This is a genomic window from Anaerostipes sp. MSJ-23 (assembly GCF_018918155.1).
Classification (GTDB): domain Bacteria; phylum Bacillota; class Clostridia; order Lachnospirales; family Lachnospiraceae; genus Anaerostipes.
On record NZ_JAHLPY010000001.1, the window covers coordinates 288357 to 402756 of the forward strand.

110 protein-coding genes, 2 tRNA genes, 1 riboswitch and 1 other annotated feature (1 of these 114 running past the window's edge) are annotated in these 114400 nt (G+C 36.3%); of the genes, 10 read left to right on the plus strand and 102 right to left on the minus strand.

All coding sequences use genetic code 11. The features are described from left to right. From prmC to KQI71_RS01560, 30 genes are all read right to left on the minus strand, one after another. A protein-coding gene (prmC, locus tag KQI71_RS01415) for a peptide chain release factor N(5)-glutamine methyltransferase (RefSeq protein ID WP_216433346.1) crosses the window boundary here: on the minus strand, positions 1-88 show its 5' portion. It extends 767 nt beyond the left edge of the window; only the first 88 of its 855 coding nucleotides appear in the window; it begins with the start codon at positions 86-88; its stop codon lies beyond the left edge, outside the window. Continuing rightward, a complete protein-coding gene (locus KQI71_RS01420; protein WP_216433347.1) occupies positions 81-1010 on the minus strand; it encodes a DUF1385 domain-containing protein in 930 nt (309 codons plus the stop codon). The genes prmC and KQI71_RS01420 overlap by 8 nt, the downstream gene beginning before the upstream one ends. 69 nt (positions 1011-1079) lie before the next feature. After that, positions 1080-1280 carry a 50S ribosomal protein L31 gene (gene rpmE, locus KQI71_RS01425; protein ID WP_022374625.1) on the minus strand — a complete coding sequence of 67 codons (201 nt, stop codon included), beginning with the start codon at positions 1278-1280 and terminating at the stop codon, positions 1080-1082. A gap of 129 nt (positions 1281-1409) precedes the next feature. After that, positions 1410-2837 carry a transcription termination factor Rho gene (gene rho, locus KQI71_RS01430; protein ID WP_216433349.1) on the minus strand — a complete coding sequence of 476 codons (1428 nt, stop codon included), beginning with the start codon at positions 2835-2837 and terminating at the stop codon, positions 1410-1412. A 62-nt stretch (positions 2838-2899) separates the two neighbouring features. Then, positions 2900-3637 carry a SigF/SigG family RNA polymerase sporulation sigma factor gene (locus tag KQI71_RS01435; RefSeq protein ID WP_216433351.1) on the minus strand — a complete coding sequence of 246 codons (738 nt, stop codon included), beginning with the start codon at positions 3635-3637 and terminating at the stop codon, positions 2900-2902. Next, complete coding sequence (spoIIAB, locus tag KQI71_RS01440; protein ID WP_216433353.1) at positions 3630-4058, minus strand: anti-sigma F factor; 429 nt, start codon at positions 4056-4058, stop codon at positions 3630-3632. Before spoIIAB ends, KQI71_RS01435 begins: the two co-directional genes overlap by 8 nt. Before the next feature lie 13 nt (positions 4059-4071). Next, positions 4072-4377: an STAS domain-containing protein gene (locus KQI71_RS01445; RefSeq protein ID WP_216433355.1), complete on the minus strand. Its 306-nt coding sequence runs from the start codon at positions 4375-4377 to the stop codon at positions 4072-4074. A gap of 159 nt (positions 4378-4536) precedes the next feature. Beyond that, on the minus strand, positions 4537-5733 hold the full coding sequence (locus KQI71_RS01450) for a tetratricopeptide repeat protein (protein ID WP_216433357.1): 1197 nt from the start codon (positions 5731-5733) through the stop codon (positions 4537-4539). Then, positions 5727-6950 (minus strand): bifunctional folylpolyglutamate synthase/dihydrofolate synthase, encoded by a 1224-nt coding sequence (locus KQI71_RS01455; protein ID WP_216433359.1) that lies wholly within the window; start codon positions 6948-6950, stop codon positions 5727-5729. Before KQI71_RS01455 ends, KQI71_RS01450 begins: the two co-directional genes overlap by 7 nt. After that, a complete protein-coding gene (locus KQI71_RS01460) occupies positions 6940-7614 on the minus strand; it encodes an HAD family hydrolase (RefSeq protein ID WP_253287874.1) in 675 nt (224 codons plus the stop codon). The genes KQI71_RS01455 and KQI71_RS01460 overlap by 11 nt, the downstream gene beginning before the upstream one ends. Next, positions 7608-8402 (minus strand): HAD family hydrolase, encoded by a 795-nt coding sequence (locus KQI71_RS01465; RefSeq protein WP_216433361.1) that lies wholly within the window; start codon positions 8400-8402, stop codon positions 7608-7610. The genes KQI71_RS01460 and KQI71_RS01465 overlap by 7 nt, the downstream gene beginning before the upstream one ends. 12 nt (positions 8403-8414) lie before the next feature. Further along, positions 8415-9326 carry a homoserine O-succinyltransferase gene (locus KQI71_RS01470; protein WP_216433364.1) on the minus strand — a complete coding sequence of 304 codons (912 nt, stop codon included), beginning with the start codon at positions 9324-9326 and terminating at the stop codon, positions 8415-8417. A 31-nt stretch (positions 9327-9357) separates the two neighbouring features. Then, the gene (gene ligA / locus KQI71_RS01475; protein WP_216433562.1) at positions 9358-11313 is read right to left on the minus strand and encodes an NAD-dependent DNA ligase LigA; all 1956 of its coding nucleotides are present in this window, start codon (positions 11311-11313) and stop codon (positions 9358-9360) included. Next, the gene (locus tag KQI71_RS01480) at positions 11294-12037 is read right to left on the minus strand and encodes a pseudouridine synthase (RefSeq protein ID WP_216433366.1); all 744 of its coding nucleotides are present in this window, start codon (positions 12035-12037) and stop codon (positions 11294-11296) included. The genes ligA and KQI71_RS01480 overlap by 20 nt, the downstream gene beginning before the upstream one ends. Before the next feature lie 279 nt (positions 12038-12316). Continuing rightward, positions 12317-12511: a heavy-metal-associated domain-containing protein gene (locus KQI71_RS01485; RefSeq protein WP_216433368.1), complete on the minus strand. Its 195-nt coding sequence runs from the start codon at positions 12509-12511 to the stop codon at positions 12317-12319. A gap of 98 nt (positions 12512-12609) precedes the next feature. Further along, entirely contained in the window at positions 12610-14202 is a 1593-nt protein-coding gene (locus KQI71_RS01490) for an MBL fold metallo-hydrolase RNA specificity domain-containing protein (RefSeq protein ID WP_216433370.1), read from the minus strand. A 3-nt stretch (positions 14203-14205) separates the two neighbouring features. After that, a complete protein-coding gene (locus tag KQI71_RS01495) occupies positions 14206-15282 on the minus strand; it encodes a GNAT family N-acetyltransferase (RefSeq protein WP_253287875.1) in 1077 nt (358 codons plus the stop codon). After that, entirely contained in the window at positions 15279-15761 is a 483-nt protein-coding gene (gene ispF / locus KQI71_RS01500) for a 2-C-methyl-D-erythritol 2,4-cyclodiphosphate synthase (RefSeq protein WP_216433373.1), read from the minus strand. The genes KQI71_RS01495 and ispF overlap by 4 nt, the downstream gene beginning before the upstream one ends. Positions 15762-15876: 115 nt before the next feature. After that, positions 15877-15950, minus strand: a tRNA-Met gene (locus KQI71_RS01505). Positions 15951-15984: 34 nt separating this feature from the next. Then, positions 15985-16057 (minus strand) — tRNA-Val (locus tag KQI71_RS01510). 163 nt (positions 16058-16220) lie between these two features. After that, the gene (locus KQI71_RS01515; RefSeq protein ID WP_216433375.1) at positions 16221-17654 is read right to left on the minus strand and encodes a C39 family peptidase; all 1434 of its coding nucleotides are present in this window, start codon (positions 17652-17654) and stop codon (positions 16221-16223) included. A 53-nt stretch (positions 17655-17707) separates the two neighbouring features. Continuing rightward, on the minus strand, positions 17708-20230 hold the full coding sequence (locus KQI71_RS01520) for an AAA family ATPase (RefSeq protein ID WP_216433378.1): 2523 nt from the start codon (positions 20228-20230) through the stop codon (positions 17708-17710). After that, entirely contained in the window at positions 20227-21363 is a 1137-nt protein-coding gene (locus tag KQI71_RS01525; RefSeq protein ID WP_216433381.1) for an exonuclease SbcCD subunit D, read from the minus strand. The genes KQI71_RS01520 and KQI71_RS01525 overlap by 4 nt, the downstream gene beginning before the upstream one ends. A gap of 19 nt (positions 21364-21382) precedes the next feature. Further along, the gene (locus tag KQI71_RS01530; protein WP_216433383.1) at positions 21383-22207 is read right to left on the minus strand and encodes a Cof-type HAD-IIB family hydrolase; all 825 of its coding nucleotides are present in this window, start codon (positions 22205-22207) and stop codon (positions 21383-21385) included. Further along, positions 22207-23937, minus strand: coding sequence for a single-stranded-DNA-specific exonuclease RecJ (recJ, locus tag KQI71_RS01535; RefSeq protein WP_216433385.1), 1731 nt, complete (start codon positions 23935-23937; stop codon positions 22207-22209). Before recJ ends, KQI71_RS01530 begins: the two co-directional genes overlap by 1 nt. Positions 23938-24002: 65 nt before the next feature. Continuing rightward, the gene (secD, locus tag KQI71_RS01540) at positions 24003-26198 is read right to left on the minus strand and encodes a protein translocase subunit SecD (RefSeq protein WP_216433388.1); all 2196 of its coding nucleotides are present in this window, start codon (positions 26196-26198) and stop codon (positions 24003-24005) included. Further along, entirely contained in the window at positions 26182-27561 is a 1380-nt protein-coding gene (gene scfB / locus KQI71_RS01545; protein WP_216433390.1) for a thioether cross-link-forming SCIFF peptide maturase, read from the minus strand. Before scfB ends, secD begins: the two co-directional genes overlap by 17 nt. A 118-nt stretch (positions 27562-27679) precedes the next feature. Continuing rightward, a complete protein-coding gene (scfA, locus tag KQI71_RS01550; RefSeq protein ID WP_216433393.1) occupies positions 27680-27823 on the minus strand; it encodes a six-cysteine ranthipeptide SCIFF in 144 nt (47 codons plus the stop codon). An 81-nt stretch (positions 27824-27904) separates the two neighbouring features. Continuing rightward, positions 27905-29488, minus strand: a complete 1584-nt coding sequence (locus KQI71_RS01555; RefSeq protein ID WP_216433395.1) for a DEAD/DEAH box helicase — start codon at positions 29486-29488, stop codon at positions 27905-27907. A gap of 117 nt (positions 29489-29605) precedes the next feature. Beyond that, positions 29606-29968 (minus strand): TIGR04086 family membrane protein, encoded by a 363-nt coding sequence (locus tag KQI71_RS01560; RefSeq protein WP_216433397.1) that lies wholly within the window; start codon positions 29966-29968, stop codon positions 29606-29608. A gap of 88 nt (positions 29969-30056) precedes the next feature. Between KQI71_RS01560 and KQI71_RS01565 the strand changes: the two genes are divergently transcribed. Next, positions 30057-30890: a PHP domain-containing protein gene (locus KQI71_RS01565; protein WP_216433399.1), complete on the plus strand. Its 834-nt coding sequence runs from the start codon at positions 30057-30059 to the stop codon at positions 30888-30890. Between the two features lie 48 nt (positions 30891-30938). On the opposite strand, the gene yajC is transcribed toward KQI71_RS01565, so the two are convergent. From yajC to KQI71_RS01625, 12 genes are all read right to left on the minus strand, one after another. Continuing rightward, complete coding sequence (gene yajC, locus KQI71_RS01570; RefSeq protein ID WP_216433401.1) at positions 30939-31238, minus strand: preprotein translocase subunit YajC; 300 nt, start codon at positions 31236-31238, stop codon at positions 30939-30941. A 23-nt stretch (positions 31239-31261) separates the two neighbouring features. Beyond that, entirely contained in the window at positions 31262-32389 is a 1128-nt protein-coding gene (gene tgt / locus KQI71_RS01575) for a tRNA guanosine(34) transglycosylase Tgt (RefSeq protein WP_216433403.1), read from the minus strand. A gap of 15 nt (positions 32390-32404) precedes the next feature. Then, entirely contained in the window at positions 32405-33502 is a 1098-nt protein-coding gene (gene aroC, locus KQI71_RS01580; protein ID WP_216433405.1) for a chorismate synthase, read from the minus strand. 17 nt (positions 33503-33519) lie between these two features. Continuing rightward, positions 33520-34218 carry a S1 RNA-binding domain-containing protein gene (locus KQI71_RS01585; protein WP_216433407.1) on the minus strand — a complete coding sequence of 233 codons (699 nt, stop codon included), beginning with the start codon at positions 34216-34218 and terminating at the stop codon, positions 33520-33522. Between the two features lie 62 nt (positions 34219-34280). After that, positions 34281-36383, minus strand: a complete 2103-nt coding sequence (locus KQI71_RS01590; RefSeq protein WP_216433409.1) for a hypothetical protein — start codon at positions 36381-36383, stop codon at positions 34281-34283. After that, positions 36380-37705 (minus strand): protein kinase domain-containing protein, encoded by a 1326-nt coding sequence (locus KQI71_RS01595; protein WP_256442111.1) that lies wholly within the window; start codon positions 37703-37705, stop codon positions 36380-36382. The genes KQI71_RS01590 and KQI71_RS01595 overlap by 4 nt, the downstream gene beginning before the upstream one ends. Beyond that, positions 37681-38427 carry a PP2C family protein-serine/threonine phosphatase gene (locus KQI71_RS01600; RefSeq protein ID WP_216433412.1) on the minus strand — a complete coding sequence of 249 codons (747 nt, stop codon included), beginning with the start codon at positions 38425-38427 and terminating at the stop codon, positions 37681-37683. Before KQI71_RS01600 ends, KQI71_RS01595 begins: the two co-directional genes overlap by 25 nt. Before the next feature lie 56 nt (positions 38428-38483). Beyond that, complete coding sequence (locus KQI71_RS01605) at positions 38484-38795, minus strand: hypothetical protein (RefSeq protein WP_216433414.1); 312 nt, start codon at positions 38793-38795, stop codon at positions 38484-38486. A gap of 449 nt (positions 38796-39244) precedes the next feature. Continuing rightward, positions 39245-40732 (minus strand): threonine synthase, encoded by a 1488-nt coding sequence (thrC, locus tag KQI71_RS01610; RefSeq protein WP_216433417.1) that lies wholly within the window; start codon positions 40730-40732, stop codon positions 39245-39247. Between the two features lie 94 nt (positions 40733-40826). Continuing rightward, the gene (locus KQI71_RS01615; RefSeq protein ID WP_216433419.1) at positions 40827-41960 is read right to left on the minus strand and encodes a M20 metallopeptidase family protein; all 1134 of its coding nucleotides are present in this window, start codon (positions 41958-41960) and stop codon (positions 40827-40829) included. Between the two features lie 19 nt (positions 41961-41979). After that, positions 41980-42417: a DUF1700 domain-containing protein gene (locus KQI71_RS01620; RefSeq protein ID WP_216433421.1), complete on the minus strand. Its 438-nt coding sequence runs from the start codon at positions 42415-42417 to the stop codon at positions 41980-41982. Positions 42418-42709: 292 nt separating this feature from the next. Next, entirely contained in the window at positions 42710-43411 is a 702-nt protein-coding gene (locus KQI71_RS01625) for a histidine phosphatase family protein (protein ID WP_216433423.1), read from the minus strand. Positions 43412-43557: 146 nt separating this feature from the next. Here KQI71_RS01625 and KQI71_RS01630 point away from each other — a divergent pair, with 146 nt between their 5' ends. Then, a complete protein-coding gene (locus KQI71_RS01630) occupies positions 43558-43950 on the plus strand; it encodes a thioesterase family protein (RefSeq protein ID WP_216433425.1) in 393 nt (130 codons plus the stop codon). 98 nt (positions 43951-44048) lie between these two features. Here the strand turns inward: KQI71_RS01630 and KQI71_RS01635 are convergent, their stop codons facing one another. After that, positions 44049-44666: an ECF transporter S component gene (locus tag KQI71_RS01635; protein ID WP_216433427.1), complete on the minus strand. Its 618-nt coding sequence runs from the start codon at positions 44664-44666 to the stop codon at positions 44049-44051. Positions 44667-44757: 91 nt separating this feature from the next. Further along, positions 44758-44899, minus strand: a riboswitch (FMN riboswitch). A gap of 220 nt (positions 44900-45119) precedes the next feature. Here KQI71_RS01635 and KQI71_RS01640 point away from each other — a divergent pair. After that, on the plus strand, positions 45120-46148 hold the full coding sequence (locus tag KQI71_RS01640; protein ID WP_216433429.1) for a 3-deoxy-7-phosphoheptulonate synthase: 1029 nt from the start codon (positions 45120-45122) through the stop codon (positions 46146-46148). On the opposite strand, the gene KQI71_RS01645 is transcribed toward KQI71_RS01640, so the two are convergent. The 26 genes from KQI71_RS01645 to KQI71_RS01770 all read right to left on the minus strand — a co-directional run bounded on the left by KQI71_RS01645 (position 46145) and on the right by KQI71_RS01770 (position 72719). Then, positions 46145-46714 carry a hypothetical protein gene (locus KQI71_RS01645; protein WP_216433430.1) on the minus strand — a complete coding sequence of 190 codons (570 nt, stop codon included), beginning with the start codon at positions 46712-46714 and terminating at the stop codon, positions 46145-46147. The genes KQI71_RS01640 and KQI71_RS01645 overlap by 4 nt on opposite strands. 77 nt (positions 46715-46791) lie before the next feature. Continuing rightward, complete coding sequence (locus tag KQI71_RS01650; protein WP_216433433.1) at positions 46792-47334, minus strand: NUDIX hydrolase; 543 nt, start codon at positions 47332-47334, stop codon at positions 46792-46794. Between the two features lie 59 nt (positions 47335-47393). Next, positions 47394-48941, minus strand: a complete 1548-nt coding sequence (gene rny / locus KQI71_RS01655) for a ribonuclease Y (protein WP_216433435.1) — start codon at positions 48939-48941, stop codon at positions 47394-47396. A gap of 74 nt (positions 48942-49015) precedes the next feature. Next, positions 49016-50332, minus strand: a complete 1317-nt coding sequence (locus KQI71_RS01660; protein ID WP_216433437.1) for an alpha-amylase family glycosyl hydrolase — start codon at positions 50330-50332, stop codon at positions 49016-49018. 89 nt (positions 50333-50421) lie between these two features. Continuing rightward, positions 50422-50595, minus strand: coding sequence for a DUF4250 domain-containing protein (locus tag KQI71_RS01665; protein ID WP_216433564.1), 174 nt, complete (start codon positions 50593-50595; stop codon positions 50422-50424). A gap of 21 nt (positions 50596-50616) precedes the next feature. Continuing rightward, a complete protein-coding gene (locus KQI71_RS01670; RefSeq protein WP_216433439.1) occupies positions 50617-51420 on the minus strand; it encodes an N-acetylmuramoyl-L-alanine amidase family protein in 804 nt (267 codons plus the stop codon). A gap of 60 nt (positions 51421-51480) precedes the next feature. Next, the gene (locus tag KQI71_RS01675; protein WP_216433441.1) at positions 51481-52587 is read right to left on the minus strand and encodes a zinc-ribbon domain-containing protein; all 1107 of its coding nucleotides are present in this window, start codon (positions 52585-52587) and stop codon (positions 51481-51483) included. Between the two features lie 12 nt (positions 52588-52599). Beyond that, positions 52600-53295 (minus strand): YARHG domain-containing protein, encoded by a 696-nt coding sequence (locus tag KQI71_RS01680; RefSeq protein ID WP_216433442.1) that lies wholly within the window; start codon positions 53293-53295, stop codon positions 52600-52602. Between the two features lie 107 nt (positions 53296-53402). Beyond that, positions 53403-53948: a beta-class carbonic anhydrase gene (locus tag KQI71_RS01685; RefSeq protein WP_216433444.1), complete on the minus strand. Its 546-nt coding sequence runs from the start codon at positions 53946-53948 to the stop codon at positions 53403-53405. Then, entirely contained in the window at positions 53945-54442 is a 498-nt protein-coding gene (ybaK, locus tag KQI71_RS01690; RefSeq protein ID WP_216433446.1) for a Cys-tRNA(Pro) deacylase, read from the minus strand. Before ybaK ends, KQI71_RS01685 begins: the two co-directional genes overlap by 4 nt. A gap of 78 nt (positions 54443-54520) precedes the next feature. Beyond that, complete coding sequence (locus KQI71_RS01695; protein ID WP_216433448.1) at positions 54521-55780, minus strand: peptidoglycan-binding protein; 1260 nt, start codon at positions 55778-55780, stop codon at positions 54521-54523. A gap of 123 nt (positions 55781-55903) precedes the next feature. Further along, positions 55904-57886, minus strand: coding sequence for a sodium-translocating pyrophosphatase (locus KQI71_RS01700; RefSeq protein WP_216433450.1), 1983 nt, complete (start codon positions 57884-57886; stop codon positions 55904-55906). A 155-nt stretch (positions 57887-58041) separates the two neighbouring features. Further along, the gene (locus tag KQI71_RS01705; RefSeq protein WP_216433452.1) at positions 58042-58533 is read right to left on the minus strand and encodes a dihydrofolate reductase; all 492 of its coding nucleotides are present in this window, start codon (positions 58531-58533) and stop codon (positions 58042-58044) included. A gap of 12 nt (positions 58534-58545) precedes the next feature. Further along, positions 58546-59394, minus strand: a complete 849-nt coding sequence (gene thyA, locus KQI71_RS01710) for a thymidylate synthase (RefSeq protein WP_216433454.1) — start codon at positions 59392-59394, stop codon at positions 58546-58548. 3 nt (positions 59395-59397) lie between these two features. Further along, complete coding sequence (locus KQI71_RS01715; protein WP_216433456.1) at positions 59398-60537, minus strand: AI-2E family transporter; 1140 nt, start codon at positions 60535-60537, stop codon at positions 59398-59400. Positions 60538-60649: 112 nt separating this feature from the next. Beyond that, the gene (locus KQI71_RS01720) at positions 60650-61528 is read right to left on the minus strand and encodes a DUF5688 family protein (RefSeq protein ID WP_253287877.1); all 879 of its coding nucleotides are present in this window, start codon (positions 61526-61528) and stop codon (positions 60650-60652) included. 257 nt (positions 61529-61785) lie between these two features. Further along, positions 61786-62838, minus strand: a complete 1053-nt coding sequence (gene hisC / locus KQI71_RS01725) for a histidinol-phosphate transaminase (protein ID WP_216433460.1) — start codon at positions 62836-62838, stop codon at positions 61786-61788. A 14-nt stretch (positions 62839-62852) separates the two neighbouring features. Continuing rightward, positions 62853-64040 carry a pyridoxal phosphate-dependent aminotransferase gene (locus KQI71_RS01730; RefSeq protein WP_216433462.1) on the minus strand — a complete coding sequence of 396 codons (1188 nt, stop codon included), beginning with the start codon at positions 64038-64040 and terminating at the stop codon, positions 62853-62855. A 58-nt stretch (positions 64041-64098) separates the two neighbouring features. Beyond that, positions 64099-64887 carry a tryptophan synthase subunit alpha gene (gene trpA, locus KQI71_RS01735; protein WP_216433464.1) on the minus strand — a complete coding sequence of 263 codons (789 nt, stop codon included), beginning with the start codon at positions 64885-64887 and terminating at the stop codon, positions 64099-64101. Further along, positions 64877-66067 carry a tryptophan synthase subunit beta gene (gene trpB, locus KQI71_RS01740; protein WP_216433466.1) on the minus strand — a complete coding sequence of 397 codons (1191 nt, stop codon included), beginning with the start codon at positions 66065-66067 and terminating at the stop codon, positions 64877-64879. Before trpB ends, trpA begins: the two co-directional genes overlap by 11 nt. Beyond that, the gene (locus KQI71_RS01745) at positions 66060-66680 is read right to left on the minus strand and encodes a phosphoribosylanthranilate isomerase (RefSeq protein WP_216433468.1); all 621 of its coding nucleotides are present in this window, start codon (positions 66678-66680) and stop codon (positions 66060-66062) included. The genes trpB and KQI71_RS01745 overlap by 8 nt, the downstream gene beginning before the upstream one ends. Continuing rightward, positions 66677-67456: an indole-3-glycerol phosphate synthase TrpC gene (gene trpC, locus KQI71_RS01750; protein WP_216433470.1), complete on the minus strand. Its 780-nt coding sequence runs from the start codon at positions 67454-67456 to the stop codon at positions 66677-66679. The genes KQI71_RS01745 and trpC overlap by 4 nt, the downstream gene beginning before the upstream one ends. A gap of 12 nt (positions 67457-67468) precedes the next feature. Next, positions 67469-69109 (minus strand): bifunctional anthranilate synthase component II/anthranilate phosphoribosyltransferase, encoded by a 1641-nt coding sequence (locus KQI71_RS01755; protein ID WP_216433472.1) that lies wholly within the window; start codon positions 69107-69109, stop codon positions 67469-67471. Beyond that, positions 69106-70563 carry an anthranilate synthase component I gene (gene trpE, locus KQI71_RS01760; RefSeq protein WP_216433474.1) on the minus strand — a complete coding sequence of 486 codons (1458 nt, stop codon included), beginning with the start codon at positions 70561-70563 and terminating at the stop codon, positions 69106-69108. The genes KQI71_RS01755 and trpE overlap by 4 nt, the downstream gene beginning before the upstream one ends. An 80-nt stretch (positions 70564-70643) precedes the next feature. After that, positions 70644-70907: a binding site (T-box leader), on the minus strand. A gap of 83 nt (positions 70908-70990) precedes the next feature. Continuing rightward, a complete protein-coding gene (locus tag KQI71_RS01765) occupies positions 70991-72094 on the minus strand; it encodes an aldo/keto reductase (protein ID WP_216433476.1) in 1104 nt (367 codons plus the stop codon). Between the two features lie 58 nt (positions 72095-72152). Then, a complete protein-coding gene (locus KQI71_RS01770; protein WP_216433478.1) occupies positions 72153-72719 on the minus strand; it encodes a flavin reductase family protein in 567 nt (188 codons plus the stop codon). 167 nt (positions 72720-72886) lie between these two features. Here KQI71_RS01770 and KQI71_RS01775 point away from each other — a divergent pair, with 167 nt between their 5' ends. Further along, entirely contained in the window at positions 72887-73831 is a 945-nt protein-coding gene (locus KQI71_RS01775; RefSeq protein ID WP_216433480.1) for an AEC family transporter, read from the plus strand. A gap of 3 nt (positions 73832-73834) precedes the next feature. Here the strand turns inward: KQI71_RS01775 and asnB are convergent, their stop codons facing one another. Genes asnB through dpsA form a run of 3 tightly spaced genes read right to left on the minus strand, consistent with a single transcriptional unit; the run spans position 73835 to position 77156 of the window. Then, positions 73835-75691: an asparagine synthase (glutamine-hydrolyzing) gene (gene asnB, locus KQI71_RS01780; RefSeq protein ID WP_216433482.1), complete on the minus strand. Its 1857-nt coding sequence runs from the start codon at positions 75689-75691 to the stop codon at positions 73835-73837. A 17-nt stretch (positions 75692-75708) separates the two neighbouring features. Then, on the minus strand, positions 75709-76299 hold the full coding sequence (locus KQI71_RS01785; protein WP_216433566.1) for a dipicolinate synthase subunit B: 591 nt from the start codon (positions 76297-76299) through the stop codon (positions 75709-75711). Continuing rightward, positions 76296-77156, minus strand: a complete 861-nt coding sequence (gene dpsA / locus KQI71_RS01790) for a dipicolinate synthase subunit DpsA (RefSeq protein WP_216433484.1) — start codon at positions 77154-77156, stop codon at positions 76296-76298. Before dpsA ends, KQI71_RS01785 begins: the two co-directional genes overlap by 4 nt. 215 nt (positions 77157-77371) lie before the next feature. Here dpsA and KQI71_RS01795 point away from each other — a divergent pair, with 215 nt between their 5' ends. Beyond that, the gene (locus tag KQI71_RS01795; protein WP_216433486.1) at positions 77372-77962 is read left to right on the plus strand and encodes a 50S ribosomal protein L25; all 591 of its coding nucleotides are present in this window, start codon (positions 77372-77374) and stop codon (positions 77960-77962) included. A gap of 109 nt (positions 77963-78071) precedes the next feature. Here KQI71_RS01795 and galE read toward each other — a convergent pair whose 3' ends face one another. The 4 genes from galE to KQI71_RS01815 form a co-directional block, all read right to left on the minus strand. Continuing rightward, positions 78072-79064: a UDP-glucose 4-epimerase GalE gene (gene galE / locus KQI71_RS01800; RefSeq protein ID WP_216433488.1), complete on the minus strand. Its 993-nt coding sequence runs from the start codon at positions 79062-79064 to the stop codon at positions 78072-78074. 15 nt (positions 79065-79079) lie between these two features. Beyond that, positions 79080-80438 carry a UDP-glucose--hexose-1-phosphate uridylyltransferase gene (gene galT, locus KQI71_RS01805; RefSeq protein WP_253287879.1) on the minus strand — a complete coding sequence of 453 codons (1359 nt, stop codon included), beginning with the start codon at positions 80436-80438 and terminating at the stop codon, positions 79080-79082. Continuing rightward, positions 80380-81249, minus strand: a complete 870-nt coding sequence (locus KQI71_RS01810; RefSeq protein ID WP_216433492.1) for an aldose epimerase family protein — start codon at positions 81247-81249, stop codon at positions 80380-80382. The genes galT and KQI71_RS01810 overlap by 59 nt, the downstream gene beginning before the upstream one ends. Positions 81250-81318: 69 nt before the next feature. Further along, complete coding sequence (locus KQI71_RS01815) at positions 81319-82602, minus strand: galactokinase (RefSeq protein WP_216433494.1); 1284 nt, start codon at positions 82600-82602, stop codon at positions 81319-81321. A 111-nt stretch (positions 82603-82713) separates the two neighbouring features. On the opposite strand from KQI71_RS01815, the gene KQI71_RS01820 reads away from it, so the two are divergent. Continuing rightward, positions 82714-83730, plus strand: a complete 1017-nt coding sequence (locus tag KQI71_RS01820; RefSeq protein WP_216433496.1) for a LacI family DNA-binding transcriptional regulator — start codon at positions 82714-82716, stop codon at positions 83728-83730. A gap of 36 nt (positions 83731-83766) precedes the next feature. On the opposite strand, the gene KQI71_RS01825 is transcribed toward KQI71_RS01820, so the two are convergent. From KQI71_RS01825 to KQI71_RS01925, 21 genes are all read right to left on the minus strand, one after another. Next, positions 83767-84225, minus strand: coding sequence for a low molecular weight protein-tyrosine-phosphatase (locus KQI71_RS01825; RefSeq protein ID WP_216433498.1), 459 nt, complete (start codon positions 84223-84225; stop codon positions 83767-83769). 179 nt (positions 84226-84404) lie between these two features. Further along, on the minus strand, positions 84405-85604 hold the full coding sequence (locus KQI71_RS01830; RefSeq protein WP_216433500.1) for a tyrosine-type recombinase/integrase: 1200 nt from the start codon (positions 85602-85604) through the stop codon (positions 84405-84407). 135 nt (positions 85605-85739) lie between these two features. Next, positions 85740-85949: a MerR family transcriptional regulator gene (locus tag KQI71_RS01835; RefSeq protein WP_173858233.1), complete on the minus strand. Its 210-nt coding sequence runs from the start codon at positions 85947-85949 to the stop codon at positions 85740-85742. Next, a complete protein-coding gene (locus KQI71_RS01840; protein WP_216433502.1) occupies positions 85946-86761 on the minus strand; it encodes an ATP-binding protein in 816 nt (271 codons plus the stop codon). The genes KQI71_RS01835 and KQI71_RS01840 overlap by 4 nt, the downstream gene beginning before the upstream one ends. Continuing rightward, positions 86761-87288 carry a replication initiator protein A gene (locus tag KQI71_RS01845; protein ID WP_216433504.1) on the minus strand — a complete coding sequence of 176 codons (528 nt, stop codon included), beginning with the start codon at positions 87286-87288 and terminating at the stop codon, positions 86761-86763. Before KQI71_RS01845 ends, KQI71_RS01840 begins: the two co-directional genes overlap by 1 nt. A 46-nt stretch (positions 87289-87334) precedes the next feature. Beyond that, positions 87335-87754 carry a hypothetical protein gene (locus KQI71_RS12340; RefSeq protein ID WP_226852799.1) on the minus strand — a complete coding sequence of 140 codons (420 nt, stop codon included), beginning with the start codon at positions 87752-87754 and terminating at the stop codon, positions 87335-87337. Positions 87755-87959: 205 nt separating this feature from the next. Further along, positions 87960-88373: an arsenate reductase ArsC gene (locus KQI71_RS01855; RefSeq protein ID WP_216433505.1), complete on the minus strand. Its 414-nt coding sequence runs from the start codon at positions 88371-88373 to the stop codon at positions 87960-87962. 20 nt (positions 88374-88393) lie between these two features. Continuing rightward, positions 88394-88693, minus strand: a complete 300-nt coding sequence (locus KQI71_RS01860; RefSeq protein ID WP_005330972.1) for an ArsR/SmtB family transcription factor — start codon at positions 88691-88693, stop codon at positions 88394-88396. A 136-nt stretch (positions 88694-88829) separates the two neighbouring features. Continuing rightward, the gene (locus tag KQI71_RS01865) at positions 88830-89540 is read right to left on the minus strand and encodes a succinate dehydrogenase/fumarate reductase iron-sulfur subunit (RefSeq protein WP_009203877.1); all 711 of its coding nucleotides are present in this window, start codon (positions 89538-89540) and stop codon (positions 88830-88832) included. Further along, positions 89537-91081, minus strand: coding sequence for an FAD-dependent oxidoreductase (locus tag KQI71_RS01870; protein ID WP_216433507.1), 1545 nt, complete (start codon positions 91079-91081; stop codon positions 89537-89539). The genes KQI71_RS01865 and KQI71_RS01870 overlap by 4 nt, the downstream gene beginning before the upstream one ends. Further along, complete coding sequence (locus tag KQI71_RS01875) at positions 91078-91617, minus strand: pilus assembly protein PilX (protein WP_105309784.1); 540 nt, start codon at positions 91615-91617, stop codon at positions 91078-91080. The genes KQI71_RS01870 and KQI71_RS01875 overlap by 4 nt, the downstream gene beginning before the upstream one ends. Before the next feature lie 10 nt (positions 91618-91627). After that, complete coding sequence (locus KQI71_RS01880; RefSeq protein WP_117768359.1) at positions 91628-92146, minus strand: DUF6921 family protein; 519 nt, start codon at positions 92144-92146, stop codon at positions 91628-91630. Between the two features lie 16 nt (positions 92147-92162). Continuing rightward, positions 92163-94517, minus strand: coding sequence for a heavy metal translocating P-type ATPase (locus KQI71_RS01885; protein ID WP_216433509.1), 2355 nt, complete (start codon positions 94515-94517; stop codon positions 92163-92165). A 59-nt stretch (positions 94518-94576) separates the two neighbouring features. Beyond that, on the minus strand, positions 94577-94936 hold the full coding sequence (locus tag KQI71_RS01890; protein ID WP_216433511.1) for an ArsR/SmtB family transcription factor: 360 nt from the start codon (positions 94934-94936) through the stop codon (positions 94577-94579). Positions 94937-95067: 131 nt separating this feature from the next. After that, complete coding sequence (locus KQI71_RS01895) at positions 95068-95430, minus strand: PBECR4 domain-containing protein (RefSeq protein ID WP_253287880.1); 363 nt, start codon at positions 95428-95430, stop codon at positions 95068-95070. A 477-nt stretch (positions 95431-95907) separates the two neighbouring features. Beyond that, entirely contained in the window at positions 95908-96228 is a 321-nt protein-coding gene (locus KQI71_RS01900) for a nucleotide pyrophosphohydrolase (protein ID WP_216433513.1), read from the minus strand. 12 nt (positions 96229-96240) lie between these two features. After that, positions 96241-97992, minus strand: coding sequence for a DUF2075 domain-containing protein (locus tag KQI71_RS01905; RefSeq protein WP_216433515.1), 1752 nt, complete (start codon positions 97990-97992; stop codon positions 96241-96243). A gap of 49 nt (positions 97993-98041) precedes the next feature. Next, positions 98042-99382 (minus strand): MATE family efflux transporter, encoded by a 1341-nt coding sequence (locus KQI71_RS01910; RefSeq protein WP_216433517.1) that lies wholly within the window; start codon positions 99380-99382, stop codon positions 98042-98044. A 92-nt stretch (positions 99383-99474) separates the two neighbouring features. After that, positions 99475-100155 carry an alpha/beta hydrolase gene (locus KQI71_RS01915; protein ID WP_216433519.1) on the minus strand — a complete coding sequence of 227 codons (681 nt, stop codon included), beginning with the start codon at positions 100153-100155 and terminating at the stop codon, positions 99475-99477. 1 nt (position 100156) lies between these two features. Beyond that, positions 100157-100717, minus strand: coding sequence for a class IV adenylate cyclase (gene cyaB, locus KQI71_RS01920; protein ID WP_216433521.1), 561 nt, complete (start codon positions 100715-100717; stop codon positions 100157-100159). Positions 100718-100800: 83 nt separating this feature from the next. Further along, complete coding sequence (locus KQI71_RS01925) at positions 100801-101844, minus strand: LCP family protein (protein WP_216433523.1); 1044 nt, start codon at positions 101842-101844, stop codon at positions 100801-100803. Between the two features lie 184 nt (positions 101845-102028). On the opposite strand from KQI71_RS01925, the gene KQI71_RS01930 reads away from it, so the two are divergent. Continuing rightward, positions 102029-103387, plus strand: a complete 1359-nt coding sequence (locus tag KQI71_RS01930; protein WP_253287881.1) for an MATE family efflux transporter — start codon at positions 102029-102031, stop codon at positions 103385-103387. A 14-nt stretch (positions 103388-103401) separates the two neighbouring features. Here the strand turns inward: KQI71_RS01930 and KQI71_RS01935 are convergent, their stop codons facing one another. The 3 genes from KQI71_RS01935 to pflB form a co-directional block, all read right to left on the minus strand. Continuing rightward, the gene (locus tag KQI71_RS01935) at positions 103402-104784 is read right to left on the minus strand and encodes an alanine/glycine:cation symporter family protein (protein ID WP_216433524.1); all 1383 of its coding nucleotides are present in this window, start codon (positions 104782-104784) and stop codon (positions 103402-103404) included. A gap of 288 nt (positions 104785-105072) precedes the next feature. After that, positions 105073-105831, minus strand: a complete 759-nt coding sequence (gene pflA / locus KQI71_RS01940; protein WP_216433526.1) for a pyruvate formate-lyase-activating protein — start codon at positions 105829-105831, stop codon at positions 105073-105075. 14 nt (positions 105832-105845) lie between these two features. Continuing rightward, on the minus strand, positions 105846-108098 hold the full coding sequence (pflB, locus tag KQI71_RS01945) for a formate C-acetyltransferase (protein WP_216433528.1): 2253 nt from the start codon (positions 108096-108098) through the stop codon (positions 105846-105848). Between the two features lie 307 nt (positions 108099-108405). Between pflB and KQI71_RS01950 the strand changes: the two genes are divergently transcribed. Continuing rightward, positions 108406-109833, plus strand: a complete 1428-nt coding sequence (locus KQI71_RS01950; protein ID WP_216433530.1) for an alanine/glycine:cation symporter family protein — start codon at positions 108406-108408, stop codon at positions 109831-109833. 76 nt (positions 109834-109909) lie between these two features. Here KQI71_RS01950 and KQI71_RS01955 read toward each other — a convergent pair whose 3' ends face one another. Beyond that, positions 109910-111265 (minus strand): citrate/2-methylcitrate synthase, encoded by a 1356-nt coding sequence (locus tag KQI71_RS01955; RefSeq protein WP_442859884.1) that lies wholly within the window; start codon positions 111263-111265, stop codon positions 109910-109912. Between the two features lie 159 nt (positions 111266-111424). Here KQI71_RS01955 and KQI71_RS01960 point away from each other — a divergent pair, with 159 nt between their 5' ends. Further along, complete coding sequence (locus tag KQI71_RS01960; RefSeq protein WP_253287882.1) at positions 111425-111874, plus strand: MarR family winged helix-turn-helix transcriptional regulator; 450 nt, start codon at positions 111425-111427, stop codon at positions 111872-111874. Beyond that, positions 111871-112758 carry a PHP domain-containing protein gene (locus KQI71_RS01965; RefSeq protein WP_216433534.1) on the plus strand — a complete coding sequence of 296 codons (888 nt, stop codon included), beginning with the start codon at positions 111871-111873 and terminating at the stop codon, positions 112756-112758. Before KQI71_RS01960 ends, KQI71_RS01965 begins: the two co-directional genes overlap by 4 nt. A gap of 43 nt (positions 112759-112801) precedes the next feature. Here the strand turns inward: KQI71_RS01965 and KQI71_RS01970 are convergent, their stop codons facing one another. Beyond that, on the minus strand, positions 112802-114202 hold the full coding sequence (locus KQI71_RS01970) for an NAD(P)/FAD-dependent oxidoreductase (RefSeq protein WP_216433536.1): 1401 nt from the start codon (positions 114200-114202) through the stop codon (positions 112802-112804). Between the last annotated feature and the right edge of the window lie 198 nt (positions 114203-114400).

Sequence of the window (114400 nt, forward strand, 5' to 3'; positions counted from 1 at the left end):
ACAAATACCAAGCTTCTCCTGAAGCATTTTCAATCTGATACTTTTCCATTTTTTCCTGGCCATATAAAATCCATTCTCTTCTATTCATACTTTTTTCTTTCCTTTTTTAGATATTCTCTCCAGTCAAATACTCCCTCAACCGAGGCAATAGCAACTTCTATCATGGATTCATCCGGTTCTTGTGTCGTAAGCTTCTGAAGACAAAGCCCTGGTTTACTAAACAGCTGAACAAATGGATGGTCACTTTTTCCTGCTAATCGTATAAATTCATAAGAAACTCCTGCTACCAATGGAAGAAAAAGAAGCCGCAGAACAATTCTGAGCCATATCGTACGAACACGGATAAAAAAGAAAAATACCATACTGATAATCATAACAATAAAAATAAAACTCGTTCCACATCGTTTGTGCAGTCTGGAATATTTTTTTACATTTTTCGGAGTTAAATCCTCCCCTGCCTCCAAACAATTAATTGTTTTATGTTCCGCTCCGTGGTACATAAAAACTCGCCGGATATCTTCCATTCTGGAAATTAACACAATATATCCAAGAAAAATGCCGATTCGAATCAGACCTTCCAGCAATAAAATGATATATTCATTTCTTATCCAGTGATGCAAAAGCTCAGATGCCAAATATGGAAGAATCATAAAAAGTCCAATGGACACAGCAAAAGAAACGATCATGATAAACGTCATCATAATCTTTTCTCCCTTTCCATTCCATATATTTTCTATAACTTTAGAAGCTTTCGTATCTTCCTCCTCATCTTCAAAAAAAGATGCCGAATAGTTTAGGGTTTTCATTCCGATTGCCATGGATTCAATGAAACTTACCATACCTCGTAAAATTGGAAGAGCAAATGCTGGATGTCTTTTTGAAAAGCTGACACAATCTTCTACTTTTGTCTCAATCTCACCATCAGGTTTTCGCACGGATACAGCATAACGATCTTCATTTTTCATCATAACGCCTTCCATGACTGCCTGACCGCCTATACGAATCGCCATTGTTATCTCCTTTTCATAAAAAAAGAAAAGGTTGAGATTTTGACAACCTCAACCCAATTCCTGATTTTTCTACTTAACACCATATTTACGATTGAACTTATCAATACGTCCACGAGCCTGAGTAGCTTTCTGCTGTCCTGTGTAGAATGAATGACATTTAGAGCAGATTTCTACGTGGATATCTTCCTTTGTAGACCCTGTTACAAATTCATTTCCGCAGTTACAAACTACTTTTGCCTGATAATATTTTGGATGGATTCCTTCACGCATGTTTTTTCACCTCTTCTAAAAATTTTGTTGGATTTTGCCAACTATTACATACTATGACTTTCGTCATTTCTTGTTTTAATAACAGCTTTATTATTCTATCATACTAAAAAAGAAAATGCAAATACTTTTTTATCTTCTTAAAAGAGATCTTTTCGTAAGTGCTACAAATTCCTGATTATTTTTCGTCCGTTTAAATAAATCAAGCATCTGTTCCAAAAATTCTTCCGAACGATTTCCAGCCAATTCTTTATGAAGTGCGGTTACAACAGTATGTTCATCTTTCGTAAGGAGTAACTCTTCCCTTCTTGTCCCAGACTTTGCAATATCGACTGCAGGAAAAATTCTTTTTTCGGATAATTTTCTGCTCAGAACGATTTCCATATTACCAGTTCCTTTAAATTCCTCAAAGATAACATCATCCATCTTACTTCCTGTTTCTACAAGTGCTGTGGCTAAAATCGTAAGACTTCCACCTTCTCTCATATTTCTTGCCGCGCCAAAAAATTTCTTTGGCATATAAAGAGCTGCAGGATCAAGTCCGCCAGTTAATGTTCTTCCACTTGGCGGAACCGTAAGGTTATAAGCTCTTGCAAGACGTGTAATACTATCAAGCAAAATGACAACATCTTCCTTATGTTCTACCAGACGTTTTGCTCGCTCCAAAACCATTTCCGATACCCTCTTATGATGTTCCGGCAGTTCATCAAATGTTGAATAAATAACTTCTACATTCTTTCCTTCAATAGATTCTTTAAAATCAGTTACTTCTTCTGGTCGTTCATCAATTAAAAGAACAATCAGTTTAATATCTTTATAATTTGCACTGATGCTTTGTGCCATCTGTTTTAATAACGTTGTTTTTCCCGTTTTGGGAGGTGAAACAATCATTCCACGCTGTCCTTTTCCCACTGGCGACAAGAGATCTACCATACGCATTGGCAAAGAGGCTGATCCAGTTTCAAGATTCAAACGCTCATTAGGAAAAATAGGTGTAAGATCTTCAAAATGCTTTCTTCTCGCTGCAACATCTGGTTTATAACCATTAACAGATTCTACAAAAAGAAGTGCACTAAACTTTTCACTTTGTGTTTTCACACGAATTGCTCCGGATAAAATATCTCCAGTCTTCAAGTTAAACTTCCGAATCTGTGCTGGAGATACATAAATATCATTTTCCCCCGGCAAATAATTTTCACATCGAATAAATCCATAGCCATCTGGCATAACTTCAAGAATTCCATTAGCCTTTTCCCCACTATCGAGACTCTTTATATTTTTAGGAAATTCCCTGTTATTTCCCTTCGCATGTCTTTGTTCATAATTATTATTATAATGCCTTCTTTCTTGCTTATGAACATGCATCTGTTCTCCCTGTCCATGTTCCATACGCTCTTCATTCGCCTTGGAGACTTCTTCTTTTTGCTTTTCCTGTTGCTGCTGATCATATTCTTCTAGTTTAGCGATCAGATCTTTTTTCTTAAGAGCAGATAGTCCTTTCATCTTTCGCTCTTTTGCAATTTCACGTAGTTCCACTACCGATTTTTCTTCATATATCATATAAGATTCTCCTTTGTTTTTGGGAAAATAGACGATTCGTCTATAGATTAGATATTATTATATTAACACATTTTGTCAGAATGTCCAATCATTTGTTCCCGCAATTTTCTCAGCACCTTTTTTTCCATACGCGAAACTTGTACCTGTGAGATTTTTAAAATTTTCGCAATTTCCTGTTGTGTTTTCCCCTGAAAATATCGGAAACGAATCAATTTTTCTTCTTCCTCCGTCAACATTTTCATCGATTCTTCCAATATGATATGATTTACAACATGCTCTTCTTCATTTTCTTCTTTCACAAGCCGATCCATGATTAAGATTTCACTCCCGTCCTTTTGATAAGTCGGACGCTGAAGAGATTCTATTTCCTTATTTGCCTCCATAGCAGCAACAATCTCCTCTCTTGCAAGATTCGTCTTTTCTGAGATTTCGTCTAATGTTGCTTCTCTTTGATATTCCATAGAAAATGCTTCTCTTGCTTTTTGAATTTTATAAGCATTCTCTTTTAATGATCGGCTGACTTTGATCATCCCATCATCTCTCAAAAAGCGTTTAATCTCTCCAGTAATCATGGGAACTGCATAAGTTGAAAATTTCACATCATAAGAAAGATCAAACTTATCAATTGCTTTCATAAGCCCAATACTTCCAATTTGAAATAAATCTTCCATCTCATATCCACGATTATGAAATCTTCTTACCACACTCCAAATTAATCCAAGATTCTCAAGAACAAGTGTCTCTCTAGCTTTTTCATCTCCTTCTTTTGTGAGCCTTAAAAGTTCTCTCACATCATTCATAAAGAGATTCTATGCCTCCAATCTTTCGAAACATCAAAACTTTTGTTCCTTTCCCCGGTGTTGATGTTACTTCTACCTTATCCATAAACGCTTCCATAAAAGAAAAACCCATCCCAGTTCTTTCTTCTTTTGCTTTTGTTGTGTACATTGGTTCCATTGCTTTTTTTACATCTTCAATTCCAATTCCAAAATCTTCTACTAAAATCCGAATCGTTTCATCTTGACTGGAAATATCTAAAATAATCTTTCCATTCGTATCATCATAGGCATGTACAATACTATTGGTTACTGCTTCTGAAACTGCTGTCTTTACATCCGACATTTCCTCCATCGTCGGATCAAATCGCATCATATAAGCTGCTGTTACCATACGAGCAATTCCTTCATTTTCAGATTCACTGTTAAATTCCAAATGTACCATTCTTTTTCCTCCCTTATTTCTCTTTTACAACCTGATGCAATCCTGCCATATGAACAATCCGACGGATGTTTTTATTCATATGACTAACGATCACACTTCCTCCCATCGGTTGTACCTGACGATATCTTCCAAGAATCATTCCAACGCCAGAACTATCCATAAATTCACTATTTGAAAAATCAAATTCAATGTCACGAATAGGATAAGATTTTAAAATAACATCGCATTGATATCGAACTTTTTGCGCCAGATGGTGATCTAACTCTCCATCTAGACGAATGTGCAATACTCTGTTTTCTACCTGATATTCTGTTGCCATAAGCTCTCCTTTCCTAATAAACCTTTCAAAGAAAAAAAGATAAAAGAAAGAAGCAGGAAAACTTCCATACTTCTTTCTTTTATCTTTTGTACCTTAATATTAACTATATTATTTCAACTCACAGTCAATAATTTCTCTCACTACCTTCGTTTCACTTCGTTAAAGTTTTTTTGTTTTTTTCTGTTGTAAACGATTAATCTGTGCCTGTGCACTTGTAGCATTGTTGGTAGAAGGGAATTTCTTAATAATTGCCTGGTATGTTTTAATCGCATTCTTCTTATCTTTGTTTGCTTCATAAGATTTTGCAAGATAAATATATGCATTAACATTGGTATCTTTAAATTTAATTGCCTTCTTCAAATAATTGATTGCACCTTTATAATTTCTTGAAACATATGCGCTATATCCTTTTCCATACAATCCGTTATATGCATAAGGAGTCACCTTTGTCTTAAGATCATCATAAATACTTTTCATATTTTTAGTTGTAAGTTTTGAACGATCAATTTCTACCAGCGCATTAGCTGCTTCTGTATAATTCTTATCTGCATACTGCTGCAATGCCTTTAATAATAAATCATAAACACCAGCTTTTTTGCTTGATCCGATATATTCTTTTAATTCATCTTCTGCTTTTTTCTGAGCATCCTGTGCAGCTTTTACTTTCTTATTATTATCTTTTAACTGTGTATCTTTTGCAAGAATTTGTTCCTGATAATCCTCTACCTGACTATTGCTTTTATGTTTAAAGCTCTGTTTTAATGTTGGATAGATCAAAACCGATGCAACAATTACACCAATGATAATCCCTGTTACCATATAAAACATCGGACTTTTGGATGGTCTGCCTTCTTCCACAGGACTGCTTGTAAATGGATTTTTCATCTTAGGTTTTTCAGATTCCTCCGTTGTCTTTATTTTTTCTTTTTTCTTTTCTTTTTTTTCTGCCTCTGCCGACTTTTTATCATTAGAAGATTCTGCTTTTACCTGAATTTCTTGCATATAATCTTTTGCCGACTGATTTTGTGGGTCCATAGAAAGAATTGTATCAAGCGCTTCTTTTGCAGATGCAGAATCCTTTGCTTTTATAGAAAGTAATGCGATTAACAAATATGCATCCGTAAAGTTCGGTATTGTTGCTACTACATTTTTCAGCTGAAGCATTGCTAAATCGTCATTTCCCTGCTTTGCATAATTTAAAGCCTGATTATATTTTTTTAGCATTTGGTTTGCTTTATATAATTCTGTTTTATTTTTCTTAATTTGTTCCAGTTCTTCTCCATCGAAATTTTCTTCTGCTGCTTCCAGGTCTGCACAAGGCTGAAATTTTTCCAACTCCTGGTTAAAATTTAACATTTCTCTACTTCCTCCTGACTGATATATTGTTTTGCGGTTCCGACCAGATAAAACGACCCGGCAACAAAACAGGCCGTATCATCTTCTTTATACATCATCATCTGGTCAAATGCGTCCTGAAACTGTTCGATGTCAACGTTTCTCCCGGAAATCTGAATATGATAAATTTTTTCAACTCCAGGTATTCTTTCAAGCATTTGACGCATAGTTTCTTCTTCATTTTTATGAGAGGCTGCAAAAAGAATCCTCTTTTTCCCAGGGAACTGTTTTTTCACAGTTTCACAGAAAGCCTCGATTCCCTGTATATTGTGAGCCACATCTGCAAAAACAGAAGGTGCAATCTCTTCCATTCTCCCTGGGAGTACAACTTTTTCTAACGCACTCCTAATATCAAATGCACTGATTGGCCCATCCAATATTTTTTCCGCCTCCAAAGCAAGGGAAAGATTTTCTTTTTGAAACGCTCCCCAAACTCTTCTCCTATCATACGCATTGACACTTAAAAAATCAATATATTTTCCATCTTTTTCATGAAAATTAAGATTATCTTCAGAAACTTCTATAAGTGGAGCTCCTTTTTTTGTCGCTTCCTGCTTAATCACATCAAAAACTTCCTTTTTTTGACGAGTACAAAGTACTGGAACTTCTTCTTTTATAATCCCGGCTTTATGTAAGGCAATTTCTTTTAATGTTGTCCCAAGAAATTCCATATGATCTAAACTAATCGTTGTCAAAATACATAATTTTGGCATAATTAAATTGGTCACGTCATAACGTCCGCCCATTCCGGTTTCAATGATACAAACATCTGGCTGTTTTTCTTGAAAACTTACCATTGCCATCAAAAATAAAAATTCAAAAAAAGATGGATGAACAAATCCCTCTTTCAGAGCCTTTTGTACCACCGTATATACTTTTGTAAAAACATTTTCAAAATCTTGCTGGCTGATATTTTCTCTATTCAAGCGAATGCGTTCGTTTATAGATAAAATATGCGGGGACGAAAAAACTCCAGTTGTTTTTCCTTTTTCCAAAAGCATTGATTCTAAAAATGCACACACGGATCCCTTCCCGTTTGTTCCTGCCACATGAACCAAACAAAGATCATGTTGTGGGCTTCCAAGACATTCCAACAAATATTTTATATTATCAAGTGATGTTTTTTTGGCGAATTTTGCTGTTCTATTTAAATAATCAAGACATTCTTTATATTTCATCTGCATCCCTTACTTTTTTACAAAGATCATATGTCACATCTTTCATATCTGTTACCACATAATCTGCGTCTTTTAATTTTTGATTTCCATACTCCTGATTTTGATATCCAATAACTTTCATTCCAGCCCGTTTTGCTGCAAGAGCTCCATTATCAGAATCTTCAATGACTAAACAGTGTTTGGGATCTACTCCAAGTTTTTGTGCCGCCTTTAAAAAGACATCTGGAAATGGTTTCGCATTTTTACATTCGTCACTCCCTGATACAATACTTTGAAAATAAGATCTCAGATTTAAAACATCCATCACACGATCAATTTCCTTTATTGGTGAAGAAGATGCAACTGCAATCGGAATCTTTTTCTCAGATAGTGATTTTATCAGGGCAATGGTTCCATCGATTGGCTGATAACCTTCTTTTTTAAGTCTCTTTTCCCTTTCATTTTCCATACCTTCAACACCTTGCTGTGCTGTTAAATCTGTAAGCCCTGTATGTTCTATAATTTGTTCCCATGCATATTTACTGGAAACACCAAAAAGTCTTTCATTAAATTTTTTATCAATGGATTTTCCAAAATGTGCAAGAAAATCGTTAATTGCATGAAAATACCCAGGTTCTGTATCTACAATAACACCATCCATATCAAAAATTACAGCTTTCAGCATAATTCACCTCTCAAAACTGCTTTCAATACCTGTAAAACACCATCTTCCTTGTTGGATGCAGTTAAAAAGTTCGCTGCTTGCTTTACTTCCTCTCTTGCATTCGCAACTGCAAAACTATGACTTGCACAATTTAACATTTCAATATCATTTAAATTATCTCCAAATGCAAGAGTCTCATCTGGAGTAATTCCGTAAGCATCCTGAAAATGTTTCAATGCAGAACCTTTTGTCACTCCTTTGTTCGAACAATCAATCCATTTTTCTCCCGAAACTACAGCATGAATTACACGATTCCATCGCTCTAAGAAATCTTGTCCAAGAATTTCTTCTGCACATCTGTGATGATAAACACTAACTTTGCATGCTCCATCAGCATATGCACATACATCATCTACCATTTCACCACGGTAACCATAATGATCTACAAGCTGCATTTTAATCCCATCATTTTCAAAATAACTCATATTATCTTGATTGACTACAATTTCACATCCTGGATATTGTCTCGCTTCCTCAATAAAAGCTCTTACAATTTCCGGCTGCATTTTATCAACATGCTGATATTGTTTTGAATAAATGCATGTTCCATTTTCTGATATTGCAATAATATCATCAATGACTGGACGGAATACTTTTTCAATGCTTGATCTTTGTCTTCCGCTTGCTGCTGCTACCAAGACACCTCGTTTTCTTAATTCACGAATCACATCATAATATTCCGGATTCAAATTTAATGTTCCTTCTTCCAGCAAAGTTCCATCAATATCGGTTGCAATTAATTTAATCATTTTCTTTCCTCTCTATAAATCCAGATCATAAGGGGTTACCTGATACACATAATAATTCAGCCAGTTATAATACATAGCATTTGCATGACATCTCCATGATTTTACCGGCGGCTTTGTCGGATCGTTATCTTTATAATAATTCTTTGGAATATCCGGATGGAGTCCTCTTTTTACATCCCTGACATACTCAAGATGAAGCGACATTACATCATATTCTGGATGTCCGGTTACAAAGATCTGGCTTCCTGTTTGATTTAAGATCAAATAAGGACCTGTTTCATCCGACTCTGCCGCAATTGTTAGTTCCTTATTATTACGGATAGCTTCTCCATCAACTCCTGTATTTCTTGACTGTGGTACATAAAATGTATCATCAAAACCACGAACCAATGGTATCTTATTATGCAGTGGATGATGCTCATAAACTCCCGATATTTTTTTATTTAAAATATGTTTTTTAATTCCATAATGATAATAAAGTCCTGCCTGGGCTGCCCAGCATATATGTAAGGTCGATGTTACATGAGTTTTCGACCATTCCATAATTTCAACAACCTCTTTCCAGTAATCAACTTCTTCAAATTCTTTTAATTCCACAGGTGCTCCTGTGATAATCAGTCCGTCAAAACGCTGACCTTTGATTTCTGAAAAATAATGGTAAAATTTTTCCATATGTGATTCCGGCACATGCGTCGGTACATAAGATTCTGTCTGCAAAAATGTAATATCCAATTGCAGCGGAGTATTGGAAAGGCTTCGCAGCAGATGAAGTTCCGTATCCAGCTTATTCGGCATCAAATTTAAAATCGCAATATGCAACGGACGAATATCCTGCATACACGCTCTTTCATTGTCCATTACAAACACATTTTCCTCTTCCAAAATTGCCTTTGCTGGCAGATCACTATCTATTCGAATTGGCATAACATTACACACTCCTTTTCCTGTCTTTTCTTTATTTTATCATAGCCAGAAAATCTTCTTCACTTAAAACCGGTATTCCAAGTTCTTTTGCTTTTTTATTCTTGGATGAGGAAGACTCTTTATCATTGTTAATCAAATAATCTGTTTTTTTAGAAACAGATCCGGTCGCTTTTCCTCCAAGTTGTTCAATCTTTTCCTGTAACTGTTTGCGATTATCAAAGTGTTCAAGCGATCCTGTGATTACAAAAGTCTTCCCGTCAAGAATAGCTTTCTGGCTTGTTTTTTCTTCTTTTTTAAATTGTAAAAACGACAAAAGTTTTTTAAGAACTTCCTGATTATGTGGTGTCGCGAAATAAGATACCATTGCCTCGCCGATCATTGGACCAATCTGATCGATTGCTACGAAATCTTCTACCTTCGCATGACAAATCAAATCAAAATTATCCTCAAAATAACGACAAATTAATTTAGCATTCGAAAGTCCAACATTTTCAATTCCAAGACTGTAAATAAAATTAGCTAAAAACGGATGCCTTGCATTTTCAATCGCATGGATTAAATTTTCATAGGATTTTTCCCCAAACCCTTTCATTTCAATAATTTCTTCTTTGTACTGACTTAATGTAAATAAATCATACAATTCTTTTAAAAATCCCTTTTCAATCATTCTGCTTAATATAGCCTCAGATAATCCATCAACATTTAATGCATCTCTTGATACAAAATGAGAAAATGATTTTAATTTTTTTGCACTGCAAAATTGATTGGTACATCGAAGTGTTTTTACTCCATTATCCATTTCAATTTTTGTAATACCACCACACGCCGGGCAAACTTTTGGAATCTCTATATGTCCGCTTCTTGTCTTATTTTCGGCAAGTTGTGGTATGATCATATTTGCTTTATATACGGTGATTTCATCCCCGATTCCAAGTTCTAATTCTTCCATCACACTAATATTATGAAGACTTGCCCGGCTTACCGTCGTTCCTTCTAGTTCTACTGGTTCAAAGATTGCTACTGGATTGATCAGACCAGTTCTCGACGGACTCCATTCTACTTCTAAGAGCTTTGTATCTGCGGTTTCATCTGCCCACTTAAATGCAATGGAATCTTTTGGGAACTTTGCAGTTCTCCCAAGGCTTTTCCCATATGCAATATCATCATACAACAGAACAAGTCCATCCGAAGGAAGATCAAAATCTTTGATCTTTTTTGAAAACTGTTCGATAACTTCTTCTATATTATCTTTTGTTACTTTTACATAAGGTACCATTTCAAATCCAAGAGTTTGTGCCCATTGAATTTTTTCTTCCATAGAATTATGGAAATCTACATCTGCAACTTCTCCAATACTAAATCCATAAAAATGAACCTTTCTCTTTGCCGTAATTTCACTGTTTAATTGTCTTACGGAACCACTGCATAAATTTCTCGGATTTTTGTACTGACTATCCACGTCCTCCAATTGCTCATTCACTTCTTTAAAAACGGAATATGGAATCACAGCTTCTCCTCGAATAACCAGCGTTCCATGATAAGAAATTTTTCTTGGAATATTGACAAATACCCTTGCATTGCTTGTTACAACCTCGCCAACTTCTCCATTTCCTCTTGTTACTGCTTTCTCAAGCTGACCATTTTCATAAGTCAATACAATCGTTAATCCATCCAATTTCCACGACAAAAGTCCACTTTGCTCTCCAAGCCATTCCTTAAGTTCCAATGGCTCTTTTGTCTTATCGAGGGAAAGCATTGGTGACGGATGGGTCTCTTTTGCAAGAGATGTCATCAATTCGTATCCTACATGAATCGTTGGACTATTTGATAAAACAGTTCCTGTTTCCTCTTCCAGCTTTTTTAGCTCATCATACATTTTATCATATTCAAAATTGCTGATAATCTCCTTATTTTCCTGATAGTATGCCTTTCCTGCTTCATTTAGCACACGAATCAGCTCTTTCATTCTATCTAATTGACTCACGATCCAGTTCCTCTCTTAATTGATGTAGTTCCCTGCCTTTTAACTCTCTGTAAGACCCTTCTTTCAGATCTCCAAGTTTGATATTCATTACACGAACCCTTTTTAGTTTCGTTACCCGATACCCAAAATATTCACACATTCGACGAATCTGACGATTTAATCCTTGTGTCAAAATAATCCGGAATTGATAAGGACCTTCTTTTGTTACCTTACATTTTCTTGTTACTGCTCCAATTTCATCTAATGGCACAGGTTTTCGCATTCCATCTAAAAATTCCTTTGTAATTCTTTTATTTACAGTAACCTCATATTCTTTTTCATGATAATTACGTGCCTTCATGATCTGATTGGCAGCCTCTCCATCATTTGTTAGTAAAATAAGCCCTTGTGAATCTTTATCAAGTCTTCCTACTGGATAAATTCTTTGCGGATAATTTAAATAATCAATGATATTATCTTTCTCTTTTTTGCTTGAGGTACAAACAATTCCTCTTGGCTTATGAAAGGCAAGAAAAATCAAGTTTTCTTGAATTTTTACCGGCTTTCCGCAAAATGTTACTTCCTGTCCAGGCATCACTTTATCTCCGCTAACTGCGACTTCTCCGTCAATCAGAACTTTTCCTTGTTCCACATAAGTATCCGCCTGTCTTCTAGAACAAATACCTGCCTGACTTAAATATTTATTAATACGGACAGCTCCATCTATTTTTCTCTTATTTTCTTCCATTTCCTGCTGCTACTCAAAATTCTGATTGATTCTTTGATAAAGTTTCTGTATCTTGAAAACTTGTTTTTGGATATTTTGCCGAGTAGCTCCTCCTTTTCTTTTTATGAAATGTAAACTTATCCCAAGATATCATATTAGATGGTAACATAATCCTTAAAAAAATGCAAAAGAGATATTACAGCATTTTTATACACTGTAATATCTCTTTATTTTTATTTTATGTTTACTTCAATATCTGTATAGAATCTTACATTCTACCGCCCGCAATCAGGCTGCAGTTCAAATCTCCTCGGCAAAATATCCAAGATCTCCAAGAATTTCTTTTGCCCTTTCTACAACTTCGTCATCAGCATCAATGGTTATCGTTTTATCACTCAGGTCTATCTCTGCCTCAATATCGGCATCCTCAAGTCCGTTCTTAATTCTGTCGACGCAATGATCACACATCATATCGTCTGCCTTTAATACTGTCATATCTGTTATTCTTTCCTCCTATCACAGTTGTTGTATACTTTTAGACTTTACCGCCAACATCATAACAGATTTTTTTAATTTTGTGTAGTCTTTTTTGATCATCTCTGCCATTTTTCACAAAGTGCCAAAATCTGATCTGCAAATTTGCCAAGATCTTTATTGGTTCCTCCTTCATTTTGTGCGATAACTTTAGATAACAAATCGCAGGCTCCTTTCAAGCGCACATAAGCATTGCTTTCTTTTCGTGTTTTCTTCTTGACAAGCTCTCTGGTCCCCCATCCGATCCATCTTCCTTCGATCAAGTCAAAAACATCGCCACTATATGGAGCATTTGTCTCATATCCATATTCTTCTTTTAAACATTGCGCAAAAATATCACATACTTTATCTTCTCCATGTACAACAAAAACGAGTTGTGGTTTCTTCTTAAACTCATTCACCCATCGAATCAGTCCGTTTTTGTCAGCATGACCGCTCATTCCATCCATCTGAATAATCTTTGCCTGTACCTGAATTACCTCTCCAAATAATTTTACTTCCTTGGCACCTTCAATTAAAGATCTTCCAAGAGTACCGTAAGCTTGATAACCAACAAAGACAATTGTATTTTCCGGTTTCCATAAATTCCATTTCAGATGATGACGAATTCTTCCGGCATCACACATTCCAGAGGCAGAAATAATAACCTTGGGCTCCTCATCAAAGTTGATCGCCTTAGATTCCTCTGTTGTAATGGAAAGCTGAAGATTAGAAAAAGAAATGGGATTAATTCCTTTATTTACAAGATCCATTGCTTCCTCATCATAAGTCTCTTCTACATCTTTATGAAAAATATGGGTTGCTTCTACCGCAAGAGGACTATCTACAATCACTTTAAAATCTCCATGATTTTTTACAAGTTCTTCTTCCTTCATCTGGCGGATATAATATAGGAGTTCCTGCGTTCTTCCGACAGCAAAGGATGGAATTACAACATTTCCTCCTCTATCAAAGGTTCTCTGAATCACCCCTGCCAGCTCACTGACATAATCCGGATGTTTTCCATGCAATCTATCCCCGTAAGTCGACTCCATAATCACATAATCTGCTTCATCCGTATATTGTGGATCTTTAATCAACGGCTGATCATAATTTCCGATATCCCCTGAAAATACAAGTTTTCTATCATTTTCACCCTCACGAAGCCAAACTTCAATACTAGAGGATCCTAGAAGATGTCCGATATCGGTAAAGCGAATATCAATATTATCATACAATGAAATTTTTTGACTATATGCACATGGAACAAACAAATCCATCACATTAATTGCATCTTCTACCGTATAAGTTGGTATTACCTCTGGTTTTCCTGAACGTCTTGCCTTACGATTTCTCCATTCCGCTTCAAATTCCTGAATATGTGCACTATCCTGAAGCATAATTCGACATAAATCTGTTGTTGCTTTTGTTGCATAAATCTTTCCACGAAAGCCTTTTGCATATAACAATGGAAGCAATCCGGAATGATCGATATGTGCATGTGTCAATAAAATAAAATCAAGTTCTGCGGCCGAAACTGGCATTTCTACATTCTCATAAATATTAATGCCTTGTTCCATTCCATAATCCACGACAAACTTTTTATTTCCACATTCTACATAATGGCAGCTTCCGGTTACCTCATGATCTGCTCCAATAAACATGATTTTCATAAGTCATACCTCCTCAGAAATATATACTGGTCCTGCAGGTACGATATTTTCCAGATTTGGATGCTGTTCTAAGATTGGTTGTGACTGATATCCAAAAAATACCCTGGTTAAATCCCCAATTGTAATTCTTTCTGCCTGATCACCATCCTTTGTTTCTTTTGTTATCATCATTTTATGACCATTCCATTGAAAATGAAACATTCCATCATTTTCTTTAATCAATGGATCTTCGACTATCATTCGAAATGAAAAGTTCTTTTTTCCTTTTAGTATCTTTTCCCATGCTTTTAACGATGTAATCCTTGCCATAATTTTAGGAGTGAGATTTCCTCTTGTCAGATTTCCTCCCGTAATCTCTATTTCTCTTCCTGAATAAAGAGACTTTATCTGACGAAGCATCTCTTCTGGCTCTTTCGCATAAAAAAGACGAAGAAAAGTTTCATTTTCTTCCTGACCTTGTACAAAAACGCCCTTTATTTCTTCATCAACTTTCCATACCATTAGATGCCCATTGCTACTTTGACTCTCTTTTTCTGCACGTTTTAAATATTCTATATTGGGAACTGTATAAATTCCATATTCTTGCATACATTCTTGCAAATAACTGGAAATTTTCGGATAATCTTTTTCTTTTGCAATTTCAATTACACCAACAGAATGTCTGCTTTTTTCTCCTGAAATCACACATTGTTTCCAGTCCATAACAAAAACAAAGTCAAATGGCTCATAATAAGCCCGATTAGCCGGCATCAAATATGTAAATGGTTGTTTTTTCCCTTGTATATCACAAAGGCACTTTTTTAACATAGAGGCCATAATTCCCTGTCGCCTGCACTCTTTTTTTACCGCAACCGCTACAATATAAAAAAGCTCTTGGGATTCATCTGAAATCTGTATTTTATAAGGATTCAGATGAATCATCCCCTTTAATTCTTCCTGATCCATGGCAAGCAACACTTTATTATTTTTATAGACTTCATCAAAATAATATTGTGCAAATGGTTTGGGATCTTCAAAAATTTCTTGGTACATTTTAAAGATCATTTCCCGATGCTCTTTTTGATCATAAAAAAGCCTCATGCTTCTTTCCTTTCCATTAGAAGGCATACTGCCTGTGCACTAATTCCAAGTCCTTCTCCAGTAAATCCAAGTTTTTCTTCAGTTGTTGCTTTTACATTCACCTGACCTTGGTCCACTCTTAACACTCTGCTGATATTTTTAATCATACTTGGCAAATGTGGTGCCATTTTTGGCTTTTGTGCAATGATCGTTGCATCTACATTTCCAACAGTATACCCTTTTTCATAAATTAACCTTACAACTTCCTCTAAAAGCTTCAAACTGTCTGCATTATGAAATTTAGGATCTGTATCTGGAAAATGCTTACCAATATCCCCAAGTGCTGCAGCTCCTAGCAAGGCATCTGAAATTGCATGAAGCAGTACATCCGCATCCGAATGTCCAAGAAGCCCCTTCTCGTAAGGTATTTCTACACCTCCCAAAATCAATTTCCTATTTTCAGTTAGCCTGTGTACATCATACCCCATTCCAATCCGCATATTCTGTCCTCCCTTCCGGTCGTTTTTCTTTTTTTCTATAGTTCTATTATACCCTTATTTTACGTTTTCGGAAAGAAAAAAGAGATGTATTTTTCTCAAATACATCTCTGATAAGTAGCGATGAGCAGATTCGAACTGCTGACACTACGGGTATGAACCGTATGCTCTAGCCAACTGAGCTACATCGCCATATGTAATTATCCATTCATGATTTCTCATGAAATGGGACCAACAGGGCTCGAACCTGTGACCCTCTGCTTGTAAGGCAGATGCTCTCCCAGCTGAGCTATGATCCCGCTTGATTCGTTGTTGTCGTTATTGCTCTTGCCTGACGACAGATATTAGTATACTTCATTCTGTTCTAAATGTCAACACTTTTTTCAATTTTTTTTAATTATTTTTTGTAAATCGCCAAAAATGGCAGAAATACGTGGTTTTTCGTACTTCTGCCATTGAAAATTAATTGGTAAAACTAATATGATTTGGGTCAATTGTTACTGTTTTTTGAAAAGATCCATTCACTGCTTTTTTATTAATTTGCTCTACAATCTCTCCCAAAGTGATATCTGTCTTCATCTGATTATGACTATCCACGATCGTTACTTCATCATTAATCTTTAAATTTACAAGTGTAACCATCTGTTCTTCTGGTGTTAGTTTTCCTTCCTTAAGAGGAACTATCAACTGATAATTTTTCTGAAGTACCGCTTTAATATCGTAATACATGTCCCAATATTCTTTGCTGTGTTTCTTTACCGTTAATACTTTTGCATCTTCGATCTGTTTCTTCGTCGCATCTTTTACTTTCTGATCTTCCTGTTTTGGATTATAAATTTCCCAGAAAGGGCCTCCTGCTGATGCTGATTTTGACTGACTTACAACATCTTTTAACGGATATTTATAAGCACTTCTTCCTCTGCTTCCAACATCTGCCACAGTCACCTGATCATCCTTGTCAATTCCAACAAGAACAATAAAATGTCCTTTGCTCGTAAAATATCCAGGTCCCATCAATGCAACAACTGGATGTCCTGCCTGTAATGCCTTTCGAATGGAAGCAATATCTGTCTGTAATCCATTACATTTCAATTTATATTGCTTTGCAAGGGCTGGTACCATATCATGAACTGCTCCAGAAATGCTATAATATCCATGATCATATGCCCAGATTGTTGTATCCAATGGTGTTACCCATTTTCCTGTCAAAGAGGAAATGCACACAGCCATAGCAGTCGGACCACATCCACTGCTATGAATATGATATCCATTTTCATTCCATGCTTCATCTGCCTGATTAAAATAGACAAATCCATTTAATGTCTCTTTTTTATCCTTCATCTGAAGCCTCGTATCATTGTAAACCTTTGGAATGATCGCTTTCGATTCTTTTTCCTTTTTCTCGGCTGCTTTTTTCTTCTTTTCCGCTTCCTTTTTTTTCTTTTCTGCCGCTTTCTTTTTCTTTTCTGCTGCTTTTTTCTTTTTAGCTTCTTTCTTTTTCTTTTCTGCCGCTTTTTTCTTCTTTTCTGCTTCCTTCTTTTTCTTCTCAGCTGCTTTTTTCTTTTCTAATTCCTTTTTCTTTTGTGCATCTGTATTCTTTTTTTTATGCGTAGATGAATTTTTTTTATGTTCTGTTGTTGTATGTTTATGTTCTGTTGCAGAACTTTGATGATGTTTTTCTGTTGTTGTATTTTCTTTTGTGTGAGTCTGTGTGGAATGTTCTGTCGTTGACTCTGTAGATTCCTGCTTCTGTGTAGATGAGGCAGCCTCCTGCTGCTGAACTGCCGTCGTAGAAGAAGATTTTACATTTTCTTCTGCATGAACTCCTGTCGCCGGACCCAAGGTCAACATTGCACATACCAGCAAAGTTGCTCCTGCTTTTATATGTCTTCTCATATGCTCCCCCTGTTTTTTTATCATACTAAATAATAACACCTTATTTTGTTCTGTCAAGACCTATATATATAACTACCTTCTTTGTTTTTCCTCACCTCAATCTTTTTATCAATCTGCTCTTTTAATTCCACTACATGGGAAATAATCCCAATCATTCTGTGTTCTCCAGCAAGTTCCATTAGTGTTACAACAGCCTGATGAAGACTTTCCTCATCCAATGCACCAAACCCTTCATCTACAAATAAAATATCGATCTGAATTCCACCAGCATAACTTTGAATCACATCTGAAAGTCCAAGTGCCAGACAAAGTGCCGCTTTAAACGATTCTCCGCCGGATAAAGTTTTTACAGGACGTTTTTTCCCAGTATAAGCATCAAAAATTTCAATCTCTAAATGATCTTTTTTTCTTCCGTCGCTAACCGTTTCCTGACGATACATCTCATATCTTCCTGCACTCATTTTCAAAAGCCTGATATTGGCTGCTTTTAAAACATCTTGAAAATAAGAAATCATTGCATACTGTTCAAGATTCATCCTTAATCGATTATTTCCATTTAATAAACGATCTATATCTCCAATAATGCCATACTTTTGTTCCAGTTTTTCTTTTTGCTTCAGTTTCTTTTGAAAAGATTCACATGCTTTTTCAACTCTGGAAAGACCAATCACTTGCTCCCTTATTTCCTGATCTAGCACATATATGATTTCTTCCAATCTCCTACACTCCTCCAGTTTTTCTTTTCTTTCCTGAACAGATGGAAAAACTTCTTCTTTTTGTTTCAATTTTTTTCTCTCTAAGTTCTCTAAAGCCATTATTTTCGAATATTCCATCTGAATCTGATGGAATTCTTCCCCTACTTTTTTCATCCGTTCTTCATACTGATCAATCTTTGTTGTTTTTTCCTCATATTCTTTCTGTATTTTATTTTCTTCTTTTAGTACATCTTTCACCTCCTTTGAAAGCCCCTCAAATCGTCCACAAAGCATAATATATGCCTGCTGCATTTGCTTTAATTTTTCTTTTTCTTTTTTCTTATCAAATAGTAATTGGTCTTCCCTTCGAAAAATTTTCTCTGGCTTTTGCGGTATCTGTTTTTCCTTCTGTCTCAATAACTGCTCTATAGATTCTTTTTGGTGCTGCAATTTTATCATCTTCTCATAACTTTTTTGAAATTGTTCTTCTATTCTTTTCGTTTTTTCTACTTGAATCTTCCATACATTCTGGTCTGGAACATCTTCTACGATCGGAGCAATCTTTGGATGATCTATAGACCCGCAAACTGGACACGGGACTCCTTCTTTCAAACCAGCGGCAAGCATTCCTACATTTGCTGCATAAACCATCGATTGTATACAATCTCGTTTTCTTCTTTCCAACAATCTTCTATTATCAAGCTTTTTATAATGAAGACTTTCTTCTTCAATTTCTTTTTCAATTTTTTCTTTTTCTCGCTCTGTCCTTTTAAAATCTTCCTCAGCCTCTTTCCACTCCCAAAAAAGAGCTGCCCCTACCTTATCTTCCTGATTCTTTATAGAAATCTTTAGAGCTTCTTTCTCTTGTTGAATTTTCTTTCCCTCTTCTGCCTTTTTCATTGCATCTTCCAGAAAAAGAACTCTTTTATTCCATTTTTTTACCTCTTCCTGTAATAACATTGTTTCTTTATACTCTTTTTCTTTTTTGTAAATTTTTTCTTTCAGAGATTTTTCTTGCTTATCCAAACAATCAATGTCATTTTTTAATTTTTCTATTTCCTTTTCTTCTCGAACAATATCTTCACAAAATCGGCAGATGCTATTATATTTCTCTTCAGTTCCTAATTTTTTTTCTTCCAGATTTTCTTTTTCTTTTTTAAAAAAGACCTTTTTTTCTTTTAATAGCTGATAAACTTCCTGAAAATTTTTTCTTTCAAAAATCTCAAGGATTTCTGGAGATTCTGCCATACGTAAAGCCTCTTCCATCTGAAGCTCAATAGCCCGTACCTCATCCTTAATACCTCTTGCTTTCTGTCCAGCAAGTTCCTGTACGTTTTGATAAATTTGTGTATGGAAGACAGAGCGAAAAATTTCTGTACGTTCTCCAGATTTTGTCATTAAAAGATCTAAAAATTCTCCTTGTGCCAGCATAGATAACTGCTTAAATTGCTTATAATTAATTCCAAGAATTTCCTGAATCTTTTCGTTTACCTGTGAAATCCCACAAATCACATTTTTATCGCTTAAAAAAAGACAAGCATCTTCTTTTTTTGTTGTAAAACCTTCTCCTCTTTTTTTTCTTCGAATATATTTTGGATGACGCTCAACCCTATATTGTTTTCCAGCGTGCAAAAAGACAAGATTCACATAAGTATCCACTGTTTCTGGTGCAAAATCACTTCGCAAACGATCTTTTGTCCTCATTTTCCCGCTAACTTCTCCATATAAAGCATATGTGATTCCATCGAAAATCGTTGTTTTTCCTGCACCAGTTGGTCCTGTAATCAAAAATAATTCTCCTTTTTCCATTTTTGAAAAATCAATCTGATTCTTTCCCGGATAAGGTCCCCAGCCTGATATTTCAAGATATAATGGTTTCAAAGGTTTTTCCTCCCTTCTAAAAACAGCTCTTTCAGATAATTTATCCTTTTTTCTTCCTTTTCCCCTGTCAAAAGCTCCAGAAAAGATTTCATCAAATCTTCCGGTGATTTTTGCTTAAAAGACAACATCTTATCTTCTTTCAAAATTTTTTCATTTTTCTCAATCATCAATTCCATAAGATTTGGATAAACATCTCTTAATTTTGCTGCAGGATCCAGTAATTCTTCCTGATCTGTTAATTTAGCTCTTATATAATCTTTAGGATCTGCAAGCGCTACAACCTCTGGTTTCAAAAGTTCTTTCATCTCTCCTCTAATGGTACGCATTTCATGCAATGGCTTTAACAAAACGGTATGAATCTCCATCTTCCCTTTTTGAAAAAACTCTATCACAGTTACTGATTTTTTATGATATTCTTCCGAAAATGAATATTTTAGCGGCGAACCACTATAACGGATACTTTCCCTCCCTGCTTTTTGTGGTCCATGTAAATGTCCAAGTGCCACATAATCAAACGCATCAAACAAACGATAAGAAATCTGATCAGCCCCTCCAACACAAATTTCCATTTCTGAATCAGAACATTCCATTGAATCAGTTCCTGTTACAAACTGATGGGTGATCAAAATATTGCGGACATTCTGGTTTACCTCATGCTGTCTTAATACTTCTTTCATTGCATCCGAAGCATCTCCAATCTTTAACTTTGGATTATATGCTCTTACTTGTAACGGTTTAAAAAAAGGAAGCATATGAAAACAAATTTTTCCATATGCATCCTCCATTTCAATCACACGAATGTTCCCAGAAAATTTTCCTTCTATAAAAATATTTTGTTTATCAAAAATTGTTTTTCCAAAATCTAACCTTTGTCCAGAATCATGATTCCCTCCAACACAAAAAATTGAACATTTTTCTTTTTTTACTTCTGTGAGAAACCAATCAAACAATGAAATCGCACTTACCGGCGGAATGCTTCGATCGTAAATATCTCCAGCAATCACAACCGTATCTGCTGATTCTTTTTTTATGATGTCTAAAATCTGTTTTAAAATATACTCTTGATCTTCTTCCATAGAAAGCTCATTGATACTCTTCCCAAGATGAAGATCTGCAATATGAACAATTTTCATAAATTTCCTTTCTATTTATTTATAGAACAAACTTTTCAATAGCATAGGCTACCCCATCTTCTTCATTACTTTTCGTAACAAAATCCGCCTTTTCTTTTAGAACATCTATTCCATTTTCCATCACAACTCCAAAACCTGCAGCTTCAATCATTTTTTCATCATTGCTTGCATCTCCGCATGCCATAACCTGACTCATTGGAATATTTAAATAAGAAGCTAAATGGGATAATCCATCTCCTTTGTTACAAGTTGCACTGTTTATCTCTATGTTGTTCCATATAGCACTTGTAACAGCAATTTCCTTTACTTGATTTAATTTCTGCCAAACTTCTTTCTTTTTCTCAAGATCATCAAAGAATGCACACATTTTTTCAATTCCTTTACCTTCCTCTTTGATATCTTCTCTTAAATTTTCAACTTCCACCCTGGTTGTTTTTATTATTTCATACATTGGTCCTTCAATCTTATAATCTTCCAAATGATGATAAAATCGACTTTCCATATATCCTTTCCCATTACGATAAATATCCTGACTACAATGATAACCATCTAAAAGATCTAAAACTTTATAAACCGTCTGCGCAGATAAATGATTTGTATAAATAATTTTGTCTTCTCCTTTATCATAGATTGTCGCTCCATTACAGCAAATGGCATACCTTACACCTGCAAGTTCACGAATAAACTCTGGAATTGCCTTAAAAATACGTCCAGTTGCCGGAACGATCAAAACGCCTTTTTGTATTGCCTCTTTCAATACTTCTTTTGTATGCAAAGAAATTTTCTTCTCTCCATTTAACAGCGTATTATCAAGGTCCATTGCAACTAACTTAATCTTATCCATTATGCTTCCTCCGTAAAAAAGTAATTTTGTATATGAATTTGGAGGCTTTTATATCCCTGATACTCATTAATAACCGGATAATAGGTACAGGTAATATACTTCCTATTTCCCATCTTTTCCCGGAAACGATCTTCCTCCTCAAAAATCATACCATCAATCCTGGTTCCTTGACTACTCTTTAACGCTAATTTAATGACATTTTTACTTTTGCCAAACACGCGGACTCTTTCTACTTTTAATTTTCGATGAGCAAACAATGGTTTTTTATTTTCTTTTCCAAACGGTTCCAAAACTGCAAGCTGATCAATTAGATCTATTGTAATATAATCAACTGGCATATCCACATCAATATGGACTTTATCAACAAAATCATCTTTGGAAAGCGTACAGTTTTCATTAATTCTCTTTCGAAATTCTTCCAATCTTTCCTTTGGAAGGGAACATCCAGCTGCCATTGGATGTCCTCCAAATTTTGTAAAAATATCTTTCACTTTTGTCATTTCTTCAAACATAGAATACTCTTCAATGGATCTTCCAGACCCTTTCAGACCTTCTTCACTGTCTGTAAGCACAAATACTGGATGATGGAATCGCTCCCTGATACGTCCTGCGATAATTCCTGCAATACTTTCATGACATCCTTCTAAATAAATCACAAAAACTTTATGACCTGCCTGTTCATATGTTTGTGCCTGCATATCAGCTTTCAAAACTCCATCTTCCGTCATTCGTTTTCTTTGTTCATTTAAATCTTTTAAATGCTCTGCCACCGATAATGCTTTCTCTCGATTTTCTTCCAAAAACAAATTCATTACTTTTTCTGCCGTATCCAGACGCCCGCTTGCATTAATACATGGTCCAATAATAAATCCAAAATCATAAGAACGAATTTCTTTCTCCTCCATGCCATGCACACTTAATAACGCCTGCAAGCCAATATTTTTAGTATCATGAATTCTTAAAATTCCTTCTTTTACTAAAATTCTATTTTCTCCAGTTAAGTCTACAACATCACATACCGTCGCGATGGCTAGAAAACAAAGTAGTTCTTCCAGAGTTTCCTCGTTTGCTCCCATTTCTATATAAAGTCCACGAATGAGCTGAAATGCAACCCCTGCTCCACAAAGCAATGGATAAGCATAAGTACATGCCTGTTGTTTTGGATCAATGACAACATCTGCCGGCGGAAGAATTTCCTTCCTAGTCCCATCTTCTTTTATCTCAAATGGCACATCATGATGATCTGTGACAATCATCGTCAAACCATTTTCTTTTCCAAAAGAAACTGCTTCTTTTGCTGCGATCCCATTGTCACAGGTAATAATTGTATCAATTTTATCCTCTATTGCTCTCGAAATAAGATTTTCATTAATCCCATATCCATCTGTCATCCGATTTGGAATGGTAAAATCGATCCTTCCACCAAGATCATGTATTCCTTTCCATAAAATATAATTAGACATTACTCCATCCACATCGTAATCTGATATAATACGGATTGTCTTTTTCTCTTGGATCTTATTTTTTAAGATCTGTGCGGCCTCTTTTATGCCTTTCATCTCAAAAGGATGTGCAATATCATTCAGATTTCCATATAAATATTTTTTAATCTGTTTATCTCCGATAACATTTCTATTTCGTATTAAACGTGCGATTACTGGATCGATATGAAATTTTTCACTAATCTTATAAAAATCTGCTTTTTTCTTATATAAATACCATTGTTCCATAAAATTCCCCATTTTAGAAAAAAGAGCATTTAGAATGTCTCTAAATACTCTTTAATCCCCTATCTTTATTTTTCTTTTCCAATTTTTGTCTTCATGAAATACCATAACGGACCAGTCAAGAAAACAGAAGAAAATGCTCCTCCTACAACACCAATCATCAATGTCAGGGCAAACTCTTTAATAGAAGTAACTCCAAGAATAAATAATAATAATACCATAACAAAGGTTGTCAATGTTGTATTAATTGTACGAACTAACGTCTGTGAAATACTTGTATTTACAACTTCTTTTATCTGACCTTTTCCGATATTCTTCAGATTTTCACGAATACGATCAAATATAATGATCGTAGAGTTAATAGAATATCCAATGACAGTCAACATACAGGCAATAAAAGTACCTCCTACTGACAGTCTTCCAATAGAATAAGCTGCAAATACGATTAACACATCATTTAATAATGCAATAATCGCGCTAGAACCAAACTTCACATCCTTAAAGCGGATCGCAATATAAATCAACATGCAAATGGTTGCAATAATCACAGATACAATTGCATCTCTTTGCATCTCGCTGCTAATTGTGGAACTAATATTATCTGTTGTTACTGATTTTGCTTTATAATCTTTTTTCAGTGTACTTTCCAGCTGTTTTCTCTGATTTAAATTCAATTCCACGCTCTTTATCACAAGCTGATGATTCGCCTTTACTTTCTGACTTTGTACAGAAGAAGATTTGCTAACTTTTTCATATACCTTTGTTATTTTCTTCTCTAACTGATCATCAATCTTTTGCTTATTGCCAAACGTAATTGTTGATGAAGTACCACCGGAAAATTCTAGATCATAATTTAACAAACTTCCTGTACGGCTTTTGCTAATAGGAAGTGCTGCAAGACCAGCAATAATAATAATTCCAGCAATCACTGCATAACGTTTCCCATATTTCACAAAATCATGTTTATGTGCTGTTCTTGGTTTCCCATAAAATTTTGCATCGCGAACACCAAACTGATAGCATGCATATACAAGGAAACGGCTAATAACCAACGCCGTAAACATAGAAATTGCTACACTCATTCCAAGGGTCTGTGCAAAACCTTTAACAGTTCCAGAGCCTTTAAACCATAAAACAAACACAGCAATCAATGTTGTAACATTTCCATCAACTATGGCAGATGCTGCTTTTGAAAATCCTGATTTAATCGAAGCTGCAACGCTCTTTCCAGAAGCAATTTCTTCCTGTATTCTCGCATAAATAATAACATTAGCATCTACTGCCATTCCTATTCCAAGCACAATACCAGCAAGACCAGGCAATGTCAATGTTGCATTGAATCCATTTAATGCAAGAAGAGTTAGCAACATATAAATTGCCAATGCAATACAAGAAATAATTCCAGGCACTGCATAAAATCCAATCATGATTGCACATACAACTACAAATCCAATAATACCGGCTTTCACAGTTGTCTGAATAGCATTCACTCCAAGTTTGGCAGAGACAACACTTGCACGAAGTTCTTTTAATTTTACAGGAAGAGATCCAATACGAATGGACGAAGCAAGGTTTTCGGCTGCTTCATAGTTTTCCATTCCAGTAATTGTGCATTCTCCATTTGTAATCACTTCATTAACTGTTGGTGCACTAATAATCTGATTGTCATAAATTATATAAATAGATTTATTTTTATATTCCTTTGTTGCTTTTGCAAATGCTTTGGTTCCCTTAGCATCAAATTCAAGTGCTACCAGATATTCTTTTTTTCCAGTTGTGTTATCTTCGTTTGTTTCTGCTTTCGCTTTTTTTACATTTTGTCCAGTCAGCACAGTTTCCATCGTTGTCTGTGTTGTTGTCTTTCCGTTTTTCTTTACCTTTTTTTCTTTTGGTACAACAAAGGTAAGATTGCCTGGTTTTCCAAGTTCATCAAGAATCTTATTTGCATCAGTAACACCAGGAATTTCAATATTAATTCTGTCTTTTCCCTGACGATATACCTCTGCCTCTGTACTATATCCCTCTACACGTTTCTGAAGTTTATAGACTGTATCTTTCATATCACTATCCGATACATTTTTTCCATCTACTTCATATGTGATGCTGACTCCTCCGGCAAGATCCAGTCCAAGCTCAATATTACTTGCTCGTCCAATCTTATTCTTTGTAATTCCTTTTGTCGTAATAAACAATCCAAAAATACAAAGAGCAACCAAAATGATCAAACCGGCAATATATCCAGCTTTTTTATTCTGCTTCTTCATCCGATGTCTCCTCTTCCAGTGCAAGCGCTGCTTTTACCATCAATGCACATTCCACACGTTTTCTTTCCAATTTACATCCGATTTCATAAGTACCATCGATGTTTCCGTTGAAATGATAAGAATTGGCACTGCATCCACCACTACAATAAAATCTTGCAAAACATTTTTTACATTCTTCTTTTGTATAAACACAGCTTGCCTTAAATTCTTTGACAATATCTTCCCGCTTAACACCTTCAAAGACATTTCCCATACAGAACTGTTCTTCTCCTACAAACTGGTGACATGGATATAAATCCCCCCAAGGTGTAACTGCTAAATATTCTGTTCCAGAACCACATCCAGAAAGTCGTTTTGCAACACAAGGCCCTCCAGTCAGATCAATCATAAAGTGGAAAAACGTAAAACCTTTTCCCTCTTTTTCCCTTTTGATCATTTCTTTTGCGAGTAAATCATATTCTTCCATTAATTTTGGAAGATCTTCCTCGGTAATCGCATAATCTTCTGTATCTGGTGCAACAACTGGTTCTACAGAAATCTGCTCAAATCCTTCATCTGCCAGATGGAATACATCTTTTGAAAAATCCAGATTATGATGTGTGAACGTTCCTCTTACATAGTATTTTTGTTGATTTCTACTATCCGCAAATTTTTTAAATTTATCAATAACAAAATCATAACTTCCTTTTCCATTTCGGAATGGACGCATATAATCATGAACCTCTTTTCGCCCATCGACACTTAAAACGACATTATCCATTTCTTTATTAGCAAATTCCATAATGTCATCATTCAATAGTACTCCATTTGTTGTCAATGTAAAGCGGAATTTTTTGTTATATTTCTTTTCAAGACTACGTCCATAAGCAACGATTTCTTTTACAACATCAAAATTCATTAACGGTTCTCCGCCGAAGAAGTCTACTTCAAGATTAATTCTGGCACCAGAACTTTTCACAAGAAAATCGAGTGCTGCTTTTCCAACTTCTGCACTCATTAAAGCTCTGCGGCCCTTATATTCTCCTTCTTCTGCAAAACAATATCTACATGCTAAGTTGCAGTCATGTGCAATATGAAGACATAAAGCTTTTACAACCGTTGGACGTTCTTTAAATCCACAAATATAATCTTCATAGCAATCTTCTGTAAATAATACGCCTGCATCTTTCAGTTCTGTTACTTCATTATATGCTTCTTCCACATCCTGTGGATCATAACCAGAAAGTTCTTTTTTTATCTGTTCCAGAGAATGATCTTCATATAAAGCAATTACTTCATAACTTAAATCATCTACAACATGGACAGAACCGCTGGCTACATCCAAAACCATATTATATCCATTGTTCTTATACTGATGAACCATGTTTTTTTCTTCTCCCTCTATTTTCTTTTTCTATACTCACGCAGGAAAGAAATTCCCACGTAACAAAATGAGGCGGCCCGCACGGAACGCCTCACCTGTTTCATACCAGTTTCTTTTCCTATTTACACTGTTCGCAAGTCTGATTTCCTACAGTACAGGATGTTTTACATGCTGACTGACAAGATGTCTGGCATTCTCCACATCCACCTTTTTTTACAGTGTTCTGTAATGTTTTATTTGTCAGAGTTTTAATATGTTTCATGTTATCTTCCTCCTATTTAATCTCATAAATGGCTTGAAATATTATATCATATCTATTTTTTCTTGACAATGGTTAAATCAATTATGCTCTCTTATTCGCAGGTTCCATGCTAATTGTTTTTCCTTTAATTTTTGCTTGTTTCATTCCACAAAGGACATCTGCTGCTACTGCCCGTGGTACCTCAACAAAAGAATACTTATCGTGCATATCAATTGCTCCTACCAATTCTCCTGAGATATTAGATTCTCCAGCAACAGCACCCAAAATATCTCCCGGGCGTACTCCATTTTTCTTACCTACATTAATAAACAACCTTGCCATTCCTTTTTCGGCACCAGTATCTTCCCACATTTCGGCTGTTTCTTCCGAAGAGGTATCTTTAAGACTTTTCTTCAAAAATGCAGCTGCAATTTCTAGTGCGCTATATGGACTTTCTTTCACAAAATCATTCATAAGACTAATATATTTTTCCATTTCTTCTTCTTTGATCATTCCATTAATCTCAGACATCAGATTTTCTGATTTAATATTTTGTACATCTTGAAGACTTGGAATCGGTCTTTCAGAAATTTTAGTTCTACAATAACGCATGATTTCTTTTAATTTACGACGTTCTTTTCGTTCTACAAATGTAAATGCACTTCCAGTTCTTCCAGCTCTTCCGGTTCTTCCAATTCTATGCACATAAAATTCATCATCTTGTGGAAGATCATAATTAAACACTGCATCTACATCATCTACGTCGATTCCCCTAGCCGCAACATCCGTTGCAACAAGAATATCTACACGCCCATTTCGGAAACTTTTCATTACACGATCTCTCTGACTTTGTTTTAAATCTCCATGAAGACCTTCTGCAAAATATCCACGACCCTTTAATTGTTCTGCCACTTCATCTGCCTTTCTTTTTGTATTACAAAATACAACCGAAAGCTTTGGAGTATACATATCAAGCAGACGACATAAAACTTCCAATTTTCTTCTTGATCGAACTTCAAAATAACTTTGCTCAATATTTGATACTGTCAGTTCTTTTTTTACGATCTTTACAACTTTTGCATGATCCTGATATTTTTTTCGCAGTTCCATAATCGCTTTGGGCATTGTTGCAGAAAAAAGCAGTGTTTGACGATTTTCTGGCACTTCATGAAGAATCGTTTCAATATCTTCACGAAATCCCATATTTAGCATCTCATCTGCTTCATCCAAAATAACCATTTTCAAATCTTCTGTTTTCAATGTATGACGACGCAGATGATCCATGACTCTCCCAGGAGTTCCTACAATAATATTGACTCCTTTTTTTATTGCACGAATCTGATTCGTAATGTTCTGCCCGCCATAAATAGGAAGTACCTTTGCTCCATGCATAAATTTTGCTAATCTGCGAATTTCATCCGATACTTGAATGGCAAGTTCTCTTGTCGGACATAAAATCATAGCTTGTGGTCTTTTATTTTCTGTATCTAACATCTGAAGCATTGGAATTCCAAATGCTGCTGTTTTCCCTGTTCCAGTCTGTGCCTGTCCAACAAGATCTCTTCCACTTAAGACAACTGGAATTGCTTTTGCCTGAATTGGAGAAGCTTCTTCAAATCCCATTTCTTTTACGGCTCTTAATATTTCATCATTTAAATCTAAATCATCAAAACGAACTGTTTCCATAATACCTACTATTCTTTCTTCTATACTATAAAAAGCTCCGATCGTTATCAATCGGAGCAACAACATTATTCAATATAACATATTATATATATATGCGTCAAGAACCTATCCTTTTTCTCAAGCAATCATTCCTCCAAGCATTCCACCTGCACTGCAAAGCAAGAGCGTTGTTATTTTCTCCGCAGATACCAGTGCTTCTCCTGGATGAAGCCAAAAAGAAATTCCAATCAGAATTAAAAAATAAAAGAATCCTGCTGCCATTCCCCATAAGAACTTTCTCTTTCCCATCTTTTTTCCCGCAATCCCGCCGGCAAGAATACAAGCGATAATATAAGTCAATGTAATCCCAATATTTGCTATTTTCATTCCAGATTTCGTTTGATACATAAAAAAAGCAAGGATACATAAAATAATTCCTGTAACAATATAAGAAATAATCAAACTTTCTATTATATAAATTCCCTTTTTCCCAGTCTCCATGGCAAATCCTCCTTTAATGAAACCATATGAGACTTTTCTGTTTTCTATTCCATTTTTATGTTAAACTAAATTTATAAGGAGGATTTTTATGATTGATCTACACATACATTCCAATTATTCTGACGGAACATGTACAACTACACAGATTATTGAAAAAGTAAAAGAGTGCAATCTTTATGCTTTTTCCTTAACAGATCACGATACAACTGCTGGTACTGGTGACATTCTTTCTTCTGATCTGCCAGAAAATCTTCATTTCATTCCCGGTGTTGAAATTTCTTGTGATACTCCAAAACACGAAATCCATATTCTTGGATACGGCATGAACTGGAAAGATAAATTTCTCTGTAATGCTCTTTCTTCTTTACGTAATGGAAGAAAAAAAAGAAATGAAGAGATGGTTGCTCTTTTTCAAAAGGATGGATTTCCAATCACAATGGAGAAACTCCAAAATGGCGATCCAAATGTTGTCATTACTCGTGCCCATTTTGCAAGAATTCTCTTAAAAAAAGGAATTTGTAAATCCGTTTCCCAGGCTTTTAAAAAATATCTCGGCGAAGATTGTAAATATTATATTCCAAAGCCATTTTTTGCTCCGGAAACTGCTTTGCATCTAATTCGCGAAGCTGGTGGTATTCCATTTCTTGCCCATCCTTTTCTTTATCACTTTTCCAATGAAGAAATTCGAACGCTTATCCAAACCTTAAAAGAGCAAGGACTTGGCGGACTAGAAGTTTACCACTCATCTCATCATATTGGACAAATTACAAAATTAAGACAATGGCAAAAAGAATTTGACCTTCTTGCAAGCGGCGGATCTGATTTTCATGGAAGTAATAAACCCGATATTTCCATAGGCAGCGGACGTGGACCACTTCGTGTTCCAGATCATTTGTATGATATTTTGTTAGAAAATTTATAAAAAAAAGGTTTTTATAGCTTTTGATCTATAAAAACCTTTTTCCCAGTTTTATGCTTCTTCTTTTTCTTCGTTTGCTTTTTCTACTGCAGTGATTGCAGATTTTTCCATCGGAATACGGCAATGTTTATCATTTCCAAATTCTACGATCACAGTTGTATCATCAACCATGTCAACAACCACTCCATAAAAACCACTTGTTGTTAATACGCTATCCCCAACTTCCAAAGATGCCATCAGCTCTTTCATCTGCTGATCTTTCTTCTTCTGTGGACGAATCGTTACAAAATACATAAATGCGATAATGATCACGAACCATAAAACCATCTGTGTAATACTAGCGCTATTCATTGGCTTCCTCCATCTTTCTGTTATTATTGATTCATCATGCCTGCAATCTTTTGATCTTTATATTCTTTATATCTTCCTTCTTCGATTGCTGTGCGAATCTCACTCATCATTGTATTATAAAAATACAAATTATGCAAGACACATAATCTCATTCCAAGCATTTCCTTAGCTTTTAAAAGATGTCTGATATAAGCTCTACTATAGCTTCTACACGCTGGACACTGACATCCTTCTTCAATCGGGCGATGGTCCAACTCATATTTTTTATTGAACATATTTAATTTTCCATGATTGGTATAAACATGACCATGTCTTCCATTTCGTGTCGGATATACACAATCAAAGAAATCAACACCACGTTCTACGGATTCCAAAATATTAACTGGTGTTCCAACCCCCATCAAATATGTCGGTTTATCTTCTGGTAGATATGGAACTGTCTCATCCAGAATATGATACATTTCTTCGTGACTTTCTCCAACAGCCAGTCCACCAATTGCATAGCCATCTAAATCCATATCTGAAATTGTTTTTGCATGTGCAATACGGATATCTTCAAAAGTTCCTCCCTGGTTAATTCCAAATAGAAGTTGATGAGGATTTACCGTATCTTCCAAACTATTTAAGCGTTTCATTTCTTTTTTACATCGTTCTAACCATCTGGTAGTACGATCTACAGAATTTTGCATATATTGTCTTGTCGCAGGATGCGGTGGGCATTCATCAAACGCCATGGCAATTGTTGAGCCGAGATTAGACTGAATTTGCATACTCTCTTCCGGTCCCATAAAAATTTTTCTTCCATCGATATGCGATGAAAAAGAAACTCCTTCTTCCTTGATCTTTCTTAATTTTGCTAAAGAAAATACCTGAAATCCACCAGAATCCGTAAGAATCGGACGATCCCAGTTCATAAATTTATGAAGACCGCCAAACTCTTTAATGAGTTTATCCCCTGTACGCACATGCAAATGATACGTATTAGATAATTCCACCTGTGTTCCGATATCTCGAAGATCATCTGTGCTGACTGCGCCTTTAATTGCAGCCACTGTTCCTACATTCATAAAAACTGGAGTTTCAATTGTTCCATGAACGGTCACAAGTCTTCCCCTTTTAGCTCTTCCGTCTTTTTTGATTAATTCGTACATAAATAAATTCCACCATTATTCATAAAGTTTTTTTAACTGATTCATGGTTGCACCAAGATTTCTCAACACTGCATCAAGAACTGTAATTGCTGCCATTGATTCAACAACAACAACGGCTCTAGGCACAATCATTGGATCATGGCGTCCATGAATCTCAATTTCCACATTCTCACCGTTTTTGTTTACGGTCTGTTGTGTCTGTGCAATCGAAGGTGTCGGTTTTACAGCTGCTCGTAAGATAATCGGGCTTCCATCGCTGATTCCTCCAAGTACACCACCGGAATGATTGCTCTGTTTGACAGGTTTCCCATCTTTCATTACAAATGAATCATTATTTTCTGACCCTTTTTTGGATGCTACTGCAAATCCATCGCCAATCTCAAATCCTTTAACCGCACCGATAGATAATATTGCCTTGCCAAGATCTGCACTTAACTTATCAAATGCAGGATCTCCAATACCAGGTTTTACTCCATCAATTACACATTCAATGATTCCTCCAATAGAATCCTTGTCTTTAATCATCTGATCTGCATAGGCTTCCACTTTTTTTGCTGCATCTGCATCCGGCATATAAAATGAATTACAAAAAATTTCTTCTTCATTATAATTTTCTGTTGAAATTTCAATTCCAGCAATGGCCTTTGCATATGCTTTCAATGTAATTCCAATCTCAGACAAAACTTTTGCTGCAATCGCTCCCGCTGCAACTCTTCCAATCGTTTCACGCCCGGAAGATCTTCCACCTCCACGATAATCGCGGAATCCATACTTCATATCATAGGTAAAATCAGCATGTCCTGGACGATAAACATCCTTAATATTACTATAATCTTTTGACTTCTGATTTTTATTACGAACGATAAGGGAAATCGGTGTTCCTGTTGTCTTTCCTTCAAATATTCCAGACATAATTTCCACCTGGTCCCCCTCTTTTCTCTGGGTCGTATATTTTGACTGTCCCGGCTTCCTCCGGTCCAGATATTTCTGAATATCCTCCTGGCAAAGTTCCATTCCAGCTGGACATCCATCAATGACAACTCCGACGCCCGCTCCATGAGTTTCTCCCCATGTCGTCACACGAAACAGAGTCCCAAAACTTGATCCTGCCATATGTAAAACGTCCTCTCCTATAATTTAATTTTTGCCAATAAATCTCCAAGACTTGTTCCGGCATCTTCTTCTGTATATTCTACTCCAGTCTCTTTTGCCTTTTTCTCAGCTTCTGCATCTTCTTCCAGTGCTTTCATGCTAAGGCTTACTTTTCCATTTGAAACTTTAATAATTTTTACAGTTACTTTCTGTCCTTCTTTTACAACTTCTTCCGGACTCTTTACTCTCTTTGTACTCAGCTGTGAAATGTGAACTAATCCACTAATTCCATCTCCAATGTCAACAAATGCCCCATATGGCATAATATTTTCCACGGTTCCTTCTACAACTGTTCCAACAGAAAGATTAGCAATTTTTGCTTCTTTTTCCTGTCTCTGTCTTTCTCTTGCCACTGCTTTTGCAGAAAGAACCAGACGATTATTTTCTTCTTCTACTGTAATAATCTTTGCTTCCACATCTTTCTGAAGCCATGCATTTAAATCCTCTACATATCCTGTAGATAATAAAGAAGCAGGAATAAATCCACGGATTCCTTCTACATACACAATAACTCCGCCATTTACAACTCCACCCACTGTCAAAGGTAAAATTGTTCCTTCTTCTTTCATCTGCTCTAAATGAGCCCATACAGCATCTTGTTTATTTTCTTCTTTTTTGAAAGAAGCTTCTAATTCTTTGTCAAATTCTTCATTTGTTTCTTTTAATTCTTCTGCCATAATTCCATTCCTCCATAGATTTCATTATACATAACTAATATTATAGCATAGAATTGCGAAGATTATAACCTTACTGCCATGTTTTTTGCAAATCCAGCCGATACAAGAGCAAGCACGCACCACAAAAAAATTCCATAACTTTGTTTTTCCTTTCTCCTTTTCTCTGCTTTCTTTGTTTCTAATTTCTTTTGTTGTTTAGGAAAAAAAATGCCTTTTAAAACCTGTGGCATTACTTTTTCCACAGTAAATGTAATTTTTCCACTCGAAATATTTCCAGCTTTATCTTTTGCTGTAAACGTAACTTCATGTTTTCCTATTTCTTTTTGCAAAATGGAAATTTCCGACTGTTTTGCAGATAATTTTTTCCCATCCATAAAAAGAGAAACAAAAAAATCTGTTTTATCTTCAAGACAAAGTTTCAATTTTTCTCCATATGATATTTTCTTTTCAGAATTCAAACCATGAATCAGAAGTTTTGGTGCCTTCCCATCATAAGTAAAAGAAAGCTTATCTGAAACTGCCTTTTTTCCAGATGCATCGGAAAGAATCAGATGGATTTGATAATCCCCGTCTTCTCGAATTGGCTTTTGCAATAGAACTTCTTTTCCTTTCCATTGAAAAGCTCTCGGAATCCCATTAACAAAAAATCCCGTTACCTGAACCGGTTCCAAACTTTCCACAAGAAATCCCGGCCTTACATTTTTTCCATTAATACGCTTTCCCTCTATTGCTGTATTTTTTGCTTTTATTACTATTCCCATTTTGTTGATTACAAAGTGAATCTGTTTTTGTGATGCATTTCCTGCAGCATCTAAAGCTTTTACCTGGATTGTATAATATCCATCCTTCCTTAACATCTTCTCTTCGATTCGCTTTTTGTTTTCATAAACAAAGGTTTCCATATTATAAGGAGAATCATCTTTTCCTTTGATATTCCATTGAATATTTTTATCGTAGGACTGAAAATCTTGTGCTCCATCAATCATAATTTTCGGTGGCGTCCGGTCAACTATAAATTCTTTTCGATTCATTGTTTCATTTCCAGCCTGATCTTTTGCTACCACTTGTAAAAAATGCTTTCCTTCTTTTTCAAAAGAAATTTCTTTTTCATATCCTCCTGGTATCTTTTTCCATGATGTAGTTGCTTGCCCAGATGTATATAATTTCAAACCAGATTCCAATAAATTTTTATCCATAACCTTAATACTTGCTTCTTGCCTCTTGCAATATTTTTGATTTTTCCATTGATTTTTATAATCAATCAAAATTTTCGGATTAGTAAAATCAATATTAACAAAAACCGGCTTAGATTTTTTAGAATGATTGCCTGCCTCATCTATACTCCATGTTATTAATTTATAACATCCTTCCTTTTTAATAAAAGGAAGCCTCTCCGTAACTGTTACTTCTTTTCGTTCAATATCTTCTATCTCAAAATAAGGCTGCAACTTTGGTCCTTCTGAAAACTCCTCCTTCCATGTAACTTCCGGTATTTTATGATACCAGCCATTTTGATCAGCAGCCGGAAGGACGATCTGTCCAATCGGCGGTGTTTCTTTCCATAGACGAATCAGTATCCTCTTTGATTCACTTTTTCTTCCAGCTTTTGAAACTGCTCTAAAAAAAAGCTCATCTCTCATACTGGTACAAATGCTAATTTCATTATTTCTTAATTTGCTCCATTTTCCACCCAGATGTTTATATTCATAATAATCAATCCCTGAAACCGCCTTGGAATCTGTTGGCTTTAAATGGATATCCTGATTTGTCCACTTTCCTTCTTCATAGGAACCACAATCTATATGCGGAATGGATGGATCTGTTGTTTCTATCCATACAGTCTCTTCCTGTTTTACTTTTTCATCATCTAAAATTGTGATTTGATATACCCCATCTTTTTTCAAAGTAATGCTTCCTTCTTTTCCATCCTTCCACTTTATTTCTTGCTCTTTATCATTGATTAATACATGAATTGTTGTTGGATCTGCTTGTTCTTTCCGTTCAATAATCATTGTTGTTTCTTCTTTAAAATATGGATATTCTTTCTTTTGTTCCCATCTTAATTGCCACGGAAGCTCTTTCTCTTTTGCCGATGTTTTCTGAAAAGAACACACACAGAAAAGAAGAGACAAAATTCCAATCATCTGCTTATATTGTTTTTTCATGTTCCCAATTTCTCCTTTAATTTTTTTGCCTTATTGCTTTGCATTTTTGTATGCCTCACCCCTTGCTGATAAATTTTCTTTGCTTTTTTCCATTTTTTATTTCGACAAAGATAAATTCCATAATCTACATAAATTTCCTCATATGCAGGGAATTTTTTTATAAATTTTTCATATGCTGCTTCTGCATTTTTTCTTTCTGACTCCAAATATAAAAGAACTCTCTGATAGCCATAAAAACTTTCTTTTGCTTTTATACATTTCGTAAGATAACACTCTCCAAAAGAAAAAACTGCTTCTTCTTTCTGTTTTCCATCTAGTGCATAAATAGACTGCCATGTCATTTCTTCTAATAATTCTCCCTGTTCTTTGTCTTCTTTTTTTATTTTTTGTAATTCTTTCCAAAGCTCTGAAAAAGAAATGACATGTTTTACATCTTTTAATTGTTTTTTATAATCTCTTATAAGATTTTTTGTAAAATCAAATTCACTGCCATTTGTGGTCTCTTTCTTTACTATTTCCTGCGGTTGTCGCATGTGATTCCAAAGAAAAATTCCAGATAAAAAAAATACTGTGCTTATTACAACACAGTAAATTTTATAAAATAACATTTTTTTCAATCTTTTTTCAATGATTTCAAATGTTCCAAAACGTTCTTTCCTATCCTTTTTTGTACATTTTTCCGCCAATTTCTTAAGTTTTTTCTCATTACTGCATTTTTCCAAACAGAATTCCAAAACTTTCCCAAAACTATAAATATCCATTGCTTTTATTGCCGGTTGTCTTAAACGAAACTGTTCTGGAGAAGCAAATCCTTTGGTTCCGTATGGCTTTACAATTTCTCCTTCCCATGCGCTTATCCCAAAATCAATCAAAAAAAGCTTTCCATTCTTTTTTAAGATTAGATGTTGTGGTTTTAAATCGCGATAAATGATACTAGGACTATTTTGATGAAACTGTTTTAAAATTTTACAAAGATCAATACTCCAACAAAGAATTTTAAAACCTGAAATCTTTCTTTTTTTCCTTTGATAATCCATTAGGGAAATTCCAGAAATATAATCAATAATCAGAAAAACTTTTTCTTTGCTTTTTCCCCATGCCACTAAATGCGCAATTCCATCAAAGGACACCATTTTTTCCATAAATTTTCTTTCTCTTTCTGCTTTTTCCTGGGATGAGAAAATTTTCATTGCATACAATTTCTTATTTTTTAAATGCTTTACAAGAAAAACTTCTCCCATTCCCCCTTCTCCCAGTTTTCTAATTTTTTGATAACAAGAAATATCGTCAAAAATCTCTACGGAACTTTTATGATAATACATGAGAGATTATCAAGCTCCCCTCTATCTTTTACTTTTTGAAAACAATTTTCTACCCATTGTTTCATTTCTGTTTGATTTGCTTCGATATGATAAATTTCTTCTTCCTCCAACAAGCCATAAAAACCATCCGTACAAAGCAAAAATTCCATACCTTCTTCTAGCCTTCCCCTGTAACAATCTACCTTCACATCTTTTGTCACACCAACACACTGGACCAGAATGTGCCTTCTTGGATCTTTCCTTGCCTGCTCCTTTGTCATATGTCCTGCCTTTACTTCAAGCTGCACCAATGTCTGATCGGTCGTCACATATTTTCTTTTTCGATCAAACCAGTAAGCCCTGGAATCACCAATATTTAAAACAAAAAACTTTTTGTCCATAACAAATAAAAGAGTCAGCGTACTCCCCATGGCCTGATCGGAACCTTTGCTCATCAACAAAAGATTTTTGTTTGATTTCTTGATCAGTTGAATTAAGTTTTTCTGAATCAGTCCAATATTATTATTTTCACAAAGCCCTGGCATAACTTCTTCAAACCATTGCTTTAACAATTCAATCAAATATCCACTTGCAATTTCACCTTGTTTTAACCCTCCCATTCCATCACACACAGCGGCAAGTAAAATCATTTTCCCTTTATATTCGCTCTGACGCATCAGATAAGCATCCTGATTGGATGGTCTTCCATTTCCAATATCTGTCATTCCAATTGCTTCTACCATACTCCTTACCTCCTATAAAAAGAAAAACCCTGCAGAATTTCTCTGCAAGGTTTTTCTTATTCTTCTTCCTCTGTTCCGTCTTCCGGACTTTCTTCCTCTCCATCGATTTCTCTTTGAAGGACTTCAATATCTCCTTTCAGCTTTTCAATCAGATTAAAAAGGTCAATATATTCTGATTGTGGATAATCCATTGTCTCTCGAAAATACTGTTCCCCTACCTGACGGTACAGATCATTGAGCTGTTTCTTTGCGATACGGATATCATTGTGCCGTTTTGCTGAATCCGCTACTTCTTTGGCTTTCTGGGCTGCCACTTTTCCTGTTGTAGAAATGGTTTCTTCCAGACGTCCGAAAAAATCTTTTGCCATAAGCGCTCACTCCTAATTATTTTTTTTCATTATACCTTTTCCACAAAAAAAAGGCAAGGCAGCCTGCTGTTTTTGTTATTTCCCACATTTTTTAACAGACAAATGTCTCATAGCCCTTGCTGGCTCCCCTCATTCTTATGACAGGCTGCACTCACTTTCATGACCATGCAGAAGTCTCATTATCATATTCACGGCATCGCTCCCTGCAAATACAGATCATGGCGGAATATGTCTTTTCAGAACGTATTAAAAAATGGCTTTATTCAATTGGTATTCCCCGGTATGATAACTGAATCGTAAGAACATTACAGAATATGGTATACAGAAAAGAACTTCCTGATGAAATGTATAATTTCCAATTTTCCCTATCTTTGTATATTAATGTATCATTTAAGCATAAAAAAAGCAACCCATTTTGTGGAATTGCTTTTTTTCGTAATATTCTGAAATTAGATTCCAAGAATCTTTTTCACTTCTGTCTCCATTGCTTCTGTATTGCAAACCGTATGATGAAGAATTGGCGCTGTACGAATTTCTTCAATTGCTTTTGGCACTTTGACACCAGAAATACGATTTAACTCATCTGCTAATTCAAAATCAGATTCTGCATCATAAGATGGATCAATAGCATCCATAACACTTCTTGTGAACTTATATGGGCTTGCTGTTGATGCAATCACAGCAGGAGTCTTATCACCTGTTGCCTTCACATACTGATCATAAGCAACCGCTGCTACAGCAGTATGTGTATCCATAACATATTGATGTGCTTCATAAACTTCTTTGATTTTTGCGGCTGTTTCTTCCTCTGTTGCATATCCTCCAAAGAATTCAGAAAGACCTTTTTTCATTTCTTCTGTAATCTTATATACGCCATCTTTTGTCAAAGCATTCATAAATGCAGCACACTGTTTTGCATCATTTCCTGTAATACGATAGATCATACGTTCCAGGTTGCTTGAAATCAGAATATCCATTGATGGAGAAGAGGTTACATAAAATTCTCTGTTTCGATCATACTCTCCAGTCTGGAAGAAATCAAATAATACTTTATTTTTATTTGATGCACAAATAAATTTTCCAATTGGAATTCCCATCTGTTTTGCATAGAAGGAAGCTAAAATATTTCCAAAATTACCTGTTGGTACAACAACATTCATTGGCTCTCCTGCTTTTAATGCACCTTGTTTCAATAAATCTGTATATGCTTTTACATAATATACAATCTGAGGTACCAAACGTCCAATATTAATAGAGTTTGCAGATGAGAACTGATATCCGTTTTCATTCATTAATGCTGCAAGATTTTTGTTAGAAAACATTTTCTTTACGCCGGTTTGTGCATCATCAAAATTGCCATGAATTCCAATGACATATGTATTATCCCCTTTTTGTGTCAACATCTGTTTTTCCTGAATTGGACTTACACCAGATTTTGGATAAAAGACAATAATCTTTGTTCCTGGAACATCTGCAAATCCTGCAAGAGCAGCTTTCCCTGTATCACCAGATGTTGCTGTAAGAATAACAATTTCATTTTTTACATGATTTTTCTTTGCTGAAGTTACAAGCAAATGCGGAAGAATGGATAATGCCATATCTTTAAATGCAATCGTAGAACCATGAAATAATTCAAGGTAATATGCATCCCCTACTTTTACAAGAGGTGCAATTTCCTTTGTATCAAACTTATCATCATATGCTTTATTGATACAATTTTTCAGTTCTTCTTCTGTAAAATCTGTTAAAAACTCTTTCATAACAGCATATGCGATTTCCTGATAAGACATTTTCTGAAGATCTTCCAGAGATACTTTTAATTTTGGAATTGTATCTGGCACAAAAAGTCCTCCATCATTTGTTAAGCCCTTTAAGATTGCCTCAGATGCAGTTGCTGTTTCTTCACCATTTCTTGTACTGCGATATACTAAGTTCATATTTCCCTACCTTTTTTCTTTACATGTGTTTCTTTTGGTTTCTGATTATATCATATGTTTTTCATTGCTACAACTAATTTTCATGAACAATATCTTATACAAGAGCAAAAATAAGCATCATTTTTACTCCCTGGACAAGAGCACTTTCATCAAAATCAAACTGACTGTGATGATTTGGATATCTGCCGCCGCCTCCAATAAAAGCAAAGCATCCAGGATATTCTTCCAAATAATTAGAAAAATCTTCCCCAAGCATCATTGCCGGAACATGCGTCCATTCGTTTGCTTCAAAAACAGCATCGGCTTTCTTTTTTACCTTCTGCACAACAATTTCTGAATTTACAAGTGCCGGATGGCTTGCTGGTTCAAAATTAAATGTAATATCTGCCCCATACATTTGTGCCTGTGCCGCAATCATTTCTTTCATTCTTTTCTGAATCTTTTGTTCAGATTCCTTGGAAAACGTCCGTACCGTCCCCTCAAGAACAGCATCTCCAGCTACAACATTTCTTGCTGTTCCAGCCTGCATCTTCCCAATGGTAAGCACCGCATTTTCTAATGGATTCAAACTTCGACTTATGATTGTCTGCAAATTCATAACAAGCGAGGATGCTATTATAATCGCATCTACACATTCATGAGGCTTTCCTGCATGTCCAGATCTTCCTTTAACATGAATCGAAAACCAGTTTGTTGCAGCCATTCTTGGCCCAGCTTCCAAAGACACTTTTCCTGCTGCAATTCCAGAAAAAATATGAAGCCCAAAAATTCCAGTAATGCCATCAAGTTTTCCTGTTTTCAAAACCATTTTAGAACCTGCTGCAATCTCTTCTGCCGGTTGAAAAATAAGCAAGACACGATGGTTCAGTTCTTCTTCATGTTTTTTTAGTATTTTAGCTGTTGCAAGAAGCACCGCTGTATGCCCGTCATGTCCACACGCATGCATATATCCTTCATGTTCAGATGCAAAAGGAAGATTTGTTTCTTCTTTTACACGAAGTGCATCCATATCTGCTCTTAATGCGACTGCCTCTTTTCCTCTTCCAATCTTTGCAATACAACCCGTTGGTTGCAACATTTCATAAGAGATTTTCCATTCGTCCAAATGTTTTCTTACATATGCCATTGTCTTTTTTTCTAAAAAAGCAGTTTCTGGACACCGATGAAGATCTCTACGAAATTGAATTACTTCCTCTTTGATCTTTAAAGCTTCCTGTTTGATATCCATTTTTTTCTTCCTTCCTATACTATCGAAAATGTTGCCAAATAAGATAAACAATCAGTAATACAACAAGAACCGGCCATAAAAATGCAACAATGTGAAAAACTGCAACCATTACAATCATTGTAATCAAAATGGCTGTCACACATCCTGCTTTCATTTTCCTCACGCTTGCTTCATAAGAATCGTCTTGCCAGGAATCTTCCTGACCATTTTCTGTATAGGTCTCTTCAAAGACATCTGATCCCATCTGCCCTTGGTCTGCTGCATCTATGATAGATCTGGCAATCAGCCTCGGACTCCCAAGTTCTTCTATTATTTCTGACTCCGTTCTTCCGGTATTTTTTCTTTCTTCTATATAATTTTCATAATATCTTACATTTTCAGCAATCACCGATTGCGGGACATGCCCTTCTAATGCTTCTTTTAATTCTCTGATAAACTCTGCTCTGGTCATTTTCATTTCCCTCTAACTTGTTTCAACTCACAGTCGGTAATCCCACGGATCCTGACATGTCGGCCTCATACCAACTATACTTGACCTCGTGTCTGCGGAGGATACCGATCTCTCTCCGCCCATCGCCGTCGTTAAGTTACTTTCACAATTTCTCCTGCTACCTTCGCTCCATTTAGAGGTATGGGATTCCTTGCTTTTCCAAAAACCGTCCTCTCTTCCTAAATCACTTACATTGTTCATATATAATATTTTTAAAAAGGTGGATGGTTTTTAGAAGAAAAGTTTCCTTAGTTAAAATCTAATATCCACTTACCTGATCATTGCTTTCATAATATATTTTTGATTCATATAAGACATGACTGTTTCCATCTTTTACTTCAATTGCAGATACTCCACAATTTTCCTGTCTTGGTGCATGCCAGAAATCTTTTACCTCTCTGTTATAAAGTGTCGTCAATAACGCATGAATCCATGCACCATGAGAAAATACAGCAATATTTTCATAAACACCTTCCGCCTTTAAAATCTTATCTTTGTAAAAATCAGCAGCACGTTTCATAATTTCTTCGTGTTTTTCCACACCTCCCATCTCCTCAAACTGCTGCGGCGCTGTAAAAAACTTCATAAATGGGCTATGTTCATCCTCAAGCTCCTTTTGAACTCTTCCTTCAAATATTCCAAAATGTGCTTCTTGCACACGAGTGTCTTCATAAATTGGAATATCTCTCCCTTCAAGGATCAGATCTGCCGTTTCCCTTGCCCTTTTTAATGGACTCGAGTATGCAATATCAAACGGTGTTTCTTTTAATGCGTTTGCCGTAATTCTTGCAAGTTCTCTCCCGTATTCATTTAAATCAATATTAGAACTTCCCTGTATTTTTTTTACTTTATTCCAATCGGTTTCTCCATGGCGAATCAAATATACTTTCACTGTATTTCCTCCACTTTCTTTTCCTATGATTACTGATATTTTCTTTTTTGTTTTTTCTAAGTATATCATATCTCTTTCTCATGGTTTGTCATATTTTCTTCTTTTTTATAAAATCTTCATATTTTCTGTAAAAAACTATGGAATTTTGATGCATCTTTGCTATACTAGGAATAGTGATATAAAATAAAAAAGGAAACATATTAGGAGGATGTTATATGAACCTTAAAGTCGGAGATGAAATTACTTTAACAGAAGAAGTTGTACCTGAAAATACTGCTGAAAAATGGGGAAGCGGAAGCCTTCCTGTCTATGCGACACCTGCTATGATCTCTCTTGTTGAACAAGCAGCTGTTAATCTTCTTGCTGGAAAACTTGATGAAGGTATGACAACCGTAGGAACAAACTTAAATGTTGCCCATGTATCCGCTACTCCAGTCGGCGGAACCATCAGCTGCCACTGCACACTGACAGAAATCGATCGCAAACGTCTGGAATTTCATGTAGAAGTTACAGATAACAAAGGCCGCGTTGGTATCGGTACCCATGAACGTTTTATTGTAGAAGCAAAATCCTTTATGGAAAAAGCATCACATAAACTGGATAAATAAAATTTTATCTATCCAAAATAAGGAAACAAAAAATCCGATGGAATTTTCAGAATCCATCGGATTTTTATATATGCAAAAATTTATCTAGTTAAATTCATTTATCTGTTTGTTCCCTTTAAAATTGGTGACACTCTTTTATAAATAAGAAATGTAATCAGCACACTGCATAATCCTTTTACAAAAGTAAATGGCATATTAAACCAGATCAGTGCATCCCATAAATTTGACACATTTCCATTGATCACGCGATATGCTTTTAAAATTGCATCCATGGACATGAAATTTGTGTAAACTGGATATACGATAAAATAATTTGAAAATACGCTAATTACAGCCATTAGAACCGCACCAAGCAGTGCTCCTAGTAATGCACGTTTCTGTGTTTTTTTCTTTTTATAAATCAAACCTGCTGGAAGTACGAAACATACACCGAGGATAAAGTTGGAAAGTTCTCCAACACCACCTGTCTGTGTATGAAGCAGATTAATCGCATTTTTGATAAAACATACAGCGATTCCAGATACCGGACCCATTGCATAAGCTGCAAGCAATGCTGGAAGTTCTGAAAAATCAAACTTAATAAATGGCGGCATAATCATTGGAACTGGAAATTCCAAAAACATTAAAATTGTTGCCAGGGCACCGAGCATTCCAGTAACGGCAATCGTTCTGATTTGTACTTTCTGTGGTCTCATTGTCATTGTTTCTCCTGTCATAATATCTTCTCCTTTTCCTATGAAATAAAAAAAGCCTGTTCGTTTTCATAAAACGACAGGGCCATCACATTTGGCAGCACAATGTGCTGCTGCATTACTTCTTTCATCCAGACTATACTGTTGGTTCAGGATTCTTACCTGATCGGCCGAAGCTCGTGGACTTATCCCTTTAAGGGCATCACCACCAGTCGAGAATTGACATTTTCATGTCTCACTCTGCCCTGAAGTTGGAGAAATATTGTCTTCTCTACTTCAATATTCAGTTCATTCTCAGAAAATGAAAGTGTTTTCTGACTGCTTTTATTATAGTAAATATTGACCTATTTGTAAAGCCTCTTTCACACTTTTTCAAAAATTGCTATTTGATTGCCGACTTTACAGATTTCATAATATTTGATAAACTAAGGCTACAATTGTGTAAAATTGAATTGTTGAGACAAAGGAGATAAAACTATGGGAATGCACAGAGTTGCGAAAATGCCTTCTCCAGAAGAATTAAGAGAAGAATTTCCGCTGAGTGATGAGTTAAAACAAGTAAAGGCCGACCGAGATGCACAGATTCGTAAAGTATTTACCGGAGAATCTGATAAATTCATCGTTATCATTGGTCCTTGTTCTGCCGACAATGAAGAAGCCGTTATGGATTATCTTGGACGTCTGGCAAAAGTACAGAAGGATCTGGAGGAAAAATTACTGATTATTCCCCGTATCTACACAAATAAGCCAAGAACAACCGGTGACGGATATAAAGGAATGGTTCATCAGCCGGATCCTGAAAAAGCTCCCGATATGGCAAGCGGACTTCGCTCTGTCCGCAAACTGCACATCGATGCATTGAAAGAATATCATATGCCTGCAGCCGATGAAATGTTATATCCTGGAAACTGGCCTTACATGGAAGATATTCTTTCTTATGTAGCTGTTGGAGCACGTTCTGTCGAAAATCAGCAGCACCGCCTGACTGTTAGTGGATTTGACATTCCTGCTGGTATGAAGAATCCAACTGGAGGAGATCTGACGGTTATGATGAATTCCATTACAGCCGGACAACATCAGCATGATTTCATTGCAAACGGATATGAAGTGAAAACAGATGGAAATCCTCTGACTCACGCAATCCTTCGTGGTTCTGTTAATCGTCATGGAAATAATATTCCAAACTATCACTATGAAGATTTAACAAGAGTTGCTTATATGTATGAAAAATTTCAGCTGAAAAATCCAGCCGTTATTGTCGATGCAAACCACTCTAACTCTGGAAAACAGTGGGATCAGCAGCCTCGAATCGTACAGGAAGTTCTTCACAGCAGAAGTTTCCTGCCTGAAATCAAATCTCTTGTAAAAGGAATTATGATTGAAAGCTATATCGAAGACGGAAATCAGAGCATTGGAAACGGTGTTTATGGACAATCTATCACTGACCCATGTCTCGGATGGAATAAATCTGCTGCTCTTCTTTACCGAATGGCTGATAATGTTTAATGAATTTTAAGGAAATTTAGAAGATACAACATCATCACCGGATTTATATAACTTTCCAGAATACATCCGGAAATAACAGATAAAATTTCAATCAAAACAGAATGTTTATCAAGGAAGGAAGGATTTTTTTCAAAAACTCTTCCTTCTTTTTTTGCTTCTAAAAAATTTCTTCGAAACAAAAGTGCAATCCCAAATCCATAACAAATAAATTGTGGAAAAAAACTAAGCAGCACAATCAACAATCCTTTGATTCCAAGCTGAATAATCTGAAGAGATAGAATCGATCCTAGAAAAAAAGAACCACAAATTAGTCCTCCATATAAAAAAACGACTGGCTGCAATAAATATCCCGCAAGAAAAAACATCCCATACTGTTTTCCTCTTTTAAATAAAACATATGGAAAAAGTCCACTTCCTGAAATATAAAGATTTTTATTGTTTAAAATAAGGGAATCTAACTGTCCCCCATATGCAAGATAATCTTTATATACAAAGTTTGTAAATAAGCTTCCAAAAATCAGACCAAGCATCACAAAAAGGCCCGCAAAAAATTTCCTTTTCTCCACTGTTTTCTCCTGATAAAAATTCCAACTGTAAAATTAAAAAAGACTACATAACATACTTTATGCAGCCTTATATTTTCTTATTCCTTTTCCTTTAGATCAGAAGCAAGATAGCCCAGAATTCCAGAAATTGTCTTTGCATCAATGATTGTTCCATCAAAAATCATTTCTTTTAACTGTTCGGTGGTAAATTCCATAACATCAATAAATTCATCTTCATCCAAATGCTGTTTCGTCGGTTTTAAATCTCTTGCAACATAAATTGGAATCTTCTCATCACAAAATCCAATCGATGTAATAATACTCATTAGATGATCCATCTTTCCAGCACGAAATCCAGTTTCTTCTTCAATTTCTCTGGTCACACATTCCAATGCTGTCTCTCCAGGCTCAATTCCTCCTGCTGGAATTTCCAATGTTTCTTCATCTAATGCATTTCTATATTGTTTTACAAGAAGAATGGTCCCTTTTTCTGTAACTGGAATTACTGCTGCGGCACCTTTATGCTTTACAAGATCCCATACTACAATTTTTCCATTCGGAAGTTTTACAATATCTTCATAAAACCCAACAACTTTTCCCTGATGTACCAGACGCTGTTCAATTTTTTCATATCCCTTCATTTTCTATTATTCCTTTCTGTTATTGGAAAAGGCGATAGATTTCTCTACCGCCTTGCTTGTTACTTCGCATAGTCTACAACTCGTGACTCTCTGATTACATTGACTTTGATCTGTCCAGGATAATCCAGGTTTTCTTCTACCTGATTTGAAATATCCCTTGCCAGAAGAATCATATCATCATCGCTAATCTGTTCTGGAACTACCATTACGCGAATTTCCCGACCTGCCTGAATTGCAAAAGTTTTATCAACACCTTGAAATGAATTTGCGATCTCTTCTAACTGTTTCAACCTTGTTGTATAACTTTCCAGTGTCTCACTTCTTGCTCCAGGACGCGCTGCTGAAATAGCATCTGCTGCCTGAACAAGACAGGCAATCAGCGATTCTGGTTCTACATCTCCATGATGAGATGCAACCGCATTGATAACAACCGGATTCTCTTTATACTTCTTACAAAGATTAACTCCAAGTTCCACATGGGAACCTTCTACTTCATGATCGATCGCTTTTCCAATATCATGAAGTAATCCTGCACGTTTTGCAAGTCTTACATCGACTCCTACTTCTGCTGCCAGAAGTCCTGAAAGCTGTGCCACTTCCATAGAATGCTTCAATGCATTCTGTCCATAACTTGTACGGAATTTCATTCTTCCGAGCAATTTCACAAGTTCTGGATGGATTCCATGAACACCAAGTTCAAGCGTAGCCGCTTCTCCTTCTTCACGCATCTGGTCTTCGACTTCTTTCGTCGCTTTTTCAACCATCTCTTCGATACGCGCCGGATGAATTCTTCCGTCTACGATCAGTTTCTCTAATGCGATTCTAGCAATCTCCCTACGAACAGGATTAAAGCTTGAAAGTACAACAGCTTCCGGAGTATCATCGATGATCAGCTCTACACCTGTCATATTTTCGATAGAGCGGATATTACGACCTTCTCTACCGATGATACGGCCTTTCATCTCATCATTCGGAAGCTGTACAAGAGAAATTGTTGTCTCTGCAACATGATCCACGGCACATTTTTGAATTGCAGTTACTACATACTCTTTCGCACGTTTTCTTGCATCTTCTTTTGCACGCGTCTCCATTTCCTTGACATACATTGCGGTTTCATGTTTCACATCTTCTTTTACTGCTGATAATAATTGTTCTTTTGCTTGATCAGAGGTCAAACCGGAAATTCTCTCCAGTTCCTGTAGATGTTTTGACTGCAGTTCTTCTAATTGAGCTTTCTCTGCTTCCACATTTTTTTCTTTTGCGGTTAAAGACTGTTCTTTTCGTTCCAGAAGAACAGATTTTTTCTCAACCGTTTCTTCTTTTGAAAGAACTCTCTGCTCATATTTCTGAAGTTCTGCTCTGCGCTCTTTTGTCTCTTTTTCAAAGTCATGTCTCGCTTTTATAGTTTCTTCCTTGACTTCCAAAGAAGCTTCCCGCTTTTTGGCATCTGCTGCTTTGATTGCTTCATCTATAATTTCTCTGGCTTTATCTTCTGCATTTCCGATTGTAATCTCCATGGCTTTTTTGCTTCTTGCATTAGCCACACAGACAGAAACCGGTACTGCAATTGCCAGTGTTGCGATAATGGCTATAATAATACCAAACACTCCACAGGTTTCCTCCTTATTCAATTTTTTGTGTTTTCACACTTATTTAATTTTATATGTTTTTAACATAAAAGTCAAGAAATGGCTACGCCTTCTGGACGAATTACCAAAGCTGTTTTTGCCGGTACTACAAGTCCCCCTCCAAAATCAACTCTTTTTCCTGAAATCAAGTCCGTTCCCTCGCCTGCTCTCGCATCAAAATGCATCGTACGTTCCTCATCACCAATATTCACTGCTACAATGATTCTATCTCCTTGTGCTTCTCTCTGGAAAACAAGTACATTCGGTTCAATTGCAAGTTGTATATAATTTCCATATTTTAGTGCTGGGCTTTCTTTTCTAATTTCAGATAATTTTGAAATATAATCCGTCAGATCATTTTCTTTCAAATCTTCTGGACGAATTCTTGGACGAAGGCTGTCATCGCTTCCCGCCTCTTTCTTTCCTTCGATTCCCCATTCACTTCCATAATAAATTCCAGGGATTCCAGGCATTGCATACATTAGTGCATAAATAACTGGCAATTGTTCTTTATCTTCCAGCTGACTCGCAATTCGTTCTACATCATGATTATCTACAAAATTATAAAGAGGCAATCCTTTATATAATGTCCATTCTTCCGGACCAAACTGACGATTCAGAGAATATCCAATCTCATGCATATTATGTGTGTTAAAACTTGAATACAGTCCTTTGTAACATTCATAATTTGTCACAGAATCAAGAAGCTGTGGATTTACAAGCTGTGTATAATCTCCGTGCAGCATTTCTCCAATCAAAAGAAAATCTGAATTTTTTGCTCGAACAAATTCTGCTAAACATTTCATAAAATCGCGATTTAACATATAAGCTACATCAAGACGTAATCCATCGATTTGAAATTCATCCATCCATTGACCAACACAATCAAACAAATGTTGTCTTACCTGTGGATGATCCAAATTTAATTTTACAAGTTCATAATGACCTTCCCATCCTTCATACCAGAATCCATCATCATAACCACTATTTCCATCAAAATTAATATAAAACCAATCTTTATATTCTGAATCCCATTTTTTCTCAAGAACATCTTGAAAAGCCCAAAAATCTCTTCCTACATGATTAAAAACTCCATCAAGTATGATCTTAATTTTTTCTTTATGAAATGCCTCTGAAACCTTCTTAAAATCCTCATTTGTTCCAAGACGATGATCAATTTTCTGATAATCTTTTGTATCATATCCATGATCTGTCGATTCAAAGACTGGAGAAAAATAAACCGTATTTGCTCCAATTTTTTTCATATGAGGAATCCATTTTATAGCTTCCAAAATACCATGTTCCGTATCCTTATCCACAAATGCTCTTAATGGAAAAATTTGATAAATTATACTTTCATTTATTTTCATTGTAATCCGTCCTTTCTACTCTTAAGAGATTCTATCATATCATATAAAAAAGATTTTATCATAAAATCTTTTTCTCGACTAGTAGCAAGCTATCGGAATTGATTGATCGTTTCTTGATATTCATATCCGATATTTTTTAATTTCTCCTTCACTTCATTTCCATCGATTTGAAGTCCTTCACACAATTCGTCATAGCTATGGTAAAAATCCCTTAATTGTGTATTAATATAGCTAAGTAAAATCACTGGATCTTTTGGCAACATCATTTCTCCTCCCATTTTTTCTTATTTATGATTTATATATTGATCTACTCCGTCTGCAATTCCCTGGACCAAAAGTTTCTGGTAATTACTATCAGAAAGTTTTTGATCTTCTTCGGGATTCGACATAAAACCTATCTCAACAATTGTTACTGGTATTTTACACCAGTTAATCCCTGACATTTCATCTGTCTTTATCATTCCTCGGTTTTTTGCTCCACTCTTCTGACTCAAACCATTTCCTACGTCTTTTGCAAGCCGAACACTATTGGCGATCACACTTTTTGTACAATATGGATTTGAATCTCCAGGACACATGGTTAATGCTCCATGTACCGATGCATCCTCTGCACTATTACAATGAATTCTTAAAAACAAAGCAGCTCCGCTCTTATTAGCCATCTCAGCTCGATCTCGATTACTCAATGTTACATCGTTTGTCTCACGAATCATGTAAACATCATATCCTCTAGATTGCAGTTCCTTTTTCAGTTTAAGAGACAACTCCAATGTCACCTCATATTCTGGTTTCTTTGTCACAACACCTTCTGTTCCTGATGAAACTGCTGGTTTTGTTTTTGAAGCTCCTGGACCAATTGGTTCTTGGCTAGTCATCTGTTTTTTCTGATGACCTGCATCAATTGCTATTCTTACTTTTTCTTTCTTTTGTTTTACCTTATCTTTCGAAACTATTGAAGATACTTGACTAGATGTTTCTTTTTTTGTTTTCCCCGTTGTCGTTATTTTCTGTTTTGCTGTTTCTTTTTTCTGGCATCCTGCCATAAGAAAACACATTCCTAACACAAGAAATAGTAATCTTTTTTCCATGATTCTCCCCCACTTTCTCCAGAATATATGCTTATCATAACATATAACAAAATAGTCTTTTTAATCTATTGCCACACGATTAATCAGCCATTTTCCATTTCTCTTTATCATATAAGCAGTACCATTAATACTTAACGTCTGATCTTTTTCCTTCTTATTATCATCAGAGTTTATCTTATAAGTTCTTGTCCCTTCTATAACAACTGGGATCCCACTCATGACTGTTTGATCTTCTGATTCCAAACTGCGATCTGCTTGGCATTTTGTAAGCTGTACATCTTCAAGTTTAGGATCCTGATCTTGTGTATCGGATACTTTTCCACAAAGAAAACTTCCATAATCTTTTGCCTTTTCCTCAGAAGAAAAACAAGATGCTATTACTTCCGGATCTGAATTTTTAATAACAGCTTCCGTAATCATAGGCATATAGCTTCTGATTGCATCTTCTGCCTCTCCCTTTGCTTTATCAGAATACTCCATCTGTTCTGGCAAATTATCTTTTTGCGTATTCAGCATATATTTATCTTCTTGAAACATTTCTTTATCTCCGGAAAAAGTTACTTTATGCAATCCATGAAAAACTTTCACTGCTGTAATCCCCTCATCCTCTGAAGTTTTTTTTACTTCTATTCCATCCAGACAGATCGTAACTCCAGAAATATTAGGCACCTGTATTTCTTCTGCTGTTAAGTCGGTGTCTTCTACCTTTGCAATTTTATAACGGTCAAAAAAGAAAAAGGTCTTTTGCTTTGTTTTTTTTACATAAATTGTTACATTACCTTCTTCTTTTGGTATCTTATAAATATGCTGTCCATTTTGTACATACCCTCCGGTTATATTAGAAAGAGTTTCTATATGACTTTGATCCATTGTTTTTTCAAAACACTCCTCATTGATAAATGTATCTTCTTTAAAATTATATAAATGATAAATTTCCGACCAATTATGTCCATTATAATTTTTCATAAACTGATGGACCACATTTTCCGGATCTCCGCTCCTGCTGCCTCCATAAAGAAATGCAGCAGACAGAGCAATAAGAAGGATCACCTCTGCCATAATAATTTTTTTACCTCTGGAACTGAATCCTTTTTGTATCTTTGTACCGCATTCTCTGCAAAAGCTGTCTCCATCTTCTATTCTTACTCCGCATTTTGGACAAAACATATGTCTCCTCCTCTATTTTGCTTCTCTTTGTCCTAATATTTCTTCTAAGGCAGCCTTATTTGCTGTCTCATATTCGTTTAATGTAATTGCATTTTGATCATCTGTCATCGCAATATACCATTTTTTCTTTTCAAAAAATTCTTTTTCTTGCAAATCTTTAAATTTTAGTCCGTGTCTTGCATAAATTTCATCAATCGCATAGCGGATTTCTTCCGTTGACATTTTTTCTAGATCTTCTCTATTTAAATAGGTAACATCTGCATCTGGCAATAAATATCCATCATCTCCATTCATAATATTCGATGCATTTTCATCATTCTGTGGCACCTGTGTTGTCTCTTCTTGTGTAGATTGTGTCGCCTCTTGTATTGTTGCTTGTGTACTTTCTGTTGTTATCTGCTGCGTTGTTTCCTCCTGCGTTGTCGTCTGTGTTGTTGCTGTCTTTTTCTTTTTTTTATGATGCTTATTTAATGACAGCTGATTTTGAACCGCTTCCTTTACTGTTTTTAATTCCTGATTTTCATTAGAAGAAACCTGCATATTTTCTATCAGACTAAAAATCAAACCGAATGCTACTACGATAATTGCAACTGCAAGTACCGCTATCAATCGTTTCTCCATTACTCTCATCGTCTGTATCACTCCTATATGTTTTTTGTTCCATAATATTTTTCCTGCATGATCAATCCAGGATCTTATAAACATCATGCCCTATTTTCCATAATCTATAAACCAGAGCACTTTTTTCTTTCATAAAAAATGTCGCCAGTCATTCCCATGGCTGGCGATATTAAAATTTTTCTTTATTTTTTGTTTTATGAAACAACGACAGATAGTTCTCCAGTAACAGAATCCATGACATACCCTGAAATTCGTACATCTTTTGGAATTAATGGATGCTTTCTCAAAACTTCTACAGAATCTTTTACAGAGTTTTCCACACAATCAAATCCTTCCAGCCATGTATCAAAATCAATACCACAATGACGGATTAATTCAATCTTCTCTTCATCAATTCCCCTTGCCTTCATATGACCAATCATCATTTCACTGTTAATATGCTGAACACCGCAATCTGTATGACCAATAACCATTACTTCTTCAATTCCAAGTTCAAAAATTCCAACAAGTACACTTCTTACTACACTGCCAAATGCGTGATTTACTTCTCCACCTGCATTTTTAATAATCTTTACATCTCCATTTTTTAAGCCAAGCGCTGCTGGTAAAAGTTTTGTCAATCTTGTATCCATACAAGTAATAATTGCAATCTTTTTATCCGGATATTTGCTTGTTTTATATTTTTCATATTCTTTATTATCCACAAATTTTCGATTATATGCAAGAATTTCCTCTATCATTTCTTATCTCCTTCTTCGTGAGTAATTGCTTCCATTTTTCCATGACATGCTTTCAAATAATCTTTTACCGCAAGTTCAATCTGAATCCCGTTTTTCCCGCCGCTGACCATAATCTTATCCTGCACTTCCGCGCTTTTATCGAGTACTGTCGGATAATCTTTTTTCATTCCAATGGCTGTACATCCTCCACGGATATATCCGGTAATTTTATTAATATCTTTCACATGGATCATTTCCACGGATTTTTCTCCCACAGATTTTGCAGCTTTCTTCAAATCAAGTTCCTTATCAATCGGAATGACAAATACAAAATAACCTCCACTTTTTCCAACCGTAACTAAAGTTTTAAACACACGTTCATACGGCTCATCAAGCATATCGGCAATCGCAATTCCATCAATAAATTCTTTACATTCATATCGATGAATTTCATAAGGAATTTTTTGTCTTTCTAACATCCTCATCGCATTTGTCTTTGGTTCTTTTTTTGCCACAATGCTCCCTCCCATTTTGTTTTTTCCGACGGCTATGCCGTTGTGTCCATTATACACCAATCCAGTAATCTTGCAACTCTATGGATTCAATTCTGCAATCCTGCTGACTCCAACGTAAATTTCACTAATTTTATACCATGTCGGATAATCAATAATTCCAGTCTGTCCAAGTCCAAAAACGCTTTGAAATTTTCTCACAGCTTGCGCTGTTTGCTGTCCATATTGTCCATCTGCAGCAACTGTTGGAATTGATGGATAATCCTTCGAAATTCTGTTTAACTGCTGTTGTATCTGCCTTACTTTTTCCCCACTTGCTCCAATTCCAAGATCATAACCAGGCCAAGAAGAAGGAATCCCTGCAATCTGCTCTGCCGTATTAATATACATATTTTCTCCATAATAATAGCGAAGGATTTCAATTGGTTTATAACCCTGATCTCCAAGATACTTAGACCCCCATTGTGTCATCCACTCTGGGCAAGAAACCTTCTTTCCATCACAATATTGCGTAAGAATCGGCTGTTTAACATTTGGCCTTGAAAGGTAATTAGAAAATATTTCATCCACAATCGTATTGATTGATTCATATGTTGTCTTTCCTGGCATCCATTTATGATCATAGGCAGTTGAGGATGTAATAGTAAAATCATGCCCTTTGTTCCGATACCATTCTGTATAAACGCGATTTAAAGTAAAAGACATAATTGCAAGAATATTTGCCTCTAACGTTGTTCTTGGCCATGTAGAATAAATTTCACAGGATGCAACATTTTTTATATAATCTTTATAACGTACATAATAATTTTTTGCACTTTTATCACTCACTGGCCCGTCATGTACAATAATATATTCTGGTATTACAACACGACTTAATACAATTTCCCCTGTCTCATTAACTGGTTTTATTTCTGCCTCTGCAATTTTCGGTGGATAATCCCCCCATAATGTATGCGGTCCTATTACAAAAGAATCTATATTAGACTGTGTTGTATCTAATAAATTCATAGAAACTCTTTGAATTCCCTGTATCCCTGAAAAAATTTGTGCTCCTGAAATAGTAACTGTTTCATATTCCTTGGCGCTAACTCTTACCGTATATTCTGCATAAGGTTGATTTTCTCCTGGCGACATACTAAATTCCACCGGAGGAGCCGAAAGCTGAAGTGTTTCCGTCTGTCCATCTCCATTTGTTTGTACCGTCTCAATCACCGTATCTGGATCTCCTGTATAAGAAATTTCTACTTTTGCATCTGCCACTGGAACTGCCGTATTGCTTGAGTTTACCTGTACCATCAATTGGCCCTGATCAACCTGTTCTCTTTTCATTGTTTCCGGCATATTATCCTCTTTTCCAAAAAACATTTACTTTAGTATATGTATGTCTTTCAAAAAATTTCCTAATAAAACATGGAAAAGGCCTCCTACCACAAAATGACAGAAGACCTTTTTCCTTTAATTTTTCTAAAGGATTCCACCAATACTGAGGAATAATGGTGCAAAAACAAGAGATACGATGGTCATTAATTTAATTAGAATATTCAAAGACGGACCAGAAGTATCTTTAAATGGATCACCTACGGTATCTCCAACAACAGCTGCCTTATGTGCTGGACTTCCTTTTCCTCCATGATTTCCTTCTTCAATATATTTCTTTGCATTGTCCCAGGCACCGCCAGAGTTTGCCATAAAAATCGCCATCATGACACCAGCTGCAAGGGAACCAACCAGCAGTCCTCCAAGAGCTTGTGTCCCAAGGAGCACTCCAATTAAAATTGGAGCAACAATCGCCATAATCCCAGGGAGAAGCATCTCCTTTAATGCGGCTGATGTTGAAATTTCAACACATTTTCGATAATCTGGCTTTGCTGTTCCTTCCATAATTCCAGGAATTTCTCTAAACTGACGACGTACTTCTACAATCATTTCATTGGCCGTTTTTCCAACGGATTGCATTGTAAATGCTGAAAATAAAAATGGAAGCATCGCACCAATCAATACTCCGACAATAACTTTTGGCTCCAGACAATTAATTCCCTCTTTTAAAAGATTGGTTGCCTGTGCATAAGAGGAAAATAATGCTAATGCAGTCAATGCTGCAGAACCGATGGCAAATCCTTTTCCCATTGCAGCTGTTGTATTTCCAACCGAATCTAATTGATCTGTAATATCTCGTACTGATTCATTTAATTCTGCCATCTCTGCAATTCCCCCGGCATTATCTGCAATTGGACCATAAGCGTCAACTGCAACAGTAATTCCCGTAGTCGATAGCATACCAACAGCAGAAAGTGCAATTCCATAAAGACCTGCAAAATAATAGGCTACAATAACAGCAACACAAATACCAATGACTGGAATTGCTGTAGACTCCATTCCAACGGCAAGCCCAGAAATAATCGTTGTTCCGGATCCTGTTTCTGCCTGATCCGCGATCTTTCTTACATATCCATATTTACTAGATGTATAAATTTCCGTCAACTTTCCGATCAAGTTACCAACAATCACTCCTGCTAAAATTGCCCAGAAAGATTTTAGATTGCCAAAAAACATTTTACTTAAGAAAAATGTTGCAACCATAACAAGGATACTCGCAAGATATGTTCCTCCATCCAACGATTTATGCGGATCATTTCCTTTTGAATGAATGACAAATAAAACACCAATTAAAGAGGCTATAATTCCTGCTGCTGCAAGAAGCAACGGATAAACAGCTCCTCTAATACTAAAACCAACCGCTCCAATTGTAATAGCCGATACGAGTGACCCAACATAAGATTCATAAAGATCTGCTCCCATTCCAGCAATATCCCCTACGTTATCTCCTACATTATCTGCAATAACTGCTGGATTTCTTGGATCATCCTCTGGAATTCCAGCTTCCACTTTTCCAACAAGATCTGCTCCTACATCTGCTGCCTTTGTATAAATTCCTCCGCCAACACGACCGAATAATGCAACCGAAGATGCTCCTAATCCAAAGCCAGTTAAAACATCTGGATCTCCTGTAATCATATAAACCATAGAAACGCCAAACAGCCCAAGACCGGCAACGGTAAGACCCATAACTGCTCCTCCAGAAAAAGCAATTGATAAAGCTGCTGAAATTCCACCCGTTTTCGCCGCATTAGCTGTTCTTACATTAGCCTTTGTTGCTGTATGCATTCCAATATATCCTGCCAATGCAGAAAAAACTGCACCAAACAGAAAACATACGGCCGAAATCCAGTTTTTGATTCCAATACCAATCAAAATAAATACAATGATACAGAAAATTATTAGAAGTTTATATTCCGCTCTTAAAAATGCATGGGCTCCTTCATTAATCGCACTTGCAATTTCTTTCATACGGTCATTTCCTTCTTCTGCCTTGTTAACTCTCTGAATCAGTCCAAAAGCTGCAATAAGAGATACAATACCTGCAATCACTGCCAAATAGATATTCATAGCACTCTCTCCTTTCTGCACTCTATTTTGCTGTCATACTGACATATGTTTTATAAGAATATTATAACAAATATATTAATTTTTTTCAAAAATATGTGTATTTTATCCAAAAATATAAAAAGCTGATGTACTTTTTTCTGTACATCAGCCTTTTGTTATGATTGTCTTTCATATTTTAGAAACTGATATTCAATATCAAAATACGTTTCCTCTTCTCCTTCTGCCGTAATCTTCCAATCTGGCATTTCATCAAGATTTGGAAACCACGTATCTGCATCATAGGCGTAATCTGTCTTTGTCACATGTGCAGTCGTACAATACGGAAGCATCATGCGGTAAACACTTTCTCCACCAATAATAAAAATATCTTCTTTTGGATATTTTTTTAACTCTTCCAGAAGTTCTTCCTTACTATGAACAATGATTGCTCCTTTGGCTTTATAATCTTGATCCGTTGTCAATACAATATTCGTCCTATTTGGCAAAGGCATTCCATTTGGAAAACTTTCCAATGTTTTTCTTCCCATTACAACTACTTTTCCAGTTGTTGTTTGCCGAAACATTTTCATATCATTTGGAATATGGACAAGAAGCTCATTGTTCTTTCCAATTCCCCAGTTTTTGTCTGCATTTACGATAAGATTCATTCTTTTTTCCTCCTAAATGGCAATTGGGATATCTTTGATCTGTTCCCCTGCTTTATAATCTTCAATTTTAAAATCATCCAATGTAAAATCATAAAAGTCTTTTACATCTGGATTCATAGAAAATTTTGGTGCTTTATAAGTTTCTCTCTGGATTAGTTCTTTTATGATTGGAATATGGCGATCATAAATGTGTGCATCTGCAATCACATGAACAAATTCCCCTGGTTCCATGTTGCATACCTGCGCCAACATATAAACAAGCACCGAATATTGTACAACATTCCAATTATTAGCTGCCAAAATATCCTGTGACCTTTGATTTAAAATTGCATTTAAAGTAAGCTTTTCATGTCCTGACTTTTTCGTCACATTAAATGTCATGCTGTAAGCACATGGATAGAGATTCATTTCATGAAGATCCTGGTGAACATAAATATTCGTCATAATACGGCGACTATACGGATTATGTTTTAAATCATAAATAACACGGTCTACCTGATCCATCATTCCTTCTTTATATTGATGTTTTACCTGCATCTGATATCCATAAGCCTTTCCAATGGATCCCGTCTCATCTGCCCATTCATCCCAGATGTTGCTTTTTAAATCGTGCACATTGTTTGATTTTCTCTGCCAAATCCAAAGCAATTCATCAATCGCAGATTTTATATAAGTCTTTCTTAAAGTCAGTGCCGGAAATTCTTTCGAAAGATCATAACGATTCACAACTCCAAACTGCTTTATCGTATATGCAGGTGTTCCATCCGGCCAATGTGGACGTACCTTTTCCCCTTCTGTACTTGTTCCGTTATCCAAAATGTCCTGACACATATGAATAAACAGCTGATCTGCATAACTCATAATTTACTTTTCCTCCATTTCTTCTCTCTCACTATTTTCTTCCAACATTTCAATTCTCCTTTTGAAAAAAGCAATCTTTCGGTCAAATGCACCAAGCCGATAGAGATTGATGACAAAAATTCCAACAACAAGAGCCAAAAGCATTCCACCAATCCCATTTAATTTTAATCCGATATAAATCAGAAAAATCGTTGTAAATGCTGATATTCCCATTCCCTTTCCCATCATTTTAGGTTGTAAAATTTGTTTTAAAATTAGACAAATCAGATAAACAACGAGGAAAATTACAGCTGTTTTTATTTCACCCGTAATCAACTTAAACAACGCCCATGGGATCATCACAGTTCCAGTTCCTAAAATCGGCAAAATATCTACAATGCCAATGAGAATTGCAAATATAAATGCATAATGAATTCCCGCAAGCCAAAGTCCTGCCCATAAAATAAAAAGCATGATAAACATAATTTTTATCTGCGCAAGACAGTAGCTCCCAAGAACCCCAAGGGTATTATGAATAAAAATGTCTATTTTATGCTTCATTCCTTCTGGAATTACTTTCTGATACCATTTAACAAATTTTTCATTATCAATAGAAAACATATAAGATGAAAAGAACATCACAACGATACCTACCAGCCCATTGGTCATAAGCTTTGCAGCACCTCCAGCATGAGCGACTCCATAATTACCAATGATAGAAACAATATTTAATGCACCATTGCTAATTGTACGAACAATCTGATTCAAATGATCTCCTGCACCATGTGGAAGAATTCCGGCAAAGTGACCTATTTTTTGCTGAAAAGATCCAAACTGTCGGATAATTTCTTTCTGAAGATCCTGATATCCATTCATAAATGCTATCACCTGTGTCACAAGGCCCCTCACACAAAAATAACATATAGCAATTACCAAAGTTACAACAGCAATGATTAAAATTGCAGTTCCAAATTTCTTTGGAAGTTTCATCTTTTTCTCCAAATACTCAATAACCGGTCTTGAAATTCTTGAAATAATCCATCCAGCTACAAATGGCCATAAAAATCCAAGACACTTTGGAATCCCTACAATCAAAAGAAATGCTCCAACAAACAATACTAGAAGTTCCATGATGATATCAAGATAAATTTCCCAACGTTTCATAAGCACACACCTCCTGACTCCTCCCTCTATAAGATATTATATTATACCTTATCAAGCAAAGCGCGTCCAGTGCGAAGCACTATACAATTGCGTGTGCCCTATGGAATATCCCTCACCTGGCAATTGTAATTTTATTTCTTATCCTGTCGTAATAATAAATACTGTCAGATAAAATTTCTTCTGGATCTACAACAGCTCGATTTGTTTCTTTGACCATATAGGAAAGTTCTCTTACATCTCCTGCATCGCTTTCTCTCAGTAAAATAACCTCATGAATGCTACTTGGTAATATATAAAGATTTTCTTTCATTCGTTCTGCAAATTCCTGTAAAATTCCTTGATAAAACATTGCTGAGGCTCCATTCATATAATCATTATTGGAAAGAACAAAAATTGGAATATCTCCTTCTTCTACATGAACTGGTATCACATTTTCAATCCGCTTAATCACTGGCGGAAATATTTTTTCTGCATTTTTAAAAGCATCTGTTCGAAGTTTTTCTTTTGTAATCCCCCACATCTTAAGATCCTGCTCTCTCACGATCGCACTCGCCATTCCATCATGACGATGATATGCACTCCAGCGATAAGTAACTGCCAAGTCTTCCATACGATCATATGGGCAAATTTGTAATTGTTCTTTATTTTTTTCATAATTCACTATACGAAAAAATAACTGCTTTTTTATAAATTCATAATCTCTTATTTTTTCTTCTTTCAATGGGAATTCTACTTGATATTCTTCATAGGAAGCTGCAATTTCCGATAAGAGATCAGAAAGAATACTTCCTCTAAAATATTTATGATAATAAGGCTCTAAATAAAGAACTGGCCGGAAATGAACCTCTTTAGTGCCAATCGATAAACCAGTCATAAACACTTGGTTATTTTTACATACACGCTGTACAGATACCTCTTTATCCTCTGGTTGCTTTATGTACTCTAAAATATGATGTTCCACATAACAATAAAATTCTTTCTCGTTTAACATGATGTTCTCCTTTCCTCTTCGGATCAAACCTCATGTCATACCCAGACATCTGTCTGTTTCCTTCTTGGTTTGTATTTGTAAATTTTTTACATTTTTTATTTTACGTTATATAAACATAGAAAGCAAGGCTTTTCTTTATGAAAGAAAAAAAGAAATCTTCTTTCGAAAATTCCTTTTTCTCTTTCTTTTTCATCTTATTCAATGTTAAGCAAAGTTCCATCATAGGAACTACTACTGTACCGCATAGGAGTAATCATTCACCGTTTTACATATTTTTTTAGGAAATCAAGCAAGACTTCCATTTCCTGTTTTGTCCCAATCGTAATTCTTAGATAATTGTTAATACGCGGTTTATCAAAATATCTTACATAAATTTTATTCTTTTTCGCTGCCTCAAAAATTTCCTTTGCTGCGACGCTTTCATGTGCGGCAAAAATAAAATTTGCTTTAGAATCTGCAAATGAAAATCCGATTTTCTTCATTTCTTCCTTAAACCATTCTCTTGTTTCTATAATTTTCTTTCTTGTTTCCTGGAAGTAATCTTCATCTGCAAGAACAGCTTTTCCCATAACAATCGATGGCTCATTCATTGTGTAAGAATTATAAGAATATTTCACATCATTCATCGCTTTGATCAGTTCCTTATTTCCAATTGCATATCCAATACGCAATCCAGCTAAAGAACGAGATTTTGAATACGTTTGTACAACAAGTACATTTTCATATTTTCTTGTTAATTCTTTTGCTGTGTCTGCTCCAAAATCTACATATGCCTCATCAATAATCACGACAACATCCTGATTGTGACAAATAATATCTTCAATGACATCTAACGAAAGAGCTGCACCTGTCGGAGCATTTGGATTTGGAAATACAACACCACCATTTTCTCCATAATAATCCTGTGGTATGATTTTAAACTCATCATCCAATGCCTTTGTATCAAATGGTATTTTAAATAAGTCTGCCCATACTGGATAAAAAGAATAGGTAATATCTGGGAAAAAGACTGGTTTTTTCCCATTGAAAAATGTCATAAAAGCAACTGCTAATACATCATCTGATCCAACGCCAACAAAAACCTCATCTTTATCAAATCCATGATACGCAGCAATTGCTCCTGTAAGATCCGAAGCCGCTGGATCTGGATATTTTCTTAAATTCTTAATCTCTGCCATTGCTTCTTTTACTTTTTGCGATGGCGGATATGGATTTTCATTCGTATTCAATTTGATAACATTTTCTTCTTTTGGCTGTTCACCAGGTGTATATGGTTCTACACTTCTTACATTATCTCTCCAACTGCTCATATTCTTCTCCTGTCTTACTTATATTCATCCATCAGTTTTTTAAATAACGGCAATGCCTTCTCAATGCGTTCTGTTGGTACACAATAAGAAATACGTACATGTCCTGGGCATCCAAAACTATCACCAGGAACGATCAGTAAATCATATTTCTTAGCTCTTTCACAAAATGCGTTAGCATCTTCTTCCAGTGCTTTCGGGAACAGATAAAAGGCTCCTCCTGGTTCTACACATTCATATCCCATATCAATCAATGCATTGTAAAATAAATCTTTATTTTTTTGATAAATAGAAAGATCAGATGTAAGATCTACACACTCTCCCACTACCTTTTGATAAAGTGTCGGAACACTAACATAAGATAACAATCGTCCAGAAGCAATGAAGACTGGCAAAAGATTTTCAAAATCTTCTGCTTCTGTTGGTGCAACAATATAACCTACACGTTCTCCAGGAATCGATAAAGATTTACTGAAAGAATATCCAACCAATGTATTTTTATAATAATGCGGCACATATGGAACCTCAAATCCATCATAAACAATTTCACGATATGGTTCATCCGTAATAATGTAAATGCTATGTCCATATTCCTTTTGTTTCTTTTCCAACAAGGCAGCTAATTTTTTGATTGTTTCTTCTGAATATACAACACCTGATGGATTATTTGGAGAATTGATTAAAACAGCTTTCGTATTTTTTGAAATTGTTTTTTCTAATTCCTCAAAGTTAATTTGAAAACTGCTTGTATCTGCTGGAATTACAATCAATTTGCATCCCGCTCCTTCTGCATAAACCTGATATTCTGGAAAATATGGTGCAAAGGTAATAACTTCATCGTCAGGTCCATCGACGAGACTCTTAAAACAAATGCCAAGGGCTGCTGCTGCTCCAATGGTCATAAAAATATTGGCGGCTGTATAATTTGTATGAAATCTACGGTTTAAAGAATTAGCGATAGCTTCTCTAACTTCCAAAATTCCAGCATTACTTGTATAACCATGAACATCAACTGGATCTAACTCGTCTAAAAGTCTTCTTGCAGTTTCATCGACTTCTTTTGGTGCCGGAACACTTGGATTTCCAATGCTAAAATCAAACACATTTTCAGCGCCTACTTCTCTTGCACGCTGCATCCCAAATTCAAAAATATCACGGATGACAGAATGCTGTTTTGATAATTCTAATACTTCTTTTGATAACATGCGCTCTCTCCTTTTTCTTCCATATTATACAGAAAAGATAAAATCTTTGCAAGATAAGCTATGCATCAATGCCATCTCTTAAACTCTTTGTAAATTCATAAACTTTCTGTGGGCTTTCTGTTCCATACTTACTGATCAACTTAACGATTGCACTTCCAACAATCACGCCATCACAGTACTGACTCATTGTTTTTGCCTGTTGTGGTCCTGAAATTCCAAAACCAACCGCACACGGAATTTTTGCATTTTTCTTAATCACATCAAAAAATGCATCAAAATCTGTCGTAAATTCACTTCTTGTTCCAGTTACCCCAATAGAAGATACACAATAGAGGAATCCTTCTGCATCTTCTGCGATCTTTGCAATGCGGTCATGAGAAGTTGGTGTTACAAGACTAATATTATCTACCTGATGCGCACTTGCTTCCCCCTGAATTTCATCTTTTTCTTCAAATGGCATATCTGGAACAATCACACCTTCAATTCCACATTCATTACAAAGATCAAAAAATCTTTTTGTTCCAAAACGATAAATGGTATTTAAATATAACATCATAACAAATGGTGTATCTTTGATTTCTGTTCTTAATTCTTTTACCATATTAAAAATTCCAACAAGGGTTGTTCCACCGGCTAAAGAGTGCTGACTAGCTTCCTGAATCACAACACCTTCTGCAATTGGATCAGAAAAAGGAACTCCTATTTCAATAATGTCTGCTCCCGCTTTTACCATTTGACGAATATTTTCTTTGGTTGTCTCATATCCATAATCTCCGGAAACAATATAAGTAATCAGTGCCTTCTGTCCATTTTCTTTTCTATTTTTAAATGCTTCTCTAATTTTCATCTAATTTCACTCCTCTATATCTTGCTACCTGATAAACATCCTTGTCTCCTCTTCCAGAAAGACAAATAACAATGCTTTGATCTTTCTTCATTTTTGGTGCGATTTCCATTGCAGCAGCAACTGCGTGTGCAGATTCAATGGCAGGAATAATCCCTTCTGTTTTTGAAAGATATTCAAATGCCTGTACTGCCTGTTCATCCGTAATATCTACATAATCTGCTCTTCCTGTCTCATGAAGATAGGCATGCTCTGGTCCAATTCCTGGATAATCAAGACCTGCAGAAATGGAATAGACAGGATCGATCTGTCCTTCTTCATTTTGAAGGAAAAGACTCTTCATTCCATGAAAAATTCCTTTGGTTCCTTTCGCAATCGTTGCCGCATGCTGATCGGTATCTACACCAAGTCCAGCTGCTTCCGCTCCTACAAGACGTACACCTTCATCCTTAATAAAATCATAAAAAGCACCCATTGCGTTAGAGCCACCACCGACACATGCAACTACACAATCTGGAAGTTTTCCTTCCTGTTCTTTCATCTGCTGTTTTGTTTCTTCCCCGATAATCTTTTGAAAGTCACGAACCATCTCTGGATAAGGATGTGGCCCCATAACAGAGCCAATACAGTAAAAAGTTGTTTCAATATTTGTTGCCCAGTCTCTCATCGCTTCATTGATCGCATCTTTTAAAGTCCTTGTTCCACTCTCAACTGCAACAACTTTTGCTCCAAGAAGTTCCATACGATAAGCATTCAAACTCTGACGTTCTACATCTTCTGCTCCCATGTAAACTACACATTCCATATCAAACAATGCCGCAACCGTTGCTGTTGCAACTCCATGTTGTCCTGCACCCGTTTCTGCAATAATTCTCTTTTTCCCCATTCTCTTTGCAAGAAGAATCTGTCCAAGAACATTATTGATCTTATGAGCACCTGTATGATTTAAATCTTCACGTTTTAAATAGATCTTAGCCCCTCCAAGATCTTGTGTCATCTTCTTCGCATAGTATAAAAGAGAAGGACGATTGGCATATTCTCTGTAATATTTGTGAAGTTCCTCTAAAAATTCTGGATCATTTTTATATTTCTCATAGGCTTCATTCAGCTCATTTACCGCGTTCATAACGATTTCCGGTACATACTGTCCACCATACTCTCCAAATCTTCCTATTTTACTCATAGTTTCCTCCTGTAATTTTCATAATTTCTTTCATTTTTTCTAAATCTTTGTATCCATCAGTTTCAATTCCACTCGAAATATCAATTCCTTGTGGATGAAGTCTTTGTATGATCTCCTGTAAATTATCTCGATGAAGTCCACCTGCGATCAGATACGGCTTTGTAATCTTTGCTTGCTCAATTAAAGCAATATCCATGACTTTTCCAGTTCCTCCATAGGCCTCTTTTGAAAAGCTGTCTAAAAGAAGCCGATCAATTAAAAGCTCCTCTGCCTTTATAATATCTTCAACCGTCTGAACCCTGACTGCTTTCCATATTTCCAGAGAAGACTTTTCCCTAATTTTCTTGACTTCCTTTTCGGTTTCATCTCCATGAAGCTGCAAAACATCAAGTCCCACAATTTTTGCTGTATTAAGCATGGAATCCACTGGTTCGTTTACAAATACCCCGACTGTTTTTATCGATGGATCCAATTGTTTTTGAAGAATTGCTGCATCTTGCGGTTTTATATATCTTTTACTTTTTGCAAAAATAAACCCGATATAATCTGGCTGAACTTCATTTGCATACAAAACATCTTGCATTCTTCGAATCCCGCACATTTTTACAATCATAAACTGCTCCTTAGCTCACAAAGCGTTTCCTGAATATTATCTGACCGCATCAGCGTTTCACCAACTAAGACTCCATCAGCTCCCTGATTTCTTACATTTTTAAAATCTTCTTTTGTCTTCATACCGCTTTCTGAAATTAAAACAGCATCATAAGGAATTTTATCTGCAAGTTTCGATGTTGTTTGAAGATCGACTTCAAACGTTTTCAGATTACGGTTATTAATGCCGATGATATCACATTGACATGCGACTGCTTTTTTTAATTCTTCTTCATTGTGAACTTCACATAAACAATCCATTCCTAGTTTATGTGCCAGTCGATAAAAATCTTTCATCTCTTCTTCTTTCAAAATTGCAGCAATTAAAAGAATAGCATCCGCACCAAGCACTTTTGCTTCATAAATCTGATATTCATCAAAGATAAAATCTTTTCGAAGCATCGGGATTTCTACCTTTGCCCGAATATCTGCAAAATATTTGCTTGCGCCTTTGAAGTAATACTCTTCCGTCAAGCAAGAAATTGCAGCAGCACCTGCTGTTTCATAAGCCTGTGCTGTTTCTACCGGATGAAAGTTTTCTGCAATCAAACCTTTGGATGGAGAAGCTTTCTTTACCTCTGCAATGACAGATAATCCTTCTTTCTTCATTGCATCCTTAAATCCATGATTTTTATTTTTTGATGCCAATGCCATCTCTTTCATTTCTTCCAGTGAAATATTATCTTTTTCTCTTTGCAACTGTTCTTTTCTTTTTTCTACAATATCATCTAAAATCATCTCACACCTCTATTAACATGCGTTTGTATAATCAATAAACTCTTTTAATTTTTCCATTGCTTTTCCGGAATCAATGGCTTCTTTTGCCATGGCAACTCCCTCTTTAATAGAATCAGCTTTTCCGATTGTATAAAGAGCTGCCCCTGCATTCATTAATACAATATCTCTCTTAGCACCCTGTTCTTTTCCAGAAAGAATATTCTTTGTAATCACTGCATTTTCATCTGCCGTTCCACCAACAATTTCTTCTTTTGTATATCGTTTTAATCCTTCTTCTTCTGGTGAAATTTGATACTCTGTAATAGCACCATCCTTAATCTCACATACGCTTGTTGTAGAAGAAATTGAGATTTCATCCAGCTGATCATCTCCATAAACAATCAGAGCATGTTTGATTCCAAGATTTTTTAAAACATCAGCCATCGGACGAAGCAATGCTTTCTCATAAACACCAAGCACAATATAGTTTGTCATGGCCGGATTTGCCAGAGGCCCCAAAATATTAAAGACAGAACGAATTCCAAGCTGTGCACGAACGGGACCTGCATATTTCATAGAACCATGATGGGTCTGTGCAAATAAAAAGGCAACGCCGGTCTGATCCAAACATTTTTTACCGTCTTCTGGAGATAACACAATTTTTGCACCAAGTGCCTCTAAAACATCTGCAGCACCACTTTTTGAAGAAACACTCCGATTCCCATGTTTTGCTACTTTTGCTCCTGCAGCTGCTATAACAAAGGAAGAAGTCGTAGAAATATTAAAACTATTTGCAAGATCTCCACCAGTTCCAACAATGTCAATTGCCTCTGTTTCCTCAGGAACAATCGCAGCCTTCGCACGCATAACTTTTGCAAATCCAGTAATTTCATCCGGTGTTTCCTGATTCATTCGAAGCCCTGTAAGAAAACTTGCAATCTGTGCTTCTGTCGCATTTCCAGACATAATACAATCCATAGCTTTATAAGCTTCTTCTGTTGTCAGATGTTGTCCCTCTACAATTTTTGCTAAAAATGGTTTTAATGTTTCCTGATTCATTGCTGTCATATCTTCTTCTTTCTTTCTGTCATCTAATACAATTCCTGCTATTTTTGTAATAAAATTTTCCAGTATTTGCATTCCTGTTTCTGTAAGAATAGATTCAGGATGAAATTGAATTCCATAAACAGGGTCTTTTTTATGACGAAGTGCCATGATTTGTCCTTGTTCATCAACTCCTAAGATTTTCAATTCCTCTGGAAAATCTTTGTCATCAACAATCAGAGAATGATATCTGGCTACATAAATTTTATCATTTAATCCTGCAAACAGTGGATCTGTCGTATCAATAGAAATTTCACTCATTTTTCCATGCATCAGTTCTCTTGCGTGGACAATTTTTCCTCCAAAAACTTCTCCAATTGCCTGATGTCCAAGACAAATACCAAGAATTGGAATCTTTCCTGCAAAATGCCGAATCGCCTCTTTCGAAATTCCTGCACTATCTGGAAATCCAGGTCCCGGTGAAATAATTAATGCCTCAAGGTTCATCGCTTCCATTTGCTCTATCGTAATTTCATCATTTCTTACAACTTCAATTTCTGGATAAATTTCTCCGACACACTGATAAACGTTATAAGTAAATGAATCATAATTATCAATCAATAAAATCATAAGTTTGCTGCCTCCTTTATCGCATAAACCACTGCTAGTGCCTTATTTTGTGTTTCTTTAAATTCTTTTTCCGGTACAGAATCTGCAACAATTCCGGCTCCCGCCTGAACATAGCCTTTTCCATCTTTAAACACAACGGTCCGGATAGCAATACAGGTATCAATATTTCCATCGAATCCAAGATATCCTACAGTTCCTCCATAAACTCCGCGCTTTCTATTTTCCAATTCATCAATGATTTCCATAGCCCTTACCTTCGGTGCTCCTGATAATGTTCCTGCTGGAAGAACACTCATTAGTGCATTTAAAGCCGTTTTATCTTTTCTTAACCTTCCCTGCACATCGCTCACTAAATGTGTCACTTTCGAATATTTTTCTACTGTCATAAAGTTTTTCACTTTTACTGTTCCAAATTCACATACTTTGCCGACATCATTTCTTCCAAGATCTACAAGCATTGTATGTTCTGCACGTTCTTTTGGATCATGTTCCAGCTGTCTGACAAGCATATCATCATCTTCTTTTGTTTCACCTCGAGGCACAGTTCCTGCAATTGGTTTTGTCGTAACAATACCGTTTTGCACACTAACCAGCTTCTCTGGAGAAGCTCCAACAACCTGATAATCTTGATAATCAAAGAAATAAAGATACGGTGACGGATTGCTTGTTCTTAAACATCGATAGACATCAAATGGATCTACATCTGTTTCCACTTCAAATCTCTGAGATAAAACAACTTGAAAAATATCTCCATTTTTAATATATTCTTTTGCTTTTTTTACATTTTGTTCATAAGCCTGTTTTGTAAGATTCGATTTTACTTCAATCTTCCCAGTTTCAAAACGATCTTTCTGAAGTGATACCGGACGTTCCATTCTTCGTAAAATCAATTCTGCCCGATCAGCAAGTTCATGATAAACCTTTTTGACATCATCGCCCTTATGAATGTTCTGAATAATAACTGCTTTGCTTGAAAGGTGATCATATGCAATAATTTCATCATACATACATAGATGACACTCCGGCATTTTCAGATCATCTTCTGGTATATTAGTTAACCTTTTTTCTACATAACGAATCGTATCATATCCAAAATATCCGATAAAACCACCGGTCAATTTTGGTCGATCTTCCATAACCGGGGAACGATATTCCTCAACTCTTTTCATCAAATATGCAATTGGATCATCAACTTCCTTTTTTTCTCCATGATCTTCTACCTGATGTCCGTTGATTTTAATTTCAAACTTTGGATTGACACCAATAAAAGAATAACGTCCCCACTGGTCTTTATTTTCTACACTCTCCAACATGAAACATGGTGTTCCTTCTTTTTTCAATGCCCGGAACATACGAATCGGAGTCATATGATCTGCTAATACTTCGTAAAACACCGGTACACTTTGATATTCTTCCAGTAATTTATTTACTTCTTCTAATGATGGATATAACATAATTTCCTCCTGATCTTTTTTGTTTAAATCCCTAATGGAGCTCTTTATTTTATAAAATAAAAAAGGCCTATCATCCCAATCCTTGGGACGATAGACCGTGGTGCCACCCATATTTAAGAGAATTTTTATATATCAAAAATAATTCTCTCCTCCTTAAAGTACTCCGCAAAATGCTTTTATACCTCGTTCCCGTAACGTGGGATAACGGCGACAGCTACTTAGATCTCCGTTGGCTGTGCTCCTCACAAATCCATTCATCTGTATCATATCTACAACTTCACACCACCCAGTTGCTCTCTGAAAGACTGTATTACAAATTACTTACTTTTGCTCATAGGATTTATCACTTTAATCTGCTAAATTTGCTACCATTATATGTTCTAAATTTTTATTTGTCAAGATATTGTTATAAATTCACAATAAAATCTTAACCAAGTTTTTGCGCACATACTTCCAATTGTTCTCGAATCTTGATGTGCTGTGGACAGACTTCCTCACATTTTCCACATTTGATGCATTCACAGGCTCTCTTCTTTCCATGACCATTGACAAGCCAATCTTCCTGATGTTTTGCAGCATCTATATCTTTGTATAATGTCAGGTAATTGACCGCAGTAAATGTTCCTGAAATTCCAATTTGTTTCGGACAGACTTTTGCACAATAATTGCAAGTAGTACATGGAATTAAAGGAATCTTTTTTAACTCTTCCTGTGCTTTGTGAATCACTTCTTTTTGCTTTTCATCAAAGCCTTTAAAATCTTTCATATAGGAAAGGTTATCCTTCATTTGTTCTATATTACTCATTCCAGATAATACGGTAATAACACCTTCCAAATCGGCTGCAAATCTAATTGCCCAAGATGCATTTGAAGCTTTTGGATCTGCCTGTTTTAAAATCTTTTCTACTGATTCTGGTGGATTAGCAAGCATTCCTCCTTTTACTGGTTCCATAATAATCACAGGTTTTCCGTATTTTCTTGCAACCTCATAGCATCCTCTAGACTGAATTGCTGGATTTTCCCAGTCTGCATAATTGATCTGAAGCTGTACAAATTCCATCTCTGGATGTGCCTTTAAAATTTCTTCTAATTCTTCTGGTGTGGAATGAAAAGAAAATCCTACATGACGAATAAGACCTTCTTTTTTCTTTTCCTGTACCCAGCTCCACAAATCAAATTCATCAAAAAATTTTGTACGACTTTCCCCAAGATTATGAAGCAGATAAAAATCAAAATATCCAGCCTGCATCTGTTTTAAGGATGTATCAAACTGAGCAATCGCTTCTTCCCTTGTCTTGCAATTGATCCATGCTGCATTTTTTGTTGCAAGCTGGAAAGATTCTCTTGGGTAACGCTCAACCAACGCCTGTCTAATTGCATCCTCACTTCCAGCATAAGCCCATGCCGTATCAAAATAAGTAAATCCGGCATTCATAAATTCATCGACCATTTCTTTTACTTGTTCCACATCAATAACATCTTCTTTTTTTGGAAGACGCATTAGCCCAAATCCAAGTTTTTTTATGTTCATAGATTTTTCCTTCTTTTTTCTATCTTAGACCATAAAGTTAACTTGAAGTCAAGCCAATTTATTTTAATTGATCTCCATCATGAAATGCCTTTCCTGCAATTCCTTCCACTTTTAGATAATCATGTGTAGATGGATCATAACTGATCGCATGCAGTTTTGATGTGTCAATTTTTCCATCTTGTGTTAATACTTTTTCATCCGCAATCACATCGACAATCTCTGCAACAATACGAAGTGTCTGATCATACTGCTTTATTTCTTCTACCTTACACTCCATTGTGATTGGAAGTTCCTCAACATAAGGTGCATCTACGACTTCGCTTTTTATCATGTGAAATCCTGATTTTTTTACCTTATCTTCTACATCATGTCCAGATACAATTCCAACATAATCTGCTGGAATAAGATTTTTTTCATCTGCAATTCCTACTGTAAAAGCTTTTCTTACCTTAATATTATCCGACGTCTTATGACGTACTCCAATATTAATCTGCAAACGATTGGAATTGACGATTCCTCCATAAGCTACATTCATTGCATCCGGTGTACCATCTTCTCCATAGGTAGATACAATCAAAACTGGCTGCGGATAAATATATGGATTAGGCCCTAATCTTTTTTTCATTCTAAGATCCCCTTTCTTTGATATTCTTCTTTATCGTTGTTTATTTCTATATCATTATTATATCATATATAAGAAAAACGAACATACTTTCCAAAAATAAATTTGATCGCTTGCGTGACATTCGTTATAATATGGTGGAATCTAATAGAAAGCAGGTATCAACCATTATGGAAAATTTAATTTTCAGCCTGAACGCTACCGTTCCGGTCTTTATTATGATGCTTCTTGGTCTTTTCTTCCGTTCTATCGGATGGATTGACGAAGGATTTGCATCAAAAATGAACAAATTTGTATTCCTTGTCCCACTCCCGGTCCTCGTTTTTGAAGACCTTGCAACCGTAGATTTTTCCAAAGTATGGGATATTAAATTTGTATTATTCTGTTTCTTTGTAACTTTAATTAGTATCACTATTTCTGCCATAATTTCCCTGGGCTTAAAGGATTCTTCCATTCGTGGCGAATTTATTCAAGCTGCATACCGAAGCAGTGCCGCATTGCTTGGTATCGCTTTCATTCAAAATATCTACGGAAATGCAGGAATGGCTCCATTAATGATGATCGGCAGCGTACCTTTGTACAATATGCTCGCCGTTGTCATTCTTTCTTTTTTTAAGCCAGGACAAAACGGTCTTAGTCAAGAAGTACTGAAAAAAACATTAAAGGGAATTGTAACCAATCCAATTTTAATCGGTATTGTAGCTGGTCTTGTCTGGTCCGCCTTAAAAATCCCAATGCCAAAAATCGCCGATAAAGTTGTAACCAACATTGGAAATGTGGCAACTCCTATGGGATTGATGGCAATGGGCGCTACCTTTGATATTAAAAAAGCCTTTGCAAAGCTAAAACCTTCCATCCTTGCAGCATTCATCAAACTAGTAGGATTGTGTGCCGTTTTCCTTCCACTTGCTGTGAAATTTGGTTTCCGTAAGGATAAGCTCGTTGCTATTTTGATCATGCTCGGTTCAGCTACAACGGTAAGTAGTTTTGTCATGGCAAAAAATATGGGGCATGAAGGAACTCTTTCTTCCAGCGTTGTTATGCTGACCACTATGTTTAGTGCATTTACACTCACTGCATGGCTATATATTTTAAGACATTTTGCATTGATTTAAAGCCTATGACAATTTTAACTGGATATGATAAGTCTTTAACCAGTAATTGACTTGAAGCAAAAAGGCTATCATCTGTGGCCCTGCCATCAACTGTCCATACCACGGTTTTCCATAGTCTTTTGGACTCTTAAGAAAATCCTCAAGTTTTCCAGGATCAATTAATTCCCGAATCGGCTCCGTTGGATTTTTCATAACCGATAAAAGCTCTTTTCCAAGCATCGATTCATACGTTGGATCATAAGTCTTTGGATAAGGGCTTTTTTTACGATATAATACTTCCTTTGGAAGCTCTCCCTCCCCTGCTGCCCGAAGAAGCCCTTTTACAGTTCCATTCAGACATTTTATCTTCCATGGAACATTATAAAGATAGGCTACAATCCGATGATCTGCAAAAGGAACCCTTGCTTCCAATCCAGAATGCATGCTCGTGCGATCCATACGATCTAGAAGTGTAACCATAAACCATCTCAAATTCAAATAAGAAATTTCTCTTCTCCTCTTTTCTACCGGATCCTCCCCATAAAGAGACGGTGTCTCCTGTATTGTTTTTTCATATGCATACCTCGCATAAGATTCTAAATCCACTTTTTTCAAAATGTCATCTCGAAGCAAAGCTTTCCTTGGCTCCATATCCATAGACCATGGAAAGTTCTGTGCTTTGAAACATTCTTTTTTATGAAACCACGGATAACCACCAAAAATTTCATCTGCACACTCTCCTGTTAATGTCACTTTGTTGTATGCAACAACACGAGAGCAAAAATACAACATAGAAGATTCCACATCGGCCATACATGGGAGATCCCTGGCATCAACGGCTTTATATAAATAAGAAATAAGCTCCGTATTCTTACACTCTAAATATCGATGATTGGTCTTTGTATAACGTACCATCCGATCTACCCATGGTCGGTCTTCTGATGGCTGAAATGCATTCGCATGAAAATATCGATGATTATTTTTAAAATCAAAAGAAAACGTATTTAATGTTTTTCCTTGTTTTCTTAGTTCTTTTGCACAAATTGCCGTCACCAAACTACTATCGACTCCTCCAGACAAAAAAGTACTAATTGGAATATCTGAAAGCATCTGCATTTTAACCGCATCATGAATCAACCAAGAAGTCTTTTCAATTGTATCTTGAACAGAATCCGTATGTTCCATTGCTTCCAATGCCCAGTAAATATGATCTTTTAATCCTTCTCTCCCATACTCAAGAAAATGTCCGGGCAAGACCTCTAAGACACCTGCAAAAACTCCTTTTCCATAAGACTTTGCCGGTCCAAGTGCAAAAATCTCTGCTAATCCATCCCGATCAATCACTGGTTGAAAAGAAGGATACTGAAACAACCCTTTTATTTCTGAAGAAAAAATAAGTGTCTTTCCTCTTTTCCCATAAAATAATGGCTTCACGCCAAGACGGTCTCGGAATAAAAATAGTTTTTCTAAAACTCCATCCCAAATAGCAATTGCAAAAATTCCATTTAATTTTTCTACAAAAGAAACACCATAGCGCATATAACCAACAAGAATGACCTCTGTATCACTATTTGTTTGGAATTTTGCCCCTTTTGCTTCCAAATCTTTTTTCAACTGGTTCATATTATAAATTTCTCCATTAAAAATAATGGCACAATCTTTTTGATCTTTCTTGCGAACCATCGGTTGATGTCCATTTTCTAAATCGAGGATAGATAATCTTACATGTGCAAAACCGCATCCATCCTTCAAATAAATACCTTCCTCATCCGGCCCCCGGTGTTTTTGTGCATGATTCATATGGGAAAGAATATTCTCCCATTGTTCCCTAGCTGCTTCATAACGCTCTCCCGGATTTACAAATCCCGCAATACCACACATTTCACAGGTTTCCTTTCTTATTTTTTTCTTTGAATAATCACCGGCTGATATTGTCTGCCCTCCAATGCTTCAAGTGCCGTTGGAATCAGCAAATCAAAATCTGCCGTCATAGATGCCGGTTTTTTCACCGGATCATCCTGTCCAAACGGTACAAAATAAATATTTTTTCTATTTAAAAGATACCCAATATTTTTAAGATTCATTCCAAGTGCATCATTTGTTGCCAGCGCAATCACGACTGGTTTTTCGTTTCTTAACTGTGCTTTTGCCGCCATTAAAACTGGAGTATCCGTAATTCCGTTGGCAAGCTTTGCCATCGTATTTCCAGTACACGGAAGAAGAATTAGAAGGTCCAAACATTTGGATGGTCCAATCACTTCCGCTGCCTCAATTGTCTTCATTGCTTCCTGCCCGGTCAGCTCTTGTGCCTTCTTTACAAATTCCTTTGCTTTTCCAAAACGACTATCTATCGTTTGTGCATGATAGGAAAATATAGTCTGTACTTTGGCCCCTTCGAGAGCAAGATTTTCAATTTCATAAAAGGCCTTTTTATAACTACAAAAAGATCCCGTAAGTCCAATACCGATTCTTTTATTTTGAAGATTCACCTGTCTTCTTTTCCTTTCCATTCTAATACTTTTTCTGCCAGACGGATCCCAGATGATTTCGGCGCATAAATTCCCGGAAGACTCGGACAAAGATACGATTGAATTCCGAATTTTTCTGCTGCTTTTTGATCCACTCCACCTGGAAACGATGCGATATCCACAATACAAAGATCTTTGCCTGCCCGCTTCAAAATTTTTTCTGTCAATACCTTTGCCGGAACTGTATTAAAAATATAATCAAATCGAACAATCTGTCTTGCTACATCAAAAAATTGCATCGTATCAAACCCATCTGCTTCTCCCTGACTTCTTGCCGTCTCACTTCTGGCACAGATCGTTACGCGAGCATTCAGTCCTTTTAATTTTCCTGCAAGGACACGACCACATCTTCCATAGCCAAGAACAAGACAATAACTTCCATGCAGATTTACTGGCTTCCGTTCCATTGCTTTTACAATCGCACCTTCTGCCGTTGCAATTGCATTATAAATCGCAACATCATCCATCTTCATAAAGTCATGAACCAAAACCCCTTTTTTCTCACATACCTTTTGAACCTCCTCCGAAATACAGCCTCCAAACAATGATTGCCCTTCTTTTAAATATCTAAGGAAATCATGGACGCGAATGTTTTCTCTTTGCGATGTCAAAAACACACCATCCTTTGAAAATAGAACTGGACCAATGACACAATGAGATTCCTCCACTGCTTCTTCCAAAGATTTTGCATATACACATTCTTTATTTAAGTTCTTTTTTTCAACACCATAAACAATTACCCGGTATCTATGTTCTTTCAAATATCCAGCCAAATATACTTGCCGAAAATCGCCACCAATGACCGCAAAATCATACATTCCCACATCACCTCTTTTTACATCCTTTTGTTACTATATGAAAGGAAAAAACATTTGGTTCCTTTTTTTATCAGCAGGGGTTGACAAGCAGTGCTATAATATTAGTAGGTGCATAGAAACCCCGAAAAACAGAGCTTCCACTACACTGGAATCTCTGTTTTTTACTTTATAGAGATATGCACACTATCTATCGATAGATTCAAGGAGGAACTATTATGAACACATTAACAGCACAGAAAAGAGATTTAAACGTAAAAGCAAAAAAATTAAGAAGAGAAGGATTTGTTATCGGAAATCTGTTTGGTAGAGATATTGAAAATTCTGTACCACTGAAATTAGATCCACGCGAAACAACAAAATTCTTAAAAGATAATAAAAAAGGTGCTCATATCACATTAAAAATTGAAGATAAAGATGTCGATGCTATGATCAAAGAAATTGATTATAACCCTATGAAAAAAGAAATTTCTTCTATCAACTTCCAGGCATTGGTTGCTGATGAAAAAATTCATGCTACAACACCAGTAGAACTTCTTAACGAAGCCGCTGTACAGGGTGGTATCGTAGAACAGTCCTTATCTGAAATCGAATACAAAGCTTACCCTGCAGATCTTGTAGATGCCGTTGAAATTGACCTTGCAAATTACAAAGTTGGAGATCTGATTCATGTCAAAGATCTGGATCTTGCAAAGAACAGCAAAATCACACTGGTAACACCAGAAGATACATTGGTTGTTAACATTGCTGAACCAGAAGCTGCTCCTGAAGACGAAGATGAAGAAGACGCAGCTGCAACTGCTGAATAACAAAATATAAAAAGAAAAAGACTCGATATTGTTCAACCAAAGAACATCGAGTCTTTTTTTATACCTTTATCTTTTACATATCAAAGGATTTATTTTGAAGGAACCCTTTTTATGACTGGTATCCATTTGGGTGTGTGCTATGCCATTTCCATGCCGTTGCAATGATTTCTTCTAGATCTGCATGTTCTGGCTTCCATCCAAGTACCTTCTTGGCTTTTTCGCTAGATGCGATGAGTACAGCTGGATCTCCAGCTCTTCTACCTTCTTCCACCGCTTTAATTGGTTTTCCTGTTACTTTTCTTGCTGTCTCAATAACTTCTTTGACAGTAAATCCAACCCCGTTACCAAGATTGAAAATATTACTTTCATTTCCATCCATTAAATACTTCACAGCTAAAATATGGGCCTGTGCAAGATCTGTAACATAAATGTAATCTCTGACACATGTACCGTCTTTTGTATGATAATCTGTTCCAAAAATACTAATTGCCTCTCTCTTTCCATTTGGAACTTGAAGGATCAATGGAATCAAATGTGTTTCTGGATTATGATCTTCCCCAATTTTTCCACTAATATGAGCCCCGCAAGCATTAAAATATCTTAATGATACATAACGAAGACCATGTGCTTTTCCAACCCATTTAAACGTTTTTTCCATAGAAAGTTTTGTCTCTCCATATGTATTAGTTGGTTCTGTACGATCAGTCTCTACAATTGGTACCTTTTCTGGTTCTCCATATGTAGCTGCAGTTGAAGAAAATACAATCTTATCAATTCCATGTTCTACAAGAGACTCTACCATAGTTTTTGTTCCGCATAAGTTATTATCATAGTATTTTAATGGTTTTACCATACTTTCTCCGACAAGAGAGTTTGCTGCAAAATGAATAACAGCATCGATATCTTTTTCCTGATCGAGAACACTATCAACAAATGCTTTATCTCTTAAATCTCCTTGATAAAACTTTGCTTTTGGATGAACTGCTTCTTTATGTCCTGTCTCCAAATTATCGATGATAACAACATCTTCCCCTGCATCAATTAATTCATAAACTGTATGCGAACCAATATATCCTGCTCCACCTAACACTAAAATTTTCATGATTGTATACCTTCCTTATAATATAGAAATAAAACGATCAAATGCTTCTCTGCCTTCTTTTGTGCATTTATATACACCAGCATCTTCCAGGACTTTGACAAAGACCTGTCCAATCTCTTCTTTCAAAATATCCATAACATTTTTTTCGTTGATATCATCATATTTCTTTGTAAATTCTTGAACCCAAGCAGCATGTTTTTTTAATTCTTCTTTTTCATCTACCGGTTTTTCATTTACAAGACATTCTGCCAGCTCCTCCATTTCTTTTTTCAGACGAGATGGCAAAACAGCAAGTCCCATAACTTCGATTAATCCGATATTTTCCTTTTTAATATGATGATACTCATTATGTGGATGATAAAGTCCAAGCGGACATTCTTCTGTCGTAATATTATTACACAATGTTAAATCCAGCTCGTATACATTTCCCTTCTTTCTTGCAATTGGTGTGATGGTATTGTGCGGTTCTCCATCTGTCTGGGCAAAAATATACGCTTCTTCATCTGTATATTCTCTCCAAGCTTTTAAAATATGATCTGCAAGATCAATCAGTCTCTTTTCGTCTTCACTTTGAATACGAATCACAGATAATGGCCAATGTACAATTCCTGCTTTTACATCCTCATATCCAGGGATTACAATTTCCTTTTCTATTTCTGCACGTTCCATGGCAAATTCATAATGACCGCCCTGAAAATGATCATGAGTTAAAATTGATCCTCCAACAATCGGAAGGTCCGCATTTGACCCAAGGAAATAATGTGGAAACTGTCTAACGAAATCAAAAAGTTTTTCAAATGTATTTCGGTCAATCTTCATTGGGACATGTGCTCCGTTTAAAACGATGCAATGTTCATTATAATAAACATAAGGAGAATACTGGAATCCCCATGGATTTCCCTGAATCGTGATTGGAATAATTCTATGATTTTCCCTTGCCGGATGATTCATACGACCTGCATACCCTTCATTTTCAATACAAAGCTGACATTTTGGATAAGCACTTTGCTTTGCATTTTTCGCAGCCGCAATTTCCTTTGGATCTTTCTCTGGTTTGGACAAATTGATGGTAATATCAATCTCTCCATACGGACTGTTTACTTTCCATTTCATATCTTTCTTCACACGATAAGTACGAATGTAATCTGTATCCTGACTAAACTGATAAAAAGCATCTGTTGCAGCTTTCGGACTTTCTTCATATAATGACCAAAATTTTTCAATGATTCTAGATGGACGTTCCACCATAACACCCATTAGCTTTGTATCAAATAAATCTCTTGTTACAACATCATCACTTTTGATAATATAACGATCATATGCAGCATCCGTCAGATTTTTTAAAATGTCCTCTAACACAATCTCTGTTTTCATATGGTTTTCCACCCTTCCCATTTGCTCCACCTGCAAGGAAGTTTGCTGTATAGACTTGAACAACTGGTAAGGTTGTTGACATCGTCATCTTTCTTCCAGAAACACGATCATATAAAACAACCTGATCTTCCGGTCTGTTTAATACAAAAGCATGATCATAACCTCCTGCCAAGTGAAGCTGTTCATGATTTGCATCAATACGTTCTCCAATCTCATGAGGTTTTCTAAAGTCAAACGGGGTATCCGTAACATTGAGGAAAGATCCCGTTGCAAGACCATTTCCATCTACCTGTCCAATTTGATCTGCAGCGATCTTCAGTTCTTCATGATAAATCTTTTCTCGTCCAGCACTCAAATTGAAATAAGAATGGTTTGTAATATTAATCAAAGTATCTTCGTCTGTCTTTGCATCATATTCCATTTTCAGCTCATTCCCATAAAGTCGATAAATAACTTGCAGATATAAATTACCAGGATACCCTTCCTCCCCATTTGGAGAAATGTAAGAAAAACATACCCCATCTTCCAAGATCTCATAGACAAATAATTTCTGATCAAAACCAATTGTTCCACCATGATGATGGTTTGGCGCTGCATTTGCAGCCAGATGATACGTTTTTCCATTTAACTCAAACCATGTATTTCCAATTCGATTGGCAACACGTCCCACAATGGCTCCCATACAACTTCCGTCATGATGACAATCCTCTACATTTTCAAAACCAAGAACGACATCCCCTGCCTTCCCATCTCTGTCTTTTGCAAAAATAGATAAAATATGACATCCAAGATTTGTTACATGAACCGTCAACTCTTCGTTTTTTAATTCAAAAAAGGTTAATCCATAATCTTTTTTTCTGTAATTCTTACTTCTGTCATTTTATAACACCTTCATTCCACCATATGGACGCACTTTCAGGATGTGGCAGGCACCTTCTCCAAAAACATGCTCCGTTGCTTCTTTATAAGTATCTACAATCTCATCTGATACAAATGCCTGAATTGTTCCTGCAAATCCGCCTCCATGAACACGGCTAACACCTTTTCCCTTTAATGCTATCTCACTAATTGCAAGTCCAATGGATACACTTTGATTATGAATATCATGATTGGAATATACATTTTGCAAATATTTAAAAGAAGAATCTCCTGATTCTTTTACTGTTTCTTTAAATGCTTCAAAATTTCCTGATTCTAAAGCCTGTACTTCTTTGTCCACTCGTTTATTTTCCTCAAATAAATGAATCGCACGTAAGACAGCACGGTCTCCTTCCGCTTTTCTAATTTCAGGAAGTTTCTTATAAAATTCCTGTTCATCTACTTCTCTTAATACTTCTTTTCCAAAATACTTTGCGATTTTTTTCATTTCTTCTGGGATGGCTGCATAATCTGGAGTTAAATCTGCATGAGAACCTTTTGTATCAACAATGCACAAACTATGTCCATAGGCCTCAAAATCAACAGGAACCTGTTTTACTACCGGTACTTCAGGATTTTTAAAATCAATAAAAATTAATCCACCAACCGAAGACGCCATCTGATCCATCAAGCCACATGGTTTTCCAAAAAATACATTTTCCGCATATTGTCCTGCCTGTGCAAGAAAGACAGGATCTAATTTCATATCATTGTATAATCCAGAGAAAATATTTCCAATTAAAACCTCAAACGCTGCAGAAGATGACATTCCAGCTCCATTTAATACATCACTTGTCACATAAGCTTCAAATCCACCAACTTTATAACCTTTTTCTGATAACTTAGCTGCAACTCCCTGAATAAGTGATTCTGAAGTTCCTTCTTTTGCTAAATAAGCGGATAAAGAATTCAAATCTACTTCAATTTTATCGTACCCTTCAGATTTTAAATAAATTTTATCTTCTCTGTTTGGCGCAACAACTGCAATTGCATCCAAATTAATAGATGTTGCCAATACTTTTCCATATTGATGATCTGTATGATTTCCACCGACCTCACTTCGTCCTGGCGCACTATAAATTTCAACTTCTTTGTCACCATACAATTGTTCAAAATTTTCTAACACTTTTATATAATGTTCTTTTTGATAATCTAAAACTTTTTCATCTACATAAATTTTCTTTAATTTATCCGTATAAACTCCGATTTGAAATTCTTTTTTTAACTCCTGTACTGTTTTTCCCATAAAACCTAAATCTCCTTCTGACCATTTGGTCTCTGTTTCCGTCATCATTTTTCTTAACTCTTTGCTATAATCAAAAAAGAAAAAAATTTATCAAGAAAGAAGGATCATTCAATGGCTACCATCAAAGATATTGCGGCCAAAGCAAAGGTATCTGCTGCTACAGTATCCCGTATTTTAAATCAAGACGATACCCTAAGCGTTACCGATCAAACAAGAGAACGTGTTCTGGCAATCGCCAGTGAATTAAATTATACAAAGAAAAAAAGCACCATCACACCAACAACTCTTGGCATTTTTCAATGGTACTCTTTATTTCAGGAACTTGAAGACCCATATTATCAAGCAATTCGAATCGGTATCGAAACCTATTGCGCTAATCATCAAATTGAAGTCATTCGTGCTTTTCGAAGCGACTCTAATTACCTAGATGCTTTAAAAGGTGTCAATGCCCTCATTTGTATTGGCAAATTTCATGAAGAAGAAATTAGTTCTTTCGAATCCATCACTAAAAATGTGATGTTTCTAGACATGCAAACATCAAGAATTCACTGCAACACGATGAATCTTGATTTTCCACAAGCTGTCATAGATGTTCTCGATTACCTCACCTCTCTTGGACACCAGCACATTGCTTATCTTGGTGGAAGAGAAAAGTTGGAAGATAATACGTTCTATTTTGAAGAACGAAAAGATATATTTATCCGTTACTGTCAGATGCATGGTATTTGTTGGGAACCTTATTTAAGAGAAGCTTCTTTCTCCGCAGAATCTGGCTATCAGATGATGCTTTCCCTGATTAAGAAAAATCAAATTCCAACTGCCATCTTTGCTGCCAGCGATCCCATTGCCCTTGGCGCGATCCGGGCTCTTTACGAAAATGGCTATAAAGTTCCAGAAGATGTTTCTGTTGTCGGATTTGATGATATCCATGTAGCACAATTTTCTAATCCACCACTTACAACCGTACATGCACCGGCGGAATACATGGGCGAATATGCTGCACATTATCTAACACTACTATCCAAAGATAATACTATGGAATATCACACACCAATACGACTTACACTGCCATGCTCCCTCACCATTCGAGAATCCTACGCAAAACCAAGAACTATAAAAGATCTATGATCCAAAAAAGGACCGTCCATTTGACGATCCTTTTTTCTATTCATTTTTCTTTAAATAAGAAAGAAACGCTTTACATCCTTCCACAACATCTTGATAGGTCTCTTCAAAATTTCCCGTATACCATGGATCCGCAATATCTCTAGGGTGTTTCGTATAATCCAAAAGCATATGAATCTTTCCATCTGGATCTCCACCTGTTATTCGATTCATATTGCGGATATTCCACTCATCCATTCCAATCAGATAATCATATTCTTCATAATCATGCTTTGTCATTTGAATTGCTCGATGCTTTAACACAGGAATTCCTTCCTGTCTTAATTTATTCACGGTTCCATGATGTGGTGGATTTCCAATTTCCTCTCTGCTTGTCGCAGCAGATTCAATAAAAAACTGATCGGAAAGGCCTTCCCGATTGACCATATCCTGAAAAACAAACTGTGCCATTGTACTTCGGCAAATATTGCCGTGGCAGATAAATAGTACTTTTATCATTGTTGCATAACCTCGCATTTCTTAGTTTTTCTTGGTTTTTCGGGCTTTGTAAGCCTTTGTAAATTTTTGCTTTCTGGCATAACCTGGTTTATTTTCGCATAATATCGTCAGCAAAAGGTGTAAAATAAGGTGTATGTTTTTCCATTTTACACCTTGCTATTTTCAATTAAAAATCGTAATTACACAACCTGAATCCGGGCAACTTCTTCCCTGGCATCCTCAAGATTTACATGCGTATATGTATTCAGCGTTACGCTGATGTCTGAGTGGCCCATCAAATATTGCAATGCTTTTGGATTCATTCCGGATTTTGCCATATTTGAGCAATAGGTGTGCCGACATACATGCGGTGTAATGACAGGCATCTGTACTTTATAAGTATTATTATACTTCTGAATGATGTCTTGAAAATAATGCTCCCAATGCAGGGAATAACAGATACTTTCATTTTTATCAAAGTATAAGAATCCACTTTTTCCATCTACCATAGGTTCTGCTTTGGGCGGGTTTCGTTTTTCTATTATTTTCCGAAAGCATTCCTCTACATCCGCAGTCATAGGTATCTTTCTCGTTCCACTGGTTGTTTTAGTCTCTTGAATATAATATCCGATTTTTGATTTCTTCTGCAATTGATGATCAATGTTGATTGTATGCTCCTTGAAATCAATATCAGAAATCGTTAAACCACAAAATTCCGAAATGCGAAGACCTGTTTTAAACAATATGTAGATTCCCTCATAATACCTGCAAAAATGAGGATCCTCCTTCACAAATCGTAGAAACTTACGTTCCTCTGCTCTGCTGATTGCCTCTCTTGTCACACTGTCATTCACAACCACTTCCATTAGCTGAAACTGAAATGGATTTTTCCTGATCAGGTCATCATCCACCGCTAACTGAAATGCAGGACGAAGAACTCCTCGGATCGAATGGATGGAACTATAGCTTTTCTTTTCTACCTGCTGAAGATGTATCAGCCAACATTTTGCATCCGAAATCCGAACCGTATCAATCCTTCTTTTTCCAAATGGATCTTTCTTCAATAAATTGATAACTGTTCCGTATCCTGCAACTGTAGTAGGTCTGACACCGTTTTTGGTTGATGTATACTTTTCAACCAGTTCCAGTACCGTCATATTTCCGCCATTTGTTGCAATCTGCTCAAAATGGTCCGCCTGGATTTTCTTCTCCATCTCTCGAAGCGACAAAGTACGGCGCTTTCCTTTCGGAGTTGCATCGTTATGGTCTAAGCGCCAGCTATATACGCAGCGCTCCTTTCCCATCTCATCGACATACTTAAATCGATATCTGCCATCAGATAACTGTATTTCTCCATTGTGTAATATACGTCCTCTATGATCTCTCCTTTTTTCACTCATAATATTTTAGTCTCCTTCATCAAATGTTCATTTAACTTGGAAGACCGTCTCGGTTTATTCATTATACCACAAGACCTTCCCTTCGCTAAGATAAAATGAACATTATTTTCATTACTATTTTTTCTATTCTGTTACTTAAACTGTGCTGGCTGTATCCAGATAATCTTCAAATAATTTTCTTTTGAATCGGATATGCGAACCAACTTCCAAAATGAAATCCGCTCCTTCATTTTCACCTGCGATCTGTCTTAATCTCTTTTCGCCAATTCCGTAATATTCAGCTGCTTCGGAAACATTTAAAGAATATTTCTTCCAAACAGGTATTGTTTTTTCTATATGATTCATTCGCATTCCTCCTCCCCTCGGTTTGTATTCAACAGTGTTTTCGCTTTCTCCATTTTCATACTTGCAATCGCTTCTCGTTTGCTTGCGCCTCCAACATACATTGGTGTACACATTTCTAAAATACGGTCATAGATACGTCTTTTATCTAACATGGTCTCGCTTTTTATTTCTTTCAGCGGAAGATTAGTCGTAATGATCAATGGTCGTCCTGAACGGATCCTGCGGTCTATGACGCTAAAAATAATTCCTAACGCATATTCTGAATTTCGTTCCACTCCAAGATCATCAATAATCAAAAGCTGATAAGAAGCCAATGCATTGATATATTCCGTTTTGTCTGCCAGCGGAAATATATCATCAATAATGGTATTGAAATTTGTCATCTTTACCGTTACTTCCCGCTTAAGAAGTTCATTGGCAATACACCCGGCAATATAACTTTTCCCGGTACCAACCGGTCCCCAGAACAAACAGCCTATATGATTTCTTTTCATTTCCTCCCAGTTATCAACATAGCTTTTTGCCTTATGCATTACTGCATCTGACATATCTGCATTCTCAAATGTCCACTCTTCCATCCTGCTCTCGTCAAAACAGATGCTCGTATTTCTACTGACTAATTCCCGGTGTTCTTTCTCTTTAAAATATTTTTGTTCTTCTTCATACGCTTTTCTGTCACAGGCACATTGCCTGGAATGTTTTTTCATCCCCATAAAGCCACCCTCGGGGAAAAAAGCTTCTTTCGCTTCCCCACAGACTTTGCAGTATTGCAAACCATCACTGCCTGCACATACGGTATCTTCTTCTCTCATCACAAACTCTCTCCTTCCTCATAGTAATAATTTACTTCATGATATTTATTACTTTTATATTTCTCAGTTACTTTACTAGGTGCCACATTTCCGACTCCTCCACAGCCATTTTTACGACCAGATGAAGGTGGCTTTTCCGGCTCTGTTGCAACTATCTTTTCAACCGCCTTATTGTCAACCGGCTGTAGCCCAATCTCATCAGATGGAATTTTTACATATAAATGATTTGGTTTTGAAAATCCACCAGACCTGCGAACCAATAGTCCCACATCATCTAATTCCTTCAACGCTGTTTTTACAGAAGATTTGCATTTATCGATTTGAACAGACAATTCATCTATTGGAAATATCAGATAAACATTTCCATACTTGTCTATCCAGCTATTCTTTCTCGATATCCGTGCCCGGTCATACAAAATCATATAAAGGAATTTTGCAGTTTGAGAAATTCGCAGCTTTAATAAAAACTTCGGAAACTGGAAGTACTGAAGCATCTGCTCTGACTCCTTCATGTATTCATATTTCATTCTTTTCTCGCCTCATTTCTGTTTCTAATTATTGTAAAAATCATTTTTATGCCGGCTCAAAAATGTCCTTACATATATTCAAAAGATGAAGGGCATAAATACAGGCTCTTGAGGAAAGTTTTTTATTTTTCCCGCCCAAATACCCTTTCATTAATACGAAACGCTGAGAGGCATTTTTACAGCCCCCTGATGAAATTTTTTTAATTTTTTCGGTTAATTGAATATTTGAAAACAAAAAACACTCACCTATTCCAGGTGAATGCCTTATCAAAATTTCCTTATTTTGTTGTCTGTGACACTTACTCAGAAACGCTTGCGTGTCTGCTAAAATGTAATTGCCAGCAATTATATTTTCACGTGGGTATGGGGACGTAATCCCCATCAAGTCTGCTACTCGTAAGTAATACAAAATTGTCAAAATGACAATACTGTAATACACGGGTGGATCTTGCTCTGGATGTAACATATGAATTCATGCAATAATAGGCCCAAATGGGCACTTTCGCCATTTGAGCCTATATATTGTATGTCTTTTGGATGCCCCTTTGAAATAGCCTCTGCTGGCATAAAAGAAGGCAGACAGTCTTGTTATAAAACCACCTGCCTTGTTGATTATTCTTATATGTTTTTTGTATCTCATCAGTTCGACAAACTGCAATTTCTCAACTTCTTTAGTTTTCTTCAAATTCATCCAATCGTTGTTTCAATATAAAAATTTGCATCCTTATCTCATCAATAACCTTCTTAAATTCTTCGTCACTCTTTCCGGTTGGATCTTCAAGTCCCCAATTATCATCAAACGGCCTTCCGATAAACGGACATCCCACATTACAACCCATTGAAATTGCAATATCCGGTACTGGTATCTCATCAATCAGCTTACTATATTGTCCTTCTGCTTCCATATCAATTCCATACAATTCTTTCATAATCCGGACTGCATCCTGATTAATCTGTAGTTTCGTTTCTGTCCCTGCCGAATAACTTTCAAATACATCCGAAGCCAGATGTTTTCCCAAAGCTTCTGCGATCTGGCTTCTGCATGAATTATGAACGCATATAAAAGCAACTTTTTTCTTATTCATACTTGAACTTCTCCTTTAATTTATTTGCAACAATCCCCGTCACCGCATCCAAGGCAAGTAAGGGATTCTATAAAGTGTTTGTAATTCATCAATGTCTCACAATTCAAAGAATAGTGATGCCATTTTCCTTCCTTACGATCATTCACAAGGCCGCATCCTACCAGTATCTTCATATGATGGGATAAAGTTGGCTGGGTAATTTCAAATCTTTCCAAAAGTTTACACCCGCACTTTTCTCCATCCGACAGCATCTGTACAATTTCCAGCCGGTTCGCATCGCCCAAAGCCTTGCATATCAAAGCCACATCCATTGCATTCATATTGACACCTCACATTGATCATTGTCTATGTTCAATATAATATATACATAGATATTTGTCAATGTATGTATTTTAAAAAAAGAGAATCAAGTTTTTGATTCTCTTCATACATTCATTATAGCTTTTATCATCCATTTTATTTGCCCCAAACAGCCGCTGCATTCGACCTTACAAGCAGTTCTTCCACAGGCAGACCAATCGGACAAATATCATGACAAGATAACGACTTCCCGCATCCCTCAAAATATTTCTTCTTATATTCAGCAGAAATCTCATTCAAATGAGTGCTTTCCTGTTCTTCATTCAGAATCCGAAATGCGTTGACTGCAGCAACAGCGCCTGCGAAAGTCCCATTTGCAGAGAAGTTAGGACACACTTCAAGGCAGCAGCCACACATCAGACAGCGTGCCGACTGGTATCTCGGTTCATGTGTCCACGGATTCATATAAGCTTCACTTTCAAGCCAAAGGTTCAGTTTTTTCAAATTTTCAAACAGAATTGACCGATCAACGATCAAATCTCTTACAAGCGGAAATTTGCTTAAAGGTTCCAAGGTGATTGTAGAACCTTTTAACGTATGTAGAAATGTAGAGCATGCCAGCCTCGGACGTTCGTTAATCAGCATGGCGCAAGCCCCACATTTTCGCACCATACAGCTACATTCCCAGCTGATGGGAGTAACTATATTCCCTGAATTATCTTTCAAAGGGGTTCTACTGTTCAATTCCTTTAGAACATTGGCAACAGAGCTGTTTTTGCTTCCGTCAAACTCAAATTCCTGCCAATAACTGTCTGATTTCTGACTCTCCTGCCGCCTGATTCTTATTTTATATACCAAGTGAATCACCGCCTTTCTGGAACAGGTACAAAGGAAATCTGTATCTGCTTTCCATCAAATCTGGCTACCGTTGTTTTAAGGTAATCATCGTCATTGTTCTTCGGATAATCCTCCCGCCAGTGTGCACCACGGCTTTCTTTTCTTGCAAGAGCACTCTTTAGAACTGCCATGCCAAGCAATGGAAGATTTCCTGTCAGCGCTTGTACCGTTTGAATCCCATTTAACAACGTATTCTCATTTCTGACAACGCCCATAGTATCCTGCATCACTTTGTTTAATTGCTTTATTTCTGAAATTTGAGACGTTGGTGGAAAATCTATCTGTGTCGCACAAGATAGATCTACTACATCTGCCTGTTCACATGCTGATTTTGCCGCAACACGTCCTCCGTATAACGCTCCTAACAGAGAATTTCCACCAAGACGGTTGGCACCATGATATTGGGCACAGCATTCTCCGGCAGCGTAAAGATTCTGAATCGGCGTTCTGTGCTGCTCATCCACCAGAATGCCTCCCATAAAATAGTGAATTCCCGGTAAAACAGACACCGGTTCCTTTCGTATATCTTTATGCAGATAGGTCATACAATCGTCTGCCAGACCAGATAGCTTATTTGAAATAATCTCGTCCGATATTTCCGTCATGTCAAGAAATACCTCTGATTCATGGCTGACCTTCCATATCTCTCTGGCGGTAATATCTCGTGGCATCAGATTTCCAAGCTCCGGGTATTTTTCCTCCATGAAATACCATTGTTTTCCATCTTTCATGGCCAACAACCTGCCACCTTCCCCTCTGGCCGCCTCGCTGATGAGCATGCGTTTTCCACCACATTTCACAGTTGTCGGATGATACTGGATCATCTCGCCATTTGCCAGAGGAACACCAAGCCGGAACAATTCTGCGGTGACTTCTCCTGTATTGCTCAGCGAACCCGTTGTATTTCCAAACAATCCGTGCATACCACCGGTGGCAACAATAACCGCATCCCCCGGTAATTCCACAGTCTCCTGACTGTATTCATCCCTGATTACGCAGCCACAACAAATATTGTCACACAGACGAAGTGTTAGGAAAGAATGATGGCTGAACCGTTCTACCATACCAGATGCTTCTTTCCTGCGAACAGCGTCTATCATAGCTGTCATGATCTGCTTCCCGGTATCGCTCTGCGCAAAAGCAGTCCTTTTCTTTTTCTGCCCGCCAAAATTCCGCAGATCCACATCATCATAGCCGCTCATGTTAAATTGAACTCCAAGTTTTAACAGCCAGTGCACCAGCTCCGGTGCTGCCTGTGTCATTCCCCAAACTGCATTTGGGTCTGCCAGACCGCAAGCTGCCTTTATTGTATCTGTGAAATGTTCTTCGGGACTGTCGTTTTCATCTTTTGTATTCAAAGCTGCGTTGATACCGCCCTCCGCCATAACAGACTGCGCCCGCTCTGATGGAAATGAGGAAACTAGTTTTACATTGCATCCATTTTCCGCTGCCTGCAAAGCCGCTGAAAGTCCTGCCAGTCCAGCACCTATAATAATAATTGTCTTACTCATAGATATTGCCACCCAATATAATAGAAAATAACTGCGCCCGCTATAAACAGAAGGAGCACCGAAAGAATCAAATAAATATCACCCCTTCGTTCTTTATAACTGATGATTCCCAGCGATACGAGCAATGGGCGGATATTGATAAAAATATGAACAAAGATTGCCGCCACGAACAAAAGCTGAGTTACCATCTTTACCGTTGTAAAAGGGAACAAAATATATGTCCCATTCTGCACCTTTCCAAACAAGCCAATATGGAAGAACAGCAGGATCAGTATTGCCAGCCCACTGGCTCGTCTCGCCCAGAATATGGCGTTCTGTTTCAGATACATTTTTCCGGATTGTTTCGCTGCCCGTAAACTCTGAACTGTCAGGACGGTACCCATCACCGTATGCACAACAAGAATACCAACACCAATCCATGCAAGAAGTTTCCCTGCACTACTTCCAACTCCGTTCAGCATAAAGCTGCCCATGATTCCATGAATCATAAAAATGAGAAGCATTAAAACAGACAAAATCGTATTCCATTTTCTCATAAATTCCCGCTCACCTCATTTCTTCGCTGTCCATGATCATATAGTCCATCTGTGTTAGCGTTGTAACGTCAATAAAATCATCTGATGCCAGGAATACATCATACTTTCCACTTATCACTCTTGATAGCATCATTGTGTTACTGTACTCTTTCAGATCTACGGAAAAACCGGCCTGTTTCAACCTGTCACAGAGTTTCTTAGCATAACTGACAAGCGGATAATCCGTCTCAGATACATATAACCGAAAACTAATGTCCGTTTTCATGAGATCTGTTTCATTTGTTTCCGAATCGTCCAGTGCCAATTCTTTTAATTTATTCCGGGCGTTCTCGTTGTCGAGACCATCTGACATCATATTAATACCGAGAACATAAGAGCCTTCCAACTGTGCGGAGGCTTGAGCCGCCTTTTTTGACTTCGGTGTTGCTCCTGTGACTGCATCAATTATAGAAGGCGGTGAATGTAAAATGACACCAAAACCTACAAGAAAAACAATCGTAACAACTAACAGAATCAGTTTTCGTTTCACATTCCTACCTCATTTCCTATTTTTTCAAAATTCTCATTGCGTTCAAAACAGCAATTATGGTAACGCCTACATCACCAAATACAGCTTCCCACATTCCCGCAATACCAAGAGCGCCAAGAATCAGGAACACACTCTTAATCCCAAGAGCAATCACTATATTCTGCATGACAATCTGTTTTGTCGCTTTTGCTACTTCAATCGCGTCCACCAGCTTAGACGGTTCATCTGTCATCAGAACTACATCTGCTGCTTCAATGGCCGCATCCGAACCAAGCCCACCCATTGCAATACCAACATCTGCACGGGCAAGGACAGGAGCGTCATTGATACCATCACCAACAAAAGCCAATTTGCTTCCCGGTCTCTTTTTACTATCTAAAAGCTCAACCTTTTCCACTTTTTGGTCAGGAAGCAGCTGTACATAATATTCATCCAACTGCAATTCTTCTGCAACGGACTTCCCAATTTTTTCATCATCACCGGTAAGCATGACTGTTTTTTCCACGCCGATATGTTTCAGGTCAGAAATTGCTTTTTTACTGTCAGGCTTCACTTCATCTGTTATCAAAATACATCCTGCATATTGACCATCTACAGCCAAATAAACTTTTGTACCTGCGTTTTCACAGGTTGTGTACTCTATACATTCTGTATCCATAAGTTTCGTATTGCCAGCAAAAACTTTCTTTTCCCCTGCCATTACACTGATTCCATATCCTGAAATTTCCTTATAATCAGAAATCACTGACTGATCAATTTCTTTTCCATAAGCAGCAAGAATGGATTTTGCAATAGGATGGTTAGAAAAACTCTCTGCCTCTGCCGCATACTCCAGAACCTGTTCTTTTGAAAATCCATTTGCAGGCAAAATATCCGTCACATTGAAAACACCTTTTGTAAGTGTTCCGGTTTTATCGAACACAATAACGCTGACATTATTAAGTGCCTCTAAATAATTGCTTCCTTTTACAAGAACACCTCGTTTAGATGCTGCACCAATGCCGCCGAAGAAAGTCAGCGGGATTGAAATAACCAATGCACATGGACAAGATACCACAAGGAAAACAAATCCTCTGCGAATCCACTCTGTCCAGCCTCCGCCAAGAATGATCGGTGGCAGAATCGCCAGAAAAGCTGCTAAGATTACAACCACAGGTGTATAATAACGTGCAAATGTAGTAATAAAATTTTCTGTTGGTGCTTTTCGGCTTGACGCATTTTCCACAAGATCAATAATCTTTGAAGCCGTAGATTCACCAAATGCTTTTGTTGTCTTAATCATTAAGACACCCGTCTGATTCATACAACCGGAAAGTGCTTCGTCTCCTTTATGAACACTTCTCGGAACTGATTCTCCTGTTAAGGCCCTTGTATCCAGCATAGAATCTCCATCCAATACCACACCGTCTAATGGAATTTTTTCACCAGGCTTTACAATAATAATCTCACCAATGGAGACATTTTCTGGAGATATGGTAATCAATTCCCCATTTCTTCTTACTGTAGCAGAATCTGGACGTATATCCATTAAGTCTGATATAGATTTTCTGGAACGCTTAACAGCCAATGACTGAAAAAATTCACCTACCTGATAGAATAGCATAACAGCAACTGCTTCTGGATATTCACCAATGACAAAAGCCCCAATCGTAGAAACACTCATCAAAAAATGTTCATCAAATACACGCCCCTTTGAAATGTTCCTCACAGCCTGCCATACAACATCTCCACCAAGAATAACATAAGAAACAATGAGAAAAGCTAACTCGATAGGCAGTGGCACTTTCGCAAAAACAGTCAATGCTATACCAAAGGCATAGATTGCTGCACCAATCGCTAAACGAACTGTCAGCTTCTTATCCTCATTGTTATAGGATTCATTGGCCTCCTGCTTTTTTTCCGGTATATAAGATTCCTGTACAATTTCAGAAACTTCCACATCTGGCTCATGGCTATGAACAATCGTTTCAATCTGACTGGCTATCGTATCTGCGGCTGTCTGAGCAACATTGATTGTAAGCGTCTGCTTCATCAAATTTACCACTGAGGATTGCACTCCATCCAACTCTCCGACTTCTTTTTCAATTTTTGCAGAACAATTCGGACAATCCAATCCTTTTAACGAATAACTCTTTGTAACATTCATAACGGTTTCTTCCTGAACTTCCACATCTGGCTCATGACTATGAACAATCGTTTCAATCTGACTGGCTATCGTATCTGCGGATGTCTGAGTAACATTGATTGTAAGCGTCTGCTTCATCAGATTTACCACTGAGGATTGCACTCCATCCAACTCTCCGACTTCTTTTTCAATTTTTGCGGAACAATTTGGACAGTCCAACCCTTTTAATAGAAATATGCGTTTCATGATAATCTCCTTACAATTTGTTTAGTTGTTCAATTACTCAACTATAATGTTAAAAAATATTATTTCTGCCAAAGATGCTCAAATCCCTTGTCAATAATCTCTTTCACGTGATCATCTGCCAGCGAGTAGTAAACTATCTGTGCTTCTTTACGGAATTTTACCAGATTCGCTAGGCGTAATGTCTTTAACTGATGCGAAATTGCAGATTTTGTTACCCCCAGTAGCACTGCAAGATCACATACACACATCTCACTCTGTTCTAGAGCGTGTAAGATTTGTACTCTAGTTCCATCTCCAAATAGCTTAAACAAAGAAGCCAACTGGATATAATCATCTTTTAGCTGCATCTTGGATTTCACATCATTCACAATATCCTCATGAATTACATCGCAATTACAAATATAAGACGTTTTTGACATATGTTCACCTCCAAATAATAATAGTTGAACAATTACTCAACTATTATTATACTTATTTTTAAATTCATGTCAATAAGCTGATGTTAGTTCCCCATAAATTTTACAATTAAAACCAGCTCTTTATTCTTTTCTTAATCTTTTTTCCCAGTATACCGTTTTGGCTTTCTTGTCCCACTTCCTGTAAATTCCAAATTTGTAACGCTGAGTTTATATGTAATTGTCATGGTTTCCATATTTTTTAGAACACATACCATTTCATTCGTTAATTCCGGCAAGCGTTTTAAACACGGAAGTTTCCTTTTGGCATTTGCATATACATGTCTTGCGTCAAAATAGAACTGATTATTTGTAAGAATAGATTTTTTTGCATTATTATAAAAATCCTTGGCCGAAAGTCTTGTCTCCACTCCTGTTAAATGTAGAAAGTGATCTATTGGAAAAGAAACTTCAAAATATTCATCTCCACAAACATACAGAAATGTTTTACCTGCCAAATTTTGGAAATATACGATTTCCGCCTATGTAATACCTTGTCGTATTGCGTTTTTCTTATCTACCTTTGTTGCCACTTATACCTCACATGCAAAAAAGAGTGTGGCATTAAACCACACTCTTCTGAGAATTACTTTTGTAAAAGAGTTTTCTACTGGTTGTCAGCCTCGGTACCCAGTTAAGACATCTAATGAGATGGAAGTTTACCCTGCTCCATCTGCAGCCCAACTTTTAATGATGCTCTTACATCGAGAACATTTCTGTTCTTGCTTTTATTATACTCAATCATAAAAAAAATCAACACAGATTAGCAAATTATATTATTCCGATCCGATCTTCCAAAGGTGTAAATTTTACGTTTCTATCCAAGAAGCCCAATAAAATCAAGACTTTTGCCCAGTCCCTTAAACACTGCCGTGGCAGATGAATAGTATTTTAATCATAATTTTTCTCCTTATTCTACCTCTTACTTTTTTAATTTATAACCGATCATATTTTGTAGCATTTCCCCTTGCCTTATCCACCGGATATTTTGCTTCATTCTGGGCCATTTTCATATTTACAATTTCATCTACATCAAGATCAAGTTTGTCTAAAAGATTCTGACTATATACTATCACATCGGCAAGTTCCTCTTTCACATGCTGTAAATCATATTCCTCATCTGACCACTGAAAACACTCCAAAAGTTCTGCTGCTTCAATGATAATTGATTTTGCAAGATTTTCTGGTGAGTGAAATTGATCCCAATCACGGTCTTCTGTAAACTTTCTAATTCGATCTATTGTTCTCTGTTTCATATTTCTCCTTTTTTATTTTGCTGCCTGTTTTAATGCTTCCCTAAGCTGTTCATCGCAGGCATAAATATACATTCCGTTTACACCACGTGTCATAAGAACTCTCACTTCATGCTGAATTAAGATTTCTCCAAATTTCTTCTTAGAGCCGTCTGATAAAGTCCGATTCCGAATTGCTTTATTATTATGACTTTCAGATGGATCAAATATAATTTTTCCACCCCTATATTTTACCGAAGGACCCAAAATTACTCCTGCATAATTTAAATCAAATCCCTGAATTGTAAACGTGGAACCGACTTCATTAATTGTCTGTGGCTGTTCCGCCCATGCTAATGCATTGATCTGCCTTTTTTCTTTCCTTGAAAGTTGTGATTCCAATTCACGATTCCAAGGCTTATGCCATTTCCCAATGATTACTTCCCAATATTTTAACAATCCATCTTTCGGTTTTCGATTTGCGCTATACTCCCAATCATATGTTGCAATGATTCTCGATAACGATGAATCTGTTTCTCTAGCTTTTTTCTGTATCTCAAAATCAAGTTGTTCAGGATCATCAAAAATCTTAATGGAATATCCATTAAATGTAGTTGGAATTTTTTTCAATTGATTTCTCTTAGTAAATGCATCTATCCAATCAACTGTTGCAGGATCTGCCTGCATTCGAAGTTGTTTATCCAAAATCATATAGTTTTTAGTCTTTTTAGCCTGATTACGATATTTTTCTAATACTTGTGCCTCCCAAAATTGCTCGGTTGTAAGTATCTGATTTTCATCAAACATGACAACTGTAACTCTTGAACGGTCAATAATATCTTTTAATTGATTTTTACCCCTATAGGATTGCTTGCCTTGCGTTAACAATAGATGCGCTTCATCAATAAATGCCACATCCACTGGATCATCTTCTGTATGATTATTGATAAAAGTCGTTGGTTTACTAACAATTTTACCATATTTTCTTATTAATCCCAGTTTCTCAGCTATTTTTTCGTACACCGTTATCTGTTCATCATGATTTACTAACAAATGACATCGTAAATCTATATTACGTTCTTCTGCCTGACAATATAATTCATAAAAGGTACTACTATTTAATACTGTCTTTCCTGTTCCAGCTTCGCCATCAATAAAAATCAATTGCCGAGTCTTTCCATGAGAAAGCGCTTCTGTAACTTTTTGAATAATTAATTCTCTTGCTTTTTTTTGATCCTCTGTCAGTTTATGAAGTGGTGATGCTTTATAAATTGCCGAATCCATAACCACGTTCTCTAATGGAAATAATTCTTTGTTTTTCCTGTGAAGTTCTTTCCAAATTTTTTCAAAAATTTCATTTAATTCTCCCATTGGATAATAATTTGTTTGAGGATTCGTTCTTAAATTGTGGACATGTCCAACACAATCTACACTCATCATATAATGCATTAATCGATTTTCAATATCCAAAGTTAAAGATTTATTGAAATGTTCATGTCCAATAATAAATAAACTAGCATCCTTCTCTAAGAGTTTATTCTGCCATTTCGTTCGATCCATCACAGAATCATAATGCTGGCGAGTTCTCCTAAATATATCATTCGATTCTCCAACATACACTTCAAATTTCTCTGCTTCCTTCCAATTGTGAATATACACTGTTGGAAAATTTTTGATAATTTCCTGTGTCTTCCGATCTTCTTTAGGAATTAAAATATTTTCAAAAAAATTTAATGAATCTCTATTATCTCTTATTTGTCTTATAATTGGTTCCTCTATCTTTCCCATTTTTCCTATCCTTTATAAGAATATAACTGCTTCATACCTTTCTCTATTTTTAAACTCCTGCTACTTCTCCTCGTTTTTTTAACCACAAATAAGCGCAGATGCATATGATGACAGAAAGTAAGGATCCGGCTGGCGCTGCAAGTCCCATTGGAAACAGAGTATTTGCAAACATTTTTGAAGCAAAATAAGATCCTGGAACACGTACAAAAACAATTGCAAGGATGTTATGTATAAATCCAATATAAGATTTTCCATAGGCACAAAAATATCCACTGAAACTAAAATGTATTCCTGCAAATATCGTATCCCAGATATAACCTCTAATATACTGCGTTCCAAGTAAGATGACCATCGCATCCTTAGTAAACAGATGCACAATAAATCCCGCAATCGCCTCGACAATCAATGAAATAATAATCCCATATCCACTTGTAAGAAATGTTGCATAACGCAAGGTTTTTGCTGCACGATCATGTTTTCCTGCTCCAATATTTTGTGCGGAAAGGGCAGATACTGTCGCAAGCATGGAAGATGGAACAATAAATAAAGCACTGATCACTTTTTCTACAATTCCAACAGCCGCTGCATCAGAAAGCCCTCTATGATTTGCAATCACTGTAATAATCATAAAAGCAACCTGAATACATCCATCCTGAACAGCAACAGGAATTCCAATTTTTAATACTTCCCTCATTACTTTACGATCAGGATAAAAGTGTTCTTTTTTTAGATGAATTCCCGTCTGCTTTTTTCTTATAATAATAAACGCAATCAATACGCTTAATGTCTGAGCCAGCGTTGTGCCCAGAGCTGCTCCTGCTGGCCCCATGTGAAAAAATCCAATAAATAAGTAATCCAGTAAAATATTCGCTGCACATGCGATTCCAATAAAATACATCGGACTTTTGGAATCTCCAAGCCCTCGAAAAATAGAACTAATAATATTATAAGCGGTAATAAATGGAATACCGATAAAACAAATCGTTAAATATCTTCTCGTTCCATGTACTGCTTCTGCCGGTATTCCAATCAATGATATAATATTTCCTACAGAACATAATAAAATACCTGTTATAACAATGGCAATCACCATAAATAAAGTAATCGTATTACCAATGGCTACCTCAGCATTATCTAATTTCCCAGCACCAACTGCACGTCCAATTGTCACAGTTGCTCCCATGGCTAATCCAACAATAATTACGGTCAGCATATACATCACCTGGCTTCCATTGGATACAGAAGTGATTCCATCAACCCCATTAAACTGACCCGTAATAAATAAATCGGCCATTCCATAAAGAGTCTGTAAAAAATAAGATAAAAGGTACGGCAATGCAAAATAAATAATTGTTTTAAATACACTGCCTGTTGTTAAATTTTTTTCCATGATTCTTTTCTTTTTCCTAACCTGATTTTTTATATTGTCAGGAAATTTCCTCCTGCTTATAATTTAAACCCTATAATGACTATAGAGTCAAATCATTTTGTCAGAAGCCATGAAATGCCTTTTGTCAATCTCTTTCCAGAATCTGCAAAATGTCCGCCCGAATTCCACTCAAGAATGGTTTGTTCTACATTTGGATCCTGTTTTAAAAACTGTTCTTGTTTTCTCGTCCGTTCTCCTACGGTTGCTATAATTTTATTCTTTGTTTTTTCCTCTTTTCCTCCCAGACTTAAATAAATATTTCCTTTGGATCTTATTTTTCTTTTTTCCGCATACTGCTCCCATCCTTCAAACCATAAGGAACCAGAACAACATGCTGCCCCGGAAAATAAATCCGATTCATACATTGCCCATAAAGAAAACAAACCTGCAAGAGAGTATCCTGCCAAAAAATAACTCGAATCTGTTTTATAATATTGTTTTATATATGGGATACATTGTTCCGTCAGCCAAGACAAGGTTTCTTTTCCTTTGCCTTCAAACGCTTCCTGTCCAAAAACAGCTGGTGCTTCCCAAGGAGAAAAATCGCGATTCCAATCTTTTACCTGATAGGCAATTAAAAGAAAGTCTTTCTTTGAAAGCTGTTCCTCCAGGCATTCCTCCATTTGTTCTATCTCATCCGGCCGATGTGGATACATTCCCAATAAAATTACCGGACCTGCGGTTCCTTTTTGCATGATATGACATAAGACGCCTTCCATTTTTTTCTTCACCATTTTATTTCTCCTGATTCATTAACATCGAAAGATAGGACTTCTGAGTCGTATCTTCCATGCTATATCCAAGGTTTTCTAAGATTCCTTCGATTCTTTTTAATGACTTTTCTTTTTGATCTTTAGATTCCGCTAAAATTTCCAACTCCAAAAAATTTCCAAGATTTTCTACCTGATCGATACACGCCGTGATATCGTTTCTTCTCATATATTGCCTTGTTTTACAAACAGAAGCTGCCTTCTCAAAATCCAAGTTTTGTAAAATTTCTTCCATAATAGATGCATTTTCAATTTCAATTTCCAATTCTTTTCTCGACATGGAAATTTTATCAAGTTTTGGTCCTTTAAAATTAAGCTGTGTTTTTATTTGATTCGTCATTAGATTCGTACTTTTTCTAATTCTTAAGGCCTCATCCCTTTTTTTGATATCGTAATGTCGGCTATAAAAATAAACATCTTCTTCTCTCTTTAAAACTTCTTTTTGAAAACCTAAAGTTTTTAAATCCTGTATCAATTGTTTTAAATTTTTAACGAATAACTTGATTTCGATCTCATATTGTTTCATTTTTATTTTCCTTATTTATGATGCAAAAAGACTCACATAAAACAGATTTCTCTGTTTTATAGGAGTCTTTTTCTTAATGATTTTTATTGTTCAATTTCTTCGTTTGGTGTTGATTTTACCTGCTGGATCTTATCGCTGATTTCTTTTACAGTATTTGATACGTTATAATTTTCTTGTCCATATAAATATTTATGAATATCCTGTGCTGCATTTTCTAATGTTACAGGAACCGCATACCATACACCATCAATTTTTCCACCCCATAATTTTCCTGGAACTGCTTTACTATCATCAATAGTATACTGTGCCATATAAGATAGCAGATCTGTTACATCATCCGTTGCATAATTTGTATCAATCTTAGCAATCATCTTTGTAACAATACCCATCAGCTGTGTTGTGCCTTTTGTCTTTGCTTTTTCAAAGATTTCCATTAAGACGGTTCTCTGACGTTCTGCACGTTTGTAATCACCACCGGTTGTGTAACGAATTCTTGAATACGCAACTGCCTGTGTTCCATCCATTTGATAGGTTCCCGCTTTTGTGATATGAGCAGAATGTGTTTTATCAACTTTATTGATCTCATCGATATAATGATTAATATATTTTACTTCTTCCGAAGTTACCTGCATTTTAATACCACCAAGATCATCAACAACTTCTGCTACATTTCCAAAATTGACCGTAATATAATGATCAATCTTTAAATCAAAGTTTCTGTTTAATGTGTCCATTGCCAAATCCGGACCACCATAAGAATGTGCATGTGTCACTTTATCAAGACCATGGCCTTTGATATCAACATAACTATCACGGAAAACAGAAACAACTCTGACTTTTTCTGTTGTATGGTCAACACTTGCTACCATGATCGAATCAGATCTTGTTCCTTTTCCAAGCTGATTGGATCTGGAGTCCACACCAAAAATTGCAAACGTTTCTAGTTTACTATTTCCATTCGATGATGTCTGCTGTTTACTTTCGGTTACTTTTTTTGTTGCTATTGTCTTTTTTTCTTTGTGCTTTGCGGAAAAAATAAAAATTTCTGCAAGAACCGCACATAAAACCAGAACAATTCCGATCACTAAAATAAGGACCCCATTGTTCTTTCTTTCTCTTTGGTTCATGTTTTCTCCCTCCATCAGGCATTATTCTATCATTTTTTTATTTTAGCGTCTACCTATTTTCCTTGTTTTACTTGATAACCTGTCCTAAATGGTCTAGAATCTGATTAGATCTTACCCTCAGCACAACTTTATGACTGCTGAGGGTTCCATTTATTATTGATTTTTTCTTCAGGAGGATTATTTTATGAACTCATCATCCAGAACAATATCGGGGAAAATGGATATGCTTCATGGAAGCTTACTCGACAAAATTTTAATTTTCGCTCTGCCCCTTGCCGGATGCAGCATCATGCAGCAATTATTTAACTCTGTTGGAATTGCTGTTGTCGGCCGTTTTGCAAGCAGCCAGTCTCTTGCCGCTGTCGGTGGCAACGGTTCTATTATTAGTCTGCTGGTCACTTTATTTTCTGGCATTTCCCTTGGATCAAATGTCGTGATTGCTCATTATATCGGTCAAGGAAATGAAAAGAAAATCCCTCGCATCGTTCACACAGCAATTTCTTTAGCTCTTGTAAGTGGAATTTTATTGTTGCTTCTTGGCCAAATGATTGCTCGGCCTATCCTTGCTTTGATGGGTACACCTTCCGATGTCATTGATCTTGCTACTTTATATTTACGAATTTATTTCCTTGGGATGCCCTTTCTTATGCTATATGATTTTGGTGCATCAATCCTTCGAAGCATCGGAGATACAAAACGTCCATTTTATAGCCTGCTTGCATCTGGTGTAATTAATGTTATTCTAAATCTGTTACTTGTTGTTGTTTTCCACATGGATGTTGCCGGTACTGGAATCGCAACTGTCATCGCCAATGGAGTTAGTGCTTTTCTTGTTCTTCATTTTCTAATGCATGAAAATGATCCAATTCGCCTTTCTCTAAAACATTTGGTTCTTGATTGCGATGCTATCATGCGTATTATTCGTATTGGTGTTCCTGCCGGACTCCAAGGCATGGTTTTTTCTCTGGCAAATGTCTGTATCCAATCAACAATCAACAGTTTTGGTTCTAAAGTTGTTGCTGGTTCTTCTGCTGCATTAAATTATGAATATTTTTCCTATTTTCTTGTTAATGCATTTGCACAGACAACCGTAACTTTTACCAGCCAAAACTATGGTGCCGGAGAATATGATCGATGCAAGAAAGTCTTTCGCCTTGGAATGCTTGCAAGTGTTTTATCATGCGGGTGTTTGAGTCTTATTTTTGTACTTTTTCGCTCTTTCTTTGTCGGTTTGTACACAACAGATTCTGCTGTCATCCACTATGCGCTTCTAAGAGTTCTTGTTGTATTAACCTTTGAATGTCTAACCAGCGCTTATGAAATCAGTGGTGCCGCTTTGCGTGGACTTGGCCATTCCATGACACCAGCAGCTCTTACCGTCCTAGGATCATGTATTTTAAGACTCATCTGGGTCTTTACACTTTGCCGAATGTTTCATAGTTACATTCTCTTACTTGTCATCTATCCAATTTCATGGATTGTGACTGGTGCCATGGTACTGTTTGCTTATTTTAAAACACGTAAGAAATTATTTCCTGCTTAACTTATTAGATACCGCTATCTGGAATTCTCATAATCTTTCAATTCCTGAAAAGCTTTTCTAGATAGCGGATACAGGAGAATAATATTAAAAATTGTCATTAATCCAATTCCTACATCTCCAAGATCCCACACAAAGGTATACGTCTGAATTCCCCCAATAAATAACATAAGCAGTGCAAGAATCTTATAAAGTGTTTGCCAGCACCAATGATCCCCAAACAAATAAGCAACGTTCGATCTAGCATAAAATAAAATACCAAGAAACGTAGAAAAACTAAACAGCCATAAAGTAACTGCGATAAAAATCACTCCAAATTTTCCAAGATGAAACTCCATTGCAGTTTGTAAAAGATTCATTCCTGATAATCCATGCGTAACACTCTCTGGTGCAATTAACATAATCATTGCTGTACAGCTGCAAATTACAAGGGTGTCAATAAAAACACCAAGTGCCTGCACAAACCCCATTTTGGCCGGATGATCTACTTCTGCTGCAGCTGCCGCACATGGTGCTGATCCTGAACCGGCCTCATTCGAAAATAAGCCTCTTTTAATCCCATTCATTAAAACAGCTCCAAACCCGCCGGCAGCTATCTGTCGAATTCCAAACGCTTCCTGAAAGATTCTGGAAAATACAGAAGGAAGACTTCCAATATTTTTCACAATAATAAAAATGGTAATAAAAAAATAACAAACAGCCATAGCTGGAACAATGATATCTAATACTTTTACCGTCGCATTTTTCCGAAGAACAATGAATGCTGCAACAATAACAAGCGCAATGGATGTATAAAGCGGCGGAATTGAAAATGCATTCTCAAAAGAAGAGGTTACAGAATTACTCACAACCTGACTGATGCCACACCAACAAATCAGACCAGAAATTGCAAATAAAACCGCCCACAACACATGTTTTTTCTTTTTCCCCTGTTTTTCCTCAAAAAAATGATGAATGTAATAAGCAGGTCCTCCACGGTATCCTCCATAAAGCGGATCTTTTTCCTTATAAAGTTGTGCCAATGTTGCCTCAATAAAAGCAGTGGAAGAACCAATCAATGCAGTTACCCACATCCAAAAGACAGCTCCGGCCCCTCCAGCAGATACCGCAGCAACAACTCCGGTAAGATTTCCCATTCCAACCCTTGTCGCTGTTGATACGATCAATGTCTGCAGCGAAGATAAGGTACTTTGCTCTTCTTTCTTTTCTGTCAATGATCGTACCATATCTGGAAATAATCGAATGGAAAGAAATTTTCCACGAATTGTAAAATAGATACCTGCCGGAAGAAGAAATAAAATTAAAAGTGATATTCCAAGACTTCCGCCTCCTGGCATTGGAATGTGAATAAGATCTCCCCATAAAAATGAATAAATGTTTTCAATCAATTGTACTATCATAAATTTTTCTCCATTAAGTGAATTTTAAATTCATTATACAATAAGAATACAAGATTGTAAAAACATAAAAAAATAATCTTGTAAAGTAAGAAAGAATGCAGTGCGATCCTGCCCTGCCCGTAGGGCTTTTTTATTTTATAGAGGATTTCATCGAAATTTCCTATATAAAAATAAAAAATCGACCGGAGGAAGATCTGGTCGATTTTTCAGCTTTGTTTATGTTTTGTTTTTGTTTTTTAGTTAGTTTGAACTAACTTCGTTTATCATATAACATTTTTTGCAAAATGTCTATCTTTCTTTTTGATTTTTTTTCTCAATACCAAGAATCTGTTCTGCTTTTGCAACCTGTTCTTCGCTCGGAACAGGAGTATCCTTTAACGAATAATGAATTCCCAATTTTTCCCACTTAAAAAGTCCAAGGGTATGATATGGCAAAATTTCCACACGCTTTACAGTTTTTAGCTTATCCAAAAATAGGCGAAGATCTTTTAATCCATCTTCGTCGTCTGTAAGATCTGGCACAAGAACATGACGGACCCACAAGTCCACCCCACGCTTTGATAATTCTTCTGCCATTTCTAAAATGTTAGCATTTTCTTGTCCTGTTAGTTTTTTATGTTTTTGAGGATCCATTTCTTTTAAATCTAAAATGACAAGATCTACATATTTTATAAGCTCCAGCCATTGATGGTAAAAAGGTTCTTCTTTTGTAAACGGATTTCCGGAAGTATCCAATGCTGTATGAATTCCTTCCTGTTTTGCAAGTTTAAAAAATTCAGTTAAGAATTCTACCTGAAGCATCGGTTCTCCTCCGCTTACCGTAATTCCTCCGTCTTTTCCCCAGTACATGCGGTACCGCAAGGCTCTCTTTAAGAGAGCCTTTGGGGTCCATTGTTCACCACAGTTTTCCTTCCAGGTTTCTGGATTGTGACAGTATTTACATCGCATCCGGCAACCTTGCATAAAAACTACAAACCGCACGCCAGGTCCATCCACCAAACCGAACGTTTCTAGTGAATGAATATTTCCTGTGAATGTCTCATGCATTGTTTCTACTTCCATTACATTGTTTTATGGCATGTTCTAGAAATTACATCCATCTGCTGTTCTCTTGTCAGATCGATGAATTTAACTGCATATCCAGAAACACGAATTGTAAAGTTTGCATATTCTTCTTTTTCTGGATGTTCCATAGCATCAATCAGTTTTTCTTTTCCAAATACGTTTACATTTAAGTGATGCGCACCCTGATCGAAATATCCATCCATAACATTTACAAGGTTATTAATTCTTTCACCATCTTCATGTCCTAAAGCATCCGGATTAATTGTCTGTGTATTAGAAATTCCATCTAACGCCCATTCATATGGAAGTTTTGCAACAGAATTTAAGGATGCTAACAGACCATTCTGTTCTGCACCATAACTTGGGTTTGCTCCAGGTGCCAAAGGTTCTCCAGCTTTTCTTCCATCAGGCATTGTTCCTGTAGCTTTTCCGTACACAACATTTGATGTAATTGTAAGAATTGATGTTGTAGGTTCAGAATTACGATATGTATGATGTTTTTTGATCTTTGCAAGGAAAGTTCTTAACAGCCATACTGCGATATCATCTGCACGATCATCATCGTTTCCGTATTTAGGGAAGTCTCCTTCGATTTCATAATCAACAACTAATCCATCTTCATCACGGATTGTTTTTACTTTTGCATATTTAATTGCACTTAAAGAATCAACCGCATGTGAGAATCCTGCGATTCCTGTTGCAAATGTTCTTTCAAGTTCTGTATCCATTAATGCTAATTCAGCAGCTTCATAATAATATTTGTCATGCATATACTGAATTAAGTTCAATGTATTTACATATAAATCTACTAACCATTCCATCATAATATCGTATTTTTCCATAACTTCGTCATAGTCAAGATATTCTGCTGTGATTGGTTTATAAGAAGGTCCTACCTGCTGTTTTGTCTTGCAGTCAACACCACCGTTGATCGCATATAATAAGCATTTTGCAAGGTTTGCTCTTGCTCCAAAGAACTGCATTTCTTTTCCCGTCTTTGTCGCAGATACACAACAGCAGATTGCATAGTCATCTCCCCATACAGGTTTCATAACGTCATCGTTTTCATACTGAATAGAACTTGTACGAATAGAAATATCAGCTGCATATTTTTTGAAGTTCTCCGGAAGATCTGAAGAATATAATACAGTGATGTTTGGTTCTGGAGAAGGTCCCATGTTTTCTAATGTATGTAAGAAACGGAAGTCTGTCTTTGTAACCATAGAACGACCATCCACACCAATACCTGCAAGATCAAGCGTTGCCCATACTGGGTCTCCTGAGAATAACTGATTGTAAGAAGGAATTCTTGCAAATTTAACCATTCTAAATTTCATTGTTAAATGATCAACTAATTCCTGTGCCTCTTTCTCTGTAATAATTCCTTTTTCAAGGTCACGCTGAATATAAATATCAAGGAATGTAGAAACACGTCCAATACTCATGGCTGCGCCATTCTGAGTTTTGATTGCTGCAAGATATCCAAAATACATCCATTGGATGGCTTCTTTTGCATTTTTAGCTGGTCTTGAAATGTCAAATCCGTAGATTTTAGCCATTTCTTTCATTCCCTTTAATGCTTTTTTCTGTTCTGCAATTTCTTCACGAAGACGAACAACATCATCTGTCATGACACCACATCCACAGTTGCTGAAATCATTTTCTTTTTCTTCTAACAAATAATCGATTCCATATAAAGCAACTCTTCTGTAGTCACCAACAATTCTTCCACGTCCATAAGTATCCGGAAGACCTGTGATAATTTTGTTATGTCTTGCTTTTTTCATTTCTGGTGTATATGCATCAAAGACTGCTTCATTATGAGTCTTAGAATATTGTGTAAAAATCTTATGAAGCTCTGCACTTGGCTCATATCCATAATTTCTGCATGCTTCTTCTGCCATCTTAATTCCACCAAATGGCATAAAAGCACGTTTTAATGGTTTGTCTGTCTGAAGACCTACGATCTGTTCCAGATCTTTTGTTTCTTCACTAATATAACCAGCTCCATGAGAAGTTAATGAAGATACAATATCGGTATCCATATCAAGAACTCCGCCTTTGGCACGTTCTTCTTTCTGTAATCCCTGTAAAATTCCCCATAATTTATCTGTCGCTTCTGTCGGTCCTTCCAAAAAGCTTTCATCACCATCATATGGCTGATAATTTTCTTGAATGAAATCTCTGGTATTAATTTCTTCTTTCCAGATTCTTCCTTTAAATCCTTCCCATTCTTCGAAGTGTTTCATGTTTTTTCCTCCATTTGATTGAATGTAAATTAAATATTTCCCAACAAGTTAGTCTCTTGCTAACTTGTCAATATTATAACATACTAAATTTTGAATACAACATACTGATATGACATTTTTTTTCACTAAGAGCTTGTGTATTTTTTTTCTCAATTTCTCTTTCTGTTAAGATTTTGTAAATTTTATGTGGACATTTTAAAAAAACAAGTGTATAATAAAGCATAAATAAAAAAAGCAGAAAACAATGAAGTTTTTTCAATTGTTTTCTGCTTTTTTTATTTCAGAAAAAATTACGGAGGTAAAGTTTATGGAAACAATTTCTCAAATCATCACAAATATTGATACCTTTGTCTGGGGGCCTGTAATGCTTATTCTTCTTGTTGGAACAGGTATCTTCCTAACATTTCGTACAAAATTTGCAGCATGGCGTAATCTTAGTTACGCACTAAAAAGTGTCTTAAGTAAAGAAGCTCGTGCTACAAAACGAGGAGATGGTGATGTTTCTCCATTTTCTGCACTTATGACTGCGCTTGCAGCTACAATTGGTACTGGAAATATCATCGGTGTTGCTACCGCAATGTTTGCTGGTGGTCCCGGAGCTCTTGTATGGATGTGGGTTTCCGCCTGTTTTGGTTTGACATCCAAATTTAGCGAATGTATGCTTTCTATTAAATATCGTACCATTAACGAAAAAGGAGAAATGTCTGGTGGACCGATGTATACCATGCGCAACGGTTTAAAAAACAAAACTTTTGGTAAAGTTCTTGGATTTTTATTTGCTCTTTTTACAGTCCTTGCTTCTTTTGGTATTGGAAATATGACACAGGCAAATTCTATTTCCAATTCTGTTCATGAAGTATTTGGTGTTTCAACAACGATCACCGGTATTATTATTACAATACTGGCACTTGTAATCATTCTTGGCGGAATCACAAGCATTTCCAAAATTTCCTCTGTTGTTGTTCCCGGAATGGCTGTTTTCTATGTAATCGCTGGAATCATTGTTATTTTATTAAATATTCAGCATGTTCCAGCTGGTCTGGCACAAATTTTTGTTATGGCATTTCATCCGCAGGCAATTGGTGGTGGTGTTATGGGAGTTATTACTGTAACCGTTATGAATTCCATCCGCTATGGTGTTGCTCGTGGTGTATTCTCCAATGAAGCTGGTCTTGGTTCCGCTGCAATTACTGCCGCAGCTGCTACAACTGATGATCCAGTTCGTCAAGGATATATCAATATGACTGGTACCTTCTTTGATACTATCGTTGTCTGTACAATTACAGGTCTTGCCATTGCGTCTTCCGGTGTTCTTGGAACATGTGATTCTACCGGTGCTGCTCTTCAGGGCGTTCAGCTTACAATGGCTGCTTTCTCAAGTGTCCTTGGACCTGCCGGAAAATATCTTGTTGGTATTGGTATCATTTTATTTGCATTCTCTACCATTCTTGGATGGGAATATCATGGAGAAAAAGCTTTTGAATATTTATTCCAGAGCCATAAATACAATATGATTTATCGTATTATTTTCTCTCTTGTTGTCTTTATTGGTGCGACTCAGACATTGCAGCTTGTATGGGATTTATCCGATATCATGAATGCCCTCATGGCAATTCCAAATTTGATTTGCTTACTCTTAATGAGTAAAGAGGTTGCTCAAGAAGTAAACCGATTCCAACCAGTCATTGAAAAAGAAAAAGCAATGGGTAAAATCAAAGTCCGGGCAAATGCTTAATCTACTTTATTCCTTCTCTTTTTTCCAGCATTTGCCTAAAAAAGGAAGAGGCTATAAGAAGCTTCTTCCTTTCTTTCTATGATCTATTTTCAAGATTTATATATTCTTTTTCTTGTGCAATGCTCTTATAAGCCGGACGAATAATTTTATCAACATTCGTCAACTCTTCTAATCTATGAGCACTCCATCCTACAATTCTTGCCATGGCAAAAATCGGCGTAAACAGTTCCAATGGAATATCAAGCATACTATAAACAAATCCACTATAAAAATCTACATTTGCACTGACCCCTTTATAAATATGACGTTCTTCCCCAATAATTTTTGGTGCTAACGTTTCAATCATAGAATACAATCGAAAATCTTTTTCTCTTCCTTTATCAACAGCAAGCTGCTCTACAAAACTTTTAAAAATCTGTGCTCTTGGATCCGAAATACTATAAACTGCATGCCCCATCCCATAAATCAGACCTTTTTTATCAAATGCTTCTTTATGAAGTAATTTTCTAAGATATTCCTTTACTTCATCTTCATTTTCCGTATCGTTTACATTTGCTCTTAAATCCCGCATCATCTCAACAACTTTAATATTTGCTCCTCCATGTTTCGGTCCTTTTAGAGAAGAAAGTGCCGCCGAAATCACAGAGTAAGTATCAGAACCTGCTGATGTTACCACATGCGTTGTAAAAGTAGAATTATTTCCACCTCCATGCTCCATATGGAGCACGAGCGCAAGATCCAGTACCTTAGCCTCTAACGGTGTATATTTTTTATCAGGGCGCAACATTCTTAAAATATTTTCAGCCATAGAACAAGTTGGATCCGGGCGGTGAATATAAAGACTATCATCGTTTTCATAATGATTGTATGCCTGATATCCATAAACAGCAAGCATCGGAAATACACTAATCAGCATCATACACTGACGAAGAACATTTTCCATCGAAAGATCTGATGGGTTTTCATCATAGGATGCTAATGTCAAAATACTTTTTGTCATAGAATTCATAATATCTTTACTTGGTGCCTTTAAAATAACATCTCTTGTAAAGTTTTTTGGTAATGTCATCCCCGTTGCAATCATATCTCGGAATTTGTGAAGCTGTTCCTGATCTGGAAGCTGTCCAAACAATAATAAATAAGCTGTTTCCTCAAATCCATAACGTCCTCCTGTTAAAAAGCCTTGAACCAGACGATTGATATCATACCCTCGATAAAAAAGCTTTCCTTCACAAGGCACTTTGTTTCCATCAACCATTTTACTAGACTGAATATTTGAGATATTCGTAAGACCTGCCAAAACACCCACACCGTTTATGTCGCGCAGTCCTCTTTTTACACCAAATTCCTGAAACAATGCTTTATGAATTTCACAATTTTTGCGGCATAGTTCTGCCTGCTCTTTCAGATAATATTCTTTCATCTCCATAATTTCACTCCTTACTCATACTAAATTTTCGGGTTACTATGTAAATTAATTGATTTTTGTCAATCATTATATCTTCTTAATTGATTTTTGTCAACTATTGACCAAGATAAAGAACATGATATAATAAGAATTAATGCATGAAAAGGAGGATTTTATTATTTTATGAAAAACATTTCTGCACTGATGGAGATCTTCCCGATCGTCCAGAAACTTCTCTTAAATACGATTGATCTTCATTCGATCACACTAACGAGAGCTCAGATTCTTATTTTATTTGCACTTTCTGGAAAGGATTCTCTGAATATGTCACAAATTGCAACTTATCTTGCTTCATCCAAGGAACAGGCAACCAGAGCTGTCGCACCTCTTGTTAAAGAGGACTATGTTTCCCGTTTTCATAAAGAAAACAATCGAAAAAAAGTTTATATTTGCCTTACAGAAAAAGGAGCAAACTTTATTCATCAAGAAAAACAGCTCATCCGCTCCAAACTTTCGGATCAATTTAATGCCCTATCACTGGATGATCAGATGACGTTTCAAACTGCAGTTGATGATATTTTACATATTTTAAAAAAATTAGATTACCAAAACATACAGGGGGATAAAAAATGAAAGCAGATTTACACTGCCATACCGTCCTGTCAGATGGAGCCATGGATATTGATCAACTCTTTCAATATGCAAAAAGAATTCATCTTGACTATATTGCTGTTACCGATCATGAATCCACTCATTCTATTCCGGCCGCAAAGGTCCTTGGAGAAGAACTTGGTATTCATACCATTCCGGCTGCAGAAATTACAGCACATCATAAAGATGCCGACTGCAATGTACATCTTCTTTGCTATGGACCTATTGATACAAAGCGCTTGCAGCACCATCTAAATAAAACCATCGAGACAAGACGAAATTCCGTTATTCGTTCTTATCAGCTTCTGATGGAAAAATATCCAATAACTATGGAGCAGCTTTATGAAGTTTCCAGACAAAGTACCGGTATTTATAAAACACATATCATGCAGGTGCTGGCTCTTATGGGATATACAGGAAAACCTATCGGTGAACTTCACGATGAATTATTTTATTCTGGAAGTCCTTATCAGTTTCCAAGACATTATATGGACGTCAAAATGGCATCCGATTTGATCCGCTCCTGCGGAGGCGTCGTTGTTCTTGCTCATCCAGGAGAATACAACAATCCAATGTTAATGGAAATGATGCTTGAAGAACAGCTAGTGGATGGAATAGAATTAAATCATCCAAGGAATAATGAAAAAACAATGGAGCATATCCGTACTCTCTGCAAAGAACATGATCTTTTTATGACCGGAGGTACAGATTTTCATGGTCTTTATACCAAAACACCGTATCCTCTTGGTAGTTTTCTCTGCCCACAGGAAGGTCTAGAACGACTGCTTGATGCAATTCAAACATCCAATGCTTCTTATTATGAAAAAAAGAAACGAAACACAATAAAAAATCTTGATAAAAAATAGAGGATTCCGGTATTTCATCCGGTTTCCTCTATTTTTATTATAATTAATCTAAAATTTTTAAAATACTCTTTGCCACACTTAATCCGTTTGCTGAAGCTTGCTGAAGTCCTCTTGTGACAGAAGCTCCGTCTCCGATTGCTCTCAATCCATGAATGTTTGTCTCAAAATCTGTATTCACCATAACTTTGTTTGAATAAAATTTGACTTCAACTCCATAGAGCAATGTTTCATCGCTGGCCATTCCAGGTGTTACTTCATCCAACGCATAAATCATTTCCTCGATATCCTTCATAATACGATATGGAAATACTAAAGAAAGATCTCCAGGCACTGCATCTTTTAAGGTCGGTGTCAAATTGTTTCGGATCAAACGTTCCTCTGTTGTTCTTCTGCCCCTGACAAAATCCCCAAAACGTTGTACAAGGATTTTCCCATCACAAAGCATGTTACTTAACTGTGCAATATGTTTTCCATATTGAATTGGCTCTTTAAATGGCTTTGTAAAATTCTTTGATACCAGTAATGCAAAATTTGTGTTATTCGTTTTATATTTTTCTGCCTTATAAGCATGTCCATTAACAACTGCAAGTCCATGTTCATAATATTCTGTTGCTACTTCTCCTGACGGATTGCTGCAAAATACACGAACTTTATCATCAAAAGTTGGAGTATAATAAACAAGTTTTGCTTCGTAAAGGCTCTTGTTTAATTCCTCCATGATCTCATCTCTCACTTCTACACGAACTCCAACATCAACCGTACCAACTTGTGTCTCGATGTCGTATTTTCTGCAAATACCGCTCAGCCATTCAGAACCTTCACGTCCAACAGCTGCGACGATTTGATCGGCATAATAAATCTCACCTTTTTCTGTGGCTACACCTTTTGCCTGACCATCTTCAATCAGAATATCGCTGACCATCGTATTAAATTCCATTTCTACACCAAGATCTAGAAGATGTTTTTGCAATCGTGCATAAATTTTATACCCTTCTTCTGTTCCAAGGTGACGAATTGGACATTCAATTAATTTTAAATTTGCTTGAATCGCTTTTCTTCGAATCTTTGCAATTTCATCTTCTTCATTGATTCCATATACCTTTGTATCTGCTCCAAATTTCAGATAAATATCATCGGATTCTTTTAAGAGTTCTACTGTTTTTTCGTATCCAAGGATCTCCGGAAGATTTCCTCCAACGTCCGGAGATAACGATAATTTTCCGTCGGAAAATGCTCCAGCTCCGGCAAATCCTGTAGTGATCGAACACGGCTGGCAACCAACACATACTTTCGTATTTCGTTTTGGACACGTCCGATTTTCGATCCTTCTTCCTTTTTCTATCATCTTAATTTTTGTTCCAGGACGTTTTTCCATTAATTCATAAGCACAAAAAATAGAAGATGGTCCAGCTCCAATTAAGATTACATCATATTTTTTTTCCATAAAATTTATTTCCTTTCATCTTATTATAAGTCAACTACCCATCACCGAAAGGCAATAGGCTTATAATTGCCCAGTTGTACTGACACTCCAACAGCTAAAGCACGTTGGGTTCTTATATACATTCACTTCCAAATATACTCGAAAGCATATGAGACTAATGAACTTCTACAAAACTTTCACTACCAAAGATACCATTGC

What these genes read in the sequence shown, in the direction of transcription:
- KQI71_RS01420 (WP_216433347.1), bottom strand. Translation starts at nt 1,010, where the DNA reads ATGGCGATTCGTATAGGCGGTCAGGCAGTCATGGAAGGCGTTATGATG.
- rpmE (WP_022374625.1), bottom strand. Translation starts at nt 1,280, where the DNA reads ATGCGTGAAGGAATCCATCCAAAATATTATCAGGCAAAAGTAGTTTGT.
- rho (WP_216433349.1), bottom strand. Translation starts at nt 2,837, where the DNA reads ATGATATATGAAGAAAAATCGGTAGTGGAACTACGTGAAATTGCAAAA.
- KQI71_RS01435 (WP_216433351.1), bottom strand. Translation starts at nt 3,637, where the DNA reads ATGAATGATGTGAGAGAACTTTTAAGGCTCACAAAAGAAGGAGATGAA.
- spoIIAB (WP_216433353.1), bottom strand. Translation starts at nt 4,058, where the DNA reads ATGGTACATTTGGAATTTAACAGTGAATCTGAAAATGAAGGAATTGCT.
- KQI71_RS01445 (WP_216433355.1), bottom strand. Translation starts at nt 4,377, where the DNA reads ATGGCAACAGAATATCAGGTAGAAAACAGAGTATTGCACATTCGTCTA.
- KQI71_RS01450 (WP_216433357.1), bottom strand. Translation starts at nt 5,733, where the DNA reads ATGTTAAATTTTAACCAGGAGTTGGAAAAATTTCAGCCTTGTGCAGAC.
- KQI71_RS01455 (WP_216433359.1), bottom strand. Translation starts at nt 6,950, where the DNA reads ATGAAATATAAAGAATGTCTTGATTATTTAAATAGAACAGCAAAATTC.
- KQI71_RS01460 (WP_253287874.1), bottom strand. Translation starts at nt 7,614, where the DNA reads ATGCTGAAAGCTGTAATTTTTGATATGGATGGTGTTATTGTAGATACA.
- KQI71_RS01465 (WP_216433361.1), bottom strand. Translation starts at nt 8,402, where the DNA reads ATGATTAAATTAATTGCAACCGATATTGATGGAACTTTGCTGGAAGAA.
- KQI71_RS01470 (WP_216433364.1), bottom strand. Translation starts at nt 9,326, where the DNA reads ATGCCAATTCGAATAGATAGTGATCTGCCAGCAAAGGCAATTTTGGAA.
- KQI71_RS01480 (WP_216433366.1), bottom strand. Translation starts at nt 12,037, where the DNA reads ATGGAAGAAAATAAGAGAAAAATAGATGGAGCTGTCCGTATTAATAAA.
- KQI71_RS01485 (WP_216433368.1), bottom strand. Translation starts at nt 12,511, where the DNA reads ATGACAGTATTAAAGGCAGACGATATGATGTGTGATCATTGCGTCGAC.
- KQI71_RS01490 (WP_216433370.1), bottom strand. Translation starts at nt 14,202, where the DNA reads ATGAAAATCATGTTTATTGGAGCAGATCATGAGGTAACCGGAAGCTGC.
- KQI71_RS01495 (WP_253287875.1), bottom strand. Translation starts at nt 15,282, where the DNA reads ATGAGGCTTTTTTATGATCAAAAAGAGCATCGGGAAATGATCTTTAAA.
- ispF (WP_216433373.1), bottom strand. Translation starts at nt 15,761, where the DNA reads ATGCGGATTGGAATGGGGTATGATGTACACAGGCTAACTGAAAATAGG.
- KQI71_RS01515 (WP_216433375.1), bottom strand. Translation starts at nt 17,654, where the DNA reads ATGAGAAGACATATAAAAGCAGGAGCAACTTTGCTGGTATGTGCAATG.
- KQI71_RS01525 (WP_216433381.1), bottom strand. Translation starts at nt 21,363, where the DNA reads ATGAAAATTGTTCATATTGCAGATCTTCATCTTGGGAAGAGTATCAAT.
- KQI71_RS01530 (WP_216433383.1), bottom strand. Translation starts at nt 22,207, where the DNA reads ATGGATAAGATTAAGTTAGTTGCAATGGACCTTGATAATACGCTGTTA.
- recJ (WP_216433385.1), bottom strand. Translation starts at nt 23,937, where the DNA reads ATGGAACAATGGTATTTATATAAGAAAAAAGCAGATTTTTATAAGATT.
- secD (WP_216433388.1), bottom strand. Translation starts at nt 26,198, where the DNA reads ATGAAGAAGCAGAATAAAAAAGCTGGATATATTGCCGGTTTGATCATT.
- scfB (WP_216433390.1), bottom strand. Translation starts at nt 27,561, where the DNA reads ATGGTTCATCAGTATAAGAACAATGGATATAATATGGTTTTGGATGTA.
- scfA (WP_216433393.1), bottom strand. Translation starts at nt 27,823, where the DNA reads ATGAAACATATTAAAACTCTGACAAATAAAACATTACAGAACACTGTA.
- KQI71_RS01555 (WP_216433395.1), bottom strand. Translation starts at nt 29,488, where the DNA reads ATGGAAACAGTTCGTTTTGATGATTTAGATTTAAATGATGAAATATTA.
- KQI71_RS01560 (WP_216433397.1), bottom strand. Translation starts at nt 29,968, where the DNA reads ATGGAGACTGGGAAAAAGGGAATTTATATAATAGAAAGTTTGATTATT.
- KQI71_RS01565 (WP_216433399.1), top strand. Translation starts at nt 30,057, where the DNA reads ATGATTGATCTACACATACATTCCAATTATTCTGACGGAACATGTACA.
- yajC (WP_216433401.1), bottom strand. Translation starts at nt 31,238, where the DNA reads ATGAATAGCGCTAGTATTACACAGATGGTTTTATGGTTCGTGATCATT.
- tgt (WP_216433403.1), bottom strand. Translation starts at nt 32,389, where the DNA reads ATGTACGAATTAATCAAAAAAGACGGAAGAGCTAAAAGGGGAAGACTT.
- aroC (WP_216433405.1), bottom strand. Translation starts at nt 33,502, where the DNA reads ATGGCAGGATCAAGTTTTGGGACTCTGTTTCGTGTGACGACATGGGGA.
- KQI71_RS01585 (WP_216433407.1), bottom strand. Translation starts at nt 34,218, where the DNA reads ATGGCAGAAGAATTAAAAGAAACAAATGAAGAATTTGACAAAGAATTA.
- KQI71_RS01590 (WP_216433409.1), bottom strand. Translation starts at nt 36,383, where the DNA reads ATGAAAAAACAATATAAGCAGATGATTGGAATTTTGTCTCTTCTTTTC.
- KQI71_RS01595 (WP_256442111.1), bottom strand. Translation starts at nt 37,705, where the DNA reads ATGTATTATCATAAAAGTTCCGTAGAGATTTTTGACGATATTTCTTGT.
- KQI71_RS01600 (WP_216433412.1), bottom strand. Translation starts at nt 38,427, where the DNA reads ATGGTAGAAGCAATTGGAATGACAGATATTGGAAATGGAAGACCATCC.
- KQI71_RS01605 (WP_216433414.1), bottom strand. Translation starts at nt 38,795, where the DNA reads ATGGCAAAAGATTTTTTCGGACGTCTGGAAGAAACCATTTCTACAACA.
- thrC (WP_216433417.1), bottom strand. Translation starts at nt 40,732, where the DNA reads ATGAACTTAGTATATCGCAGTACAAGAAATGGTGAAGAAACAGCAACT.
- KQI71_RS01615 (WP_216433419.1), bottom strand. Translation starts at nt 41,960, where the DNA reads ATGGATATCAAACAGGAAGCTTTAAAGATCAAAGAGGAAGTAATTCAA.
- KQI71_RS01620 (WP_216433421.1), bottom strand. Translation starts at nt 42,417, where the DNA reads ATGAAAATGACCAGAGCAGAGTTTATCAGAGAATTAAAAGAAGCATTA.
- KQI71_RS01625 (WP_216433423.1), bottom strand. Translation starts at nt 43,411, where the DNA reads ATGATATACTTAGAAAAAACAAAAAAGAAAATATCAGTAATCATAGGA.
- KQI71_RS01630 (WP_216433425.1), top strand. Translation starts at nt 43,558, where the DNA reads ATGAACCTTAAAGTCGGAGATGAAATTACTTTAACAGAAGAAGTTGTA.
- KQI71_RS01635 (WP_216433427.1), bottom strand. Translation starts at nt 44,666, where the DNA reads ATGACAGGAGAAACAATGACAATGAGACCACAGAAAGTACAAATCAGA.
- KQI71_RS01640 (WP_216433429.1), top strand. Translation starts at nt 45,120, where the DNA reads ATGGGAATGCACAGAGTTGCGAAAATGCCTTCTCCAGAAGAATTAAGA.
- KQI71_RS01650 (WP_216433433.1), bottom strand. Translation starts at nt 47,334, where the DNA reads ATGAAGGGATATGAAAAAATTGAACAGCGTCTGGTACATCAGGGAAAA.
- KQI71_RS01660 (WP_216433437.1), bottom strand. Translation starts at nt 50,332, where the DNA reads ATGAAAATAAATGAAAGTATAATTTATCAAATTTTTCCATTAAGAGCA.
- KQI71_RS01665 (WP_216433564.1), bottom strand. Translation starts at nt 50,595, where the DNA reads ATGTTGCCAAAAGATCCAGTGATTTTACTTAGCTATATTAATACACAA.
- KQI71_RS01670 (WP_216433439.1), bottom strand. Translation starts at nt 51,420, where the DNA reads ATGGAAAAAAGATTACTATTTCTTGTGTTAGGAATGTGTTTTCTTATG.
- KQI71_RS01675 (WP_216433441.1), bottom strand. Translation starts at nt 52,587, where the DNA reads ATGTTTTGTCCAAAATGCGGAGTAAGAATAGAAGATGGAGACAGCTTT.
- KQI71_RS01680 (WP_216433442.1), bottom strand. Translation starts at nt 53,295, where the DNA reads ATGATGTTTATAAGATCCTGGATTGATCATGCAGGAAAAATATTATGG.
- KQI71_RS01685 (WP_216433444.1), bottom strand. Translation starts at nt 53,948, where the DNA reads ATGATAGAGGAAATTCTTGCATATAATCGAAAATTTGTGGATAATAAA.
- KQI71_RS01695 (WP_216433448.1), bottom strand. Translation starts at nt 55,780, where the DNA reads ATGCCGGAAACAATGAAAAGAGAACAGGTTGATCAGGGCCAATTGATG.
- KQI71_RS01700 (WP_216433450.1), bottom strand. Translation starts at nt 57,886, where the DNA reads ATGAATATCTATTTGGCAGTGATTGCAGGTATTGTATCTCTTATTGCA.
- KQI71_RS01705 (WP_216433452.1), bottom strand. Translation starts at nt 58,533, where the DNA reads ATGAATCTTATCGTAAATGCAGACAAAAACTGGGGAATTGGAAAGAAC.
- thyA (WP_216433454.1), bottom strand. Translation starts at nt 59,394, where the DNA reads ATGAGTTATGCAGATCAGCTGTTTATTCATATGTGTCAGGACATTTTG.
- KQI71_RS01715 (WP_216433456.1), bottom strand. Translation starts at nt 60,537, where the DNA reads ATGAAACGTTGGGAAATTTATCTTGATATCATCATGGAACTTCTAGTA.
- KQI71_RS01720 (WP_253287877.1), bottom strand. Translation starts at nt 61,528, where the DNA reads ATGTTAAACGAGAAAGAATTTTATTGTTATGTGGAACATCATATTTTA.
- hisC (WP_216433460.1), bottom strand. Translation starts at nt 62,838, where the DNA reads ATGAGCAGTTGGAGAGATAATGTAAGAAGTGTAGAACCATATACACCT.
- KQI71_RS01730 (WP_216433462.1), bottom strand. Translation starts at nt 64,040, where the DNA reads ATGTTATCAAAAGAAGTATTAGAATTATCAAAACAGCATTCTGTCATC.
- trpA (WP_216433464.1), bottom strand. Translation starts at nt 64,887, where the DNA reads ATGAAAATTAGAGAAGCATTTAAAAATAGAAAAGAAAATGGACAGAAG.
- trpB (WP_216433466.1), bottom strand. Translation starts at nt 66,067, where the DNA reads ATGAGTAAAATAGGAAGATTTGGAGAGTATGGTGGACAGTATGTACCG.
- KQI71_RS01745 (WP_216433468.1), bottom strand. Translation starts at nt 66,680, where the DNA reads ATGATTGTAAAAATGTGCGGGATTCGAAGAATGCAAGATGTTTTGTAT.
- trpC (WP_216433470.1), bottom strand. Translation starts at nt 67,456, where the DNA reads ATGATTTTAGATGATATTGTAGAAAAAAGAAAAGAACAGTTGCAAAGA.
- KQI71_RS01755 (WP_216433472.1), bottom strand. Translation starts at nt 69,109, where the DNA reads ATGATTTTATTGATTGATAATTATGATTCATTTACTTATAACGTTTAT.
- trpE (WP_216433474.1), bottom strand. Translation starts at nt 70,563, where the DNA reads ATGTTATATCCATCATTAGAAGAAGTAAATAAATTACTGGAAGAATAT.
- KQI71_RS01765 (WP_216433476.1), bottom strand. Translation starts at nt 72,094, where the DNA reads ATGAACATAAAAAAACTTGGATTTGGGCTAATGCGTCTTCCAAAAAAA.
- KQI71_RS01770 (WP_216433478.1), bottom strand. Translation starts at nt 72,719, where the DNA reads ATGAAAAAAAGATTAGGGCCTAATCCATATATTTATCCGCAGCCAGTT.
- KQI71_RS01775 (WP_216433480.1), top strand. Translation starts at nt 72,887, where the DNA reads ATGGAAAATTTAATTTTCAGCCTGAACGCTACCGTTCCGGTCTTTATT.
- asnB (WP_216433482.1), bottom strand. Translation starts at nt 75,691, where the DNA reads ATGTGTGGTATTGCGGGATTTGTAAATCCGGGAGAGCGTTATGAAGCA.
- dpsA (WP_216433484.1), bottom strand. Translation starts at nt 77,156, where the DNA reads ATGTATGATTTTGCGGTCATTGGTGGCGATTTTCGGCAAGTATATTTG.
- KQI71_RS01795 (WP_216433486.1), top strand. Translation starts at nt 77,372, where the DNA reads ATGAACACATTAACAGCACAGAAAAGAGATTTAAACGTAAAAGCAAAA.
- galE (WP_216433488.1), bottom strand. Translation starts at nt 79,064, where the DNA reads ATGAAAATTTTAGTGTTAGGTGGAGCAGGATATATTGGTTCGCATACA.
- galT (WP_253287879.1), bottom strand. Translation starts at nt 80,438, where the DNA reads ATGAAAACAGAGATTGTGTTAGAGGACATTTTAAAAAATCTGACGGAT.
- KQI71_RS01815 (WP_216433494.1), bottom strand. Translation starts at nt 82,602, where the DNA reads ATGGGAAAAACAGTACAGGAGTTAAAAAAAGAATTTCAAATCGGAGTT.
- KQI71_RS01820 (WP_216433496.1), top strand. Translation starts at nt 82,714, where the DNA reads ATGGCTACCATCAAAGATATTGCGGCCAAAGCAAAGGTATCTGCTGCT.
- KQI71_RS01825 (WP_216433498.1), bottom strand. Translation starts at nt 84,225, where the DNA reads ATGATAAAAGTACTATTTATCTGCCACGGCAATATTTGCCGAAGTACA.
- KQI71_RS01830 (WP_216433500.1), bottom strand. Translation starts at nt 85,604, where the DNA reads ATGAGTGAAAAAAGGAGAGATCATAGAGGACGTATATTACACAATGGA.
- KQI71_RS01835 (WP_173858233.1), bottom strand. Translation starts at nt 85,949, where the DNA reads ATGAATCATATAGAAAAAACAATACCTGTTTGGAAGAAATATTCTTTA.
- KQI71_RS01840 (WP_216433502.1), bottom strand. Translation starts at nt 86,761, where the DNA reads ATGAGAGAAGAAGATACCGTATGTGCAGGCAGTGATGGTTTGCAATAC.
- KQI71_RS01845 (WP_216433504.1), bottom strand. Translation starts at nt 87,288, where the DNA reads ATGAAATATGAATACATGAAGGAGTCAGAGCAGATGCTTCAGTACTTC.
- KQI71_RS12340 (WP_226852799.1), bottom strand. Translation starts at nt 87,754, where the DNA reads ATGTTACATCCAGAGCAAGATCCACCCGTGTATTACAGTATTGTCATT.
- KQI71_RS01855 (WP_216433505.1), bottom strand. Translation starts at nt 88,373, where the DNA reads ATGAATAAGAAAAAAGTTGCTTTTATATGCGTTCATAATTCATGCAGA.
- KQI71_RS01860 (WP_005330972.1), bottom strand. Translation starts at nt 88,693, where the DNA reads ATGAATGCAATGGATGTGGCTTTGATATGCAAGGCTTTGGGCGATGCG.
- KQI71_RS01870 (WP_216433507.1), bottom strand. Translation starts at nt 91,081, where the DNA reads ATGAGTAAGACAATTATTATTATAGGTGCTGGACTGGCAGGACTTTCA.
- KQI71_RS01875 (WP_105309784.1), bottom strand. Translation starts at nt 91,617, where the DNA reads ATGAGAAAATGGAATACGATTTTGTCTGTTTTAATGCTTCTCATTTTT.
- KQI71_RS01885 (WP_216433509.1), bottom strand. Translation starts at nt 94,517, where the DNA reads ATGAAACGCATATTTCTATTAAAAGGGTTGGACTGTCCAAATTGTTCC.
- KQI71_RS01890 (WP_216433511.1), bottom strand. Translation starts at nt 94,936, where the DNA reads ATGTCAAAAACGTCTTATATTTGTAATTGCGATGTAATTCATGAGGAT.
- KQI71_RS01900 (WP_216433513.1), bottom strand. Translation starts at nt 96,228, where the DNA reads ATGAAACAGAGAACAATAGATCGAATTAGAAAGTTTACAGAAGACCGT.
- KQI71_RS01905 (WP_216433515.1), bottom strand. Translation starts at nt 97,992, where the DNA reads ATGGGAAAGATAGAGGAACCAATTATAAGACAAATAAGAGATAATAGA.
- KQI71_RS01910 (WP_216433517.1), bottom strand. Translation starts at nt 99,382, where the DNA reads ATGGAAAAAAATTTAACAACAGGCAGTGTATTTAAAACAATTATTTAT.
- KQI71_RS01915 (WP_216433519.1), bottom strand. Translation starts at nt 100,155, where the DNA reads ATGGTGAAGAAAAAAATGGAAGGCGTCTTATGTCATATCATGCAAAAA.
- cyaB (WP_216433521.1), bottom strand. Translation starts at nt 100,717, where the DNA reads ATGAAACAATATGAGATCGAAATCAAGTTATTCGTTAAAAATTTAAAA.
- KQI71_RS01925 (WP_216433523.1), bottom strand. Translation starts at nt 101,844, where the DNA reads ATGAACCAAAGAGAAAGAAAGAACAATGGGGTCCTTATTTTAGTGATC.
- KQI71_RS01930 (WP_253287881.1), top strand. Translation starts at nt 102,029, where the DNA reads ATGAACTCATCATCCAGAACAATATCGGGGAAAATGGATATGCTTCAT.
- KQI71_RS01935 (WP_216433524.1), bottom strand. Translation starts at nt 104,784, where the DNA reads ATGATAGTACAATTGATTGAAAACATTTATTCATTTTTATGGGGAGAT.
- pflA (WP_216433526.1), bottom strand. Translation starts at nt 105,831, where the DNA reads ATGCATGAGACATTCACAGGAAATATTCATTCACTAGAAACGTTCGGT.
- pflB (WP_216433528.1), bottom strand. Translation starts at nt 108,098, where the DNA reads ATGAAACACTTCGAAGAATGGGAAGGATTTAAAGGAAGAATCTGGAAA.
- KQI71_RS01950 (WP_216433530.1), top strand. Translation starts at nt 108,406, where the DNA reads ATGGAAACAATTTCTCAAATCATCACAAATATTGATACCTTTGTCTGG.
- KQI71_RS01960 (WP_253287882.1), top strand. Translation starts at nt 111,425, where the DNA reads ATGAAAAACATTTCTGCACTGATGGAGATCTTCCCGATCGTCCAGAAA.
- KQI71_RS01965 (WP_216433534.1), top strand. Translation starts at nt 111,871, where the DNA reads ATGAAAGCAGATTTACACTGCCATACCGTCCTGTCAGATGGAGCCATG.
- KQI71_RS01970 (WP_216433536.1), bottom strand. Translation starts at nt 114,202, where the DNA reads ATGGAAAAAAAATATGATGTAATCTTAATTGGAGCTGGACCATCTTCT.